Origin of the sequence: Ascidiaceihabitans sp. (assembly GCF_039986515.1) — a bacterium.
GTDB lineage: Bacteria > Pseudomonadota > Alphaproteobacteria > Rhodobacterales > Rhodobacteraceae > Ascidiaceihabitans.
This window is the reverse complement of record NZ_JBDWQO010000018.1, coordinates 57,672-171,106: the sequence shown is the minus strand read 5'-3', so window position 1 is coordinate 171,106 and position 113,435 is coordinate 57,672. Positions and strand designations below refer to the sequence as shown.

Genomic DNA, 113,435 nt, shown 5'->3' with positions numbered 1-113,435 from the left:
TTTTCCGTGCATCTCGAAATCACAGGTCGCTGTGCGTCGGAAATATGTGGCAGGCGACGCCCACCGGATGATCTCATCCGGTGCCGTGTCCAGCACAGACCCTTCTTTGATCTGCCCCAAAAGCTCAGGCTGTTGGCACAAGGCATGAATGCCCGCGGCCAGTGAATACCGCGTTGTGTCATTTCCCGCGGCCACCAAGAGACAAAAGAAGTTCTTGAATTCGCGCTCATTGATACATTTGCCGTCAGGTCCCGGCTGACGGATCATGTGCAGGATGCCGCTGGTGTCCCCCGCCGCAGCTTTGCGCGCCATAAGCGTGTCTGCGTATTGGTACAGTTCGGCGCCCGCTGGCGAATTGAAGGGCATCAGGCGAAACTCATCGGTTTCCAGCTTGTCCATGACGTGGTCGGTAAAATCCGGGTCGGTATTCGCCATAAGCGCGTCGCCCTTGTCCACAAGCCACGGCAAGTCTTCGTCGGGCGTGCCCAAGATACGGCCCAGCATACGCATGGGCAGTTCGCGGGCGATCTTTTTGGTGGCATCGAATGTTCCGGCTTGCAGCGCCTCGTCCAGAATATCGACACACAGGTCGCGAATTTGACCTTCGAACCCTGCAATGACCTGTTTTGAAAAGGCTTTGGCAACTTTTACGCGCGTGGACATATGTTCCGGCGGATCTGTTTCCTGAAACGTGCGGCGGGCCAGATATTCCTCTTCGGATTGGTCTTCGATCCGGATGCCACGCGCCGACGACAAGAGGTCGCTTTGACGGTTCAGCTGTAAAATATCTGCATGTCGCGTGACGGACCAAAAGCCTTTGCCCCCGTCCCATTCCGTCCAATGCAGCGGATCCTCCCGGCGCAATCGCGCAAATGTATTGTGGGGCGCCCCCTGCACAAACGCGTCGTGATCCGTCAGGTCCGCGTGGCCGTCATCGTTAGGTGTCCAAATTGTCATACGCACTTTCATATAGTTTACTAATCTTTAAATATATTTATATATTACCAAAAATATGTAAAGAAGTTTCTCATGCACCTTGCCATCCTGATGACGAACACAGACGAAACCCCATTTGCGGACAAACATCCGCGCGATGGTGAAAAGTTCCAGACTTTGCTTCACGAAGTGCGCCCCACGTGGACATTCGAGGTGTTCAGCGTGAAAGATGGCATCTTTCCTGCCGACATCAGCCGCTTTGACGGCTTTGTCATCACAGGCAGCCCCGCATCAGTCCGCGATGGCGATCCGTGGATTGATCAGTTGGCTGAGGTGATCCGCACGATTATAGCCCAGCGCAAGCCCGTGTACGGGGCGTGCTTTGGACATCAGGCTATCGCTGCCGCATTGGGGGCAAAGATCGACTACAATCCTGACGGGTGGGTCCTTGGCACGGTGGAAACCACCCTGACGGGCAATTCTGCCCGCCACCTGATCTATGGTGCCCATAAAGAACAGGTAACGACGCTGCCGCATGGGGCGAAAGTTATCGCGAAGACGCCCGGTTGCCCGATTGCGGGATTTGCAATCGACAATCACGTGCTGACAACACAGTATCATCCTGAAATGAAAGACGATTTCATCGCGGCCTTGATCGAGGAAATGGAAGAAGAGTTGCCAGCAGAAACCATCCATGCCGCCCGCGCATCACTGGAACGGCCTGCCGACAGGGTGACAGCAGCTCAGCAGATCGTGGGTTTTTTTGAGGGCCAATAGTCCCCAACCCAAGGAAGACGCAGGCGTATATTTTCCTAAAAAAGATACGCGAAAATCCGCTATGATGTCCTGACGATACTGGTTTGCCGCTTGGCCCGCGTTTAAGCACGTCCAATCCCCTTTTCTGCCCTGCAGTGCGCACATCGAAAGAGACACAACCATGTTCCAGACCCTGCCAAAGATTGAATTGCACACCCACCTTGAAGGTTGCGCACCTCCAACTTTCATTCAGCAGCTTGCGGTTGAGAAAAACATCGACATCACCAAAATTTTCGCAGCCGACGGTGGATACGCTTTCGAAAATTTCGATCACTTTCTGCAAGTTTACGAGGCAGCTTGCACGACGTTGCAAACACCCGAAGACTTTCGCCGGCTGACGTTCGCAGTTCTGGAAGAAACCGCCAAACACGGTGTCGTTTACATGGAGACGTTTGTGTCACCTGACTTTTGTGGTGGTGGCGACCTTGTGGCATGGCGGGACTATGTCGCGGCAATGGAAGACGCCGCAACGGAAGCGGAAACGCGGTTCGGGATTACTTTGCGCGGGATTGTTACAGGCATTCGCCACTTCGGGCACGAAAACTGTATTCCAGCGGCGAAATGCGCCGCCGACACCTTCGGAAGTTTCATAACCGGTTATGGCATGGCTGGCGGCGAGATGGTTGGCCGGCCAGCCGACTATACACGAAGCTTTGACATCGCGCGGGACGCAGGCATGCCACTGACCTGCCACGCGGGCGAATGGGGCGGCGCCTCAATGGTGGCTGAAACCATCAAGCACCTCAAAGTTGCGCGTATCGGGCACGGCATCGGTGCCATTGATGATCCCGCATTGGTTCAACACATCGCAGAAACTGGCATTGTGCTTGAGGTATGCCCCGGATCCAACGTCGTCTTGAATGCGGTATCGGGCTGGGATGCGCACCCGATCGTGAAACTGCGCGACGCCGGTGTGAAAGTGACCGTTTCCACAGACGATCCACCGTTCTTCCACACCACAATGACCCACGAATACGAAATGCTGTCCAAGACATTTGGCTGGACCCAAGCCGATTTTGATGATGTCATCGAAACGGCCCTGAATGCCGCGTTCTGCGATGATCAAACACGCCAGCGGGTTGCCGCCCGGCTAGGCTGACAATCCGCCCTATTTGGAAAGACCTTGTGGCGTGACGGTTTGAAGAAAATCCAGATATGCTGCGGCAACTTTGTCCGTTTGATCCAACATGGGAAGGTGCCCGCATCCTTCCAAAGTCACCAAGGTGCTGGCCTGCAATGCAGCATCCAAGACCTGCGCCCCGCTGATGTGAAAAATCCTGTCTGGGTTACACCAGATTACCAATGCATCCATCGCCAAATCGGGTGCAATATCCAGAACGGTTGGCACATCGGATTGAGTGTGAACGATGTCCCACACGCGGGCATTTTGATCCCCACGCGCCACTTCGCTTTGCATCCAGCTGTTTAAAATCGGCCCCGGCAAATAGGGCATTTTGGGCGAAAGCCATGCGTTGCGCTGGTGAAAATCGTCTTCAGATTGCACAAGCAACGGTATTTCGCCTTGTGCCAACGCTTTGTCCATATCGCTAGGACGCGGGGTTGGAACCCCAAGGGGACTGCCGATGAAAGCAAGGCTGGAAAAAATATCCGGCCTGGTTTGCGCAAGCAGAACCGACACATAGGCCCCCATCGAATTTGCAGCCACATGCGCGTTCACCAAACCCAGACCATCAAAGAACAGGGACAGGTTGTCGCGTTGCCGGTCCAATAGATATTCACCGTCGGCCAAAGCCGCATTGTCGCCGAACCCCGGCAGATCAAGCGCAATGACGTGATAATCGTCGACCAGATGGCGTGCAAGATCGACCCAATGCTCTTTGCGGGCATAGATACCGTGGACCAACACAATCGTTTGCCCCTGACCGCCTTCCAGATAGTGGATGTCGCCTATTTCCGTTGCGAGTGTTTTGTCGACCAGCCCCGCAGACATGTTATTCAACTGGATCAGCACAGCTGCCGTGCGCTGCGGCAGAACCACCCAAAAGAAGACACCACAGCCTATAAGTGCAACCACCGCACCTAGCGCGATGCGTATGAAACGCTTCATGAGTTTTCCATTCAGTTTAAGTGCAAACTGATGCTGTCTTCCCATAAGTGGCCCATGTATGACTTGAAGAAACGTGCAAGAAAGTGTCGTGATCCGATATCTATCCCTGTACGTTAAGCACCTTGCACCAAACACAGGTGTCGCACCCGAATTCTGAAACCACGCCTATGCCTTTCACACCCCACAGTTTTCACAACCATCTGTTTGCCTTTGACGAAGGCAGCCTTGGGATGCATGAAAATCTGATGCCATGCGTTATCGTCGGGAAACAGCGTCCGGTAATTGTGTCAAATGACACGCAGCACATCGAAGCCGAAATTGTGTGCATAACACCTGGTCTTGCCCACCGTGTGGCTGTCCGAAGGGGCGGTGCGGATATCATCTATCTGGATGGTGTCGATCTGGCGCAATCCGTGGCACCCTTCTGTCCGTTGTCTTCGGATTGGCGCGCCCTGCCCGCAGCCTTTGAACAGCACGACCATCACAGCGTGTCAGAATTTCGGGCAATGCTGGATGCAAGTTCGGGGCCGCATGATCAAAGTGTCATGCAGATTGTCAGCCGGCTTTATGACGACCCGTTTACGCGACTGTCCCAAATGGATCTTGCGCAGGCGTTGAACCTTGAACGCTCACAAGCGTTGCGACACTTTAAGGCCACAACCGGTCAGACGTTTCGGAAGTTCAAAATCTGGGCTGGAATTGTCGCGGCCACGCGCATGGCCATGGGCGGCACCCAAATCGGGCATGCAGGCGTTGAGGCAGGCTTTTCCGATGCAGCGCATCTGACACGAACAGCCAGCAGTGTTTTTGGGACAACACCGACAAAAGGGCTATCTGGCTTGAACGGCATGCAAACTATGATTGGCACCGCACCGTAGGGTCAGGATCCTACGGTGCGCGTCGTGTCTGATCCAAAAACAGGTGAACCCCACTGTTTTCGCGGCTTATATTTTCTGAACTCCTATTTTGAATGGCGCGGGCACGATAAACGGTTTTTGTTCCATTTCCGGTAGGCTTTCTTGTTGAGCGACCACTTTATGGCCACGCAGAATTCCAACCACAATCGCCATCAATTGCTGCATGGCCATACCCTGAGCCACGCAATTTCGTGCCCCATGTCCAAAAGGTACAAAATTCGGCGAGCGCACCAACGATCCATCCAAAAATCTGGCAGGATCAAAGGCTTCCGGGTTTTCGAAAACACGCGGATCGTGATGCATATTATAGAATGAATTGAAGATATATGTGCCTTTGGGAAGCTTGTGTCCCGCAACCTCTACGGCACGGTTCAAAACCCGCGGTTGGTTGGCGGGCGCAGGTGGTCGCATGCGCAGAACCTCAGCAATTGTTGCTTTAAGCAATGGGCTGTCGTGAAGATCAGAAGCTTGTGATCCTATATTGGCAACTTCGGTTCGAATGTCGTCTTGGACGGTCGGATAATGTGCCAGAAAAGCCAAAATCCAAGCTGCGGCAGCCGCAATATTGTCCTGCGCCCCCATCAGCAAGCCGACAAGAATAGTCAGCATTTCCTCGTCCGTTGAGGTGATGAAATCCCCGTTCACATAATGGTCCATCAATCCGTCATTGGGCGCGTTCGAGCGCCGCAAATCATCAATGGCGTTTTGAACAATCGGGAAAACCTCATTTTTTCGACGGGTCAATTCGCGGCGCGACGGGGCTTGTATCCAATCGGGACGCGCAAACAATTGCGCTGATTCCGCGTTGAACCGGTCTGCAGCGGCTTGGCTGAAGGCGATTTGGATGTCGGCCTCGTCCAAAGAGATTTCGCGCCCCAAGATCCCGCGGCTTGATGTCAGTGCAGCCAAACGCCTGGCCATTGTCATTGCGTCACTCGGGCCCGCGCCTAAACTGGATACATATTTTTCCGTGACGGCCACTTGCCCTGCGCAAGACGCTTCCACCGCGCTGCGTGAAAACAGGCTGTTTGCTTCTTTTCTTTTGGTGCGCCACGCGTCTCCATGCGCCGTGGCAACACTTGGTCCTGCGGCATATAAAAACGTCTGTATCTGGGACGGGGATTTTCCAAGTGCATCGGCGTTGCGCACAAACAAATCCCTGTTCACCGCGCTGTCGCTGATAAACGCGAAATTCGTCGCACCGCCAAACACGCGCCAATGCACAAGATCGCCATGACGCGCTTGCACTTTGGACAAGGTTCCAACGTAGTCACCGGGCAATTCCTTCAAAAAGCGCACAAATGACCAACCAAATCCGTTTCCATTGACGACTTTAAACTGCATTTTTTAACACCGATTTGACGATAGCACGATGAAAAGGCGCAACAACGGCGATATAAATCCGACCCATTGCGTTGTGACGGCCCACCAAAGTTGTGGCCCGCAACAAAAAAGATGCCCGGTCGGTTGCGTGGCGGTCGACAACGATCCTAAAATCCAGATGACGGTCATCGAAGCCAAGCACGATACGGTCTTTTGTTTCGTCCAGAACCGGAAAAATATCGATACAATCTGCAGTACCTTGCCCGTCAGCCAATCCGTCAGACTTCAGCCCAAACGGCACAACCAGAATGTTACGCACGACCAAAAGCCACCGCGCCCATCGTGGCATTGATCCGATTGTCTGTTCCGCCAATTGTCTCATGTCGGAAAAAACACGCGGCGTTTCGATTTCAAATGCATCGGCCCAATTGGCAGTTGGCAAAATAGGGTTCGGCAATCGCGGTTCAGCTTCAACAGGGTAATTCTTTGGTGGGGATGTGTACGGCATGTGTAGACCTCTTGTATGTTGCGAATGATCTGGCACAGCCGCGGCACAATCTATAGAACGATGGCGTCATATTCTTGAAAGGCGTTTCAATGGCGTCGAATTGCCAGCTTATTTTGCCACCCAGATCACTATCCAGCTGTATCGCCGGGTGCATTGTGCGTGACACACGCAATGTGCAGTTGTCCGATGCAGATCGGGTCAATTACTTTCCCGCGTCCCCCCTGTATTCCGTTTCGATGTTTTTTGAAGGGCAGCTGCATTTGGCCGAAGGCATCCTTCCGCTTGAACACCTCAAACAACAACCCGTTTCCCCACGAACACTGTTCTTGCCGCCACAAAGCAAGCCGCAAATGAGTTGGAGCGCGGGGCCGGTTTTGGCCGCCACTGTCACCTTCTTTCCCGACGCCTGGCGGCAATTGGGTGGCACATTGGACGCCGTACCATCGACGCGCATAAAACACGCCCTTTCCCCTTTGGCTGTCCCGCCCCTTGAAGCTGCATGGCCCAAGTTCTGGCAGGAAATGGCACACAGCTGGGTTGGCACAAAGGGCAACGGTGAACCGTTTGACCGGACGGCTCCCGATATGCTCAAAGACTGGATGTATCACCTGACGATCCAACTTGCGCAAACCGGAGCCGGACGCAGCCTTCGATCCATGCAACGACGCCTTCAACGACACACAGGGCTAAGCAAACAAACTTTGGATTTCTTTGCCAAGCTGGAAGACGTCCATCGTCTGATTTCGCAAGATCCGCAGTCCACCCCGGCTGAAGTTGCCGCTGACGCAGGGTTTGCAGATCAGTCCCACATGGGGCGCGCCCTAAAGCGTGCGACGGGATTTTCCCCCGTCACCCTGAACCAAAAAATCGCCTCCGAAGAACCCTTTTGGTGTTACCGGTTGCTGGGCGAGCGATTTTGAACGGCCTGTTTTGCTTTCCAGACCACATACCCAAAACCCAAAGCAAATCTGAAGGCCGGTCCAGCCTATCGCCCGGATGCGCGATCAAAGTCCCAAATCAGACAGGCTTGGATGGTCATCGGGACGTCGTCCCAAAGGCCAATGGAACAGACGGTCTTCTTCGCGGATCGGCAGATCATTGATGCTGGCGTGGCGGTTCTGCATCAAGCCGTCCTCGGCGAATTCCCAGTTTTCGTTTCCATATGACCGGAACCAATTGCCGCTGTCATCGCGCCATTCATAGGCATAGCGCACCGCGATCCGGTTGTCGGTAAAGGCCCACAGCTCTTTGATCAGGCGGTATTCATTTTCACGTACCCATTTGCCTGACAAGAATGCTTCGGCCTCATCGCGATTGGTCACAAAATCTGCGCGGTTGCGCCATTTGGTATCAAGCGTGTAGGCGGTCGCAACTTTGCCCGCATCGCGGCTGTTCCAACCGTCTTCGGCAAGGCGTACCTTTTGAATTGCGGTTTCACGGGTAAATGGCGGCAAAGGGGGGCGTGACATTCGAATAGTCCTTCCACTTAAGTTTAAAGATCAAGAACGAGGGTGTCGGTGCCTTCGGCAGGAACCGCGCAGCACAGCAGCACTTCGTCGTCCGCGTGTGTGGCAGTCACGGCGGTACGGTATGCAACGCGGCCCGATAGCGTTTTGGTCAGGCAACTGCCGCATGATCCGCTTCGGCAAGAAAATGGAGGCGTGATACCCTGCGATTCTGCCGTTTCCAACAAGGTCGCGCCGCCTTTTTCCCAGCCCCGCTTTTGACCTGATTTGGCAAAGGTGATCACTGCTGCGTCTGCTTCAGGGTCCGGTTCAAACGTGGCCGTTCCTGCGTCAGCACGACGTGTCAGGGCTGCGGGCCCGAATGCTTCAGCAAAAATGCGCACGTCCCGCGCACCAAGATCGCGCAACGCGTCATAAACAGCCTGCATGAAGGCCGGCGGACCACATAGGAAGACGTCGTAGTCATCAAAAGATAGCCGGCTTTTTATCAATTCCGGCGTGATGAAGCCGCTGGCGTCGAAATCAATGCCTTGGATCTCATCGTCCTTAGGTGCGCCGATGATCGACACATATTTGATCTTTCCATCGCTTTGCATCTCGGCTGCGCGGAACGCGTCCAAAAAGGCGCGTTGGTCGGTGGATTGCGCCGCATGAAACACAGTCAGCGGGCGGGTATAGCGTTTTCGCACGCCTTCCTTCAGTACATGCCGCGTCATGGACATCATCGGCGTGACCCCGACACCACCAGCAAACAGAACTGCGGGGCGTTTGTCCAAAGCGTCGATGTAGAAGGCGCCCATTGGTCCTTTCGCCTCGATCACATCGCCGATCTGAAGCCTGTTGTGCAGGTCATTGGACACCACACCACCGGGTTCGCGTTTGACGGAAATGCGGTAGCCGTCATCATCGGGGGCGGATGACACTGTGTATGTTCTGATTTGCGGGCCTGCATCTTGCGGGGTGACGCGGATGGTCAAAAACTGGCCCGCTTGGAACAAAGGAAGCGGTTGCTTGTCTGCTGCCTCGAATGTGAAAGACCGGATGACGCTGCTTTCGTCTTTTATGGCGACGACACGCAGGGGCCGCCACGTGTTTCGCGCAGCCTCAGCCGTTTGGCGGGCGTCTGCCTTGGCCCAGCTGTCGGCCATCAGACTGTTGGGCGACCATTCGGTGAAATCAGCCCGAAACGGCAAAGCGTCATAAATGCGTAGGCCATGATCAAGGGTAAAGCGCCAACCGCGTTCCGCTCCTTTGAAGCCCGCAAGTTCGGGTGCATCCGCATCCAAAACCTCTGTCGTGCCAGTCAACATCAACACATCGCCAGTGCTGAAGTCCGCAAACAGCAGACCCGCTTTGGGATTCACAAGGAAATTGCCCAATGTGTTGAAAAAGTTATTACCCGAGAAGTCGGGAACAAGGATCGTATTGCCCTCAACCTTGAGGAACCCGGACTGGCCACCACGATGTGACACGTCGACACCATTTGCCATCGGGTTTTCCGCCACATCCGATGAACTGGCCACATAGAATGAATTGGCTTGGCCGATGAAAGCCTGTGCCGCGGCATCCATGTCTACGAATGTGTCCGTCGGGGGCCTGTCGACTGCGGCATGCACCTGCCGCACAAATTGAATGTCGCGGGTCTGGATGTACTGAGGGCAGTTGCCAAACGATTGTACAACGTCAAGTGACATGCCTTTTTCAGCGGTTGTCCTTACGGTCGCGTTCATCCGGTTGCGGCGACGCGTGGACAATTCGATCCCAAGCAACCCGACAGACGATCCAGTCACCAGATTTGCACGCAGCGGGTCGTCATCCAGTGGTTGAGCATCAAGATCAAGACGCGTGTCGGTAGGCGACGTAATAAAGTTCGGACCACCTGTCAGCATCGACGCCCAAGGCCACCCATCACCATCAACACTGCCCACCAGAATAAACGGGATCTGTTCATAGAATGCACGGTGCTGGTCCGGCATGAACGGGCGGATGGCGTTCTTGCCAATTGCTTCCATGGATCTCTGCAAACCTGCGCGGTCCTGCATTTCGCGTTCACCCTTATGAAAAGGGGAAGACGGGTTCGATGTCGCAACATTCATTGCAAGCCTCGTGAGCGAAGAAAATAAAGGGGGCGCGCCTGACCGCCGGGATAAACAGTCAGGCGCACAATGCGCAAACCGTCTATGCGGCGCTTAGGCCAACAGCCGTTGTCGGCATCGGAACAAATCCGTCCAACGCTTCGATGTTGGTCAACAGACGTCGTACGTTCGCGTAAGGTTCAAGCGAAACGTCGCCCTCGGGTGCGTGCGCTGTGTAACTGTAGATCGCAACATCCGCGATTGTTGGCGCGTCGCCCACCAACCAATCGCGCCCCTTAAGATGTGCGTCCAACTTCCCCAAAACCTTTGCGGCCGTGGCATGGGTAAAGTCCTTGTCCAGCGGTGCCTTGAAGACGTTGATCAGCCGCGCAGCTGCCGGGCCAAAAGCCAATTCTCCCGCAGCCAAAGTCAGAAATTTTTGCACTTCCGCTTCGCCAACCGGATCATTGGGAATGTAGGACGGGGCATATTTACGCGCCAGATAGACCAGAATGGCGTTGCTGTCGCTGATCACTGTGTCACCATCTTCGATCATTGGCACTTGTCCGGCGGGGTTTTTGGCAAGGTAGGCATCTGATTTATGGGCACCAGCGCCGAGGTCCACATTGATGACATCGTGATGGATGCCTGCAAGACCTGCGAACAAAACCACGCGGTGGGCGTGACCGGACAAGGGAAAGCTGTGAATACGAATTGCGTTGGACATGTGATGTTCCTCTTGTGGGGCCAGAGGATGTCTCCGGCGATGCGGAAAGAGATAACTTGAAAGGGTTTTGGCGATAATATACCCACTTGTAGAATATTTATGAACAAGGCGTAGATAGTGGACACCATTGCCGGAATGAAGACCTTTGCGGCTGTTGCGGCCCATGCGTCCTTTACGGAAGGGGCGCGTCAGGTCGGGATCAGCACCAAATTGGCCAGCAAATACATCGGCCAGCTAGAGGAACGCCTGAACGCCCAACTGTTCAACCGCACCACCAGAAGCGTCACCCTGACAGACACCGGACGGTCCTATTACGATCGGTGTCTGCCATTGCTTGAACAATTTGACGAACTGGAAGGCTTGGTTCAACAACGTCAGTCAGAGCTGGCAGGTCGAATTCGCATTACTGCACCAACGGGGTACGGATCATCGCAGCTGGTTCATTTGCTAAAACCCTTCCAAACCGCAAATCCGAAGGTGTCTATCGAGCTTCATTTATCTGATGCCCATGTTTCGCTGATCGAGGAAGGTCACGACCTTGCAGTGCGTTTTGGTGCACTGAAGGATTCAAGCCTTGTCGCTCGCAAGCTCATGGATATGCGCATCGTGTGTTGTGCCGCGCCGGAGTATCTGGAAAAGCACGGCCACCCAAGCGAACCCGCCGCATTGACCACGCACAATTGCCTTTTGCAAACAACGTCTTCTCATATTGATCAATGGGAATTTCAAGGGCCCCAAAAGACCTACAATGTCGCCGTATCGGGAAACTTTCGTGCCAATTCGCCGCGTGCTGTCGCCAATATGGCGGCTGATGGTCTCGGCATTGGTCGGGTGCCTCTTTACACCGCGCAACCTTTTCTGGACGCGGGACGGCTGCAATTGCTGTTTGAAGCGGAAGAAGCAAAGGTTTTGGGGCTGTATGCTGTCTACCCGCCAAGCCGCCATCTGACGGCACGAATTCGCGCAGTTATCGATCACCTGGCTGCCCAATTCTGACCACAACATCCCAAAGGCGGCATGCAATGGTTTCTCGCTGATGTGCGCGTTGACCTAAACCGCACACAGAGCTTCAACTATGGTCAAGCCCGGCATTGGCGACAAGCTGCGATTGTCCTGTCTGTGCCATTGCGATGCTCATTTCATCGCTCAGAATGGTCCAAAGCCGGTGCAACCCCGCCTCCCCCCCAGCTGCGATGGCGAACTGTAGGATTCGGCCCAAGAACACGAAATCAGCGCCTTGGTGCATGGCGCGCATAACGTCTTCACCGGACCTTATACCGCTATCGAAAAACAACGGATATTCGGGGCCAACCTCGGCGCGTATCTGCGGCAGGATGTCGATTGGGGCTGGCGCGCTTTCCAACTGGCGCGCACCGTGGCTGGACACTTGAATGCCATCAACGCCAGCGGCCTTCAGGCCTGCTGCGTCTTCCACGTCCAACACCCCTTTGACCACAAGTTTTCCGGGCCACATGTCACGCAATTTGGCCAATGTGTCCCATGTCGCCCGCGCCCGGCTTTCAGTGCGGTCAAAATCATAACCGTCCATCTCGAAGTTGGCCATTTGGGGTTTGCCAGCGGCCAGCTGCGTCAACGACCATCGTGGGTGCAAAGCAAAATCAACGAACTGGCGCGGCCCGATCGCGAACGGCATCTTGAAGCCGTGCCGCAATTCACGCGGGCGCCGACCAACTTCTGGCACATCAACGGTCAGAACAAGGGTGGTGTAGCCTGCCGCCTCGGCCCGTTCGACCAGTTTGAAGGTGCCTATCCCGTCGCCAGAGAAATACAGCTGGAACCAAGCGTTCCCTTCGGCGACGTCGATGATTTGCTCAAGTGGTGTGGACGCCACGGTCGACACACCATGCGGCACTTTGTATTTCGCGGCCAGACGCGCCAGCATAAGATCGGCCCCCGGCGCGCTTAAATTGCACATGCCCATCGGCGCGATGCCAAAAGGGCGCTGGGCCTGCGTTCCGAACAATGACGTACTTAGATCGCGGGATGAAACGTCCCGCAAAATCCGGGGCCGCAACGTCAGGGCATCAAGGGCAGCACGATTGCGCGCTGCCCCTGTTTCACGTCCGGCGGACCCGTCAATGTAGTCAAACACCATCCAAGGCAGGCGCCGCTTTGCAACACGTCGCGCGTCGTCGGCACTGTGGATGGCATTGACAGACATTAGGCTTTCACGGCTTCCATAAAGCGGTGGCGGATGACAACCGGGTCCATTGTGATGACGGGCAGCTTGATGTTTCCGCTGTCACATTTGCACACGATGATGGTCATCTGGTCGCTGTCTACGGCTGCTTGCAAGACGGGGCCGAGGTCTTTGTCCTGCACCTCGATCACGTTTTCGCAGCCACAGGCACGCGCCACATCGGTAAGGTTGGTTTTCATACCGGCATAGGTTGGCTGATCCCCGGTTGATCCATAAGACCCATTATCGATAATCAGCAGCGTGTAGTTTCCTGTCGCGTTGTTGGCGATGGTGGGCAGCGTGCCGAGGTTGGTCAGAACAGAACCGTCCCCGTCGATCGAAATCACCGGTTTGTCTTGTGCCAGCGCCAGACCAAAACCGATAGAAGACGACAAGCCCATCGTGCCAAGCATGTAAAAATTGCGTTCGTTGTCGTCGATCATGTGCAGCTCTTGGCTGGGCAGACCGATGTTGCACACAACAAGGTGCGGGTTCAGAATCGGGGCGATTTCTTTGAGAATTTCAGAACGGATCATTGGTCGCCATAGCCTCCCCAGAAGTTGGCGTCGGTCAGGATCGCCACAGGTTTGTTGCACATGAAAGTGTATTTCAGGATGTTATCGAATTCTTTGACATCATCTTTCCAGTGGAAGTGATAGGTCGGGATGTTCAGCTGCGCCAACAGTGCCTTTGTGTGCACAGCCATTTCGACCTGACAGGCCACGGGTTCGCGCAATTCACCACGGTAGGAAATGATCATCGGCAACGGCATCCGGTAGAATTGCGTCAGCGTCGCCAAGGTGTTGATGGTCACACCGATGGCGGTGTTTTGCATGATGATAGCAGGCCGTTTGCCGCCCATAAAAGCACCAGCACACAGCCCCATGCCTTCGTCTTCTTTATTTGAGGGAATATGGAAGATGTCTTCGCGCGCCTCGACCTCTTCGATCACACCAGCAAGCTGTTTGCACGGCACGGTGGTCACGAATGAGACGTCATTTGCGACAAGATCGTCCACGATCTTCTTGTCGATATTCATAAGAGAAAAGCCTTTCTGATTGGGTAGAAAAATCGAAGATGCCTGAGTCAGGTGCTGCGATACACATGCACAGCGCAGGGCGCATGCCGCACAACACGCGCAGCAGTAGAGCCCAGCAAATAGTCGCTGAACCCCGGTTTGTGTGATCCCATGACGATGCAATCGATGCTGTGCGTCGATGCATAATCAATGATGGAGCGATAGGTGTGTCCAACCACCATTTCGGCTGTCACGCCGCTTAGGTGTTCGGTTTTTGCCTGCAATTCGGCCCGTGCCCGCGCAAGCCCCTCTTGTTTGACTTCGTCATCGACATAAGCCTGAACCGATCCTTGTGGCGCCTCGTAAACATGCAGGGCAATAATCTCGCCAGAGCCGCCGGTCAGGGCTTTGGCGATTTCCAAAGTGCCTTTGGACACACCGTGGTCAAGCGCCATGGGAACAAGGATTTTTTGATACACGGGGGAGATCTCCGGTTGGGCCGTCGTTGTTAAGACCAAGGGTCCAAAATGATTTTCGGTGTCGCAACCCTGCCTGCACGCAGATCGGCAAATGCGCTTGCCCCGTCAGCCAACGCGCGGGTTTGCGTCCAGTCCAACGGGCCAAGACGCCCGTCAAAAAGGGCTGCAGCCGTGTCGCGAAAATCGGCGGCGGTGTAGGTATAGGTGCCGATAAAGGTGATCTCTTGCAAAGTCGCGCGGCGCACATCAAACCCGGGATTGTCATCCCCCAAGCCCACATGCGCGATGACACCCCCCGGCTGCACAAGGCTGGACCCAGAGGCACGCGTGACCCCGAAGCCAACCGCGTCAATCACGATGGGAAAGCTCAATTCGGTTGATGCAACGGCCGTCTGCCCCGCTTGGTCCTGCAAAAAGGCACATCTGGCGGGATCAGGTTCCACGATTGTCACATCGTCCAGCCCCATCGCTTTCAGCGCAAGGGACGCGGCCAAACCGATGGCGCCGCCACCGATCACCAGTGCGCGACGGTCCATCGACGGGTGCAGCGCCTCAAGCGCCAATCGGGCCGCATGCCAACTGACGGCCAATGGTTCCGCCAATGCAGCTTTTTCCAGCGGCACATGATCCGGCACTTCGACCAGATTGGACATCGGCATCGCCACATATTGCGCAAACGCGCCTTCGCGGGGCATCATCGAAATGATCTGCCGCTCAGGGCACAGATTTTCGCGGCCTGCCTTGCAAGCGGGACAAACACCGCAGGTCACCAGCGGGTTTATCGTGACGCGCATCCCGTCATGTGTCCCGCCAATAATCGTACCAGCCGCCTCATGACCCAAAATAAGCGGCGCAGGGCGCCGTGCATCGTGGCCGAGATAGGCGTGCATGTCGGATCCGCAAATACCGACCGCCTCGACCTTGATCAGATGCTCTCCGGCTTGCGGCACAGCATCCGGTACATCCGTGAAACCCAGCGTTTCAACACCTTGATAAACCAGCGCTTTCATTTTGCGGTGAACCCCCCGTCAACCATAAGAACCTGCCCTGTGACGAAGGCCGACGCATCCGAGCACAAGAACAGGATCGGACCGTCCATGTCTTCCAGCGTGCCGTTGCGCCCCACACAAGTCTGCGCGGCGTTGCGATCCGCACGTGCCGGATCGTCAAAAACCGCCGCCGTCAGTTCCGTTGGGAAAAAACCCGGCCCGATGGCATTGGTGTTGATCCCATGGGGGGACCACGCCTCGGCCATGGCGCGGGTCAACTGGCTGATGCCGCCTTTGGTCGCGCCGTAGGAAATGCCGCCCGGGAAGGCCCGTGTGCTTTGCAACGACGCAAAATTCACGATGCGCCCCCAGCCTTTCGCTTGCATCGCAGGTACAAAGGCTTGCGACAAAAAGAACGGCGCAGACAGGTTCAGGGCAATTGTTTGATCCCATCCCTCTGGTGTCACATCATCCGCCGCTTGCCGCGTGTTGACACCCGCCGCATGGATCAGAATGTCCGGTGCGCCAAAGGGGGCGGACACATCGCTGACCAGTTGAGCATGGCTGTCGCGGGTCGCCACATCGGCCACGACCCGCGCAGCCTTGGGACCGATTTCAGCGCAAAGGCTGTCCAACGCCTCTGCGCGTCTTGCGATACCCACAACCGACGCCCCCGCCGCAGCCAGCGCGATCGCCGCGCGACGTCCAAGGCCGGAACTGGCACCCGTGATACAGGCAACCTTGCCAGACAGATCAAAAAGGGCGGCGGTCTGGGTCACGTCTTCACCCTTCGGCTGTCAGGTCAAAATTTTCGCCGGGGAAGTATTTGGCAAGGCGCACATCCGCGGCGCGCGCGTGTCCTTCCATCCCTTCAAGCCGTGAAATACGGGCCGTCGCAATCGCCACATCCTTAGAGGCCTCTTGCGTGGCGCGCTGCCATGTGACGATCTTCATGTACTTGTGCACGGAAAGGCCGCCCGTATATCCCGCAGCACCTGAAGTCGGCAACACGTGGTTGGTGCCCGACGCTTTGTCGCCGTAAGACACGGTGGTTTCTTCGCCCAAGAACAAAGAGCCATAGCAGGTCAGGTTTTCCAGCCACCAATCAAGGTCTTCGGCCATCACGGTCAAATGCTCTGGGGCGTATTCATCGCTGCATTTCGCCATGTCGACGCGGTCTTCGCACACGATGACTTCGGCATAATCGCGCCACGCCGCAAAGGCGTTGTCGCGGTTCAGCTGCGGCAAATCTTCGATCAAATCGGGCACCCGTGCCATGACGTCTTCGGCCAATGCGCGATCATCCGTGACCAGCCACACCGGAGAGTTGTAGCCATGTTCGGCTTGGCTGACCAAATCGGTTGCCACAATATGCGCATCGGCATGTTTGTCCGCCAAAATCAGGCTGTCCGTGGGGCCAGCAATCATGTCGATGCCGACACTGCCGAACAAGATGCGCTTGGCTTCGGCCACAAACTGATTGCCGGGACCGACGAGGATGTTGGCTTTTGGCAAACCGAATAACCCATAGGTCATAGCGGCGACGCCTTGCACGCCACCCATCGCCAAAATCTTGTCGGCACCGCAGATGTGCGCGGCATAGATGATGGCAGGGGCCACGCCAACATCGGGACGCGGTGGCGAACATGCAGTGATGTGTTTGCATCCCGCCACTTTCGCTGTGGTGACGGTCATAATAGCGCTTGCAATGTGGCTGTAGCGACCGCCGGGAACGTAACAGCCTGCCGCATCGACAGGGATCGCTTTTTGACCAGCCACATAGCCCGGTTTGATCTCCATCTCGACGTCGGCAACGGTGCTTTTTTGCAATTCGGCAAAGCGTTTGACGTTGTCATGGGCGAACTGGATATCAGCCTTCAACTTGTCCGGCACCAACGCGCCTGCGGCCTCGATTTCGGCTTGCGTTAGCAGAACATTGCCCGCGTAATTGTCGAACTTTGCGGCATACTCCATCGCTTTGGCGTCGCCACCCGCTTTGATGTCATCCAGAATTGAGACAACCGTATCGTGGACGTCGGATGCGCCGGACGCCGAAGTCAGGGTCGCCTTTTTGAGATATTCGCGTGTCATTTTGGGGGGTCCTACTTGTAGATATCTGGAAGCAAAGTCGTTGAAACGGCTGGCACATAGGCAATGAATAACACCACGACAAACATGCACAATACAAAGGGCACGGCGCGTGCGGCGATCTTCAGAATAGATTCGCCCGTAATGCCCGAGACAACAAAGAGGTTAAGGCCCAGTGGTGGCGTGATGAAACCCACACCAAGGGCAGTGATCATCATGATGCAGAACTGGATTTCATTCATGCCGATGTTTTCGGCCAAAGGCTGAAGGATGGGTGCCAGGATCACTATGTTGGGCGTGGTTTCCATCACACAACCTGCCGCGATCAGAATGCCGATCATAAGCAAGATCAGGATCCACGGCTCATTCGTGAGACCGGTGGCGGATGTTACAAAACCCTGCGGCACACCCATGATTGCCAGTGCTTCGGCCAAGGGGGCGGAAAAGGCGATAATTGGCAGAATGACACCGTTCACTTTGGCGGAACTGACCAACATCGCAGGAAAGTCTGCAAAGCTGAGCGTTCTGAGGATAAAGCCCATCAAAATGGTGACGACAACGGCTGTGGCGCCAGCTTCGGTCGGGGTCAAACGCCCCGAGAAGATGCCGTAAAAGATGATGCCGGGAACGATGAACGCATACCAACCGGATTTGAGCGAGCGGCCCAAATTGGTCAGCCATTCCATGAATGTCAGGTTGCCGCCGCCCTCATAGGCATAGATCCGGTTCACAACGAGGTTGGTGACCAGAATAGCAAAAAGGATGCACAGGCCGGGGATCAGCGCCGCAAGGAACAGCGTCGATGCTGAGACACCCAGCACAAGGCCGATAATGATATAGGCGATGGACGGCGGAATAAGGATGCCCGTGCAGGCCCCCGCCGCCACCAAAGCACAGGCATAGGGGCGCGGGTATCCGGCCTCGACCAGACGCGCGATTGTCATGCGACCCACGGCGGCAGCACCCGCCGCATCAGACCCTGAAATCGCGGCAAACATGCCGCAGACCAGAACCGTGGCAGACCCGAACCCGCCTTTGGTAAAGCATGTCAGTGCCTCGGCCACGTCAAGAAATTTCCGACTGAGCCCGGTTCGCACCAGCACATCGCCCGTCAGGATAAACAACGGGATCGCAGTTAACGCAAACGCGTCGATGCCGGTAAACAGGCGTTCGCCGACAAGGCTTAGCGGCAGGTCGCCGGACATCAACAACATCAAAATTGCCGAAGACCCAATGGCCGCCCAAACAGGCACCGCCATAGCAATCAGCGCTACAAAGAGGATCACAGGAACGTAGAAATCCCAGCCAAGTTCTACCGTCTGCTCAAGCGTATTCCACAGCATCGCGCAGGTCCTTAATCAAAGAGGGTGTCGCCCTCATAGACCGGCTTACCAGTCTTGAGGGAAATGAAGTCGCGGCGCAGCGATTGCAGCAAGCGCCAGATCATCAGGCCAAAACCTGTTGGCACCGCCATCAGGAACCAGACCTTCGAGATGCGCAAACCATCCGTCACAGATCCGAACTTCCACGACACATGTACCGATTCAAACGACCAATACAGCGCGATGGCAGCGACAATCATCATGACGATGTCGCCAAACATATAAAGCAGCGCTTTGGGGCGTTGGCCAAGATAATGCATGACCACATCAATGCGGATGTGCGCACGTTCCTTAACGGCCGCAGAGGCCCCGATCCACGCCAGATAAATAAAGGAATACCGCACGATTTCTTCGCCCCAAATGGACGAATAGGCGAATATCTCGCGGCGCAGCACTTCGACGGCCATTGTGATGACCAGCATCACGTAGAAGGTCAAAAGCAGCCAGCGTTCCGCGTTGTTATCAAATTTGCGCAGGAATTCCATAATCTGTCCATTCGGTTGTCATGCGAACAGAGGGCACATCCCGTGTGCGGACCGCTTTGCATGTCGAAGAGAAAGGGTGTCGGACGCCTGAAAAAGCGTCCGACGGGTTCGTTTACGCGTCGTGTACGTAGTATTTGCCTTGCGTACCCGCAGCTTCTTCCATCTGCGCAAAGGCGTCCATGGAACCGGCAAGCTCGACTTTGAACTTGTCCCATTCGGAACGCTGATAGCCACCGGCTGCTTTCCATTCGGCCAGTTGATCCTCAGATAGGCTGTGGAATTCGACGCCAGCTTTGGACAGCTCAGCCATGGCATGCGCCCGCGCAGATGGCACTTTGGCAAGGTTCTGGTGGCCGGACATCTCGGACGCCCACATGATCCCGTCCTGAACGTCAGCAGGCATGGAATTGAACCATTCGAGGTTACACGAATAAACCTGCGAATCCGGAACGGCCTGCGTGAACGTCACGTGGGACAGCATGTCTTTGAACCCAAAGACGTAAAGTGCGCCAACAGATGGATCAAGCGCATCAGCCACACCTTGCTGGATCGCAGAAGGCGTCTCACCCCATGCAACCGGCGTCGGGTTGGCGCCAACCATACGGTAGTACTGCTGCAACATGGCGGAACCCGGCACGCGGAATTTCACGCCGTCCAAGTCACCTGGTGTCAGTACGGCACCGTTGCCACCTTTACGAACCGCAACAACGCGCGGGTCGATGTTCACGTAGAACAAAGGCTTAAAGCCGTTCTGTTCGATCTTGGGTGTGACGTTGGTGTTCCAGAAGTCAGAGTTCACAAGGTTGGTGAAACGCTGATTGGAACCACAAAGGTAAGGCATGTTGATCAGATCAACTGTGGAGGCGAAAGGCGCAAAGTTGGACAGCGAATGCTGCGCGGCCTGAATGGTGCCACCCTGAACAGCCTGAACAAGCGCGCCGCCTGCACCCAACTGACCACCGGGGGCCAGTTTGACATAGACTTTGCCGTTTGTGGCGTTCTGGATGTTTTCTTTGAGATCCAGCTGCATGATCGGATAGCTGCGCGATGCACCCAGAACATAAGCTGTAGCGATGGTCATTGTGTGCTCTGCTGCGGCTTCGCGATCACGCTCTTCATTGGCTGATTGCGCTGCGGCCTCAGTCGACCAAAGCGTTCCTGCGGCACCTGCGACCAAGGCGGCGGTGAAGCCCGCAGTTGATGCAACTTTCAGAAAATTCCGGCGTTCTAGTGACGCAATCTCTTTGCGATCTTGATGATCCATTTGGATCTCCTCCCTTTGGGCTTGTTAACTGCCGTCGTTCTTCGAGCGGTCAGCTTCTTTTCTTAAAATGGCGACGACAAACAGAACCGTCGCACAAGACAGAACCAACATTTCCCCAACGTCTCCAAGAAACGCTGCATCGGCAAAAGCGCCCAAAGCCACGTTCGAAAAGAACACCGTGAATACAATAACTGCACCAATGAGAAACATGACGAGCCTCCCTGCTGTCTGGTTCTTGCTTCAGTGTAAGCGCTTACAAATGTGAATTGCAAGCGCTTACATCTTTTACAGCATCGATTGTTATCATACGTTGGAACCATCAGGATATTCCAAGGAACCCACTGTAAATGCACGTATCACCGCACATTCCCACGTTGGATGATGTCGCAAATGCTGCAGGCGTTTCGACGGCAACGGTGTCGCGTTGTTTGAATGAAAAGCAAAAAGTGTCACCCAAAACGCTGTCAAAAGTGATGGAGGCCGTCGAATCGCTTGGCTACACCCCGAACTTCAACGCGCGGGCCATGGCAGCAAAACAATCACATACAATTGGCGCAATTATCCCAACGATGGAGAACGCGATTTTCGCACGCGGGCTGCAAGCGTTTCAGGAAACACTGCTTGAGCAAGGGTACAATCTGCTCGTCTCTAGCAGCGCCTATCAACCGAAACTGGAAGCCCAGCAAATTCGGGAACTTGTGGCTCGTGGCGCCGATGGTCTGCTGTTGATCGGCTATGAACGGGACGAGGCCGTTTATGACTACCTTGCGCGACGAGGCATTCCCACTGTTCTGGCTTGGGCCTCTATGCCGGACAAAGGCCACGCCTCAGTCGGGTTTGACAACCGCGCGTCGATGCGGCTTTTGGCGGATCGTGTCATTGAAATGGGGCACCGCCGGATTGCTGTGATTTCTGGCATCACCGAAGGAAACGACCGCGCCGCCGGACGGTTGGCCGGCATCCAAGACAGCTGGCAGGCGCACGGTTTTGATCTGGCCGCCCTGCCCGTCATAGAAACCCCATATGAAACAGAAAACGGCGCGGCAGCTTTTGCCGAATTGATGCAAGCCCGTGAAAAACCAACAGTTGTAATGTGCGGAAACGATGTTTTGGCATCTGGGGCCATTTCCAAGGCGCGCGATCTGGATCTTGATGTACCCCGCGATGTTTCAGTGACCGGGTTCGACGATATCGAGTTGGCCAAACACGTTTTTCCGGCTCTTACCACTGTGCATGTGCCCCATCGTCAAATGGGTCGTATCGCAGCCCAAAGCTTGGTCGGATTGATTGAGAAACGATCTGAAAAAGTGACCCGCCAGCTGGACGTTTCTATCGTCATGCGGGCGTCGCTAATAAGTATATGAAGGCGTACCTCAACGCAGCCACGCCGGTGCAGTTAAATAGCAGACGTTGGTGATCGTTGGCCCCTGTAAAGCCTTACCCCCGCAAACAATCCAATCAATCTGATCTCCCACTGGCTTGTGCATTTTCAACAGTTGGGAGATCCCGGCCCAAAGGCATGACCGCCCTATCAAGCTGGGAGATGACGATTTTCCAACATTGCAAATATTGTGTAACTTAACGCCGCTACGCGAGCGTGTTTCCCCACTGACACAGAAAGAAGCCAACAGAATGCTCTGTTGATTTTTACATGGTGCCCTGGGGCGGAATCGAACCACCGACACGAGGATTTTAAATGCGCGTTACGGTAGGTTAAGCCGTTGATATTGTTGGGTTGAAACTGAGCTGTGCTAGATTTGAGCATGGACACGCGGATTGATGATTGGTTTTGCAATCGTCTGAATTTCTAGAGTTTTCAACATTGAGCGGCGTGTGAAGGGCCGCTCGTCAACCAATTTAGCCATCCGAGCGGTAACCGCCTGAGTGAGGTTCATCCTGGACCAAGATCCCGTGGGAGTCCGCCGTCACCACCTGAAATTTGGCTTTCTGACCAACACGGCTTGTCACGTTGCTAGTTTTGACCGAAGCTCAAACACAACATGTGCTACATTTCGACGATATTGTCGCTGCAGCACCTAACGACGTGAGATTTGAAAGGAATTGTTATGACAAATTCGGTCTTAGTTGCGGTCGATGGCAGTGACGGCGGCGCACGTGCACTCAACTATGCGAGAGAGCGAGCAAAACTGGGCGGCGCAAAACTAATTGTGACCTACGTCATCGAGTGGTCTCCATACTCATTTAATACTCCCGAAGAAAACGCTGAACGGCATAAGCGTCGCGAAGAAGAAATTGAACGGGCGACATCCGGTGTTGTTGAACCCGCCGCAGCACTGGTGGCTGGGGATGGCATCCAGTTTGAAACGGTTGTCCGGCACGGGCCACCCGCCGAAACCCTGATCAAACTGGCCGAGAAGTATGGCGTACAACAGATTGTTATCGGAAGACGCGGCCAGTCGGGTATAAAGTCTTTGTTGTTTGGGAGTGTCGCGAGCAACCTTGTCCAAACCTCGCCAGTGCCGGTTGTCGTTGTACCCTAAAACACGACACAATTTCCCCTATGGGGCCAAAACAATAATGAAAGAAGGGACATGCAATGACAAAATTCTTTGGAGCACTCACAGCTTTATTGCTTTTGTCACTTCCCGCACATGCGGGTTTTGACGAAACAATCAATGAAATTACAGCGCCAATCGCATCCGCGATCGGCAGTTTTGTATTCTTCAAGATCAACGTTTTTGGTGCAGGACTTCCGCTGGTCGTGCTGTGGCTTGTGATCGGAGCTGTATTTTTTACCTGCTATATGGGTTTTGTAAACGTCTCTGGCTTCAAACACGCCGTCCAATTGGTGCGTGGCGATTATGCCGATCCCGACAGCCCTGGCGAAGTGTCACATTTTCAAGCACTGGCCACCGCCGTTTCTGGTACGGTCGGTATTGGTAACATCGGTGGTGTGGCTGTCGCGGTGACCATTGGCGGAGCAGGAGCAACTTTCTGGCTGATTGTCGCAGGCTTCCTAGGAATGTCGACGAAGTTTGTGGAATGTACCTTGGGCGTGAAATATCGGAACGAAAATCTAGATGGATCGGTTTCTGGTGGCCCGATGTACTACATGAAGAAAGGCTTTGAAGAACGCGGCATGGGCGGCTTTGGCAAGTTCATGGGGACTTTCTATGCCGTCGGTATCTTCATTGGCGCCTTGGGCATCGGCAACATGTTCCAGTCCAACCAGGCCTATGTTCAGCTCAACACCGTCGCAGGTGGTGCGCTGGATGGTATGGGTTGGCTAGTTGGTTTGATCCTTGCTGCAGTTGTTTTTGCGGTCATCATCGGCGGGATTAAGTCCATAGCACGAGTGACAGAGAAAGTCGTACCATTCATGGCGATATTTTACTGCTTTTTCGCCATCGTCGTGATCCTGATGAACTTCACCTCAATCCCTGCCGCCATCGGTAATATCTTCTCCGGTGCCTTCACCGGTGCAGGCGTTCAAGGTGGTGCCATTGGTGCGCTGATCATCGGCTTCCAACGCGCTGTGTTTTCGAACGAGGCAGGTATCGGATCCGCGTCCATCGCCCACGCTGCGGTTAGAACGCCTGAGCCTGTGACAGAAGGTTATGTGTCACTACTGGAGCCGTTCATTGATACTATCGTCATCTGTACCATCACAGCACTGGTGATCGGGACAAGTCAGGTTGCTGATCCGAACTTTGCCGGCGATGCAACAGGTGTGGCTATGACGTCAGCGGCGTTTGAACGTCAGATTAGCTGGTTTCCACTGCCACTAGCATTTGGGGCTCTGCTCTTCGCCTTCTCGACCATGATTTCCTGGTCGTATTACGGGCTTAAAGGATGGACTTATCTGTTTGGCGAAGGCCAAATGGGGCAGACGATCTACAAGCTGATCTTCTGCGCGTTTGTTGCACTGGGTTGCATGGTGCAGCTTGGACCGATCTTGGATATCTCGGATGCATTAGTATTCCTAATCTGTGTGCCTAACATCCTAGGTCTGTATTTCCTTGCACCAATCGTGCGACGCGAAATGATCAGTTACAAGGCGCGTCTGGCCAGTGGTGAGATCAAGAAATATAACCACTAAGTGAACAGACCAGTAGCAGTATGTCTTAGGAAACGTACTGCTACTGTCAGGTGTGTAACAGCTGCATCAGAGAGAACGCTCGTCCTTGCAAGCAAGGCCCTAACAGAAATTCACGAGCAGCCGCTTTTGAGAACTGTGACCAAATCGAGGAATTTCTCACAACATAACAAAATACAAATTTTCCGCGCCTGTACCCTACCAACTTCAGATCCTTGGCAATCAGAGAACGATCGCTCTCCCCATCAGGTGGCAACATAACCAAAACAGCTCTCCGATAGGAAAGCGTTATGTTTCAGTCATTTGGCGGAGAACAGATGAAACAGGCAAAAGTGTTATCTTCTGAGGAGCTCAAGCGTGTGATGGCAATTTGCGTCACGATGCAGAACGGTAAGCGCAACAGGTTGATGCTCATGCTACAGTACGGAGAGCAGCTTGAAAGTAAGCGAAAAAACCGACCAAGTCGCAGTTGATGCCTTTTTACTTGCTACGGCTGATTTACTTCACACGCCCGCACGGGCGTTTGAACGTATGATGCGTGATCAGTTATCAAATGTTAACCTTAGTCCGGCAGGAACAACCGCACTTGATCGCGGAATTGCCAATGGTTCCTTCAAGTCTTTGGAATCAGCAAAAAATATGTTGATGCAACCGCTGGCCCAAGACAGCATGTTCTTAATATGGAAATCTAGCGCATTTCTTTGTGACGAAGGTCTAGAGATGGCAGGCTTAGCTCGACCAAATCAAAGCGCCGAGCTAAATAAAAACCAACTAGTAAAGATGGTGAGCAAAGGCATCGATTCATCTGAAGGTGTTGTCCAAAGAGTTAGCATAAGCGTTTCGAGGTACTTGCTTGCAATGGAAGTGTTCGAGTTGGTCCGAGTAGACAAGGTTAGAACCAACCTATTGAACATAGTTGCTCAACCAAACCTCGATGAGCTATTAAGGGCGTCTCTATCCGCCGCTGGCGAGATATTTTCCGACCAACTTATCGGAGAGAGGGGCAATGATGCATAATTTTCGTTCACTCGCACATCAGCTGAAGTCATCGTCGGTGCAGCAGACGCTTGATTTGCAAAACAAAAGACTAAATTCAACAGTCTTTCGTGGCTCATCCGAGCCTACAGCTGTTGATTTAGGCCAATGGCTTGCTCTAAAATTTAATTTTGAGAAAGCTATTGAGGCTCGTGCTTTCACCAGCGCCCAAACTCTAATATCAGGATTACCTCACGTCCAAGTTACAGCTGATAGTAAAAAGCACAAATTGCAAAGTGGACCTTCGTCATCCACAATTGAAACTCACGACCATGGTTTCAATTTCGCAAATGAAAGCACTTTTTCTCCTGAGATTGCGAGAGCAAATCATCGCGCTTCATTTCGTGGGATAGCTATAAGAGCACTAGGTATTATTGAAAGGTATTTTAGAGCTTTTGGACGGCACTTAATTGGGTTGTTGATAGCTCCACTTTTGTTTGTAGCAACATCAATTCCAGCAATAATTGCGTCTGTTGCCGTGAGCCTTTCTGTATTCATAACAGCCTATGGTCTAGCTTTGTCTCTTGGTGGAACCAGCGTACCGGAGGAAGCTAGCTTTGCCATCTCTAGCGTATTGGCAGGGCTACTGACATTAACGTTGTTTTTCGCATGGCAGACTTTTGGTTATCGCTTAGGCCGCAGAAAGCTACTGAGGCAAAGTCCAGTTTCGACTACCGCTAGTCTTCCGGTGCTTCTTGTGGCGATAGCATTGTCCACTATTTCATCGATGCTTTCTGTTGCCTCCCTCACCTTGGTTACGCATAGAGAACTGGTTCAACGGCATGTGAACTCAGATCTATTGCGACCAATTGAAGAGTTATCTAGAGACTTGGAACACACTGCATCGGCTGCAACAGCTGTATCTAGCTTTTCTGAGACAAGAGCTGCAGAAGAGTTAAGCGTTGGCGGAACGTGTGGCCCATCTATCCCGGGAAACGGTCCGATAGCAGACTTGCGTGCTAGTATAGCACTCGAGACTTTGTCTATTTCAAGGACGGCACGTCAACTATCCAATGAAGCTCAATCCTTGATTGTACGTGCTTCTTGGACGACGTCACAAAGAGAAATCAACTTAGTTTTCGATGGTGCCCAAAGGTTAGCACGAGCGGTTGAAAATGCCAGGATTCCGCAGCGGGCTCAGGTAATGAGAGCTGGTTATAGTGACAGCGGTTTTGTTCGTAATGGACGAACCTACGCTTGCCCAGATACGGCAATGATTGCCGTTTTGGATGAGCTGTTGGCCAAGGCTGGAAATATCAACGACATACCGCTTCAGGTGCCACAAGTTAGAACTGCCGGACTCTCAGATGCGCTTGCACTTAATCTTAAAGCGGTACCTGGATCAAATTTGCGTTCACCATCCAGCTTTTGGTTAACATCGGATTTCGTGCCTTCGTTAGTTTTTGTCATAATCTTCGAACTGATGATCGCATTCTCAGCATTCTGGTTCGGTAGTCGTCGTTCACTCCAGTTGAGCGGAAATCAACGTCAGAACTTGCACCGTTATAAATGGGTCCTGAACAACTTTCTTTTGGTAACCTCCGCTGGAACACGTCGGTCAGGAAATTCTATTGATGAGAACAACAAAAGAAAAACACCATACGGATATCTTCTACAACCGGAAGATGGGAATACTGCAGTAGCAAGTAATGTCCAATGGATCGCGAGTCACTATGGTTTAAACATCGATCCGAAGCGGCAGTGTTTTAAGCTAGACAATAGCTTTAAAGCTCCAAAGTTCTTTATTGAAAGATTGCGTTTTGCTAGCGGTGGAGCAGTACACTTTACAGCCTATCCAATTTTTAGTGCACAGGTTCTCTCTAATATTGAAAGGGACCGATCTGAGGCCACGGTCGTGTTAAGCGTCGATGATACGGCTTTACCGGAGTATTCGGGCCCAGAACTGCACGCAGAAGTTAACGTAACCGCATTCTCAAATAAGATTGGTGCGAAATGATGCCTGATCTGATCAAGGAGGTGATCTCTTCTCTTGTACAAAATCATATGCTGCTCAGCGTGAACTGGTTATCACAACATAACAAAATACAAATTTGCCGTGCCTATACCCTACCAACTTCAGATCCTTGGCAATCAGAAAACGGTCGCTCTCCCCATCAGATGGCAACATAACAAAACAGCTCTCCGATAGGAAAGCGTTATGTTTCAGTCATTTGGCGGAGAACAGATGAAACAGGCCAAAGTGTTATCTTCTGAGGAGCTCAAGCGCGTGATGGCGATTTGTGTCACGATACAAAACGGCAAGCGCAACAGGTTGATGCTCATGCTCTCACATTATGCTGGGATGCGTGTGGGCGAGATTGCCTCACTCAAATGGGCCGATCTGCTGGATCGTGAGTACAAGCCCAAGGCGATGTTCTACCTCAAGGCTGAGAACACCAAAGCCAAGGAAGCGCGTCAGGTGCATTTGAACGCCAAGCTGCAGAAGGAGCTGGCCTCCTATTGGGCGCAACTGAACCGATGGAAGAAGCCAGAACGCCCAGTGATCCAATCTCAGAAAGGTGGGCACTTTACGCCCAACAGCATGGTGCAGGCCTTTAAGCGTGTGTTTGATGCTGCTGGGATCGAGGATGCTTCCTCTCATAGTGGGCGGCGTTGGTTCATCACACAGATGGCACATGCTGGCGTATCACCCAAAGTGATAATGGAGCTTGCAGGTCACAAACAGCTGACCACAACCCAACGCTATATCGATGTCACTGATGAACAGAAACGAAGTGCGGTGGACCTGTTGTGAAAACTTGATTTAATCAAGTTTATGCCTGTCACGATGACCGGCTTTCTAGATGGGCAATCTTTGCCGGTAGATCACTCTTGGAATGCAAGAAATCCACAATGATGATCTCATCCTCATTTTCCAGGAACACAACGAAGTGCTGTCCTGCGCGAGTGAAACGCAGGCCAGCTTTGATGCTATCAACCAAAATCGTGCAGCTTTGGTGCGACGCTGATCCTCTGGCGATTTGTTCGCAGCGCGCAATAAGGTCTTCTTCATAAGCATCAGCTTGGCGCGGGCCAAAAGTCTCAAATGTCCAAATTGCAATTTCTGTCAGATGCTCTTCAGCTTGCTTTGTAAGGCGAAGTGACTTCAATTGGTTTTCGCCTTTGCAAAAGCGCGGCGGATAGCGTCAGCGCCGCTGCCCTCAGCAAGATCACCATTCAAAGCCTGGGTCACTCCATTCGCCAAACGAGCTGACAACTCTGTGACCTCTGCCTCTTCTCGTTCAAGTAAACGTAATCCAGCACGCATAGCCTCACTTGCATTCTGGTATCGACCTGAAGCAACCAGCCCAGCGACAACGGTCTCCTGATGATCCGTAAGTACGACGTTTTTCGTGGCCATTTTCTGCTCCTTTTGCTGTTGGCAATATATGCCATAAGGTTGCGTTTGTCTACGTCAGCATCCACAAAACACCATGATCAAACTGAACCAACTCGCCGATGACGATCCCTTGCTGGACCAATCCAAGCTGCTCTACGTGTTGGAGCAGACGATCCGATATGCAGAGGAAAACGACGGTATCGGCCTAACCCAAACCAAACTGTTCAATCGCAAGTTTGCCCACTGGGGTGCGCAGAACTTCAACTGGCCCGATTACTCAGAGGAAAAGCTGCTTCGGGTGCAAAAAGTGCTGAACGAGGAAGATGTGCCGCCTGTGATGGTGATCCATGATGTAATGACCATCGCCAAGTGGGGCCGACATGTGAAGGGTAAGTTCCAGCTGTCCAAGTCGGTGAAGGCCCTATCGGCGCATCGTGGTCAGTTGTTTGAAGCTTTGGTCCAGCACTATCTGTTTGGGTACAATCATGGCCGTCTCAGTCGGATCGATTTCACCGCACCTGGCAACTGGGACATCTTCTTGAACATCATCAATGTGGAAGCCCAACACGGTCTGACTGAATCGCATTTGGTGAAGACCCTGTATGGGCTGGAACAACCCATTGATCCGTTTGAACGTGAATATCGCAACCACCAATGGTTCCTTGTGTCAGAGGTACTGCGCCCACTGGTCTGGATGGGCTTCTTAGCAGAAACCCGTACAACCGAAGACCGGCTATCGGAGCGCATTTATTGGAAGACGCCCCTGTGGACCAAGTGCTTCAAGTTGGACACGGATCACTACCTAAGCGAACCAACCAAACACTGATTTTTCTCCTAAAAACAATCACATGAATAATGATTTTCCTTTGCGATGGCTTCAGATTCATTGAAACATTGAAAAGGAGAAATTCGATGAATAATACACTACCCTGGGGCTTTTCTAAATGGCACTGGCGCATCTTCAAGATGCACGGCCTAGCAAAAAAGATTGGTGTTGAGCGCGACTTATTAGAGTCTTGGTTCAGCCAACACTACGGTGATCCGACTACAAGTTGGCCGCAACCAGGCCTTGCGCGTTCGTTTAAATGTGGCCCACTTATTGAGTTCAATGTCGGGCATGTACCGATCATCCAACCAAATACATTTAACGCAATTAATAGTCGCTGGCATATTTACAGGCACAAGACCGCGAAGCATCAAAAAGGCAACATAGATGCCTATTTCGGGAATCTCCACATTAATTGGGGCGGTCGTTACGTCGGTGGCTCTCGCAGTGGTCAAAGAAAGGTTGATGATCTCGAGCTTTGCATACTTCCCATACATCAGCAGCAGCTGTTGGACGCACTCTGGGAAGAGTTGCTGGTGTACAAATTGTCAACCTGAGGCTGACACCAAGTCTGTCTGAAAAAACAACTTCTCGCCGCCTTGCGTGGCGAGAACCAAACTGGGTGTATGACACATACATCTAAACACATATATTTCGCCGTCTCAGTACAACATTTCATCCCAACCGGGGGTATCGGATCGTTCTTCAGGGGGTTCCTCAGAATGGCCAATCACTTTGGTTGGCAAGTCACAGTCGTGCTGGACAAAAAGCCATTCGGTCAGTCTCGAGAGATGATGGAGGCTCAATCCAGCGCTACATATTTTTGGCCACCCGAGCCGCTATCATACGCCGCACATACCGCTGCTACGCAATTCACCGGTGAGATGGTCAATGTCTCCAAGGTTGCTAACTTCATCGAGGCGTTCAAACTGGCACGCGCTGAGAACGAACCAGATCACATCCTTATCAACACACCTGACGCTGTTGAAGCCGCGCTGAACCTCAACCTACACAAGAAACACCCAACGACATTCTACACCCACCATGAAAACCTCGTCGTTCCCATGAACAAAGCGTCCAAAGTGTTCGGACCAAGCTACAATGGTTTTCTCTATCTGATCCCGCAAATTCCTGGGATGACTGTTGCCACGCAATGCGACTACAATCTGGTCCGCATGGGTCATCTTTCCTTTGCAAAGCCACCGATTGTGCTGCCCATGCCAATCCCTGATCCACAGCTGATGCAACCATATTCTGGGAAACGTGAGGGCGTGTTGTTCATCGGTCGCCATGAACCGCGCAAAGACCCAAAGCTGTTTGTCAAAACCGTCGCTGAAGCTGGTCTGCCTGCCAAGGTGCTCACCAATAAGCGCGGGGTCAAGAAGTTCGAAAAGCTGTTTGCAGATGCTGGCGTCTCCGATCCAGAGATCAAATGCCAGATTACCGGCGAGGACAAAGCTAACTTCATTAAATCTGCGAAGGTAGCGTTTCATCCTGCTTTGTCGGAATCCTATGGGTTCTCAGCAATGGAAACACTGGCGGCAGGTTTGCCAACTCTGCTGATTGAAGAACGTGAATGGTGGCAAGCATTTGCGAATGATGGCGTGGACCTTACATCAAAGCAGGATGCAACCGCCGCGTTGTGTTCGTTATATGGAACGACACAGCACACGTTGCAAAGCCCATGGGCGCAGCACGAAGCCAACACATTTGCGTCTTGGAACACCTATATGGCCTGAGTATCGGCGGCCCACTACTGTCATGGTAGTGGGTCACAATTTACCTTGGGAAGTTGAGTTCCACGGGATTGCCCTTTTGGGATAGCAACAAAGGCAAGGTCACTGATGCTGCCACTGGCAAACCGATAATCTCGAACTTGAGCGCTGTGAGACCTTGATGCCCCGCTAACAATTCAACTTCGTAAGAGACCCCATAGCGGACCTTCACGCTGGCATGTTCCGCTACAATACAACGTTTCTAAAGCGGGCTCCCAGCTACCGCTCGGAGAAAGCCACTTGTTGACGAACGATTTCCGTTTCTTTAGCTAGCCGATTGACCGCTACTAGGTTACTGAAAGGCTCGACTTTTTTGAGGGCGGTTCTTAGCATGAAATCTAATCAGAATTTTTTCAACTATGACTACCGAAGTTCATTATTTCCTATGTTCACGACCAAGTTTTTGATCAATTTTGGTGAAGATAAATTGCTAGAAAATTCAGCGAATTGCGTCAAATCGACTACCAGTATTGGCTTCTCGCCGCAGATTAAGGCCTATGCATCAAAACCCAAATTGCACTTGCGCAGAACTCCGAAGCTCGATCCATCGGCAGAGTGCTTTGTCTACGATTTGGTTTTCCGAAATCGTGATCTGTTTCGCGCTTCTAGGTCAGATAGCCACAAGCACTTTGGTTACCGCTTTGACGAAGACGACCTTCCAATTTCAGCAACCGAAGCTTACGGAGCGTTCCGAAAATCGCAGTCAGATTATGAACGGCAATACAGATACAGTTTAACTTTTGACGTTGCTTCCTATTTCAACTCATTGCGTCATGACGACATTGTTGAATGGTGCCACGTAGCGGGCCTAGGTTCAGAAGATACGAAGGCTTTGGATAGCTTCCTCGAGCAAAGTAATTCCGGACGCGGGTCAGATTGTTGGCCTCAGGGAATTTTTCCCGCGAAGATGGTAGGTAACGCCTTTCTTCGATTTGCCGAGGAAAACTCAGGCCTGAAGTCGTCCGCTGCCATTAGATTTTTAGATGATTTTGTTCTGTTTTCTGATGACAAAGGTCAACTTGTGGATGATTTCTTTTTGGTCCAAAAACTTCTCGGCTCAAGGGGTTTATCTATCAACCCGAGTAAAACGCGCTTCAATGAATCAATTGATGGGCTTTCTGAAACATCATTACCGGATGTCAGGAAGAGGTTATTGGAGAAGAGTCGGGAAGCAACGCACTTAGCTTACGCAGAAGACTTTGACGACGCATACGAGGGAATTGAACTTGATGACGAAGAGATCGACTATATCAAGAAGATATTGAATGAAGACAAATTGAACGAAGAGGATTCTGAACTCATTCTAAGTGTTTCCAGAAACCATCCAGATGAAGTTAAGCCGCATTTGGGAAAGTTGTTTACTAGCAGTCCACACCTTTCAAAGCGCGTTTGGTCGTTTTGCAGCGTAGTTGGTGATGTGGAGTTTACTGAAAAGTTTCTGTCAGAGACCTCGCAGAGCTCTACCATCCAAGAGTATCAACTGTTCTGGCTTGCACAAATTGTGGCTGACCATGCATCCGACATCATCTCAAATGGGGGAAGCATCTCAAACACTCTACAACACCTTTACAGTCATCGAAATGCGACTGACCTATCAAGAGCTAAGCTATTAGAAATAAGTATTTCCGATCCAGCCCTTATGGAATGGAGGCGTGAACATTTGTTGTCCGGACGCTCAGACTGGATGGTTTGGGGAAGCGCAATCGGGCATCGTGGCGTGATACAAAACTCTGCGGTTCGACGTTTTACTTCGTTCTCTAATGCGTCGCAGATGAATAAAGTCATATTTGACATAATTAGGAACGCAGATGAAAAATCTTCAGATTTAGAAAATCTGGTTGCGTTTTGATTGCATTGCTCTGCTCTCTCGACCCCTTGCCGGGTCAATTTGGCGCTAACGTCTATGACTACCTTTATTCAATCACCACATAGAACGGCTCACTTCGGCTAACTTGAATTCCGTCACGCTTACGTATGACAAATACCTCGACGAAGTGAACACCCCTATACTCGAGATTTTCCCATCTGACACCACCAGCATGTGAGCGCTCAATAGAACCGCGAAGTTGGCCTTTTCTCAATGCGTCCTCACCAGTGTTAGTAACTCGCCATCTAGTTTCAAACGCTTGGTTATCAAGCGGCATACCGGTTGCTGTTTTTGCGAAGAATTGTAACTGAAAACTCTTGGGGACAATGTCACCACTATCAACATTGGAAACCATGACCCCGCCTCGTGAACGGTGGAGTGTCGATGTAATATTCACAGAAAAAAGATGATTGCCGACGGCACGCCACGTTGGTTCTTCCAGATACGGCAAGCTCGAAAGTGAGGATGGAATAGCGCGTCTACCATATTTTTTAACTAGATCAACTACGTCCCCAACAAATCCAAGCGCGGGTGTCGCGAAGTTCTCGCGCAGTTGATCGACTGCTTTCACCGTAACGGATTTGGCCTGTTGTTCGCCTTCATTCTTTCCAAACTGATCGCCGAAAACACGTCGCCACTTTGAAATACTCTTGTTTCGGTCAGTTTCTTCGAAGGCATCATCGATCCAGCCGCGATACTTGTGAACCATATCTCGAAAATTCGAATATTGATCATTTGTCCAACAAGTAGAAAAATCTTCTCTACTGAACGGGCTTGATACCTGCGGTTTGACAGGCTGCATTTGCAACCACGTATCAAGCCGCTCAAACATCGCTCTAAGTGCACTCGGCGTATCAGCGAACTTGGCGTTACCTTGGTCATACGGATGAACTTGCTTTGCCAACAATGTGGTTAGACACACAGATGAACACGTGAATGTCGTTTTCACATCGCGAAGATACTTTACCAACCGAGTGACTTTTCGGAAACTGTTGTTGCCAGATAGAGAGTTTTTCTCCTTTAGCCAATCGGTGAATATTTTTGGCTGACTTTCCTCAAAATCATCGGTGTCACGATTGCAAACCTCCAGCCTTTCGAAGCCCCAACGATTTCGAATGCACGGCGCAATATCAATATGCTTGTCAGCGGCATAGTCGAGAGTAACACAATGAGAATATCGATGTGCCTTACTGCGATACAGATCACTGCCCCTAAATGTGGAGTAAAGATTGTTGATGTAGTCGCTGGCGCTCCAGCCTTCTACTGGGTCAATAATGGCAAGAACGTCCGCGTCGAATCCTCTGGTTGGCAACGGCTTGATAATGGTTTGATGCGCCCATGAACCTTGTGGATACCACTCCAAATTGATTGGCTCCCAATCTGAACTTACTACAAAGGTGTGTAATGCTGTGGAGGTATTGTTGAGGCTTGATAGGCGCGCGGCGTTCAAGTTTACGGTGTCGGTTAAAAATTCGTTAAATACTCTTAGGTTTTTCAATTAGATAACTTTCAAAAATGAGTTAACCCTTTAGATAGGAAGCCCAAAGCTCATTGAGATTAGTTTCCTGATTTCTATAAATTAAGGGAACTATCTCGGGCGCGCTTTGAATTGCACTTGTGTAGTCTTCCATGATCAGCAGAGCATCTGCAGTCCTTACATCGCCTTGTTTTGCAATTTCGATCCTGCTCAGCACTTCACTTGTATCAGTCGCACAACGGCGATGTGTCAAAAAAGACCCAAACACGTCTGCAGACATGATAAAAACAGTTGCTGCAAAGAATATCCGTACAGACATCATTAAAAAGTCGCTTGTTGCCGACGGGATCAGGAAGATGGCGAGTCCAGTGAAAACCATAGCATAGATGGCAACTATCACTAGCCATGCATTGGCACTCAGTCTGTGGAGCTTCGAACTGTAGAATGCCGACTCCTCCAAGCACTCCAACAGTTTTGCAGGCCCCGGTTCTGCTTCTGTTGCGTAGTAGTCACTCTTTTCAGCACTCCGCGCTTTGTCAGCGGGAACCGTGAACTTTTCCAACAATCTTCGCTTTTCTCCAGCAGACAGCTCCTCTCCCAACCCATTGACTATGAGGGCAGCCCTCCGCGCGGCATGGGCTGCACTCTGCTTTCGGCCGTATTGGTAGTTAATCAATACCCAAAACGTCAAAAAGAAAAAATTGACGGCAGCAAGGTAGTACAGTGCGATAGCTTCGGTTGTCACTACGGAAGCGACGGCGGGCAAGGTCACTACTAATCCGACTAAGAACGACGCAATGCGCCATTTCCCTGAAGCGGCGTACTCCGCTCTCAAATATCCAACCAAGGACTCAGCGCTCAGTTCCATCAATTTCTCCAGTTTAACCGTTTCGAGAAGACGCGAACAAAAACTATTCTATGTGAGGCTACCTGCAGCAATAAAGTTCCGCAACGCTGATCGGACTTTCTCCCAAGATTCAATTAAATGGACCCTGTAATGAAGGACTGCTTTTCATCTAAACGGCGCTACGTTTGCACCTGTAGCGAATGTCTGCTTTCCGCCAACCCTGATGCAAGTGTCACTTCCGCCGATACTGCATCAACCGCTTTTTCGACCAATCTGGGATCAGCTGTGCAATCTCATCAGTGGGTCTGATCTTGCTGTAATAGGCATCGATCATCTTGCTGGATGTGCCTACGTTCCGGCCCAACAGATGATGCCCAACCCCTTCGCGGATTTGCTGGGTGATGTAGAAATGCCGGAAACTGAAGCTGTCCCTGAGTTTACCATTACGGGCCACCCGTAGATCCGCTGCGATCAGCAGTTTTGCCAAACCACTCTTGAAACTGCGAATGCGTTTGCCTTCATGGGTGAAAAATACTGGATCATCATCTTCGGGCATCTCACCACGCGCAACATAAAACAATGACTTCAGCAGGTTGAAAAATGTGAGCGTTTCCGGCATCGCAGCAAGTTCGCGTTCTTTGCCTTTGCCACGGGCTTGGATCACAGTCACATCGCAGAACTCTCCGTTTTCCACTTGGATTTTGCGGGCTTCAATGTCGCCCCAGCTGAGGTTCAACAGTTCCGTCACACGCATTCCAGTGAACGCGGCGATCATGCAAAAGCAATGCAGGCGTAGCCGGTCTTGATACGTTTTCTGGTTCTTGCCGCTTGGATCATCATCTGTAAATTCAAATTCCCGCACCCTTTGTTCGGATACAGATTTCAGATGCATGAACTCTTCCATCGTGAAGCCGGGCCTGCTGTTGTCTTTGCGGCGTTTGTCTTTGGGCACATTGATTTCAGGGATTTCAGTGACGTAGCCACGGCGTTGGCCAAACTCAAACAACTGGCGCAGTAATGGGCTGGTGTTGGGTTCAAGGCGGACAAGATCGCTACATTGTGGATATGCTGGTACTTGTTCAAACCCCAAGGTGCATTGGGCAATTGCTCCGCCTGAATGCTCGACAATGAGTTCTCAACCAAATCCTCAACGTCCTTGTTCACCAGATACGCACAAGGACCGTGGAATTCAGATTGGATCGTCTCAAGATAGATGTTGAGATTTAGCTGTTCCAACCCGTTCAATATACTGGCTTTTCCTCTAAACGCCTTGGACCAATCGGTTTCAAACAGATAGCCAATGTGTAAGCGATCTCCGCAATCATGCCGCTTGTAGCGCAATTCGTTGGTGATCGGTTCAAAAGGTTCAAACTGCAGGTTCAAATGCGGCCATATCAATCCCAAGAGGCTGTTTTGGAATCCAGCGCCCATCACCAACACATCCGCAAATTGGTCAATGACTTCACAGTGGACGCCAACCCGCTCTCGATACTGCCTTGGTTGCCCAGACCCAAATAAAGTTGGTTGCAGCAGCGAGAACATCTCCAACTGCCGTGCGCCGACTTCGCCTTTGCCGGATTTAACCCGCTCATACCGTTGGGTCTTCACATAAGTTTCAAAGTACGGGCTAACGATGTGTCGTGCCATTGACGACAACACGGCACTGACTTCGTCTTTCTGTTGGTTTTCCGCATACCGCATCAGCACGGCTTTGCCTTCTTGTGTGGGTCGCACCTCACTGTAACCTTCTTTGTCGTCACCAAGTTCGATGGAATCGGTGAGCAAATGATGGTTGTCTGGGATGTTCAGTTTATCCGCAGGAGCGACGGCCGGGATTTCATCGCAAACGCAGGTCCACATCCAGCGGTTGGGCCAATGGGTAAGATTGATGAACGCAGCTTCCGTGATCATCAAGATTTCACCTGTGCGATGATCCGCTTGTTTGAGGTGGTCCGCCAATGTTGCAGCAACAGAAAAGTCGGTCCCAAATTGTTCAAACATATGGGAATGAATGCCGTTTATGGGCACTGTATTCTTGGATCGCTGATCAAACATGCAGGCATCACGTTGGGCTTGTTGCAGCAGTTCAATGGATTTGAACACCAAAACGGTTTAACCTTCTTAAATACAACGATGACGATTGAGGTCGCGCAGTGGTGTGAAGCCAACGAAGTAACTTGATTACAGCGGCAATGCCGCAAACCGCAAGAAACTGAGATTTCCATCAATAATCCCAAATAGTTAACACTACGAAGTAACGATAGAAGCACCATGAAGCAGTGCAACCAGCGTTTGTAGTCCACTGTGCAATCTTTTGAACCCATGTGGACCTCTTCCTGTGGGGTTCAACTGAGTTACGGCGATATGGTGCTAAGAGCGACTAAAGAATGAACTGCCAATGCGCCGCTCAGATTAAGTGCGACTAAGGCCAATTATACGCTCAAAGGCTAGGAAAGTAGCTCAAATCCCTTTGTATTTCGACCGCTTTGTCGCTCATCTCTTGTGTGATGTCCGGTAACTCAATGTAAGCTAAATCTGATGAGTACCCAACCTTAGAGCTACCTGGTTGGTCGGTTGCTATGCCTACGACACGTTGGGTGTCAGGCTGTTTGCACTGCACGACTAAACATCTCAACCCCAATTCCGAAACTCTGGCTTCTCGATCTGAACTAGGCGCGATCAGAAAGACAAAGGCAGTTCCTCCGTAGCCCAATGCTAATCTCGACCTGACTTTCAATTCAGGGTTTCCCAAAATTTCAAAAAATCGTCCCGAAAGTTGCGCTCTCATATATCTTGGCTGCAAAGCCATTTCTATCAGCGCGTGTTGATCATGGGTAACGGATTGGCTGTGCATGTCGAGCATGCCATCTGTAATTAAGTCTTTGGCATAACTTTTGATCAGGGAGTCCCACCGATAGGAGTTTTTGAAATATTCTGCATGGTCCTTAAACTCTTCTGATTTTTCAAAGCTATCCCAGATATCGCCGTCTAAAATCATTAGGCCAGCTTCGCTCGCACCTCCTGCAAAGTTCGGAAAGGTGTAATCATTCTGGATGAATAGCGCGACCAAGTCTTCAATGCCGCCCCCATTGAAAACTACCTTTGCTTCTCCTGTGACAAAAGCTTCGGAAGCTGTAAGAAATTCGACGAAATCTGTAATTGTATCGAGCGCACTAAAAACGATGCCTACGCTTTTTTCGTCGCAGACGTGAACAAAGCCATTTCCTAAGTCACCCCATTTGATCGGTGCTTGTTCCTTTGAACCGAGTGACACCGAAACTCGATGGTAAATTCGCTCTAGCTTTGGTGGTAGCGTAACTATCCTGCCATCGTGCCGGACTACATCATCGGCGTTCTTTAGCCATCGCTCTGCCCCCCAAATTTGACTGGCCGATTTTTCGATTGCGGTACGATGCCAGCGCTCCCAACCTTTAGTATCGCCAGTGTCTTTATACTCAATCTCTTTAACTGAAATAATGACTATGTGCGGACCACAGACAATCAAACAATCACAAAGCTCCTTTCCCTTCTTCCCTATCGGATTTGGATGTGTCCAAAGCTCAAGGAATGAGCGTTCACAAAGTTGGGTTACAAATTTTTCGGATCGGGTAAGACCAACTGACATAAAATATCCAGATCAAAGGCTAAAAGATTATTAGAACCAGATTCCTTTGGAAAATGGTACTCAAAGTTGCTGTTGCTCAAGTTCTACAAGGCAACCAATCAACCGTTTTGGCGGTCTACGTTTACAGAATGCAGCCAACGTTGCAAACGAGGAACGGGTTCAATTCACAAGCATCAATTTTGTTCCTACACCGCGCAGCGAAGGTCCGCACCACTGTAAAAACGCGGTTCCAACCAACTTGGAAAAACTTTCTCAGTGTAAGAACTCTTAAGAATTTTCCTCAAGAAACTTTTAGTGAGAACTTCCGCGAAGAAAATTGTTGTTCTTGACAAGGGTGGCTTCGCACGGTGCCAACTGACGATGGTGAAAATCATCTGATTTGATCGAAATTGCAGTGCTTGATGCCAAACAACCAAAACCCAAAATTTGTTCCAACAATCCCAAATACTTAAACCCACAACATCACTCTGTGAGCCCCATAAGCACGCGAAGAAGCGTTGCTACCGTGCTGTGCTAGGTTTGTGCTAGGTGCACGGCGCTATGCTTGCAAAGTACTGTGCTAAATGATGTTTTTTAGACTGTGCTAGCGCTGTGCTAGGTAAAATCGTGCTAGCACAACGTTTTCGCTGCAATGCAGAAAAACGCTAAGCGTATGCTTTTATTACGTTTAAATGGTGCCCGGGGGCGGAATCGAACCACCGACACGAGGATTTTCAATCCACTGCTCTACCCCTGAGCTACCCGGGCACGGGACGCCTTTGCAGGCTTGGGTGAGCGGGTTCTAGGACCATTGGGGCGCGGTGTCCAGAACCTTTTTCAACTCTTTTAATGTGGCTTTGGTTGCGTCTGATCCACAGCGTCAATTGCGGCCTCGATATCTTCCAGATCGTCGGACGGTACGGCATAGGATCCGTTCACCCAGCGCGCCAAATCTACGTCAGCGCATCGACGTGAACAGAACGGGCGATAGTCTTTGGCCGTTTCAGCATCGCAAATCGGGCAGCTCATGACAGAACCTCTAACAGCGGCAGGCGGACGCGCTTGCGTTGCAGTTCGTAATGCCCCAGCGGCGTCCAACCAACCAACGCAGTTTCGATCTCACATGCCTTGAACGAAGATCGCAAAGCGTTTTCAAACGCGCGCCGGTCTTTTTTCGGCATAGGGGCCAGATCAAGCGTAATCTGCCCCGCCAAACCGCGAACACGCAATGCCGTGGGCAACAATCTGGCACATGCCATGTTTGCTTTGATCCCTGCTGCAAGCGAAGCGTCGTTGCCGGTGTTGACGTCCACGGCAATCAGGGCACGCGTCGGCTCAATATACATGCCCCCCGCCCCGAAAGACACGAACGCGCCGGTCGCGTCCTCCAAAGCATCCAACACGCCATGGGCTTCAAATCCACCGGCTTCGGTGACGACCTCGGCCGGAGCAACCCAGTCGCGCCATGCAAGAACATGTGGGCCGTCGCCATCACTTAGCGTGGCTTGCCCGCTGCCTTCGTCGCCCATGACAGCATCTGCAAGGGACACCATCGCCTGAATGTCTTCAGCGATGTCTTCCGGCGCCGCATCCACACAACAAGACCGCAAGATCAAGCCAACTTGTCGCCCGTCCAGCGCGTCATGCGCAATTTCCAACAGCTGGTCTCGTAGATCGTCGTCGCGGATGCTGCGGGAAATGTTCAATCCCGGAGCGCCCGGGGTGACGATGGCATAGCGGCTTTTGAACAGGATTTTCTGAGTGACGGGAATTGCTTTGCCAGGCTCCGCGTATCCCGACACCTGAACAAGCAGGCTTTGGCCCGGCGCCAACCCTTTCACTTGCCGCAAAAAGGCAGGACCATCAGGCGTCTTCAAGAACATGCCACCTTGCCCTTTTACCGGCTTGTCAGCGATCGCGCGATAGATCGTGCCGGGGGGGGCAGTGTCGCCAGAAATCAACAGATCGTCCAGCTTGCCATCCACCATCAATGCAGCGGCTTCGCGGTCACCTAAGTGGTCCAGAATAATCGTGCGGCCTTTCATGGCGCTTCCTTATAAAGAGGGTATCCCGCAGCCGTAAGAAGGCCCGCGGTTTCAGTGACCGGCAATCCCATGATGGCGGAGAAAGATCCGCTGATCCATGGAATGAATGCACCTGCGGGGCCTTGGATGGCATAGCCGCCGGCTTTGCCTTGCCAGTCGCCGGTGGCCAGATATGCGTTTACCTCGACGTTGGACAACGCCTTCATGCGCACCGCGCTGACAACATCCTTTTGCCAAACACGGTCGCCGCGCTTTACTGCAACGGATGTAATGACACGGTGGCGACGTCCCGATAATTTCCACAAATACTCTGCAGCTTGTGCGGCATCGTCAGGTTTGCCCATGATCCGACGCCCCAAGGCGACAGTGGTGTCCGCGCATAAAACGATATCATCAGGGGCTGCTTCGACGGCAGCAACCTTTTGCGCCGTCACGCGGTTGCAATAGGGGCGCGGCAGTTCGGCCTTAAGCGGCGTTTCGTCGATGTCAGGGGCGCGAACAGCGTCAGGCACAACGCCAATTTGCCCCAGCAGCTCTAGGCGGCGGGGGCTTCCTGAACCTAAGATAAAAGCCATAAGGGCTGTTACTTAAAGCGATAGTTGATCCGACCCTTAGTCAGATCGTAGGGCGTCATTTCGACTTGCACCTTGTCGCCTGCCAGAACACGAATGCGGTTTTTGCGCATTTTGCCTGCCGTATGTGCGATGATCTCATGGCCGTTTTCCAGCTCGACCCGAAACGTCGCATTCGGCAGGAGTTCCTTTACGACACCGGGAAATTCGAGCGTATCTTCCTTGGCCATGGTCTCTCCTACATGGAATCTATCCGCCATCTGCGGACGCGCCACTAAATGAGCGCTTTTTACCGCAGTTTCAAGGCTTCAATCACTGCAAAGATGTATTTGTGACCGCAGCGTCACGACCAATCTGCGCATCCCAGTCGCGTCGGTTCAAAACCACGCCATCTGCGCGAACCTCTGCAATCTGCGCCAGGTCCACTTCCGCGTAAGTCCATCCAGCCACATTCAGGTCCCCCACCGCAAGAACGCCTGTTTCAGGAAATCCGCGATCGGGCGGACAAAACACACCACCTGCTCCAATGGTGCTGCCCAGCGCATCATTCCAGTCCGCGCCGCCAACAATCGACGACATCACAGTAATGCACTGGCTTTCCAAGGCCCGCGCCATGGCACCGATGCGCACACGCCAATAGCCTGACACAGCTTCCGTCACGGATGGCACCACGATGATGTCGGCCTGCGACAAAGCACGACCCAGCAACGGAAATTCACTGTCATAGCAGATCAACACGCCGATTTTCCCTAATGCAGTGTCAAAAATTTGCAACGCATTGCCCGGCACGACGTCCCAGACCTCAGCCTCAAAACGGGTCATGATCTGTTTGTCTTGCACGCCAATGCCGCCTTGCGGTGTAAACAGGCGGGCGCGGTTCACGGGGCGTCCGTTTTCCGGGCGTGGCGCATGAAACGACGGGGCCGATCCGGCAAGGATATGAACATCAAACTGCGTGGCAAGCCTAGCGTGCAGGGCATCTGCATCGGGCAACCGCTCAGACACAGCATGCATGGATTGCTCAAGATCGCCCGCCACGTTCATCCCCGCAAGCGTCGCAAGTTCCATGGCGGCGTATTCGGGAAACACCAGCAAATCGGCACCTTGGCCTGCGGCCTCTTTCACCCATCCGGTTAATTTGGACACGTATTGATCCCAATGCTCGAACACATCAAGCGGGTAAGCAGCTGTTGCGATTTTCATGGCATTCTCCAGTTTCGGTCCAGCCTGTCCCAAATTCAGGCCGATGTCCATGTTTAGACTTTCCAAATTCCTTTGACGTCTAACCCCTATATATGACATGATAGCCCGTATTAAGTTTCACATATTCTTAAACTGCAAAGGTCAGCCACAATGATTGCAAAAGGTGTCACACTACGTGGGTTAGAGGTGTTTGAGGCCTTAGCATCAAGTGGGTCTGTGGCCCAAACCGCCAAGATCACCGGATTAAGCCAGCCCGCGGTCAGCCAACAATTGACCAAGCTTGAACTGGCGCTGAAAACCGACTTGATCGAACACAACAAACGCCCCATGCGCCTGACACCAGCCGGGCACAGCTTTTTGGGACGTGCGCGCGCCGCTTTGGGCGAATTGCGCATGGCGCAAAGTGAATTGACAGTGATGGATCTGGCGCATCTGAGTGCGCTGTCTATCGGGTTGATCGACGACTTTGACAATGACCTGACACCGCGGTTGGCAACAATTTTGGCCGACAGTTTGACAGGGTGCAAATTCAAGCTGATCACAGCGCCCAGCCACGAGATTTCGGACGCCATTGCCGACAAGCAGCTGCATATCGCGATTTCTGCCAAAACCGGGCAAATGATGGAAGGTGTGCAGGAATATCCGTTGGTACGCGACCCCTTCATTCTAGTGGCCCCCAAAGGGGTGTTCACGCAAGCGACTTTGGAACAGCATCTCGATACGTTGCCGTTCCTGCGTTACGATGAGGACCAATTGATCAGCCGGCAGATCGAAGCCCATCTGGCGCGCCATAAGCTGAACTTCCCGCAACGCTTTGAATTGGGCAGCCATCTTGCGCTGATGGCTATGGTTGCGCGGGGCATCGGGTGGGCCGTGACCACCCCACTGGGCTATATGCGTGCCGAACGCTTTCATTCCGAAGTGGAGGCATTCCCCCTGCCCTTCAAACCCTTTTCGCGGGAAATTATGCTCTATGCTGGCATTGACTGGGCCGGCGACGTGCCCCGCGATGTCGCTGTAACCATGCGCCAATTGGTGCAACGCCATATGATTGATCCTGCAGTGACTTTTCTGCCATGGCTGGCAGATGATTTGCGCACACTTGAGGGGTAAGGGGACAATCCGATGACCAATATCGTCATTCTGACCGGCGCAGGTATTTCTGCCGAAAGCGGCCTTGGCACTTTTCGGGGCGCAGACGGGCTATGGGCAAAACACAACATTGAAGATGTGGCCACACCAGAAGGTTTTGCCCGTAACCCGCAGCTTGTTGTCGATTTCTATAATATGCGCCGAGCCGAAGCCCAAAAAGCGCAAGCAAACGCAGCCCACATTGCTTTGGCCGAACTGGAAACCCTGCACACAGGCGCGGTGACTTTAATCACGCAAAACGTTGATGACCTGCACGAAAAAGGCGGCATGCAAAACGTTTTGCACATGCATGGCCAGTTGAATTCAGCGCTGTGTTCTTCATGTGATCACCGTTGGCCTGTCGCGCGGGACATGCAGGTGGGTGAAACATGCGGTGATTGCGGCGCCCGCACTGCACGTCCCGATATCGTGTGGTTTGGGGAAATGCCCTACGGCATGGAGCGCATTGAAACGGCGTTAAGCAAGGCTGATGTGTTTGCCGCTATCGGCACATCCGGCAACGTCTATCCTGCCGCAGGTTTTGTACAAATGGCAAAAGCGTATGGCGCTCATACAATAGAGTTGAATTTGGAACCCTCGGCGGTGGTCTCCCAATTTGATGAAACCCGTTTTGGAAAGGCCAGCGAAACAGTGCCTGCATGGGTCCATGACCTTCTGCAAACGTAAGGGCCGAACCACGCAAGGTCCGGCCCTGAAGGGATCAGTCGGATGAATGGCCCGAATGGTCGCCGTGGCCGCCATGCTTGGCTTTACGTTCGTTGTCGACGGGCACCTCAATCTCAACTTCGCCCGCGTTTTCAAACACCAGCGTCACTTTAATTGTGTTGCCCTGAATAAGGGACTGGTTCAGCCCCATCAGCATCACGTGGTCGCCGCCGCGTTGCATCATGTGCATTTCACCCGCGGCAATGGCGATCCCGCCTTCGATTTCTGTCATTTTCATAACGCCCTCACCCTGATCGATGTGGGTGTGCAATTCGACCTTTTTGGCAACGTCGGATTTTGCAGCAATCAGTCTATCGTCCTGATCGGTATGGTTCATCAGTATCATGAATGCAGCGCCCGCTTTGGCATTGGGGGTCGCGGCCCGCGCGTAGGCGTCTTTGGCCATAAGACCCATGCCATCGGCAAAAGCCGCACCAGACAGCATTACAGTTGCAGCCGCAGCTGCGAGAAATTTGGAAGTCACAGACATATCTGTTGTCCTTGTCGGTCGTGTCTAAAAGTGATGATTTGGTTCTGGATCACACTGCGGCAGGCGGTCCACGTGACATGTAGACAAAGGGAACAGTTCCGACATGTGCCATGCTGGCACTGACGATATATGCAATGGGGTGCAACACCACAGCCGCCGGCAAATCGTATTGCGGCTGAAGGCTATCCAGGCTTGCCGCCAAACAGTCAGGACATAAATGCGGCGCGGACGTCGGATTGCCCTGCGCATCCATATACACCAGTTTTTCACCGGACCCGGTGCACAAAACCATCTTGCCCGTGGCGTCATTTGCACCACGCGCCACAGCCATACTGTGGCCTGTGAAACTGATCACAAGCGCAAGGCACAACGCTAAAAGGGGGCGTATGACATACATGCGTATTGTGTAATTCAGCGCATCACGGGATTCAACTGCGCCAAAATGAAACAGCCCCGCACGCAGATTGCGAACGGGGCCAAATCAATTAAACCTCGCAAGCGCTTATGCCGCAGCAAGGGCTTTCGCGATTTCTTTCTTCACTTTCAACGCATTCGCGGAAAGTTCAACGTCTTTGGATTTCGCCATGAACGCATCCAGACCACCGCGGTGGTCAACAGTGCGCAGCGCTGCCGCAGAAATGCGAAACTTGATGCCGCGACCCAGAACTTCGGACTGCAACGTCACATCGTTCAGGTTTGGCAGAAAGCGACGCTTTGTTTTGTTGTTGGCGTGGCTGACATTGTTGCCAGACATTGGGCCTTTACCGGTCAATTCGCATACGCGCGACATGGGATCATCCTTTTGCTCAAGTCGTGTTTGAAGCGGTCTTCATAACGACAAAGGGTGCCGCCTATGCTGCACCTCATAATTTCGTTAGGCGGCAATAGGGGGAATCGCCGCTTGGGTCAAGCAGGTTCGCCCACTTTCCAGCCTTGTTTTACACTGCATTCGCCCCAACGTCACGCGGCAGCGCGTCTTGCCAATGCAGACCGGCCCGGTTCAAGCTGCCGCAACCCATGTAAAACGCCCCTTACCAAGGACAACAATCATGTCGATCGCCGGCCAGGACCTCATCGTCAACCGCAAAGATCTCAGCGAAACTCAGGTGGTGCCGGTCACGTTCCCTGACACGCCTCAGGACGGGGAATGCCTGCTGCGCGTCGATTGTTTTTCACTCACCGCCAATAACATCACATACGCAGTGGCGCCTGAAAGCATCGGGTATTGGTACTTTTTCCCGACCCCGAACGCCGACCACGGGCGCGTACCCGTATGGGGCTATGCCGAGGTCGTCGCATCGGCCCACCCCCAGGTTCCTGTTGGCAAGCGGGTCTATGGCTACCTGCCCATGTCCACACACCTGATGATCCGCCCGGGAAAAGTCACGGAGTTCGGAATGCTGGACACCGCAGGGCACCGGCAACCGATGGCGGCCATTTACAACCAATACAGCTTCGCCGACGCAGACCCCGCATATGCGCCACAACACGAGGGGATCATCAGCTTGTTGCGCCCCTTGTTTACCACGTCGTTCTTGCTGGATGACTACCACCGCTCCAATGACTGTTTCGGCGCCACACAACTGGTGCTGTCTAGCGCGTCCAGTAAAACGGCGTTGGGAATGGCGTTTTTGATGGCTCGGGAAAAGCCAAGCGGGCTGACGATTGTCGGACTGACCAGCCCACGCAATGTCGCCTTTACACAAAACTTGGGCATCTACGACAAAGTCGTAACCTACAACGATGTGGCCAGCCTACCACAGGAAAAAACGGCGTTTGTGGATATGGCAGGCAACGCCGACACACTGCGCGACGTGCACAGACACTTTGACACAAACCTCATGAATTCGTGCCGCGTCGGGCTAACACATTGGCAAAACACGTCGAATTTTGTGGATGGATTGGCAGGCGGGCCAAAGCCTGCATTTTTCTTCGCCCCAACCTATGCACAGGACAGAATCAAAGATTGGACGCCAGCTGGATTTCAGAAAAAAGTGGGCAAGGCTTCAGCTGCCTTTTTCGGGGCTGCCGCAAATTGGATGCAGATCGAAAACGGATCAGGCGCACAAGCAGTGCAAAACACATATTTGCAGATGTTGAACGGTAACATCGATCCCTCAAAAGGACATGTGCTGTCACTGCACACTTAACCCTTCCTTTCGCGGCAAATACTTCGGGGGCGGCCAAAGGCCGGGGGCAGAGCCCCCTTATCCCTAAGCCTTCTTAACCACGACCCAACATGTGCAACATTTGCTGCGCAGCCACGGCCGGATCCATACGGCCCTGGGTCACAGCGCGGCCCAGATCTTTCATGGTAGCCTTGGCAACAGGCGCCTCCAGCTGAGCCAACAAAGCGGCACGGACATCCTGTTCGAACCAGTACTGGGCTTGAAGGGACCGGGCACGGTCGAAATGACCATGCTCTTTGCGCCAATCATGTAACTCTTGCATGGTGGTCCAAGCGTCTTGCAAGCCCGCTTCCTCCAGTGCTGAAACAGTCATAGCTTGCGGGAAGCCCTCGGGATCCTGAGGACGCTTGCGCAACAAACGCAAAGCGCCAGCGTAATCGGCACGGGTGCGCATGGCCGCGGGTTTCAAATCCCCATCAGCCTTGTTGACCAAAATCAGATCCGCCATCTCCATGATGCCGCGTTTGACGCCCTGCAATTCGTCACCACCCGCAGGGGCCAGTAGCAACAAGAACAAATCCGACATCTGCGCCACAACGGTTTCGGATTGCCCGACCCCAACCGTTTCGATCAAAACCACATCAAAACCCGCCCCCTCACACAAAGCTACAGCCTCACGGGTACGGCGGGCCACACCGCCCAAATGGGTCTGACTGGGAGAGGGGCGAATAAATGCAAGGGGATCGCGGCTTAACCGGTCCATGCGGGTCTTGTCACCAAGGATCGACCCACCGGAACGGGCGGAAGACGGATCAACGGCCAATACGGCGACACGCAAGCCTGCCGCCGTCAACATCATGCCAAAACTCTCGATGAAAGTGGATTTACCCACCCCCGGAGTGCCAGACAATCCGATACGCAACGCACGACGTTCTTGTGGCAACAGGCTCAATAATTCTGTGGCCATGATACGGTGATCGGCCCGCGCACTTTCGACCAGCGTGATACCACGCGCCAACCCGCGACGTTCACCCTTAGAAATCCGTTCCGCCAGATCTGCGATATCCATAGGCACCCCCTCAATTGCGACGGTTTTGGGCGAGGGCACGCAAAAAGTCTAGCCTCTGCGCCCCAATCGGCGATAAGCGAAGACATGGATCATACCTTACCCATTGATGCGGTGACGCCAGAGGTCATAGACGCCTTGCGCAGCCAAGGCCGGGTTGTGCTGCAGGCCCCGCCCGGGGCAGGCAAAACAACCCGCATTCCTTTGGCAATGCTCAAAGCGCAACTGACGCAGGGCAAAATCCTGATGCTTGAACCCCGACGCCTTGCCGCACGCGCAGCAGCCGAACGCATGGCACATACGCTTGGGGAAAAGCTGGGTGAAACCGTCGGATACCGCATACGCGGCGAAGCGAAAGTCGGCTCAGACACCCGCATCGAAGTTGTCACCGAAGGCATTCTGACACGCATGCTGCAAGACACTGCAGACCTTCCCGGCATTGGGGCCGTGATTTTCGATGAATTCCACGAACGATCTCTGAACGCCGATCTCGGATTGGCCTTGTGTCTTGAAGTCGCAGGTGCGTTGCGCGACGATCTTTTGCTGGTGGCAATGTCCGCGACCCTTGACGCAGACCCCATAGCGCAGGTGATGAACGCACCGATTGTCACCTCTGAAGGGCGATCATTTGACGTCACCCCCCACTGGATGGACCGGCCTGCCCCCGCACGCCAACGATTTGAAGACACGGTGGCGGGCCAAGTGCTTCAGGCTTTGTCCGAAACCCAAGGGTCCGTCCTTGTGTTCTTACCCGGTGAAGGTGAAATCCGACGTGTGAACGGCTTACTCGGTGATCAAGTGCCGTCAGACTGCACGATCGCACCATTGTTCGGCGCGATGGATTTTACCGCACAGCGCCGCGCCATTGCACCAGCCACAACGGGGCGTAAAATCGTCCTAGCCACGTCCATTGCGGAAACGTCACTCACCATCCCGGACATCACCGTTGTGGTCGACGGTGGGCGGTCACGTCGCGCCCGGTTCGATCCGCCAAGCGGCATGTCCAGACTGGTCACCGAACGCGTCACACGCGCCGAAGCCGCACAGCGCGCGGGCCGTGCAGGGCGTGTAAAACCTGGGGACTGCTACAAGGTTTGGACAAAGGGCGAAGACGGGGCTTTGGCCGCATACCCCCCCGCCGAAATTGAAGCAGGCGATTTAACGGCCTTTGCGCTGGAACTGGCCGTGTGGGGGGCGCAACCGCAAGATCTGGCCTTTGTAACACCCCCACACGAAGGGCGCTTTCAAGAGGCGCAGGCCGTTTTGAAAATGCTTCAGGCTTTGGATACCAAGGGGCGGATCACCGATCACGGCCGTGCATTGGCGCAGTTCCCATTGCACCCTCGCTTGGCCCATATGTTGGTCCGCGCAGGCGTCCAAGCCGCTGAACTTGCAGCTTTATTGTCAGAACGTGATATTTTGCGCGGCGTTTCTGTCGATTTGACGCACCGGATGCAGGCCCTGCGCGACCCGAACAGGTTTGGAAATGCTGTCAACCGCGGCGCCTTGGAACGGGTCAAACAAGAAGCAAAACGGCTTAAGAAAAATGCAAAAACCGCACCGGATATGTCCTTGGGAGAAATGGCAGCATTGGCCTATCCAGACCGCATCGGACTGCGCCGCAAAGGCGACGCGCCCCGTTTTGTCCTGTCGGGCGGCAAAGGTGCCATCTTTCCAGAGAGCGATGGTTTGGGCAATCACCGCTTGATTGTGGCCACCGATCTTGATGGCGACCCGCGTGAGGCAAAAATACGCCAGGCCGTTGCGCTGGCTGATCATGACCTTAGGCGTCTTTTCCACAAACAGATTGCTTGGGAAAACGCTTGCCTCTGGTCGCGCAGAGACGGCCGCGTTCTGACACGGCAACAAGAACGGTTTGGTGCTTTGGTGCTTGAAGATCGTGCATGGGGCGATGCGCCACCCGACGACATTGCGCGGGCCATGTTGGACGGTGTCAAACAGTTGGGATTGCGCCCGAACGCAAAAGCAAAACGGTTAATTGCACGCTGTTTATTGATGAAGCGTGTAGAGACCGATTTCCCCGATTTTTGCGAAAATCACCTGTTGGAAACCTTGGAGAACTGGCTGTTGCCCCATCTGAACGGGATTAAAACCACCGCAGACTGGAAAGTCTTCGACATCACCCCTGCCCTGAAAGCACGGCTGGACTGGGGGCAAACGCAAGCTTTGGACGCGGCAGTTCCCGGGCAATTCACCACACCACTGAATCGCAATATCCCAATTGACTATTCAGACGCCCAGCCAAAAATTTCGCTGCGGCTGCAAGAGGTCTTTGGCGTGACCCGCCATCCGGTTGTCGGCGGTCATCCGTTGCAAGTGACGCTTTTGTCCCCCGCCCAACGCCCAATTCAAGTGACAACCGATTTGCCGGGGTTCTGGGCAGGATCTTATAGCGATGTGCGCAAGGACATGCGTGCGCAGTACCCGAAACACCCGTGGCCTGAGGATCCGACGCAAGCGGACCCAACCTTGCGGGCCAATCGAAAAAAGTAGCCGGCGCAGTGCTGCTTTTCGTTCATTCTTTCGGCTGTTCGTTCATAGGACTTTAAGCTTCACCCCAGTCTCCGTGGTGCTTGCCCGTCGCGTCGACACGCGCAAATCCGTGATGACCAAAGAAGTCCCGTTGCGCCTGAATCATATTGGCCGTTCCGCGCCCCAAAGCCATCGTGTCATACCAGACAAGTGCCGCAGACAGGGCGGGCATGGGCTGCCCCGACAGCGCTGCAGCCGCCACGACACGGCGCAAAGCAGGGATGGTTTTGGCCAAAGTTTCGCGCATCGCTGGCGCCAAAATCAGATGCCCATGGGGCAAGCCGCTTTGAAAGGCATCCATAAGCTGGTCCAGCAAAGCCGACCGTATAATGCAACCGGCACGCCAGATTTCCGCGATCTTCGACATGTCCAACGCCCATTCAAATGCGTCGGATGCAGCTTGCAGAACTCTGAAGCCTTGCGCATGCCCCAAGATGCGACCTGCCTGCATCGCGTCATGCAAATCGGACAGGCTTGGTACAGATGCAGCTTGCGTCGTTTCAGCCAAAAGCGCCTCTGCCTCGGTGCGCATTTCCTTTTCAGAGGACCAGGATCGTGCGCCCATTGCAGCTTCGATTGTAGACGCCGATTGCCCAAGTTTCAGCGCCTCAATCAGCGTCCAGCGTCCGGTGCCTTTTGATCCGGCCTTGTCCAGAATGACATCCACGACCGGCTGCTTGGTCTTCTCATCTACGGCGCGCAACGCCGCTGATGAGGCCTCTATCAGATAGGACTGCAACGGGCCGGTGTTCCAATCCCCGAAGACAGCACCAATGGCCGCTGCATCTTGCCCCCCTTGATCGCGTAACATGCCGTAAATCTCTGCAATCATTTGCATATCTGCGTATTCGATGCCGTTGTGCACAGTTTTCACAAAATGCCCTGCACCGTCCGGACCCAAATGCGCAACACAGGGATTCCCTTCAAATTTAGCAGCAATCGCTTCAGCCATCGGCCGCAATTGCGCCCATGAATGGTCCGTCCCGCCGACCATCATTGAAGGTCCAAAACGCGCACCTTTTTCGCCCCCCGACACGCCCATCCCGACAAAATGCAATCCGGTTCCGGCAAAGTTCTTGGAGCGTCGTATGGTTTCATTGAAATCGGCATTTCCGCCATCAATGATCGTGTCACCTTCGCTTAACAGCGGCGAAATTGTTTCAATCATCGCATCCATAGGTGCGCCGGACGGGATCATAAACAAGATTGTGCGTGGGGTTTGAATGGCGTCTACAAAATCTCGTAAATCGTGTTTGGCGACAAGGTTGCCCTGCAAATCCTGCGCTTCTGCGACAAAGCTTTCGATCCAATCGGTTTCCCGGTTGGTCACTGCGACCTGGAACCCTTTGTCCGCTAGATTAAGCGCCAAAGCGCTGCCCATGGTGCCCAATCCGTAAACGCCGATGTCTGCTTTTGCCATGTTTTGCCCTTTGTCTTTGCCCCACGGTGACAGGACATGTCTAAAGGTTCAAGGGGACGCGATACGTGCGCGTATGCTTTGCGCCAAAAGACCGGGAGGGCCAGCACCTTCAGCTTCCGCGTCTTTGATCAGCACCTGCAAGGCTGCGTTGATCGGCGTCGCAATGCCCGCGCGTTGCCCCATCTCGACGATCAAACCTTGCAACGCATCAATTTCCGTTTTGCGTCGCTGTGTCAGATCATCCCACATAGATGACCGTGCTTTGGGGTCTATTGTTAACATTTGCGCCGCAATTTTCTTGAACAGCGGGCTGGGCAATCGCAAAATATGTGGCAGCAGTTTCACGGGGGCGGCAGTTGTCTTGGCCGGCGTGATCCCCTGCGCTTTCAGCACGCGCAAAGCCTCGGCCATCTGGTCTGCCATCAAGCGGCGCCACGCCCGCATGTGCAGCATGTCCAACAGGGGCAAATCAGACAAAGCGTTTATCGCATTGCCCAGATTGATCAACAACTTGCCCCATTGCACGGCCTCGATGTTATCGACGGATTGCCAAACCAAATGCGCCGAGGACAGCGCGTGATCCGACCCTGACTGCACCAGAATATCGCCCGAAGTCCCGCGGTGGAATGCAGCTTCACCTGCAGGAACGACATTGAATGGCACCATCGTCGCGAAAACCTTTTGCCTTGGCAGATGCTTTCGCAAAGCCGCGACATTTGTCACCCCGTTTTGCAAACTAAACACCGCAGCCTTTGGTGCGTGTTGCGCGATCAATTGCGCCATGCTTTCGGTTGCAGCAGACTTCACCGTAACCAAAACAACGTCTGCGTCTGCCAAAACACTTGGGTCAGTCTGAAAATCCAGATCGCGTAAAGTTGTGTTTAGCCCTGCAAAGTCCGTCAGCGTCAGACCGTTACTGGCCACGGCATCTGCGATGCGAGGGCGGGCAAGAAAGGCGACCTTATGACCGGCCTGCACCAAAGCACCGCCAACAAAACACCCGATACTTCCCGCACCTGCCACTACAATTTTCATATGGTGCATCCAACCCGATCCCGTTTTCTGAAACCAACGATGGAGGTTATCCTAGGCGTTCACAACCCCTTGGCCCGCACCCACGAAAAAGGCACAGGCCGATGGGGGTATTCAAAAAGACATGACTGCGGATAGCCCTACCGAGGTTGATTTTTCGCCCCCCACGTCAAAGCGCGCGACACCAAACCCGACTTCGATTGTCTCTGTCAGCGCACGGTCAACACCCAGTGTGATCAGGCTGTCATTGGATGCGTTGGAATGGTTCACAACTGTCGCTGCGGCGGAAAATGTCCAGTCTTCAAGACCGTAAGCCGCCCCCGCAGTTACATAGGTCGCACTGTCATCCGTGCCGTCGACCCCGTCAAAATAGGACACTTCGCCGATAACATCCCAGCCACTTGAAAAGCTGTGTGATGCACCAACCACGACCCCTGTTTCATCAGACACATCCCCCGTGCCCGCAGACAAATGACGCGCACCGACCCAGGCCGAAGTGTCACCAAATTCTTGTGAATATTGCACCGCGAAGTTGTTGAGCTTTCCCGTGTTTCCAACCCCGCCATTTACGGTGCTGTTGCGTCCGCGTTTGGTTCCGATGCTGTTCGACAGGCCCGTGTCGTCAGCGTAGAATACGGCCAAAGACAATGTTCCGCTTCCAAGCGCGGTATCAAGAGACACACCAATCATTTCGCTCAGTTCATAATCTTCAGCCAATGTCGTGCCATAAAAGCCGGGCGCCTCATCCCAGGCACGGGCGAAAACAGGCGCGATTTTACCAACAGAAATCTGAGTGTCATCAAATGTGTACCGCAATCCCAACGTGCTGAAATACAGCCCCAAATCATCAAATGTCCGGTCATCGGTTGCATCTAGAACGGATTCCAGCGTCAACCCGCCAAACACGCTGAACTGTGCAGTTATGGCCGCCTCGAATTCCAGTTCCGCAGATACATAGGTGTCGGTGATCTCCGCCGCGGGATCATCCGCACTGACGGTACTGTCCACGCCAATTTCAATCTCGCCCTCCCATTCAAACCCTGTGTCTTGTGCCAAAACCGAGGTCGCCAATGACAAGGTTGCGGCAGAGGCCGTCACGAAGATTAGTGTCGTTTTCATCGTATTTTCTTTGCAGGTTTAGAACATCGTCCTGACAGCCCATCAGGGCGATGTTAGGTGGGGTGAAGGAGGTTGAAAGACATCGGCAATGTCTGCGCACCTGAAGGGGCGCAACGCACGTTTCCGAAGTGGTCTTTTTATATCAGTGAAGCGTGACGGGGTGTTGCGCTTGCAGGCCCGAACCCGGTTGCCCTTTGGAAGCGGAGGTCATCGTTCGCGGCGCCTGAACATTCATACGCATCAAAGTCAGCCCGAAATCTCGTGCCAAGCCCGTAATCACTGGCGCAAAATCAGGGCGCACAAGCAATGTGGCTATCATCATGGCGTCTTCGCGCTGCCCGGTTGCAGCGGCTGCAATGAAATTGGCAAAGCACGCTTCGTCCGCACCAACGCATTTGCAATTTACAGCATGACGCATCAACGGACGGCGACCATGCAGCGCACATAACCCATATAAGTCCTCAAACGAAGTCAGCGCTTTGTGACCATGCATTTTGCCGAGGCTCGTTTCAAAGTCTTGCCGAACTGCATGCTTTCCCTTTGGGCCGTCAGACCAAAGGCGCAAATAGATGACTGAAGCGGCTTCGACCCCGTCCAGTTCCGTGATGAATCCGACAGGCGCTCCACCGCGCGGGGCATGCACATGTTTCATTTTGTCAAAATCAACTTACCGGCACGCGTGATGCGCAGGGTGTATGTCTGAGTTCCCAAAACAATATAGGCTTGGTCACTGCCTTTGGTCAGATCCTCAGCGGCGTAGGTGGGCCGCGTATCTGGCAAGGGGTTCATCATCTCTTTGGGGTGGTGAAAGCTCATGATGCTGCCCCCCGCATGTGTTCTGCGGTTAGATTTGTGCCCGGCACTCTATTGTGCACGCACATGTCAAGCATCACTTCAAGGCCAATGCCTGCGGTATCCCCCGACGAACATGTCAGCTCACCAAGCTCACATCTGCTCAAAGTTTGAAACCGGTCTGCCGTACGGTCACCCAAGTCAAAATCTATCAATTGATCTTTCAAATCTGGCATTTTGGAAGTCCTTGCATCATGAGATGTTCGGGCTTCCCCGCATCAAGTTGGGGGGTGGCTAGAACTTGAACCTATACTTGAGTGATTCAATCAGAAATGTCAATCCGACTTTTTTTATCAGGTAATATTTCGCCTAGTTTCGTTACTTCTCCTCTACAAAAGAAAAACACCCCGAAGCCTGAACTTCGAGGTGCCGTTATCGTGCTTTGAATGGGCTAACCCCAAACCAACTATCGCCCGAGGCAATGTCTCATGATGGCCTTTTGCGCATGCAAACGGTTTTCCGCCTCGTCAAAAATGACCGATTGCGGGCCGTCCATCACAGCAGACGTCACTTCTTCTTCGCGGTGCGCGGGCAAGCAATGCATGAACAAAGCGTCCGGCTTGGCCTGACTCATCAGCGTTTCATTCACCTGATATGTACGCAACATATTGTGGCGACGTTCTTTGGTGGATTGGCTATCATGCATCGACACCCAAGTGTCTGCGATCACAAGGTCAGCGCCTTCGACAGCTTTGTTCGGGTCGCGTTCAATATTGATCCGGCTGCCGGCCTTTCGCGCCAACCCCATGAATTCGTCTTCCGGGTCCAATTGCCGTGGCCCTGTAAATGTCAAATCAAACTGGAACTGCGCAGCTGCATGCAGAAACGATGCACATACGTTGTTGCCATCGCCACACCACACCACCTTCTTGCCCTTGATCGGCCCGCGATGTTCTTCAAACGTCATCACATCTGCCATGATCTGACACGGATGTGTCCGATCTGTCAGGCCGTTGATCACCGGAACATCCGCATATTCCGCCATTTCCAGCAGAACCGTTTCGTCAAATGTTCTGATCATAATCAAATCGACGTAACGCGACAAAACACGGGCTGTGTCCGCGATAGTCTCGCCGTGCCCCAGTTGCATGTCTGCCCCAGACAGCACCATCGTTTCGCCCCCCATCTGGCGCACGCCAACATCAAAGCTGACCCGTGTGCGTGTTGACGGCTTTTCGAAAATCAGCGCAACCATATGTCCCGCCAATGGCTGTTCTGCATCAAGCGTTGCTTTGGGCAGGCCAATTCGGGCGTTTTTCATCGCACCCGCTTGATCAATGATCCTGCGTAGATCAGCAGGTTCGGTTTTATGGATATCTAAAAAGTGGTTCATAGCTTGTCTCTATTGGCTAGGGATTACCCGGGGGCGCAGCCCCCGGACCCCCGGGATATTTTGGGCGAAAAGAAAATCAGGCCGACACTACCTTTGCGGCTGTATCAAGCCGGGCAATAGCATCCGCGATCTCGTCATCCGTGATCGTCAATGGCGGCAATAGTCGGATGACATTGTCAGCCGCGGGCACCGTGATCACCTGCGTGTCATACCCCGCATTCACAATGTCCAGATTTACCGCTTTGCACTTAATTCCGATCATAAGACCTGCGCCACGCACGCTTTCAAAGACATCAGGGTTATCGGCAACCAACCCTTCGAGCTTTTGGCGCAGCAATCCAGACTTACGGTTCACCTCGGCCAAGAACTCGGGTGTGTTCACTTCGTCAAGAACAGCGCACCCGACAGCGCACCCCAACGGGTTACCCCCATATGTGGACCCGTGTGTGCCGGCCGTCATGCCGGACGCCGCATATTCCGTCGCCAGCACAGCCCCCAATGGAAACCCACCCCCGATCCCTTTTGCAACCATCATAATATCGGGTTCGATCCCCGCCCATTCATGTGCAAACAGTTTGCCGGTCCGCCCGACACCGCACTGCACCTCATCCAAGATCAGCAGGATTCCATGTTCATCACACAGATCACGCAGCCCTTTAAGGCACTGATCCGGCACAGGCCGAATGCCGCCTTCACCTTGCACGGGTTCAATCATGATCGCCGCCGTTGTGTCGGTAATTGCCGCGCTCAGCGCATCATGGTCGCCGAATGCCAGATGCGTGAACCCCGGCAAAAGCGGACCAAATCCTTTGGTCATCTTTTCAGACCCCGCAGCGGCAATGCCTGCAGACGAGCGCCCATGAAAAGATCCGTCAAATGTAATGATATCGACCTTTTGCGGCGCATTTTTTTCGTACCAGAACTTCCGTGCCATCTTGACGGCCAGCTCACACGCTTCGGTCCCTGAGTTGGTAAAAAATACTGTGTCCGCGAAAGTACTATCGACAAGCTTATCGGCAAGCTGCTGTTGCTGGGGAATGTGGTACAAATTCGACGTGTGCCACAAAGCGCCGGCCTGATCTGTCAAAGCCGCAACCAGTTTCGGATGCGCATGCCCCAGTGCGTTCACCGCAATTCCTGCGCCAAGATCCAGAAAACGTCGCCCATCCGCTTCGATTAGCCAAGTGCCTTCACCTTTGACAAAGGTCAAAGGAGCGCGGGAATAAGTGGGCAAAACGGAAGCGATCATGGGATCATCCTTTGGATAGACGGCATTGGCATGAGTTGCATGTGTGCAGCAGCGCCAACGCAGGGTCAATAATTTAGAAGTGAAGGGATGCGCACAAACGGCGCGATGTCAGAATAGAAAAAGGCTTACGCGAACGTACGACGTCGTCGGAGTGTTATGGCGCGTAAATTTGACATGCGATCTGCTTAACCGAACTGAATTGATGTGACCAGTCCCTTTCCGCTCCCTTTCCAAAGGATAGCGAAATTATTGCGCTTGCCCTGACAAAGGCGCAAGCGCATAGCAGCGCTATGTTTGAACCACGCACACAAAATCCAGCGCTTGCCGCCGCCTTGATCGTTGTTGCCACTGCATTCATCGCAGCGACGACGTTGATGGCCAAGGCTTTGGGGTCCGATGCATTTGGCCCTGCGATGAACCCGTTGCAGATCAGCCACGGCCGTTATGTGTTTGCGTTTGTCGTGATATCCATGGCCGTTGGGGTCTTTCGCCCCCAGTTCACGCCTGTGCGCTGGCGCATGCATGCCACGCGCACTTTGATGGGATGGGCCGGTGTCAGTTTGATGTTCGCTTCTGTGGCTTTCATCCCGCTGGCGGACGCAACGGCTATCTCCTTTTTGAACCCTGTTTTCGGCATGGTTCTGGCCATTCCATTGCTCAAGGAATCTGTGGGCCCGATCAGGTGGAGTGCCGCAGCCATTGCGCTGGTCGGGGCGATGATCTTGCTGCGCCCCACCCCCGACAGCTTTCAACCTGCAGCCTTGTTGGCATTGGGGGCCGCTTTGGCGTTGGGCTTTGAACTTATTATTATCAAACGCTTGGCAGGACGCGAAGCACCGTTGCAGATCTTATGGATCAACAATCTTTTGGGCGTGGGAATTTCCACGGTCGCCGTTCTTTTCGTCTGGCAAGCGCCGACACTCACACAGTGGGCGATCCTGGCTGGGATCGGTGTCTTCATGGCCGTTGCCCAAGCGTGTTTTGTGAATGCCATGGCACGCGCAGATGCCAGCTTTGTTGCGCCATTCAGCTACGGTACGCTGATTTTCGCAGCAGTGTATGACGGGCTGTTCTACAACGTCATTCCAGATGCTATTACTGTGCTGGGAGCGTCCATTATCGTGGCTGGCGCGGTGCTTTTGGCTTTCCGCGAAGCACAGTTACAAAAGCGCAAAGCGTAAGCTTGTGCAGACCTGCTTGTAACCGCGCTCAGAACCATTAGAATAGAGCGCTGAATGATATCACAAAGCGGTCCATGGAAGGGCCGCTTTTTACCTAGGGATGCCGCATGTCTTGGACTGACGACCGCGTTGAATTGCTGAAAAAGATGTGGGGCGAGGGCCAATCGGCCAGCCAGATCGCAAAAGAACTTGGCGGGGTCACCCGCAATGCTGTCATCGGCAAGGTGCACCGTTTGGGTCTGTCCAATCGCGCAGGCAGTGCTGGCGCGGCCAAAGCCGAAACCAAACCAAAGCCCGCACCGAAAGCAAAGCCTGATCCAAAACCGCAATTGAAAACCGAACCTGCGATCAAGCCTGCACCGGTTGATGCTTCACCGAAGCCGAATTTGCCGGCACGAAAGCAAATCATTCCAGCAGGGCAACCATTGCCTCCGCAGCCGTCAGCAAACGAGATTAGCCCTGAAGCGTTGGCCAAAGTGAACGCTGTTGAGAAAAAGGCTAAAAAACTGACATTGATGGAACTGACGGAACGGACATGTAAATGGCCTGTCGGCGATCCAGCAACCGAGGATTTTTGGTTTTGCGGACTGCCTGTGCAACAAGGTAAGCCCTACTGCGAAGCCCATGTTGGTGTCGCGTTCCAGCCCATGAGCGCACGACGCGACCGTCGCCGCTAAACATTCCAACGTACTGCGTTCATACCGGTTTACACGGCGCAGTACGTTTTCCATTCAAGTAGTGGAAAACTCCTAGGCATCTATGATGCTTTTTTGTGCGCGACCAACTTTTCTTTTTTATGGCCTGAGCCGGAAATTTCAAATTTGGAGGTCAGATCGACCAGCGCCTGTGCTTCGATTTACAAAGCCTGGGTAGAGCTTGTCGTGTCCTCAAAAATACTCAGGTTTTTTTGTGTCATGTCGTTCAGAGTGGCAAATGATCCACTGATCTTGCGTACCCCTTGATCTTGTTCCTGAGTACTTTCTGTGATCGCGCCCATATGCGTTGTGATACTTTCAATGGCTTGTACCACGTCGTTTAGGGATTGAACCGTATCGGTCATGCGACTTGCGCCTTCTGACACGTGTTTGTTTGATCGCTCAATGAGATCACGATTATCACTGGCGCTGGTGGACGAACGTTGCGCAAGAGCGCGCACTTCTGATGCGACAACTGCGAACCCACGCTCAGCCTCACCAGCGCGCGCAGCTTCGACACCTGCGTTCAGTGCCAACAGATTTGTTTGAAAGGCGATTTCATCAATCACAGAAACAATACGCGCCATTTCACGGGAACTCTGTTCGATCTCTTGCATCGATGCACTGGCAAGTGCAGTTACCTGTTCACTTTTACCTGCATTTTCCCGTGCAACGGTCGCATCTATATTGGCGCCCGATACGATGTCGGTCAGCCGCTCAATGGTCGAGGCCAACGAAAGCGCAGAAACTTTTGAATCCGACAAAATATCGACCTGGGCACTGCCACTTTCAGAGAGAACGACTGCGGCTTGACCTAAGTCCTCTGACTGAGCCTCGAACTGATCCGCCCGCACTACAATTTTTGCCAGCGCCAGATCGATTCCTTCCATCGCATCATTAAACGCGTGACGCAAATCTTCGTAGTCTTTTGCCAAAGGCCGCGTAATTCGTTTCGTCAGATCGCCTGCCTGTAGCGCTTGCAACGCATCGCGTAAAACATCGACAACTTCGCGCTGACTCTGGGCCGCCTGTTCAAGGGCTAGATGCCGTTTGGCTTCATCGTCGCGCATTTGGGCCTCGGCTGCCTGCTTGGCGCCCTCGGCGCGCTGTGAAGCTTCCCACGCGTCTTGCGCGGCTTTCCCGTCTGCTTCACTTCGTGCAACGGCAGCCTCTGCTTTGCGTTGGGCAAGCAGGGCTTTGTCACGCGAAATGGTCGCTTAAGTCATCGCAGTTTTTAAGGCGCCAGGCGCATTTACTTGTGCATCCAACAATGTTTGCCGGGCCTTAATCGCAACTATCAAGCCCATAGCTTCGAAAATCACAACGACAGTTGCGAAAATTGCAGGCACGCTGCCAAGGCCACCTGTCGCCGCAAGCAACGCAAAAAACAACATATGTGTGTCCACCTGCCATGCGTGCCCTGCAAAAGCAGTGGTAAACGCAACAGCCTGCCCAACCAGCCACATTGCAGCCAATGAGGCCCGTACATCTTTTCCTTCAAGGCTCCACAATCCAAGTGTCGAAAGGACCGCAAACGCCAAACCAATTCCACCACTTGGCGCAACGGGCGCACCCAACATCTTCGCAGTGACGACCACAATCAGAAGAAAAACCCAAGTCAGCGCCAGAACGATCTGTTCTGCACCGCTGCCTATTGCGAACCCCGCATGGCGTTCGCCGGCTGTGTACGAATTAAATATTACGCCCCTCTTCAACTTGACCAAATCCGCATAGAGCAGCCAAGGTTTGTGCTGGCACCAGCCAATATCCCGCATCCATCGCCTGTTGGACGGCCCCGTCATCGCCCGTCACAAGCATACCAAATCGCGCAACCGATGGGCCAACGGGATAGACGCCCATCATCTGCAATGGTTGCCTTGTGGCTTCCGGATTTTGCGACAAAAGCAAATAGACGCCCAAGCTGTCGTGCTGCCCCTGCCTTGCCGCTACAGCCAGAGGTCCAGCTAAAATAGCAACCAGCATTGGACCACACAGAAACAAGAACACGCGACATTTTTTCATCAGTGTTGCCTAAAGCGCAAATTCTTGTAACTCCCTTAACTTCCAACGGAATCCGCACTCAAACATCAAAGAATTCTACCCAACTTCGCGAAACGCTTAAGCAGGTTGAAACATTCCTGCACACAAGTGTCACTTGCCGACGCACCAGTTCTTGTGCGACCTGTGCCACAGCCAAATCGGAGTTTTTCGCATGTCCCAGACCATCCGTGCCGCAGATGCCCTTGCCCTTCGCCTTTACGCTGCGGGGTGTCGCATCGCTTTTGGTATGCCAGGCGGTGAAGTCTTAACCCTTGTGGACGCTTTGGAAGCCGCAGGAATACGGTTTGTGCTGGCAAAGCACGAAAACGCCGCGGCCTTCATGGCCGAGGGTGTCTACCATCGCACAGGCGCCCCCGGCATCTTGGTCGCCACCGTGGGTCCAGGCGTCTTGAATGGTGTCAACGCGATCGCCAACGCCCATCAAGACCGCGTCCCAATGATTGTTCTGGCCGGCTGCGTCGATGCCGACGACGCACAAAGCTATACACATCAAGTCCTTGACCAAACGGCCGTTTTCGCCCCGATTACAAAGGCAACTTTCACCCTGAATACAGGTGCCGCGCACATCATTGCAGACAAGGCAGTCGCCATCGCAACCGAAGGCCGCCCCGGTCCGGTTCACATTGACGTGCCGATTTCTGTGGCTGTGGCCCAGGTTCCGTCTGTGCCGCCTGCCCCACGCGCTGAGGCGGCTTTGGTGGTGCCTTCCACTGATGTTCTGGCGCAAACCGCGGACTGGCTGTCCGACGCCAAACGCCCCATTCTGATTGCGGGCGTGGATGCCATGAACGAAGGGGCCGCGCCCCAGATCACTGCAATGGCAGAGGCATTTCAGATCCCTGTCATCACAACCTACAAGGCCAAAGGGCTGTTGCCCGAAGACCACCCATTGGCTTTGGGCGGCGCGGGCCTGTCGCCGTTGGCCGACACACATTTGCTGCCATTGATCAAAAGCGCTGATCTGGTGATTTGCGCAGGCTATGATCCGATTGAAATGCGCCCCGGCTGGCAAAACATCTGGGACCCAAGACAAACACGCGTCGTAGATATTACAGCCGAACCGAACCACCATTACATGCACCAATCCACCGTGAATATCATCGGGTCTACCCCCGCCACACTGGATGCGCTGCACAAGGCCGCGACACCAAACAGCACCTGGGCGGGCGGCGAAGTGACACGCACCAAAGCCGCATTGAACAAAGCCTTTCCAACCGATGACACATGGGGACCGGCCGCGGTGATTGACGTGTGCCGCAAGGTGTTGCCACGCAACACTTTGGCCACTGTCGACAGCGGTGCGCACAGGATTTTGCTTAGTCAGATGTGGCAATGCTATGAGCCGCGTGGCCTGACGCAATCGACAGCTTTATGCACAATGGGGTGCGCGGTGCCTTTGGCTATGGGCGCAAAGTTCGCAGCCCCGGAACGCCCCGTGGTCAGTTTTTCAGGGGACGCCGGTTTTTTGATGGTCACGGGGGAATTGAGCACGGCGAAAGAGCTGGGATTGTCTACGATATTTGTCGTCTTTGTGGATGCCTCCTTATCGCTGATAGAGTTGAAGCAGCGCCAAAGGCAGCTGCAGAACAAAGGCGTCGATTTCGCCCATCATGACTACGCGGCGATGGGACGGGCATTCGGCGGGCAAGGCCACACGGTCCATTCGCGCGAGGCGTTGCAAACTGCATTGGAGCAGGCGCAGACCGCCGATACGTTCACTGTGATTGCTGCGGTGATTGAAAAAGGGGCTTATGATGGTCGCATCTGAGACGCCCACGGCCCTTGGTGATCTGTTTGTTCTGGATTTAAGCCGTATTCTGGCAGGCCCCACCGCAACCCAGCTTCTGGGGGATTTCGGGGCCACCGTGATCAAAGTTGAAAATCCCAAGACAGGGGGCGACGACACACGCGGCTGGGGGCCGAACTACGTTAAGGACACAAATGGCAAAGCCACTGATCTTTCTGCGTATTTCATGTGTGCCAACCGCAACAAGCAATCCATCGCGGTCGACATCTCTACCCCGGAAGGGCAAGAGACAGTGCGCCAATTGGCTGCGCGTGCCGATGTGGTTATCGAAAATTACAAACCTGACGGGTTGGTCAAATACGGGTTGGATCATGCCACGTTGCGGGCCAAACATCCGGGCTTGGTATATTGTTCGATCTCCGGTTTTGGACAATTTGGGCCCAACCGTGACCAACCCGGTTATGACCTTATGGCGCAAGGCTATGGTGGGATCATGTCCTTGACGGGGGATCCGCAAGGTGCGCCGACAAAGGTCGGCGTGGGCATCGCGGACGTGATGTGCGGCATGTATGCCACAATCGGTATTCTGGCGGCCTTGCGCCACCGCGATGCAACGGGTGAAGGCCAGCACATCGACCTCAGCCTTGTCGATGCGCAAATGTCGTGGTTGATTAACGAAGGCATGAATTTCCTGACCTCCGGTGAAAACCCAGAGCGGCGCGGCAATGCCCATCCCAACATCGTGCCATATGATGCCTTCGCTGGATCCGACGGCCATGTGCTGGTGGCGGTGGGCAACGATGCACAATTTAAGCGGTTTTGCGATATCATCGGACGACCTGATCTGGGAACAGACACCCGCTTTGCAACAAACACTTTGCGGATCGAACACCGTGATGCATTGATCCCGGAAATACGCGCCACTCTTGAAGAGTTCACCACCCAGGAAATTCTGGAAAAACTGCAATCTGTCAAAGTTCCCGTTGGCCCTATCAACACAGTCAGCGAAGCACTGCTGTCGGATCAGGCGCAGGCGCGCGGCACCGTTATTTCGGTCCCTGCAAAAGACTTTGCGGACGGTAAGCTACAGTTGCTGGCGAATCCCTTGAAGCTAAGCCGCACACCTGTGCAATATCGGCGTCCTCCACCCCGCTTTGGGCAAGACACCGACGCGGTTCTTGAAACACTCAAGCACCCCAAACCGCCGAAATAGCGGGATTTTTCCCCGTAACTTGGGCGGTATTGTGCCTGTTTTTTTGCGAATGCTGACATGTTACTCACGAAAGCAGCATCGCGCTTCACGTGTGCGTGTACATCCCCCCCGAAGCGTGATCTGAGCCCTCAAGTCCGCTAGACCTATGTGCAACACGATACCCAAGAAAGGTGGTCCCATGGCCCTGTATGATATTTGTCAAAGTCCTGTTTCACTGTCCTCGGCACAAGAGCTGGAGAACTGGAACGGACTTGTACATGGCTTCTTGTCACATGGCACCCAAACGCCTGTTCATTTGGGTGCACTGCTGGAAGCAAACCCCGGTTTTGCAATGGGCCACGCCGCCCGTGGATTGTTTTCGCTTATGATGGGACGCAAGGAATTGTGGTCGGTCGCAGAAGACGCCGCCGTCAGCGCACGCTCTGCTATGGCGCAGGGTGACATTACAGCCCGCGAACGGGGCTGGGTCGCGGCATTGGACGCATGGTTGAATGATTGCCCGTCCTCTGCAATCGCCCAGATGGAAGCAATTTTGCGCGAGAACCCCGCCGACACATTGTCAGCCAAAGTGTCCCATGCCATTCGATTCATTCTGGGCGACGGCACCGGCATGCGTCGCTCTGTGGAACGTGTTTTGGGTGCGCACACAAGCGATCACGCGTGCCGCGGGTATATCTTGGGATGCCACGCCTTTACGCTTGAAGAAACGGGTGAATATGCGGCTGCCGAACGCGCAGGTTTGCAAGGTCTGCAGTACGCAACAGATGACGCATGGGGATTGCATGCCGTGGCGCACGTCTATGACATGACCGCCGACCCCGATGCAGGTATCCGCCTGATCGAAAACAACACCAGCGCGTGGACGCATTGCAACAATTTTCGCTACCACGTCTGGTGGCACAAAGCGTTGCTGCACCTTGATCGGGGTGAACTGGACACTGTGATGTCCTTGTATGACACGCAAATCCGCGAAGACAAAACCGACGATTACCGCGACATCGCCAACGCCACATCGCTTTTGATGCGACTTGAGCTGGAAGGCGTTGATGTGGGAAATCGCTGGGCAGAATTGGCTGACTTTGCGCAAAACAGAACCGACGACGGTTGCGTGGTCTTTGCTGATCTGCACTATATGCTGGCATTGTCGGGCGCTGATCGTACCGATGCCAAAGCCGATATGGCACAGCGCTTCCTGCGCGATGCCAAGGACACCGGTGAAATGGCGAAACGGGTGGCGGACCCCGGTTTGGCCGCGCTGGCCGGATTGAACGCCTTTTCCGAAGGGCGCTACGGCGATGCATTTGTCAATTTGGCGACAGCACGTCCCGCCATGCAAACCATCGGCGGCAGCCACGCACAGCGCGATGTGTTCGAACGCATGACAATCGATGCAGGCATCCGTGCAGGCCGCATCGACGAAACAGAAGTCATTTTGGGGGAACGTATGGCGCAACGTGCGGGCCACCGTGACCGGTTTACATCATCGCGCTTTGCATCGCTGGCGGACGCACGCCGTATTCCTGCGCAATAATCCACAGTTACTTGACGTTTTTGCGTATCGGAGTAAGGCGTAGCCATGACTTTCGCTGACCCATCCCAAGTTGAAAAAACTGTGGCTGCCCCTGCGCCGGCAGCTGCTGCGAACGTGCGCGATCTACGCCTTGATTTCTTTCGCGGCATCGCGATGTTCATCATCCTGATTGCCCACACACCAGGCAACTTCCTGACAAGCTGGATCCCCGCCCGTTGGGGATTCTCAGACGCCACAGAGATTTTCGTTTTTTGTTCCGGCATGGCCAGCGCCATCGCCTTTGGGCGGGGCTTTGATCGCGTGGGCTGGCTTTTGGGATCTGCGCGTGTCGCGTTTCGTGTCTGGCAGGTCTACTGGGCCCATGTTGGCCTGTTTTTCGCGACTCTTGCCCTGACCGTGGCCCTCACCGATTCCGGCTATGGCACCCGCAATTATTGGGGCCAGTTGAACCTTTGGATGATTTTTGTCGAAAGTGAGAAATGGACCAACCCCAACATATTGCTGAGCTTTATGACGCTGCGATGGGTGCCGAACTATTTCGACATCCTGCCTATGTATATGGTTGTTCTGATGCTGATGCCTGTGATCATGGCGTTGTCCAATGTGAACAAATGGCTGGTTGCAGCCTTTATCGGCACCGTCTGGATTTTTGCCCAAAAGCAGTTGTGGATTAATCTGGGTTTGCCTCAATTCTACATCGGCCTGCCGGCAGAGCCTTGGGGGGATCGCAATTGGTTCTTTAACCCCTTTGGCTGGCAATTGATCTTTTTCACTGGTTTTGCCTTCATGCGGGGGTGGTTGCCCAAACCGCCTGTGAACACTGTGCTGATCGCAGTGGCCGCATTTATCGTGCTGGCGAATGTGCCCCTGTCCAACATCGGCGTCCGCGAATTCGGGTTTGAATGGGCCCGTGAATGGCGCAGCGACAACAAAATGCTGATCGACAAATCCAGTTTTGGCATTTTGCGGTTCGTCCAGTTTCTGGCTTTGGCCTACTTGTGCTGGGTCGCAGCAGGCGACAAAGGCAACCGCCTGCTGGCCACAGGCACCGGCGCCATCGCGCGCATTTGGGCGCGTTGCTTGGCCATTATCCTGAAAGTTGGCCAACAGTCTTTGGCCGTGTTTGTGGTGTCTATGTTCACCGCCCGATTGATGGGCTTCACGATGGATGTTTTTGGCCGCGACACCGGAACCGTTTTGCTGGTGAATGGGTTGGGGGCATGTATTTTGATCGCCACGGCTTACGGCGCGGGATGGTTCAAATCCCAACCTTGGAGGGTGAAGTGATGCTGCGTCGCGATGTGCTGAAAGCAATATTGGCCGCTACCGCTGTGCCTGCTGCGGCTTGGGCGCAAGAGCCCGGCCTGCAAGTGGGCCAAGCATCACCATTTGATGCAGCAACAGTCCGCGACCGTGCCGAAGCTTTGGCGCAAGCTGATTACGCCCCGCGCCCGATGATCCCCGAAGCGTGGCGCGATCTGACGTATGATCAATACAGAAAAATCTGGTTCGACAGTCGGAACGCGCTTTGGGAAGGATCCGATGCCCCACAGCGTGTCGATGTGTTTCCTCCGGGTCTGTATTTCCCGCGTGGCGTCGAGATGTTTGAGGTCGACGGCGGCATGGCCCGCCCGGTTGGCTTTGATATGGGCGTGTTCGACACGACCGACAAATTTCCCGACGTGCCTATAGATGACACTTTGGGCTATTCCGGTCTGCGTTTGCGGGCCGAGTTGGATCAACCGGACATTTTTCAGGAATACGCCGTTTTCCAAGGGGCAAGCTACTTCCGTGGCATCGGCACGGGTCAGTTTTATGGGTTGTCCGCGCGTGGTCTTGCCTTGAAAACCGGCGATCCCATGGGCGAAGAATTCCCCGACTTTGTAGCCTTCTGGATGGAGCGCCCGGAAGCTGGCCAAAAGACAGTCATTTTGCACGCGCTTCTCGACAGCCCAAGCTGCACAGGCGCATACCGCTTCGCGATCACCCACGGCGAGACGCTGGAAATGGATGTTGATGCACAGCTTTTTGCACGCAACGACATGGCGCATGTGGGCATCGCCCCGCTGACATCGATGTTTTTGTTTGATGACATGGACCGGCAGCGCTTTGACGATTTTCGACCCGCTGTCCACGACAGTGACGGTTTGCTGATCCACAATGGCGGCGGTGAAGTAATCTGGCGGCCTTTGGCCAACCCGTTGACGCTGCAGATCAGCGCGTTTGGCGACAACAACCCAAAAGGGTTCGGACTGTGCCAGCGATCACGCGATTTTGGCGACTTCAACGATCTGGAAGCGCATTATCATGAACGACCTTCGCTATGGGTCACACCCGGCGAAGACTGGGGACGCGGATCGGTGACGTTGGTTGAAATTCCCGCAGACCTAGAGATTTACGACAATATCGTGGCCTACTGGCGGCCAGCCAACGGCATCAAGGCGGGCGACGTCCACAAAATGAGCTACCGTTTGGATTGGGGCAACGATCCTGCACCGCACCCCGAACGAGCCTTGGCAGTCGTGAACACTGCGGCCGGAGGGCGGCCCGAAGGTGGGCGCATTTTCACAATCGATTTTGAGGGCAGCGACCTGCTTCCCGAAGATCTGAACACCCTGACAAAGATCGTGCGCACGTCGCATGGCGAGGTCTCGGATGGTGTCGTGCAACGCAACCCTGAAACCGGTGGACCGCGGCTTGCCTTTACCTTCTATCCCGGCGACGCCCGATATGCCGAGTTCCGTGCCCAATTGCGCCTGCCCGATGGCCCACTGACCGAAGTTTGGCTGTACCGGTGGACCGCCACTTGAACATCGACCCACATATCGTGGCCGACATGCCACCGCGTGCGCCGCTGGACATGCCGATGCAGGACTTTTCCAAAGCGCCCGATGCACGTAAAGCGCGGACCGAGGATGGCGGTTCTGTTTGGCGTTTGAGTGTTTTTGTGCCTGCGATCTTGGGTACGTTTGCGCTGATGTGGGGGTTGCACGGTGTTTTGATGCAAGCCGGTATGTCAGTTCTGGAATGGATCTTGCTGGGGATGATCGGCACAACATTCGTGTGGGTGACGCTTGCTATCAGCACAGTCGGTGTGGGGCTTGCAGGCCGCATGCGCAATCCGCGTGATGATGGCCCCTGCGATGTGGCGCCATTGGACGTGGCCCTTTTGATCCCGATTTACAACGAAGTGCCGTCAGATGTGTTCGGCAACGCCACCGCTATGCTGCAGGATTTGGCACACAGATCCTCCGACCATCGCTACACATTGTTTGTTTTATCCGACAGCACCGATGACAACACTGCCGATCAGGAGTGGCTGGCCTTTGCAGCGCTGCGCGCCTCGGCCCCCGCTGGCATAAATGTGCATTACCGCCGCCGTGCCCAAAACACGGACAAAAAAGTGGGTAATCTCGTCGATTGGATCACTGGATGGGGTGCAGCCCATAATGCGATGTTGGTGCTGGACGCGGACAGTCTTATGACAGGCCGTGCAATCGAGCGTCTTGCAGACGAATTGGCTGCAGATGGCGACGCGGGCCTTATTCAAAGCTTTCCCCAATTGATCGGTGCGGAAACTGTGTTTGCCCGCATCCAGCAATTCTCGAACGTGGCTTATGGCTGGCTGCTGGCCGAAGGGTTGGCGCGCTGGTCGCAAGCGGAAGGCAACTATTGGGGTCACAATGCGATTATCCGCACAGAGGCCTTTGCACAAACCGCAGGCTTGCCACATCTAAATGATGTTTTGGGCCGTGACGAGCTGATCCTGAGCCATGATTTTGTGGAAGCGTCGCTTTTGCGTCGTGCGGGCTGGAGGGTGCGCTTTTTGCCACGTGTCACCGGCAGCTTCGAAGAAACCCCAGGCACCTTGATTGACTACGTCATTCGCGACCGTCGCTGGTGTCGTGGCAATTTACAGCATTTGCGCCTTTTGGGTACACGCGGGCTGCATCCGGTATCACGCTTTCACCTTTTTCAGGGGGCAGCGGCCTATCTGATGTCACCGGCCTGGTTTGTTTTGTTGGTGTTCTGGGCGCTTTTGGGCCGCGACGCCGATACAAATGTCATTTTGTATTTCCACGAAAGCAATCCGTTGTTCCCCAACTGGCCCCCAGACATGAGCCACATCGACAGCGCTATATTTCTTGTGATCATGTATGCAATGTTACTGATCCCGAAAATTGCCGGGGCAGGCATCATCGCGGCCAACGGTAAAGCGGCAAAAGTATTTGGCGGGCGGTGGGCGTTTCTGGGCGCGTTTGTCGTCGAGGTCGCTTTGTCCATTCTGTACGCCCCAATCTTGATGATCCAACAGACCCGTGCCGTGTTTTTGGCTATGCGTGGACAGGGCGGCGGATGGGCGCCACAGCGCCGCGACGCGCAGGCCTATCCTTTGCGTACCTTGTTTGCATTTCACTGGATGGAAACCCTTTTGGGTGCCCTTTTGGTCGTGGGTCTAAGTGCAGGGCTGATTTCGCTTTGGTTGCTGCCAATCGTGTTCAGCCTTGTGATGGCGGTGCCTTTGTCTGCGCTTAGCTCAGTGCATCTGGGTCAACGCACACCTGCGCCTCTGCGCATGGAAAGCCCCAATTCACTGCGGGAACCTGCTATCTTGATCCGCGCCAAACGCGAACGCGATGCTTTTCAAACGCTGCTGGACCGGCAGGCAGAACTGCCTGCCGAATAGACCAAGCTATTTTGTTTGAACGTTTGGCAATGGGTTTAGCTTTGCACAAATGGGGGCGCTGCCCCCCGGCCTGCGGCCTCCCCCCGAAGTATTTTTAGCGAAAAGAAGGGCTGGCCATCAGAGGTTTTCAAACCAATCCAGCGCCATATCAGCCCATCCTTGCGGTACTTTGTGCCCGCCGGGGAATATTGCAAACTCCAGCGCTGACCCTTCTGCGCAGCGTATCCAGCTGCGCCGTAAGAAATCCCCTTTTGTCACAAAGCGATCGGCCCGCAACTGCAGGCATTGATTGACGTCCCGCCACAGTCCCACCGTGTAGAAAATGTCGCCCTGAATCAGCGCGTCGGGGTCGTTACGATCCTCACCACGCACGACCCGTCCTTCAAGTGGTACAGTCGTATCCGTCCAGCCATGCGTGTGTAAAAGCCGCACTGGCCCAGCGCAAGTTACAGGATGTGGTCGCCAAAACCCTCCGCCCACAGGCAGATACGCTTTGAATGCGTCCGGCGTTGCACATGCCAGATAGGATGTCATTGATCCCCCGATGGAGAACCCCCCCAAGGCCATTTCTGCAGTGTCCAGATCGAACCTTGTCGCGGCATCATCCCGCACAGCTTTCAAAAAGGCCATGTCGTCGCGTTGTTGAGGCCAATCCGGATGGAACGACCACCGCCGACCATTTCGCCCTTCGCGTTGCGTGCCGTCAGGGCCGATTACCGCATATCCGCGATCAAGCGCATCTGGCACCCAGACCTTGTTCGATAACGTGCCTGCACCCGAACCGCCAAATCCGTGCAGAAACATGATGCTGCCTTTGATTTCGCCTGCGGGCAGCGTGACGTGATAGCTACCTTCGTCGATCGCGCATGCCTCTGATGCCGGTCCGCACCCGCCCCAAGCAGATGTGCCAAAGCCGCCCAACACGGCGGCCACTAAAAGTACCTTTTGCATCCAGTCCTATTCCGGTCGCACCACAGGCAACCCAGATTTAAGCCATCCCGGGCCAGCCCCCGACCCAAGCATGCCTTCCGGCACATCAATTATATTTGTAAAACCGGCTTTTGTCAGCCGCGCTGTCATGGCGCGTGAGCGTACACCGCGCGCACAAATCAAAGCAACAGGGTGGGATGCATCATGGTTCAGGTGCGCCAGAAGCGCCTGCGCGAAGTCCTTGCGCCGCATATCCAAAGGCACGGCATGCGCCCCGACACCGGTGTGCGCCCATTCGTCGGGCCTGCGAATATCAACCAATACAATATCGCCAGCTTTGGCGGCCACGTGGGCCTGCTGCACACTAAGCTGGCCTTTTTGCCCAGCGCGGGCCGTCACATTGAACCATTTGGCCCCAAAAACACCGAGACCGCCCAAAGCAACAACACTTGCCCCAACGAGAACACCCCGCCGCGACAACCGCGGACGGGGGTTCCGTCGATCCAACGAGGGTGAAGGATCACTCATGAAACTTATTTATTTGGGGCCGTAGAGGAGAATTTCGGGATCGTGCTGCCAGAGGCCGCGTCGGCTTCGATATCGACCCAGTTGGACCCGGCCAAAGTGATGTTGCCCGGAATGTCTTCTTCCCAGAAGCCCACAACAACATCCGTAATGTTCAGGTACAGCTTGTCATCCACGATGCGCCACAGATACGGGTTCGCCGGAACCTTACCGCCTTTGGCAACCCCATATGCGCAGTGCCCATCAAACTGAGGTGCGAATTGCGCCGGGTTGGCTGCGAATTTATCGCGGTTTTCTTCTGTCGAGAACGCAAAGGTGGACCCATTATATTCTGCTGTGATCCCGGCGTTGCCAGCCACAGGTGCTGCAGCAGGTGTTCCGACTGCGTTCGTTGGCAAATCAAAATAGGCAACAACATCATATCCAGAGACCGCAAAACCGGTTTCGTCAACATACTGATCACCGGCAAAAGCGGCAGATGCGAAAGAAAGGGCAGTGGCCGCGGCGGCAAGACCAAGAGTGAAACGAGTCATGGGGCAGTATCCTTTGTTGTGGGCACCGAGATGTGCGTTCGATGAAAACAAGAATAGGCACCGCGTTTCATTTTCGGCACCCCCCCTCGCATCTATGTGATACCGCACTGATATTGCGTGATGTGAGCCTGACTTTTGTTTCAAAATTCCGTCGCGACCGGACACTCTGGCCCATCTGGCGTTTTGTGCAGCGGCGTTTCGTAACATTCGTTTGTGCGGTTATCCCTATTTGCGCCACACGTTCGCGCAAAAGTGCAGCCTATGCTTAACGCAACTTTGGGGGGGCGTCGGGATCAGAGCCGGGGGCCGCTCGGCTCACCTGACCCATTTCCACAGGTTCGGGCAGGTCGAACCGCAATCCCACGCGCCCCAACCGGTCGGCCATCGCGTCACTTGCAGCCACGAATCCCACATCCATGGCCCCTGCTTCAATCCCCGAAAAAGTCAAAGCTTCGCCGGCGGCTTTCGCCAATGCGCCTTCTGCGTCAGGCACCGCATCCACAAAACTTAGCATATGGCCTGTGCCACCGCCCTCATAGGTGACACCGACAAGATAGGCACAACGTGCCAGCCCCATGGCCGTTGCCAGTTTTGTGTCCAATGCCGTCAAAAGTGTTTCAGGCAATCCTGCAGGCGGGCGCACTTCGGAGATTTGTGCTTCGACTTCATCGGGGGCGTGTCCGAAAGTGTCAGCCATCCATGTTACACCTTCGGGGGGTAAGACAAATGCCGAAGGCGCCACATCCAGGTTCAATCCAAGGCCAAGCGCTTCCCCCGCAAGCATGTCTGCGATCGCGCGCCCCGACAAGGCAGCGTAAGGCGATGCCGCGCCGGTAAAGGACGTCAGGCGTTCGATACGATCAAAGACCAATACCAGATCGCCGTCAGGAATTTCGAAAATCAGCGGTGTGATCTGGTCCCCTTCTGCTTCGTCTTCCAAAAGAAGGTACAGTTCAGCATCGCCCAACCGCTCATAAAAGGCCAAACGCGTGGCGTCATTTTCGGGGTCGGCTTGCATCGCAGCATGTGCCGCATCGATCGGTGTCGATTGTGTCATTTCAGAACCTCTGTCACGCGGGCACGCAAGGCGGGTAATACCTCTGCTTCGAACCACGGGTGTTTCTTGAGCCATGCAGTATTGCGCCAGCTTGGGTGAGGCAAGGGAAACACGTTTGGGGCGTGGCTGCGCCAGTTCTTTACAGTTTCCGTGACACCGGTTTTGACGCCCAAGTGATATTTTTGGGCGTAACCGCCGATGACCAACATCAAAGGGACATCCCCAAGATGGCTCACAACCTGTTGGTGCCAGGTTTTTCGGCAAATGGGGGGCGGTGGCAGATCAGACCCTTTTGCATCGTAGCCCGGAAAGCAAAACGCCATCGGTACAATCGACACCTTGTCCTGATCGTAAAAGGCGTCTTCATTCAACCCAAGCCAGTCCCGTAGGCGGTCCCCCGATGGATCCACGAAAGGGCGTTGCCCTTCATGGACACGCGCACCCGGTGCTTGCCCCGCGATCAAAAGCCTCGCCCCCCGCCGGAACCAGACGACGGGGCGGGGTTGGTGGTGTGTGTGTGTGCCCGCAAAGCGCTCGGCACACAAAGTGCAAGATTTGATTTGGTCATGTAACGTCATTGGCCTGAAGATAGGCATGTAAAAAGGCACGTCCAGCGCAATCATTTCCAACTTTATCGAAATATCTCTTGCAGCATCAAGTTATTTCTATATTTCTAGAATTATGAAAATAGAATCGCCACACACCGATGATCTTGACCTTGCAATCGCCGCCAGCAGTTTTGCGGCCCTTGGATCAGAGCAACGCCTTGGCGTTTTGCGTGTCCTTGTACGTGCGGGCCCGGACGGGCTGAACATTGGCACGCTTGGCGAACGCTCGGGCGTGACGGGCAGCACTTTGACACATCACGTAAAGATCTTGGCCCAAGCTGGTCTGGTCAAACAGGCCCGCCAGGGCAGGTCCATCATTTGCGCGGCTGTTGCCTATGACCAGATAAAATCGCTGTCCAATTTTCTTCTGACAGCTTGCTGTGCAGACAGCACAACCGCATGCAAGGACCACGATCATGGCTGACACCACACAACCTGCCCCATTTTCGCTCAAGGGTCACATTCTAACGCCCTGGACTGTGGCCGCCGGCATTTTTGCCTTAATCGCGCTGCTCGACTGGCCTGTGCTGTGGCCGACGGCCCTGTTTACGGCAAACGCGCTTTTGCACACCGGTCCGTTCATTCTGTTTGCCGTTCTGGCGGTGGCATATATGAAAGCGTCGGGTGCAGAAAACCTGATCGCAAAGGCATTTGAAGGCAATCCCGTGCGCATGGTTGTCTTTGCGGCTTTGCTTGGGGGATTGTCCCCGTTCTGTTCATGTGAAGTCATCCCCTTTATCGCTGCTTTGCTTGCTGTTGGTGCGCCTCTAGGGGCGGTGATGGCATTTTGGCTGGCCTCGCCCTTGATGGACCCGGCCATGTTTTTGATCACGTCAAGCGAATTGGGCTGGGATTTTGCCATTGCCAAAGCACTGGCAGCTGTGGGGCTTGGCATGATGGGCGGGTTTGGGACGTTGCTGCTGGCAAGATCGCCTGTCTTTGTGGACCCCTTGCGCGAACGCCCCGCTGTGGGCGGGTGCTGCGGCGTCCAAAAGCCGTTTTCAGGCAAGCCACAATGGAAATTCTGGTCCGATGTTGACCGTGTGCGCACGTTCCGCGACACCGCCCTCGACAATGGTATTTTCCTGCTGAAATGGTTGATGCTGGCCTATGTCTTTGAAGCCCTTATGTTGCGTTATGTGCCCGCAGAGATGATAGCACAATTCCTGGGCGGCCAAGGCGCGTGGCCTGTGATCAAAGGCGCATTGATCGGTGCCCCTGCGTATCTGAATGGCTACATGGCCGTTGGGATGGTCGATGCCCTACTGGACCAAGGCATGACCCAAGGCGCCGCGATGGCATTTGTCGTGGCAGGGGGCGTGTCATGTATACCAGCGGCGATCGCGGTTTGGGCCTTGGTCAAACCAAGGGTCTTTGTCGCTTACCTGACCTTCGCCATTCTGGGCGCGATGGTTGCCGGGGGACTTTGGCAATGGGTGCAATAAGTCAACATTCGTCCGCACCCTTTTAGGGTTCACAACAAAGTGCAGTGTTTTTTTGCAGCTTGGATTGCAGCAATCGCCCGCACACGCAGTGCAAGACATGTACATTTGTTTCTTATTTGGACATAATAAAGCCAAATTCGGTGAATAGACCGTCAATACACCTCTGTTAAGGAGGGATCGGTAGCCCTACATCAAAGTGTTGAGGTGCCAGAGCAGTAATCGCAGGACGCAATCGATGCTTGAGTTTGAAAATGTCAGCAAGTCCTACTGGACGGGCACGCAGCGCAAGGTGATCCTTGACCGTGTGTCCTTCAAGGTTGAGCTTGGCAATTCAATGGGCATTCTGGCCCCGAACGGCACAGGCAAAACCACTTTGATCAATATGATGGCTGGTCTGGAAAAACCCGATGAAGGCGAAATTCGCCGCGGCTGCAACATTTCATTCCCGTTGGGGTTTATGGGGGGTGTTGTGGGCAAGGTGTCGGCCATGGAAAACGCGCGCTACATCGCGCGGCTCTATGGGCTTGATCCCGATTACGTCGAAAGTTTTTGCCGGTGGTTGTGTAATTTGGGCGAATATTTTGACCAACCGCTTGGCACGTATTCCGCAGGTATGCGTGCCCGGTTTTCATTTGCGCTGATGTTGGCGCTTGATTTCGATATGTATCTCATCGACGAAGGCATGCCTTCGACCACCGATGTGGAGTTTAACCGCAAATCAGGTGAAATCCTGCAAGAGCGGCTCCGCACCACAACGATTATCATTGTGTCGCATCAGGCGCAGACGCTGGAAAAATTCGCGCGGTCTGCGGCGGTCCTTTTGGACGGCCAGTTGCATATGTTTGACACCCTCGAAGAGGCGAAGCGGTTATATGACTACGAAACCAAAAGCTAGAAAGTTCCGTATCAAACGCAACACGCCCACTTCGGGCAGCGCTGGATCTGCGGCACCCGAAAATGCAGCCCCAAGCACGGGCGCGGCTCCGCAACCCACAGCTGTTCCCAATCGGGCAGACGGCGGGTCAGCCGTTGACCAATTGCGCATGGCTCGCCAACCGCAGGCCCCGCAAGGCAGTGCCACAACACAACAACCCGCGCCCCAGCAAACCGCAGCCCAAAGCGGCGATGTCGCCAGTGCGACCCAAGTGGCTGGCGACACAGACATGGACGCCATCCGTCGCGAAGGTCTAACGGGGCGACAGTTACGCATGGCGCGACGTGTGGCCCAGAAACATAATCTTGCACCGACGTCCGATTTTGATGCTGTGCGCCTGCTGCGCGAAAAAGGGATCGATCCGTTCCAGCGTTCAAACATGTTGGAACTTGTCGTGCCCCAAGCCGGCGGCGAACAACGCGAAGGCGGCGCACCGGACGCGTTTTCGCAACTGCCCGCCCAAGCGGCAGGTGCCAGTCGTGTGCAACTGCCTCAGACCATTCCGACAGGTCAACAGACCCTACCATCCACAGAAATCAGCCCCGCAGAACGCCGCTCGCGCGAAATATCCGAAATTCAACGTGATATTTCACGTCGCCGCCGCAAAAAAATGGGGCTTTTGCTGGTGCGGTTGGCATTTTTTGTGCTGCTGCCAACCTTATTCGCTGGCTACTATTTCTACAAAGTGGCCACGCCGATGTTCGCCACGGAAAGTGATTTTCTGATCATTCAGAACGAAGGTTCTGGTGGCGCAGGCCCATTGGGCGGCCTGTTACCAACCCAATTCGCCACAAGCGCGGATTCCATTGCTGTGCAAAGCTATCTGCAATCCAAAGATGCGATGCTGCGTCTCGATGCGGACGTTGGCTTTAAGGAGCACTTTACGCAAGACTTCATCGATCCCATCCAGCGCTTGAACGAAGACCCAAGCAATGAAGAAGCTTACAAACTATATAAAAAGAACATCAAAATCGGCTATGACCCCACAGAAGGCATGGTCCGCATGGAAGTGGTCGCAGCCGACCCGGAAGTGTCCGCCGACTTCTCACGCAGCCTGATCAAATACGCCCAAGCACGCGTCAACAACCTAAGTCAGGAAAAACGCGACGACCAGATGGGCGCTGCCACAGATGCCTTTGACAAGGCACAGGAAGAACGCCGCCAAGCCGAAGAGCACCTGATCAAGCTTCAGGTTGAAAATGGCGTCGACCCCGAAGCCCAGATTGCCGCCATTCGCACAACGATCACACAATACGAGACATTGTTGATCGAAAAAGAACTGGAATTGGCCGCCCTTTTGGACAACACCCGCCCAAACAGGGCCAAGGTCGAAGGCGCACAAGGCGACATCCGTCGCATCGGCATTCAGTTGGAAAAGCTGAACGACAAGCTGAATTCCTCAATCGGCGGTGAAAATTCACTGGCACAACAGGCCATCGAATTGCAATTGGCGCAAGCTGATCTGGCCAATGCCAACACCAACTTGCAACTTGCCCAAGCCCAGCTGGAACAAGCACGTACCGAAGCCAACCGCCAAGTGCGCTATTTGACCATTGCGGTGGACCCTGTTGCCTCGGAGGAAGCGTCGTATCCCCGCTCATTCGAAAACACGATCTTGGCTTTTCTGATCTTTGCAGGCATCTACCTGATGATTTCGCTGACAGCATCCATCCTTCGTGAACAGGTAACGTCCTAACATGACACATATCCAAGTCGCCGATCTGACCATTGGCAATGACCGCCCGCTGACTATCATCGCAGGCCCTTGCCAACTGGAAAGCCTCGATCATGCGCAAATGATCGCCGGCAAAATGAAAGAAGCCTGTGACGCGGCAGGTGCACAGTATGTCTTTAAGGCAAGCTACGACAAAGCCAACCGGACGTCGCTATCCGGCAAACGGGGCCTTGGCATCGACGAAGGTTTGAAAACGCTGCAAGAGGTGGGAAAATCCATCCAAGTGCCCGTTTTGACAGACGTTCATTCCGAAGCCCAATGTGCCCCGGCAGCGGACGCCGTTGATATTTTGCAAATCCCTGCGTTTCTGTGCCGCCAAACCGACATGCTGTTGGCCGCAGGCAATACAGGCGCAGTAATCAACGTCAAAAAGGGGCAGTTCTTGGCCCCCTGGGAAATGCCAAACATCGTCACCAAGATCGAAAGCACTGGCAACCGCCGCATCCTTTTGACCGAACGCGGCACAACATTTGGCTACAATACTTTGGTTGCAGACATGCGGTCGCTGCCGCAGATGGCACAAACGGGCTACCCTGTGGTTATGGATGCCACCCATTCGGTGCAACAACCCGGCGGTCAAGGCGGCAGTTCGGGCGGGCAACGTGAATTCGCGCCCGTGATGGCACGTGCAGCCGTCGCTGTTGGTGTCGGTGCCGTGTTCATGGAAACACATCAGGATCCCGACAACGCCCCCTGTGATGGTCCGAACATGATCTATCTGGATCAAATGCCGGCGCTTGTAGATACTTTGATGCAATTGGACGCGATCGCCAAAGCACGCCCTCTGACCCTGTAACTCTCCCCTTAAGAAGTGAGTATAACCCGTGACAAAACCGGCCTCTTCCGTTTCCGTAAACACGTGGGAATTCCTGCGCGACGCCATGATTACACCTACAGGGTTTCGTGAATACGACGCGCGGTGGCAGTATCCCGAGGCAATTAACTTGCCCGGCATCACAGCCTTGGGTTTGGGGCTTGGAACACAAATGCATGCCCGCGGCATCGATCCGGTGATCGCCGTTGGCAACGACTACCGCGACTATTCATTGTCCATCAAAAACGCCCTGATGCTGGGGTTGATGCAAGCCGGTATCGCCGTAAAAGATATCGGCCCCGCCTTGTCGCCCATGGCCTATTTCAGCCAGTTCCATCTGGATGTGCCTGCCGTTGCCATGGTCACGGCCAGCCACAATCCAAATGGGTGGACAGGCGTCAAGATGGGCTTTGAACGCCCCCTGACACATGGCCCGGACGAGATGAACGAATTGCGCGACATCGTTCTGGAGGGACGCGGGCAGCAACGGCCCGGCGGGTCCTATGAATTTATTGAGGGCGTCCGCGAAGCCTATCTGGATGACCTTGTGGGCGACTTCAAAATGACCCGCAAACTGAAGGTGGTTTGCGCGACGGGCAACGGCACCGCCTCTGCCTTTGCGCCAGAATTATTCGAACGCTTGGGTGTCGAAGTGGTGCCAAGCCACAACGCGCTCGATTACACATTCCCCCACTATAATCCCAACCCAGAAGCCATGGAAATGCTGCACGACATGTCGGATAGCGTGAAGGCATCAGGCGCGGATTTCGCACTTGGTTTTGATGGCGATGGCGACCGCTGTGGCGTGGTGGACGACGAAGGTGAAGAAATTTTCGCAGATAAAGTCGGCGTCATCATGGCGCGTGATCTGGCGAAGATTTATCCCGGATCGACCTTTGTGGCGGATGTGAAATCCACAGGTCTGTTCGCCTCGGACCCCGAATTACAAAAACACAAAATCAAAGCGGATTACTGGAAAACCGGCCACAGCCACATGAAACGGCGCGTGAAGGAAATTGGCGCTTTGGCCGGATTCGAAAAATCCGGGCACTACTTTCTGGCAGGCGATATCGGGCGCGGTTACGATTGCGGTATGCGCGTGGCGGTTGAAATCTGCAAATTGATGGATCGAAACCCCGATATGTCTATGTCGGACCTGCGCAAAGCGTTGCCTCAGACATGGGCTACCCCCACGATGTCGCCTTATTGTGCAGATGAGGAAAAATACGACACGTTAGATCGCTTGGTTGCAAAACTGGTGGCCAAACATGACGCAGGCGACACAATCGGCGGCCGGACAATCAAAGAGGTCGTGACCGTGAACGGGGCCCGCGTGATCCTTGACAACGGCGCGTGGGGCTTGGTGCGCGCATCGTCCAACACGCCCAACTTGGTGGTGGTCTGCGAAAGCCCTGAATCCGAGGACGAGATGCGCGCAATCTTTGCAGACATTGATGCGGTGATCCGTACAGAAACCAACGTTGGCGACTACGATCAAACAATCTGAAAAAAGGGGTAAGGTGCACCTTGGTGCACCCGCCCTATCAGTCAAAGATCTTCAGTAGCTCTCTTTTTAGCTTGTCTTCGACCTTGTCCTTGGCGGCGTCCTCCAGTGATTGCCCATCTTGTGCAGACACACCTAATTCATCTTTCAGCTTCTGTTCTACTTTTTCCCGTGCACGTTGTTCGATGCGCTCTTTTTCTTTGGAAAAGTTCAGGTCGATGACCGCCTTCAAATCAGGACGAATTTTTGGGTCAGCCCATGGGCCTGTGACTTTTACAGGGATAGCAAGACCCTGGCCGGAATTTGCCCGAAGCGCTGTTGGCGTAAACACGTAATCAATGTCTTGCGCCCCAAGCCCGACACGGCCTTTCCCACGCGCCTCATAGTTGGGCAATGAGAACAGCAAATCGTCATTTCGAAGGTTGCCGTCCCTCATGTCAAAGGTGGCCACCAAGCTGTCAAAGACGGTTGTGCCGCCGCTGCCTTTGCCGTTGCCCATCAACGCGTTCAAATCCAGACCCTCGATTGTCCCTTTGCCCAGTTTCAGGGCCCCTTTGCCAGACATGGAATTCATGATGGACTGCACAGAATTACCAGACGCCAAAAAGCTGACCTCGGCATCGCCTGCCCCGTTCAAACGCGTGATGCCAGCCGCGTCCCCAAGCAAAGGTTTCATCGAGATGGAATTTGCAAAGATTTTGCCGCCCACAGACAGCCCGTTGCGATTGTTCATCACAAACTGCCCCGAGACGGTGCCACCGTAGGCCTGAACTTCGCGCAACTCAAACACGATCCGGGAATTTTCATTTTTGATCAGGGTGCGCGTCGTACCCAATTTAAATGTGCCCAAATCGATAGATGTCGCCGTCAACCCGATTTCCCCGTTAAACGCGGCCAAACCGGAGGCATCAATGCGCGCTTTCGACCAGCCTGCATTCACGGCATCCGAGGATCCGCCGCCCGCGCTGCCACCGCCCGTCGCCGACGTCAAATCCAAAGCCCCGGCTGACAGTTGTGCATTCACCTGCGGCACACCATTGAGCGATACATCCGCAGCGCCGCTGATGGCATTTCCCCCAAGATCAACGCGCATTCCACGCAATGACAACCTGCGATCAGAGGTCAATGTCACATCTGCCCCCAAGTCCATTGACGCGCCCAACGCAGACGGCAAATCAAGTGCGTTCAGACCCACTGCTGTCAGGAAATTGTCGGTATTGGGCAAATTCAACGCCAGTTTGCCAGCCACATCCCCAGCCGTGCTGGCCCGTCCATTCAGGGACAAGGTGCCGCCGCCCGCGGCGATGTTCGCGGACACACCCTGCACCTGACCTGCAATAAACCCTGAAAACCCGTCGATCCGCGCCTGCACATCCACATCTTGCCCCGCGGGCCGTAACGTCGCGGAAATATCAGCGTGTCCTAAACGCTCCGGCCAATCCAATTCCAAGTCTACACCTGAATAAGACACCAAATCACTGCCTTCGGCGTCGTAGATCAAAGTGGCATCCGTGATCTCTAACCGTTTGATGCTGATCGCCTGCGCTTCGCGGCTGGGCGCGGTTTCGGTTTCAATCACCGCTTCACCTGACGCATCGGAGAACTGCCAGCTGGCACGCCCGTCCTTGCGGCTTTCCAAACGAATGGTCGGCGATGTGGCTTCGATGTTCGTGATGCTGATCTCGCCGCGCAACAATGCCAGTGCATCGATCCCGACAGCGGCATTTTTGGCCGTCAGCATAGCCCCTTGCCGTGACCATTCCGCGTTGCCGACTTCCAAACCACCGACGGATGCCCCCAAGACCGGCCACAGCGTCATAGACACATCGCCCGTTATTTTGACGTCGCGCCCCGTCTGCGTCCGTATTTGTTCAGCTGCAATCTGTGCAATCCGGTCAGCTGGCAGAAAGAACAGCGAAACCACAATCACAACAATCGCAATCAGAATTCCGCCAAAAATTCGTTTGATCCATTTCATCCGCACCACCTCATAACTTCGAAACTTTGCCGTTTGGTTTTGATGCTATGTTGGGCGCTTGCATGCAACAATGCCAGACCTCTTTTCGCGCCCGTCCTATTTCGCTATAGCCACCCCATGAGCACAAACCCGCCAGACCTGCGCCCCGACCTCGCCCCCAAAGCCAAACTGCGTGATCCGGCCCGCCCCGGTCAGCCCAGCATTGGTATGGTCAGCCTTGGCTGCCCAAAGGCTTTGGTCGACAGCGAACGCATTTTGACCCGTTTGCGGGCCGAAGGCTATGGCGTATCCCCTGACTATGCCGGGGCCGATGCTGTTATTGTCAACACATGCGGATTTCTGGACAGCGCCAAGGCGGAAAGTCTGGACGCCATCGGCGAAGCCTTATCTGAAAACGGGCGTGTCATCGTCACGGGCTGTTTGGGTGCAGAACCAGATTATATCACCGGCGCACATCCCAAGGTTCTGGCCGTCACCGGCCCGCACCAATATGAACAGGTTTTGGATGCGGTCCATGCTGCGGTGCCCCCAAGCCCCGATCCCTTTGTCGATCTGCTGCCTGCCTCGGGGGTGTCCCTGACCCCGCGCCATTTTAGCTATTTGAAAATTTCCGAAGGCTGCAATCACAAGTGCAAATTTTGCATCATTCCAGACATGCGTGGCCGCCTGCAATCGCGCCCCGCCCATGCCGTGATGCGCGAGGCCGAAAAGCTGGTCGATGCAGGCGTCAAAGAACTACTGGTCATTTCGCAAGACACATCTGCCTACGGCGTGGACATCAAGCATGCAGAGGACCGTGGCCACCGCGCCCACATCACCGATCTGGCCCGCGATCTTGGGTCACTGGGCGCATGGGTGCGGTTGCATTACGTGTACCCCTACCCCCATGTGCGCAAGCTGATCCCCTTGATGGCTGACGGTTTGGTCTTGCCCTATCTGGACATCCCGTTCCAGCATGCCCACCCCGATGTTCTGAAACGCATGGCGCGGCCAGCGGCGGCGTCAAAAACGCTTGATGAAATCGCCGCATGGCGCGACATCTGCCCCGACATCACTTTGCGCTCAACCTTCATCGTCGGGTACCCCGGCGAAACCGAAGCCGAATTCCAGACGCTGCTGGATTGGATGGACGAAGCCCAATTGGACCGCGTCGGGTGCTTCCAATACGAAAACGTCGATGGGGCGCGCTCAAACGCCTTGCCCGATCACGTTCCTGCCGAAGTGAAACAAGAACGCTGGGATCGTTTCATGGAAAAGGCCCAAGCCATTTCCGAGGCAAAGCTAGCAGCAAAGGTCGGATCTGTGATCGACGTGATCGTGGATGAAATCGACGAAGACGCCGCCACGTGTCGCACAAAGGCAGATGCCCCTGAAATCGACGGAAACCTGTTTATCGACGAAGGGTTCGAAGGCCTTTGCGTTGGAGACATCGTCCGCGTCGAGGTCGACGAGGCAGGCGAATACGATTTGTGGGGGAAACTGGTTTAGAGGCACAGCGGTCTAAAGGTTCGCATTTTATCACGTTATGGCACCCTTGGTGTGATGATCCGGTTGCCGGGCTCGCAACGGCTTCCTAGCCTTGGTTAACAAAACCTTGCAATGTTCTCTCCTTGTTCTATATATGTTCTCATATGGAACACGGAGAACACAGCATGACCTTTCAAGCGCCTTTGCCCGGCCTGTTTGCGCCGGTGAATGTTGAAACACCCGATCACAGCCCTGCGCAGAATATGGCGGCGACCCCTAAACAGATCGCCTATGCCCAATCCATTGCTGCCAAAGCAGGCTTGCCAGCGCCCGCAGCGCTGTTCCACAATCGTTCAGATCTTTCCGCCTGGATTGACAGGTATAAACCAAAGCCTGTCACAGGACGCTTTTCCAATTACCCATCTTCCAAACAGGTGGCTTTTGCAGAACGCATCGCGCGGCTCAAACGGGCGCAGGTTCCCCCCGAATGCTTCAAAGACAAATCATTGATGGCACGGTGGATCGACGGCAACAAACCAAAGTAACACCTGCGGCGCAGTGTCTCTGGGCAGACCAGTGCCAAGCGCCTATCTGTACACCATGACAGATGAAACCAAAGTACTTTATAATGCGAATTGCCCCGTGTGTTCGGCTGAAATCAATCACTATGCGAAGTACACGGAAACCCACGATCTTCCCATTCGCTTTGATGATTTGAACAGCAGCGCACTGACAGCTTGGGGTTTGGATGCCGACAAAGCGGCGCGACGGTTGTATGTGCAACACGGCGACAAACGCCTTTCGGGTATTCCCGCTTTTATCGTGCTGTGGCAGCAAATGCCGCGATACAACTGGTTGGCACGTTTGGTCAGCATCCCCGGAATTCACCGTTTGGCAGTGTGGGGCTATGATTTTGTGTTGGCACCGATAATTTACCGCTGGCATCTGCTACGTCTGCGCCGCGCATCTGGCAAGCAGGCGTCAACGAAATAGTGACCTTTGTGGAATAGCCTCCTTTCCCAGAAAGGTGGCGTAATGTCCTATCCATATTCGAATACGGAAACATTGGCAGACGGGCTTTTGCATGCCGCAGGTTTGATCGCGGTCTACGCCGGTGTGAAGTATTTAATGGCCCATGACGCATCACCTGCCGTCATTGTTTACGCTATTCTTGCCGGTTTCGCCTTTGTTGCATCAGCCGTGTATCACATGACCCCTTGGGACCGGATGCGACCTGTTCTAAGGCGCATTGATCACGCTGCCATTTACCTAAAAATTGCAGGCACTTACACGCCTCTTGCATTGATGCTGGGCAGCGGATTTAGCTATGCAGTTCTTGTGATTGTCTGGGTGATATCCGTCTTGGGGGCCTTGGCAAAACTAACCATATGGGGGGCCAGCGGGCGCGGATCTTTGGCGGTGTATCTTGGGCTGGGATGGGTCAGCGTTCTGCTGGCCTGTCCAATTGCGCTGCAATTCGGGACGTTTGTCTTTGGATGCATTGCCACGGGCGGTGTGTTGTACACGCTGGGGTGTCTGGTCTTTGCGCGACCCAGTTTCAGATTTCAAAATCCGATCTGGCACGGGTTCGTCTTGTCAGCGTCTGCATGCTGTTTCATGGCAGTCGCTGCGACCCAATCACAACGCATCCAGATAAGCCCTTACACAAGTCTGGACATGCCGGAACCTGTCACCACCCAAATGCTTGCCCCCGTACCAGCGTGTGACAACAACCAGATGATTGTGCAGCCCCTCACGCTCCAACATGCGCAAAATAACCATCCCTGCGCCACTTTCACCATCGTCGCCTTTGATAGCCCCACCCTCTGAAAGCAGGGCAGCCCATGTGTTGTGGGTGGCTTTGGCATAAGATTTGTCGCGCTTTAGCGCTTTCAGCGCTGCATCAATTTGGCGGCGATCCGCAGCAGGCACGCCCGACACCGCGTATTTCGACCCTTTGTCTGTCAGAACATGCCCCAATTTTACGATAGCTTTTTCCACAGGTTTTTGCCTTTTGCAGCTTGAATGGCGCTGTCCGGGTAAGGATTACCGGACCTACAAAACACAAAAAACACTGTTAGGTCTTAGACAGCAGCAGGTTTTATTGCGCGACTTTTAACTATTCAAATTTCATCTCGTTTTCAAAAGGAGTTTTTTATGAACTTCGCAATTCAAACATCGACCATTTTAGAAGCCATCGGCGTAGGCGGCTTCCTCTTGTATGTCTTGAACTATGGTATGCTGACCTTGCGCTACATCAACGGACACAGCGTCACATATTTCGCTTTGAACCTTCTCGCGGCCAGTGCCGTTTTGATCGGGTTGACCGTCAGCTTCAATCTGGCTTCAGCCATGATTCAGGTGTTCTGGGTCATTATGTCCACAATCGGCATGGCCCTGCATATGCGCCGTACAGGTCCCGACGAAAACGGGTCACTCTTCTAAAGGCGGGTGCCCTTCACCTTCAAAGTTTTGCGGCAGTCCGACGCACAGTTTGAATACGGGCTGCATTGGGCGGGTGTGTTCCAAGAAACTTGTCGCCCGGGTCAGGGATACGGTTAAAGAACTCGGCGCCGACCAATGGATTGTACCCCGACTTATGCGTGATAACGGTCCCAAGCGCGTCGGCCTCAAGTTCAAAATCTTTGGAATAGCTGCGGGCACCCACTTGTGCACCAAGTTCTGTGGCACTTTCAACCGCCGCAGAGTTGGCCCCGCCAAGCGTCGCAAGACCTGCAAAGATTACAGCGCCCGCGACCGCATTTTGACGCTGGCGTCCGATATGCCCCGCAATATGGTGGGCCGCCTCATGCCCCATGACAAAGGCCAGCTCATCCGCATTTCGGACTTCGGCAATAAGACCAATAGTGAAGGCTATGACAGGGCGATTGTTTTTATCCAGCGTCTGATACGCGTTTGCCGGCTGGTTCGGACGGTCGTCTACAATTATGCGAAAATCGCAATTCACGCCCGATGTGCGTGCGCGGCATTCACGTTCCGCGATAGGTTCCACGCGCTGCGTCACTTGCACAAAAGCACGGGCCGCCTGATCCGGTGTTCTCAGGGTTTTTGACGCTTGTGCAGGCGCACTGGATGTCGGCCCAGACGCATCAGTGGGGATTTCGTCACAGGCCGCGACCAATGCGATCAATCCAATCGCACAAAAAACCTTACCCAGCATTTTAACCCTTTCACTTGAACCGCACAGAAGCATACCACGCATCCCCCCAAGGGCCAGCCCCCTTCGCAAGGACGTGATCACCTTATGGCAAAGCCTTGCCAGCAGACTTGCATCATATTCCATCCGGCTGCACCATGACAGTCATGTTTAGCATTGAACACGAATTCGATTCCACGATCATCACTTTGATGGATGAGGGGAAAAACGCGTTGCGCGAAGATGTCATCGTCAACAGCTTCACCGAATGTGTGACGGTGCAGCAGTATGATCCTGTGGCAGATCGGGCCGTTTTGGTAACGCTGTCCCATGCCCAAGTGCGCGACTTGGCAGCCGCTTTGGACCTGCCTGAAGGCATTTATTCGCTGAATGATCCATCGTAAGATCGCAATCGGGACTGGCCGCTTCACAATTAGGTATGGATATATGACCTAATCGTGCTAGAAATCTTCCAAGCGGAGGAGGCGGCAATGGCAATTGGCACAAAAATCAAAACTTATTTCGACGGAACATGGCATGATGGTGACCTGCCCATTATGCGGGCCGCGGACCACGGATCATGGCTTGGATCAACTGTATTTGATGGTGCGCGTTACTTTAATGGCGTGGCGCCTGATCTGGAAGCACATTGCGAACGCGTCAACTGGTCTGCCATCGCTTTGCAAATGGCCCCGACCCTATCCGCCGAAGATATGGTTGCCATCGTTTGGGACGGTTTGGCCAATTACGACGCGACAGATGCCGTCTACATTCGCCCAATGTATTGGGCCGTTGGCGGTGATCCAACGGCCATCGTTCCCGCCCCCGAAACAACTGCTTTTGCCATTTGTCTGGAACAAATTCCGATGGCCCCGACAGGTGCCTCAACAACACTGACACGCACCCGTTTCCGTCGCCCGGTGCTGGAAAGCAGCGTCGTAAACGCCAAAGCTGGCTGCCTGTACCCCAACAATGCACGCATGTTAACCGAAGCACGGTCCAAAGGGTTCGGCAATGCATTGGCGCTTGATGCGATGGGCAACGTTGCCGAAACCGCAACGGCCAATATCTTTATGGTCAAGGATGGCGAAGTCTTCACCCCCATTCCAAACGGCACCTTCCTGTCTGGCATCACCCGTGCACGCCACATGACCAACCTAACTCAGGATGGCATCAAAGTGCACGAAACCGTCCTGACCTATGAAGATTTTGAGAGTGCCGACGAAGTCTTCATGAGCGGCAACATGTCGAAAGTCACACCCGTCACAGCCTTCGATGACGTGGCATATCAAGCCGGACCTGTGACACGACGCGTCCGCGAAATGTATTGGGATTGGGCCACCAGCAAAGCATGAAACCACTGCGCTGCCGAGAATGGACATTGGGTCCACTTCGGCGCAATTTATCCTGCCAGTTTCGCAACACCGTTGCCACCGCGACCGCAGTGCGTCACAGTTGCGTCAAGACAGGAGAACATCATGCGTAAATTTCTGGTCGTGCTGGATGACAGCCAAGAATGCTTGAACGCAATGCGCTTTGCCGCTTTGCGTGCCGCGCACACAGGCGGTGGTGTCGAGGTTCTGGCCGTGATCCCGCCGGAAGAGTTCAATCACTGGATTGGCGTAGGCGCAGTTATGCGCGAGGAAGCCCGTGACCGCATTCACGCCCATTTTGAGGTTTTCGCCAAATGGATGCGCGACAAGCAGCATGTTGATCCTGAGCTGGTCATTCGCGAAGGCAAAGCTGTTGATGAAATCATCGCACAAATCGCCGAAGATCCGGAAGTCGGCGTTTTGGTCTTGGGTGCGGGCACCGACAAAAAAGGTCCTGGCCCGTTGGTGACGCAATTGTCCCGTAGCTCTGGATCGCTTCCTATTCCGATCACGATTGTTCCGGGTGATTTAAGCAAAGAAAAGCTTGAGGCGATCACCTAAGTTTTGACCTCTGTATCGGGTTGTCCACCATTTGAAGGGGGCTTTGCCCCCGGTGCGCGGCACCTCCTCCGGGAATTTTTGGGAAAAGACATACTATTTCCGTGCGATTTGGCGTGTCTTCCTGTTTTAGAACAATTCTAAACCTTGACGAGAGCCCGTGCGGACCGCATATCTGTCTCAACCCTAGGAGAGTGTCATGTTCATCCAAACCGAATCGACCCCGAACCCCGCCACGTTGAAGTTTCTGCCCGGCCAGACCGTTCTGGAAATGGGCACTGCCGATTTCCCAACGGCAGATGCGGCTGACAAGTCCCCCTTGGCCACACGGATCTTTGCCGTCGAAGGTGTCACTGGCGTGTTCTTTGGCACCGACTTCGTGACGGTCACGAAAGCCGATGCTGTTGATTGGGACCATATCAAACCGGCATTGCTTGGCGCGATCATGGAACATTTCCAATCCGGACAATCCGTCATGGCTGGCGACCATCAACCGGCGTCAGGTCATGCCGAACATGATGGCGAAGACGGCGTCGTCGTTGGCCAAATCAAAGAACTTCTAGACAGCCGCGTACGTCCGGCAGTTGCCCAAGATGGCGGCGACATTACGTTTCACGGGTTTGACCGCGGCGTCGTCTATTTGCATATGCAAGGCGCATGCGCCGGTTGCCCTTCGTCCACATTGACGCTGAAAATGGGTATCGAAAACCTGTTGCGCCATTACATTCCCGAAGTCACAGAAGTCCGCCCTGTCGCGGTCTGATTTGATCCTCCGGCATGTTTTCAACATCCCAACATTCCGATGCACCGCCCCTGACAGGGCGGTGTTATTGTTCGCATACCCGTTTGTCGGCGTCCCAAAAGCCCGATGTGGTCAGCTACTGCCATTGTAATAGCTGTCGCAGGTTAAGTGGTGCCCCGGTGGCCGCATTCGCGGCTTTTGCCAAGACAACCCTTACAATCACCCCAGCTCCAACACGCGCCAACACGGTCACTGAAGGCGTCACCAGATGGTTTTGTCCAAGCTGTGGCGCAGCCGTAGCGGCGGCCTACGACTATTTACCGGATCAGATATACGTGCCTGTTGGCCTGTGGGATCAAGTCGAAAGCCTTGAGCCGACCACGCACAGCCACGCAAGCTCTGCGCTGTCGTGGCTTCATCTGAAAGACGACATGCCACGTCACACCGGCTCTGCACGCACCACTTTGTTAGGCGACGATTGATGACCGGTCCTGTTATCCTTGGCTTTGACACATCCGGCGCACATTGCGCCGCAGCTTTAGTCTGCGGCAGTGAAATGCTTGAAATGGTGCAAGAACCGATGGCCAAAGGACAGGCAGAACGCTTGATCCCCTTCCTGCAGGACGTGTTGTCGCGCCACAGTCTCGGGTTTCCAGATCTTGCCGCACTTGGCGTCGGCGTCGGGCCCGGCAACTTCACCGGCATCCGCATCGGCGTGTCTGCTGCGCGTGGTTTGGCACTGGGGCTAGGTCTTCCCGCTTACGGGGTGAACGGATTTGAACAACGTCAGATGCTTTTTCCAGACGGGACACTGGTAGCAGTCCCCGCCCCCCGCGATGCCGTTTACGTGCAGGCCGAAGACGGCCCTGCCCTTGCGCTCCGCAAAGACATCGAGGCTGTGGGGAAATCCTTGCCTGATGATCCTTCGCCTGACGCTTTGGCTGGCGCCATCGCGCGATTGGCCGCCTTGCGATACCCCAGTCCTACTGCCGCGCCCGCTCCGTTTTACGTGCGGGCGCCCGATGCGGCCCCGCCCAAAGACGCACCACCGGTGATCTTGCCGTGACACCACAGGCAATGGCCGACATCCACGCCGCGGCGTTTCCGACATCACGGTCATGGGGCGCAGAAGAGATCGCGAGCCTGACAGAAAGCCCCTTGGTTTCGGTCCTGACCCACATGCACGGATTTGCGATTGTGCGCACGATCGCCCAAGAAGCAGAGCTGTTGACGATTGCGGTTCTGCCTCAGGCCCAACGCAGGGGCGTTGGCCACAGTTTGATGCAAAATTGGCTTGGTAGCACGCAGGCCCATGAGGCCTTTTTAGAAGTCGCCGCAGATAACGGCCCTGCAGGGTCGTTGTACATGCGCCACGGATTCGCCGAGGTGGCGCGTCGGAATGCCTATTATAAACGCAGCGATGGTACATCAGTGGACGCTATCGTCATGCGGGCCGCGTTGCCCTTGCGGCATGGAACGTCGATTCCCTTGTAAAGCGTAAAAAGCGGTTGACCCCAACGCCCGCCTGCGGCCTAATTCCGGTCTGATCTGGACACGCTGCGTGTCCGAGAGGGGCGGATGGACAATGATCCACGGTCCAAAACATAAAACTGGGAGACGACCTTATGACCCTTATGCAGAAATTCCTTGGCGCAGCTGCCGGGATCGCCTTGTCGGCTGGAGCCGCTGTGGCTGAACCCGCGCTGATCTTTGATCTTGGCGGCAAATTCGACAAGTCCTTCAACGAAGCTGCCTTCAACGGCGCACAACGCTGGGCTGAAGAGACAGGCGGGACATTCCGAGAAATCGAACTGCAATCCGAAGCACAGCGCGAACAGGCCTTGCGCCGCTTTGCCGAAGCCGGAGCGAACCCAATCGTAACCATGGGTTTTGGCATGGCCGATCCGCTGTCCACAGTGGCGCCTGACTATCCAGACACGAAGTTTGCAGTCGTCGACGTCAGCTGGATCAAAGGCGACAACATTCGCCAAGTCAGCTTTGCCGAGCACGAAGGGTCTTACCTTGTTGGCATGATGGCCGCGATGGCGTCCAAAAGCGGTACTGTCGGCTTCATCGGTGGCATGGACGTGCCGTTGATCCGCCACTTTGGCTGCGGCTATGCCCAAGGCGTAAAAGCTGTGAACCCAGATGCGACAGTGATTGCCAACATGACAGGCACAACCCCTTCGGCTTGGAATGACCCCGTCAAAGGGTCCGAATTGACCAAAGCCCAGATCAGCCAGGGTGCTGATGTTGTATTTGCAGCAGCGGGCGGCACAGGCGTAGGCGTCTTGCAGACAGCAGCGGACGAAAACATTTTGTCCATTGGTGTCGACAGCAACCAAAACCACCTGCACCCGGGCAAAGTGCTGACTTCAATGATGAAACGCGTTGACGTTGCCGTCTACAACGCCATGAAAGCCGGTGAAGATCTGGAAACCGGGTCTGTGATCCAGTTGGGTCTGGCAGAAGATGGCGTTGGCGCCGCGTTTGACGAAAACAACGCAGCCCTTGTCAGCGACGAGATGAAAGCAGCCGTAGAAGAGGCCCGCAAGAAAATCATCGCAGGCGACATCACAGTGGCGTCCTACTATGAAAATGACAGCTGCCCTGCACTGACGTTCTAATTCCAAACTCAAATGGGTCGCGCCGGATTTCTGGCGCGGCCCTTATTTCAAGACATCATTAGGACTGCACCACATGACAGCCCCCGCGATTGAGCTGAAAGGCATTTCAAAGGCCTTTGGTCCTGTTCAAGCCAACAAAGACATCTCAATTTCTGTGATGCCCGGCACGATACACGGCATAATCGGTGAAAATGGCGCAGGCAAATCCACGTTGATGTCTATCCTTTACGGGTTCTACAAAGCCGACAAAGGCGATATTTTCATCTCTGGCCGTAAGACGGACATTCCGGACAGCCAAGCGGCCATTGCCGCAGGCATCGGCATGGTGTTTCAGCACTTCAAGCTGGTCGAAAACTTCACCGTGCTGGAAAACATTATTCTGGGTGCAGAAGATGGTTGGTCGCTGTCCACATCTTTGACCAAAGCCCGGAAATCTCTGGTTGATCTGGCCGCCGAATACGAATTGAACGTCGATCCCGACGCCTTGATCGAAGAGATCGGCGTGGGCATGCAACAACGTGTCGAGATTTTGAAAGCCCTGTACCGACAGGCCGAAATTCTAATTTTGGATGAACCCACCGGCGTGCTTACTCCGGCTGAAGCGGACCAGTTGTTCCGTATTCTGAGCCGTTTGCGTGAAGAAGGCAAAACAATCATCCTGATCACACATAAACTGCGCGAGATCATGGAAATCACCGACACCGTAAGCGTGATGCGACGCGGTGAAATGACCGCCACAGTCAAAACCGCGCAAACCAGCCCCGAGCAATTGGCAGAGCTGATGGTCGGACGTAAGGTATTGTTACGCGTCGACAAAGACCCAGCCACCCCCGGTGACGTGGTGTTGGATATTCAAAACCTGCGCGTCGTGGACGAACAGGGCGTTGAGCGCTTGAAAGGCATCAACCTGCAAGTTCGCGCTGGCGAAGTTGTGGGCATTGCCGGTGTCGCAGGCAATGGGCAGTCAGAGTTATTGGAAGTGCTTGGGGGCTATGCGGATGGCTCTGGAACAGTGTCTGTGAATGGTGCCCCCATCGATCTGACAGGCAAGTTTTCTGACGGCAAGTCGCGCCGCAAACGTGGCATCGCCCATGTGCCCGAAGATCGCCAGCGCGAAGGCTTGATCATGGATTACATGGCTTGGGAAAATACCGCCTTCGGCTATCACGATGAACCCGCCTATGCATCCGGCATCTTGATGAACAACGCCGCCATCAAACAAGACACCATTGAAAAAATGGACCGGTTTGATGTCCGCCCGCCCGACCCGAAGCTGGCGGCCAAGAACTTTTCAGGCGGCAACCAGCAAAAGATTGTGCTGGCCCGCGAAATCGAACGCAATCCTGACCTGCTGCTGATCGGCCAGCCAACACGCGGCGTTGATATCGGCGCGATCGAATTTATCCACCAGCAGATTGTGGCCCTGCGCGACCAAGGCAAGGCGATATTGCTGGTCAGTGTCGAGCTGGAAGAAATTCTTGCTTTGTCCGACCGTGTCGCGGTCATGTTCGACGGGCACATCATGGGTGAACGTCTTCCCAATGAAACCGACGAAAAAGAGCTGGGCCTGCTAATGGCTGGCGTGGGGGTCTAAGATATGGATGTGATGCCAAAATGGGCCGAGGTCGTTCTTGTGCCTTTGATCTCGCTGCTGCTGGCCGCGATCATTTCTTGTCTGGTGATACTGGCTATAGGCGAAGATCCGGTGGCTGCTGTGAAACTTATGGTCAGCGGCGCCTTGGGCAGCACATACGGTTGGGGCTACACGCTGTATTACGCAACCAACTTCATGTTTACCGGCCTGGCTGTGGCTGTCGCCTTTCATGCACGCCTGTTTAACATCGGCGGTGAAGGTCAGGCTATGCTGGGCGGGCTGGGCGTCGCGTTGGCGTGCCTCTACATCCCTTGGCCGCATTGGTCTTTCGCGTTGCTTGGTGCAGCTGTCATGGCTGGTGCATTCGGCGCTATTTGGGCCGCTGTCCCCGCCTATTTGCAAGCCAAACGCGGCAGTCACATTGTCATTACAACGATCATGTTCAACTTTATCGCGGCCGCTTTGCTTAATTACATGTTGGTCAACCAGTTGCGCCCAAAAGGCAGCATGGATCCTGCCAGCGCACGGTTTTCCGAAACCGTTCATTTACCGTCTTTGCACGAAATTCTAGCGCCCATCGGGATCAACTTTTCCAAGGCGGCCCCGGCCAACATATCCCTGATCGTTGCAATTCTGGCCTGTTTCGCTTTGTGGGTGCTGATCTGGCGCACCAAGCTGGGCTATGAAATTCGTGCCTATGGGCATTCCGAAAGTGCCGCTAAATATGCAGGCATCAGCACTGTCAAAATCACCATGATCGCGATGATCATTTCCGGCGCTTTGGCTGGCATGATGGCCATCAACAACGTCATGGGCGAGGCTGAGCGCCTTGTTCTGAATTCAACGGAAGGGGCCGGATTTATCGGAATTGCGGTGGCTTTGATGGGCCGGTCACACCCTGTTGGCGTGTTCATTGCAGCCATTTTGTTCGGGTTTCTTTACCAGGGCGGCGCAGAACTGGCACTTTGGACATCTATCCCGCGTGAATTGATCGTGGTGATCCAAGCCCTTGTGATTTTGTTTACCGGCGCACTGGATAACATGGTGCGTATGCCCTTGGAACGCATCTTTCTTGCCCTGCGACGGAGGGACGTGTGATGGATTTTCTAACCCTTCTTCAAGTGTTTGATTCTTCGGTTCGCCTTGCTGTGCCTTTGCTGTTGGCCTGTCTTGCAGGCTTGTTTTCGGAACGCGCAGGCATCTTCGACATCGGTCTGGAAGGCAAAATGCTTGCTGCTGCTTTCATGTCTGCCGCCATCGCCGCAATTACAGGAAACGTGTGGATCGGGTTGTTGGCAGGCATTGGTGCGTCCATGGTTCTTAGCATTGTACACGGTCTTGCGTCGATCACGTTCCGCGGCAATCAACTGATTTCGGGTGTTGCGATAAATTTTTTGGCAGCCGGATTGACCGTTTTGATCGCCCAAGCCTGGTTCAAACAAGGCGGGCGTACGCCGTCTTTGATTGGGGGCGGGCGGTTTGAGCCCATCACTCTGCCTTTTGCGGAAACACTAAGCGGTGTGCCGGTGTTTGGCCCGATCTACGCCGAACTTATTTCCGGCCATTCGGTTTTGGTCTACGTCGCATTCGCAGCCGTGCCTTTCACATGGTGGTTGCTGTTTCGCACTCGTTTCGGCCTGCGTTTGCGGGCCGTGGGTGAAAACCCTGCGGCGGTGGATACGGCCGGTGTTTCCGTGGTGGGCCTGCGCTATGCGGCCGTTGCGATTTGCGGTATTTTATGTGGTATTGCGGGGGCTTACCTGTCCACCGCATTGCAAGCCGGTTTCGTTAAAGACATGTCGGCAGGCCGCGGGTTTATTGCCCTTGCCGCGTTGATCTTTGCGAAATGGCGCCCTTGGTATGCGCTTTATGCGACTTTGCTGTTTGGACTGTTCCAAGCGTTGGAACTGCGCCCCGATCTGATCGAAACCGTGATCGGCATCAAAGTACAAGGTCAGCTTTTAGGCGCCCTGCCCTACATCATGACGGTGGTGATTTTGGCAGGGTTTGTGGGCAAGGCCATTCCGCCACGCGCGGGCGGTGAGCCTTATGTCAAAGAGCGGTAACAGCCGATTCCGATAAGTCCAGTTTGAAGGTTTCCATCTATCCTGTTTGTTGCAACGCAGCACGCCTATTGATTTGTTAAGGGGGACAGGTTTAGGAGGGTTCATGCAAATCTACCTTCCCATCGCCGAAGTCTCGGTCAATGCCTTCCTCCTTTTGGGGCTTGGGGGCATCGTTGGTATCCTGTCTGGCATGTTCGGTGTCGGAGGCGGGTTCCTCATGACGCCTTTGTTGTTCTTTATTGGCATCCCCCCTGCGGTCGCTGTTGCAACGGAAGCGAACCAGATTGTGGCATCGTCCTTTTCCGGGGTTCTGGCACACTTCAGACGAAAGACCGTCGATCTAAGGATGGGCACTGTCTTGTTGATTGGCGGCCTTATGGGCGCCGCGTTGGGTGTCGTTGTATTCAACTACCTCAAAGCGCAGGGCCAAGTCGATTTGCTGGTCAAATTGTGCTATGTTGTTTTCCTTGGTGTCATTGGCGGGTTGATGTTCATCGAAAGCTTGAACGCCATCCGCAAAACATCCAAAGGCGTTGTTCCAAAACGAAAAAAACACAATTGGATTCACGGCTTACCCTTCAAAATGCGGTTCCGTGTGTCCGGTTTGTATATCTCCGTTATCCCGCCACTGATTGTGGGGGTCGCCGTCGGTGTTCTGGCAGCTATTATGGGTGTAGGCGGTGGTTTCATCATGGTACCGGCCATGATTTATCTACTGGGCATGCCCACAAAAGTTGTGGTTGGTACATCGCTGTTCCAGATCATTTTTGTGACAGCGTTTACCACAATGCTGCACGCCACCACCAACTACACAGTTGATGTGGTTCTGGCCGTTCTTTTGCTGGTTGGCGGTGTCGTTGGCGCCCAAATCGGCACTCGCATTGGCGTCAAAATGAAAGCCGAACAGTTGCGTATCTTGCTGGCCCTCATGGTGCTGGCAGTGTGTGGCAAGCTGGCATTGGATTTATTGCTGCAACCATCCGAGCTCTATTCACTTGGCGCGGCGGGGGGGCACTGAGATGCTTAGATTGCTTCTTGCGTTTGTCTTTTTGGCTATGCCCGTCATGGCCGAAGAAGTCGTTCTTGGCAAAAGCCGTGATGAAATCGACATCACAGCCACCTTTAACGGTGCTGAAATTTTGCTGTTTGGCGCGATCAAACGCGAAGTTGGGCCGCTGATAGAAGGCGATTTGGGTGTCATTGTCACCGTTGCCGGCCCCGACCAGCCGGTTACCGTGCGCCGCAAAGACAAAAAGCTGGGGATTTGGGTGAATGCGGCGTCTGTGGACATCGATATTGCCCCGACTTTCTACGCCGTTGCCACGAATGCGCCCTTGGCCGATATTCTGGCGGAAAGCGAAGACATAAACACACGGATCACCATCAATCGGGCCATTCGGTCGGTCGGCCCGGCAGAAGGCGGCAGCACCGCGTTCATCCAGTCTTTGATCCGTATCCGCGAAGCCAACAACCTGTACCAAACGCTTGAAGGCTCTGTGAACCTGACGCAGGACACATTGTTTCAAACCCGGATCACACTGCCAGCCAACTTAACCGAAGGCGAATATAAAACCGAGATTTATCTCACACGCAACGGTCAGATTGTGGATTTGTACACAACAAGCATTCCAGTCCAAAAGGTCGGCTTGGAACGCTGGTTGTACAATCTGGCACATGAAAACGCGTTTTTGTACGGTCTGATGTCACTTGCGATTGCGATCGCCGCCGGTTGGAGCGCCTCTGCGGTCTTTAGTTTGATCCGCCAGTAGGTTTGCTTATCCCCGCCCGATGTAAGGCATTTGCGACGCCATAACGGTCATGTTTTGCACATTGGCAGTCAACGGCAACTCCGCCATATGCAAAACGGCTTCTGCGGCATGACGCACATCCATTGTCGGCATGTCAGGCTGTGTGGACTTCAACGCCGCAACCATGTCCGTTTCAGCATTTCCAATATCAATTTGCCCACAGGCGACGTTACATGCCCGCCCGTCCAGCGAAATCGTTTTGGTAAGTCCGGACACCGCGTGTTTTGTGGTCGTATAGCAGACTGAATTGGGCCGCGGCACATGGGCGGACAATGATCCGTTGTTGATGATGCGGCCCCCTTGCGGGGTTTGGGCACGCATCTGTGCAAAAGCCAGCTGTGCGGCGATGAACATGCCCCCCACATTCACGTTCAACACTTGCATCCATTGATCCAAAGGCACCTCATCAATGGGTGCGGACGGACCGAACATGCCGGCATTGTTGAACAAGGCATCCAACCTGCCTGTCTGCGTTGTGAAGGCTGCAAACGCCGCCGTCATCGCATCCGCGTCTGTAACATCCGCTGGCAAAGCAATGGCCGTATCGTATGTGTTCGCGATATCTTCCAATACCTCCCCACGCCGCGCGATCAAGCCCACCTGCCAACCCCTTTCCAAAAACAGCTCTGCTGTGGCCCGGCCAATCCCTGAACTCGCACCTGTGATGATGATGGACTTCATAAAAATTCCTCCGGTTCTTCTTGTGCCAATGTCAAAGGTGCAGGCGCTACACTGCGCAAATCATCCACACGCAAAGGTTCCGTGGGCTTCGACAAACGGTTGCGCACAACCCAGATCAACCGGTTCTGTGCTCGTGTTATTGCCACGTAAGCAAGACGTTTCCACAAGGGTTGCCCCGCTTCCATGCGCCCCATACGCGCCGCTACAAACAAGTCGGGGGCGAACACTTGCACCGTGTCCCATTGGGACCCCTGCGCTTTGTGGATGGTCACCGCCGCGCCGTGCAAAAACGTGGCGCCCATACGGGCAGCAAAGGGAATAAAGGGTTCTTCTTCATCCGGCTTTTCAATTTTAACAATAGACGCGGCACTGACTTGTGGGTCTTCGGCCCCCATCACGTGCAAACGCGAAAACCCCGGCTTGCGGCCTTCGCCCAGGTAAACAACTTGTGCCCCTTTGATCAGCCCCCGCGCCTCTAAATCGAGACGTTTTTTGCGGTGCTTCATCGGCAGCTCGATCCCGTCACAAATCAAAGGTTCGCCTTCTGCCAACGCGTCTTCCGGCGCGCCATAAACATTGCGAAATGCATTGATCAAACGGATGCGGGTGGCATTGCGCCATACCAATACAGGACTGCGGGCCATCAAATCGACTTCCACACGTTGCCCCCACACAACGCGTTCATCTTTTTGGGCCGCATCTTCGACCATCTTTTCAAACTGGTGAAATTCAAGGCTGGGATCGGCCAAGGCATGGGCCAAATCCAAGATCGGATTGTCTGCGGTCTGCCTGTGTACCCTGTTCAAATTCAGGATGCGCGTGTCAGGCAGTTTGTCAAAGACCATCGTGCCTGACTGCTTCACAGGCGCCAGCTGCGCGGGATCACCAAAAAGCAAAAGTGTCGGAAAAATCTCTTTCAGGTCTTCAAATTGCTTGTCGTCCAGCATCGAACTTTCGTCGATAAAACCAATGTCCAGTGGTTCTTCGCGTCGCTTCCAGCCGGTTATAAAATCGGAGCCACGCAACCCAGCGGCCGCAAGCGCACCGGGAATGGATTTATTACCCGCATAGAAAGCCGCTGCGCGGTCCAATGCAAGGTCCGTCAGACCCTCGATTTCGGGGCGCTCACCATTGCCTGCCAACCATTCTGCGATCCGTTCATATTCGGGATCATACACAGGCGTGTATAAAATACGGTGAATCGTCGTCGCAGGCACTCCACGCAAACGCAAAACAGAGGCGGCTTTGTTTGTCGGCGCCAAAATGGCCAGCGTGCGCTTGTCCTTGCGCTTTTTGCTTTCGTAGTCCCCCGAAACGACGTCAACACCGGCGCCTTCAAGCGCCTTATAAAGTTCCGCCAGCAACAGGGTTTTCCCAGACCCCGCCTTGCCCGTGACGCCCATCACAGAGGACGCCGCCCCCTTTGGAGGCAACAGCAAGCTATCGTCTAAATCGATCCCCGCCAAACGCAGCATTTCTGCAATGCTGTCATAGGCATTCGCCTGATCGTCCGAGAATGTAATGGCTGTAGAGGTCATGGCGCGACCCTACAGAGCGCATGCGCACACCACCACAGGATTTTGCGAAATATTAGGCGCTTTGTGCTAAATCTTGCGCATCATCCACGCCAAACGACCGGTCGAACCATAACTGGGACAAGGCAAGGGACACGCCGGCGCGGCGCAGGATTTTGTTACGATCCGCCGCATCATAGTGCCACAAACCCACACTGATCTGATCACAGCCTTCACCATCGCGCCCAAGTACGTCGGGGGATGCACCAAGCATGCGATAAATGCGAACCATACGGGCGTCAAAAACACCAACAAAGTGTTCGACGTTGAAATGATGCATGACTTCACCACACGCGACCACCAAAAGGGCGGCCATACGGCTGCTTGCAGTGCGAGACAAACAAAACCGTGTGCATTCCCAGATCAGTGGGCTGCGAACTTCGCCGCCGCCCATGACGTGGCTGAAATGTTCGTTAACCATTGTCCGCCCTGTTGTTGGTAAAAACCGCATCGAGCCCCCATGGGATCCATCCGCGTTTTCCCAGATCACATAAAGCGGGTTCAGCTCGTCGTATTGATCCTTTTCGAACCCGTGCTCGTCCACAGAAACCTCCCAGCCCAAACGGGTCTTGAATTGGTCTGCACGGTCGCGAAACATAGACGCCGCAAGTTGGGGATATTGGTAAAGATCGTTGGCATAAACATATCGCAGCATTGGGGCTCTCCTTGTCCAATTCGGTCACTGACCTGAAGCAAGTATTACCTATGCGTGTGTTAATGTGTAATATTCAACCCGCACGATAGATCAATTGATTACGCAACGGGGGGGGCCGGGCGATTCTTAGGGGTGTCGGGTCACACCACGATCAATCCCCTGCTCAAAGCGCGTGCAACAGCATGTGTCGTGTTCATCGCCCCAAGTTTGAAGCGCGCGCTTTCGATGTAAACGCGCACCGTATGCTCCGAAATCGACAATTCATCCGCGACCTGAGCGCGGCTGTGCCCCAAAGCCAGCAGCGTCATGGCATCGACTTCACGCGGTGACAATGACGCCGACTGAATAAACGGTTTGCGCCCCTTTTCCAGCTCCAGAGCCTGTTGATTAAAGAAATGCGCGATCAGGATCAGGTCCCGGCGATTTTCGCTTGTGAATGCTTCCCATGAGGCGTCGTCGCAGGTGTGGCTGATCGTGAACAGCGCGAATTGCCCAGCAGGGCCACGGATCGGAATACTGAACCCCTGATTACCGATGCCGTGTTTCATCGAATCTTCGCGGAAACTGCGCGACGCTTTGGATGACCAATCCAGCCGCTTCCAGTCAACCGCGTGAAAAATTTGAAAACATCCGACAATGACCGGATCGATACGGATGTAGTTCATTTCCAGATAGCGTTCGCGCCAGGCGTCAGCATAAGTGCCACAGCCATAGTGGTCACCTGAACTGTCCACCCAATGATAGACCATGTGATCCACAGCCATCTGGTCTCTTAGATGTTCTATTGCCGTTTGAAGCGCCTCAACGCCTTCAGCTTGCTCCAGTTCCTCCAATATGGTTTCCAACTGCGTAATCGTTTTCATGGCGGCGGCCGTGTAGCCTTTCATTTTTGGCAGCGATCTCGGCCATGGCAACGATTGCTGTGTCGTCAAGCTGTTCGGCAAGTGCCATAAGCTCATTTGCACGTGCAAAGGTTTTCAAGTCCGTCAGAACGTCTAAAATCCAGTCACTTCTCATAACAGCTACACCCTTAGTTGGTTAACGATTGGTTAACACAACCATAACATGTGAGCTTTCTGATAAGAAATTCCCCTATTCCCACTCCCCAGAAATAGGGAGGTCACGTTTTGTAAGTCTCTGAATGCAAATGAATGGACATGAAACGCAAAACGCCCGCGTCAGATTTAACTGATTCGCGGGCGCTTCAATTTCAACCTGAACGATTGAAGAAGTTACTTTTTGGCGTCCAACACGTCTTCCAACGTGCGCAAACCGGTTTTCGGCGATTGCACAAGTACAGACATATTGCCGGGTTTGTGTTCGTTGCGCAGCATTTTCATGTGTGCTGCGGGCAGGTCATTCCAAGCAAAAACTTCGGACATACATGGGTCCAAGCGGCGCTCAACCATCAGGTTGTTGGCCGCAGACGCTTGTTTCAGATGCGCAAAGTGCGATCCTTGCAAGCGCTTCTGATGCATCCACATGTAACGCACATCAAACGTCAGGTTGAAGCCTGTGGTGCCCGCACAGATCACAACCATGCCGCCCTTTTTACACACAAGCGTGGACACCGGGAACGTGCTTTCGCCGGGGTGTTCAAAGACCATATCGACGTTGTTGCCTTTGCCTGTGATCTCCCAGATTGCCGCGCCAAACTTGCGAGCCTCTTTGAACCAAGCGGCGTATTCAGGGGTGTTCACCGTGGGCAGTTGGCCCCAGCAGTTGTAGTCCTTGCGGTTCAGAACACCTTTGGCGCCCAGCCCCATAACAAAGTCGCGTTTGCTTTCGTCGGAAATCACACCAATGGCATTGGCACCCGCTGTGTTAATCAATTGGATCGCATAGGATCCCAAACCGCCAGATGCCCCCCAGACCAAAACGTTCTGGCCGGGTTTCAAATCGTGGGGTTCATGACCAAACAACATGCGATACGCCGTGGCCAGCGTCAGCGTATAGCAAGCAGCCTCTTCCCACGTCAGGTGCTTAGGGCGTGGCATAAGCTGCTGCGCTTGCACGTTTGTGAACTGGGAAAACGATCCATCAGGCGTCTCATATCCCCAGATGCGCTGGCTTGTCGAAAACATCGGATCGCCACCGTTGCAATGCTCATCGTCGCCGTCATCCTGGTTGCAGTGAATGACCACTTCATCGCCGACTTTCCAGCGTTTCACTTTGTCACCAACAGCCCAAACGATACCCGCCGCGTCGGATCCCGCAATATGGTATGGTTGTTTGTGGCCATCAAACGGGCTGATCGGTTGACCAAGAGCCGCCCAAACACCGTTGTAGTTCACGCCTGCTGCCATCACCAGAACCAGCACTTCGTGGCTGTCGAGCGTTGGCACGTCGACGACTTCTTCCATCATGGCTGTGTCAGGTTCACCGTGGCGTTCACGGCGGATGGTCCACGCATACATCTTCTGAGGGACGTAACCCATGGGCGGCATTTCCCCCATTTCGTACAAGTCTTTCTCGGGTGCTTCATATTGCGCGATGCCGTTGTCCAAAGCCATGGGAACCTCCACTTTACCTGTTTGCCGCAATGCAGAATCGCATTGCCGTTCAGATGTGGAATATGGCTCGCAGGGTAACATTGCAACCCTATGAGGGTCATTATTGTAATTTTATGACCCTGCAGTTGCAGAAAATTATTCTGCGACTGCATCCCCTTCGTCGAAATAGTGCGCGATCGAATTGGAATAAAATGCTGCCACGTCTTTCGCATCAGAATTCAGGGACCATCTGCCCTGATCTTGGACAATGATGTTGCGTTGACCCAAATTGGCGCAGGCACGTATCACAAGATCTTCCACCTCGTCGTTGTGCACAACCGGCGCGGGGCCATTACACTGCGCCATCACGTTTATCACTGCAACTTCCAGTGCCTTTTGGTTCAAAGGGCCATCTGCCATCAAAAACACGCGACACATCAACGAAATTTCCATCACAGGCATAATCCTTGAAATTCCGGCCATCAAATCCTGTGCCAGTTTTTCAGGGTTCGGCTTGCTGCCGTAGGTTTTGACCGACACCGGTTCTCCGAAAGCCACTGCAGCTTGCCCAAATCGCAAGAAACGCCCTGTTAACCGCAGCCAAACCTTGCGCAAAACAAATTTGAAAACCACCGACACTTTTCCACCAAACCGCCGGTCCCCCCGTTGGTCCGCTGCAATCAACACCCGGTCTTCCAGCACACGATCATAGTTGATCGCTACAGGGACAAACAGAATGTCACGGCCTTCAGGATCGTAGGCATCCAGCACATAGGTCAAAAGACCCAACTTGGGCGGGCGCAGTCTGCCATTCAGGGTTAACCCACCTTCGGGGAAAATCGCCTGCGTCACCCCACCTTCTGTGGCCATCTGCACGTAACGCGCCAAAACCTTACGATAAAGTGCGCCTCGCGATTTGCGCCGGATAAAGTAGGCGCCCAATGATTTGATCAAGCGGGTCAGCGGCCAAACCCGCGCCCATTCGCCGACTGCATAGGACAAAGCCGACGCTTGCGCGGCAAGGTAAGTCACAAGCAAATAGTCCATATTGCTGCGATGGTTCATGATAAAAATAACGGTGGCATCCTTGGACAAACCAGCCAACCGTTCATCGTGCCCATCCGCTGTGCGCACGTCGTATAGGCCATTGCTGATCCAACGCGCGATACGAATTCCGAGACCAAAATAGGTGAAGGCACTAAAACTGGGCACTATTTCACGCGCATATTTACGGGCTTTTTCAAAGCCTACATTTTCAGGGACATCATGTTCCTTGGCGTATTCCACAATCGCTTGCGTCACTTGGGGATCATAAATAATGCGCTGGATCATGTCATACCGCCGCGCCAGCTTGAATGGCTCAATAGGACGGGTCAGCCGTTTGTTCAGACGTTTGACGGCCTTTTCCAAACGTCGGCGAAAAAACCACCGCACAGATGGAAACAGAAAATGCGACGCAAACGTCACCGTCGCGAAAAACACGATCAGCACGAATAGCCAGATAGGTATTTCCACGGTCTGAAACATCACCAATGACATTTACAGGCATACGGCCTTTGGTAAACATAAATACGCATCGATCATCCACCGGTTCGCAAAAATGCAGGAACATGATGTACACGCAAGATTCATTTTTCACCCTGACCGCCATCGGACAAATCGGGCTGGCTGTTGTGTCACTGGCTTTGTCGACGTTTTTGATTTTTGCGGTGTTTCGCCTGCGCCTGAAGCCCTTTTGGCATTTCATCAGCGCCTGTGTCGCCCTGTGGGCGTTTGTTTGGCTGTCACCACAAGTTTATTATGCGTACTATAGGTTGTTGATCGACGGGTTGCCGGCACAGATCGTAATACAGGCACCACCTGGTGTCGTGGACGTGGTTAAGCTATACGGTTTTTCCAGCGCTCGAACGCTGTCCGGCCTAGGCCAAAGCCTTTTGGGATGGGCGCTGCTTATCGCCGTGGCGTCAAAGTGGCTACGCCGCAATGCAGCGAATTGACACTTGCCTAAAGTTTCTTATATCTCAATCCAAGCGCAAGAATATTGCTTTCTCCGATTCATGAGGCCCCTATGACAGATGTTAAAAAAGACCGCCCTTGGTTAATCCGAACCTACGCAGGCCATTCAACTGCCAAAGCCTCGAACCTGTTGTACCGCTCGAATTTGGCCAAAGGCCAAACCGGCCTGTCGGTGGCTTTCGATCTGCCCACGCAGACCGGATATGACAGCGATCACGTTCTTTCACGAGGCGAAGTTGGTAAAGTGGGGGTTCCCGTGTCGCACCTTGGCGACATGCGGGCATTGTTTCAGGACATTCCGCTGGAACAGATGAACACGTCCATGACGATTAATGCAACGGCTCCATGGTTGTTGGCTTTGTATATTGCGGTCGCTGAAGAACAAGGCGCGGATGTTTCGGGTCTTCAGGGTACTGTTCAAAACGATTTGATCAAAGAATACCTAAGCCGCGGCACATACATCTGCCCGCCAAAACCATCTTTGAAAATGATCGCGGATGTGGCTGAATATTGCTACACGAATGTTCCGAAATGGAACCCTATGAACGTGTGTTCGTATCACCTGCAAGAAGCAGGCGCGACACCAGAACAGGAATTGGCATTTGCGTTGGCCACCGCCACTGCCGTTCTCGATGAATTGCGCCCGCGCGTACCCGCAGAAGATTTCCCAACACTGGTAGGCCGTATTTCGTTTTTCGTAAATGCCGGCATTCGCTTTGTCACCGAAATGTGCAAAATGCGCGCCTTTGTCGACCTTTGGGACGAGATTTGCGAAAAACGCTACGGTGTCACCGATGCCAAATACCGTCGTTTTCGCTACGGCGTGCAAGTGAATTCACTTGGGTTGACCGAACAGCAGCCCGAAAACAACGTATACCGCATTTTGATCGAAATGCTGGCAGTCACCCTGTCCAAAAAGGCACGTGCCCGCGCCGTCCAATTGCCTGCATGGAATGAAGCCCTTGGGTTGCCACGCCCATGGGATCAACAGTGGTCCATGCGTATGCAGCAAATTATGGCTTTTGAAACCGACCTTTTGGAATTTGACGATCTATTTGATGGTAACCCTGCCGTAGACGCCAAAGTTGAAGAACTCAAAGACGGTGCACGGTCTGAATTGGCCAATTTGGATTCGATGGGCGGCGCCATCGACGCGATTGACTATATGAAAGCGCAATTGGTTGGTTCAAATGCTGCGCGCCTCAATCGAATTGAGGCCGGTGAAACGATTGTGGTGGGTGTCAACAAATACACCAGCGGTGAACCTTCCCCACTGATGAGCGAAGACGGCGGCATTATGGTGGTTGATCCAGCCGTCGAACAAGAACAGATCGATCGTCTAAATGAATGGCGCGGCGGACGCGATCAAGCCGCGGTCGACGCTGCACTTGCCGATCTACGTGCGGCAGCCAGCGAAGGGCGCAACGTTATGGAACCTTCCATCGCTGCGGCAAAAGCGGGCGTTACAACGGGCGAATGGGCCGCGCAAATGCGCGCCGTTCATGGTGAATATCGTGGCCCGACAGGCGTAGCAGCCGGCCAATCCAACATGACCGAAGGCTTGGATCACCTGCGTGAAGCCGTTGATCTGGTCAGCGACAAACTGGGACGCCGCCTAAAATTCTTGGTGGGCAAACCCGGTTTGGACGGCCATTCAAATGGCGCGGAACAGATTGCGGTACGCGCCCGAGATTGCGGAATGGACATCACCTACGAAGGCATTCGTTTGACGCCTGACGAAATTGTCGCTGCGGCCAAATCGGACGACGCACATGTTGTGGGCCTTTCAATTCTATCAGGCAGCCATATTCCCCTGGTCGAAGATTTGATGGTGAAAATGCGTGATGCAGGTTTGGGTGATATTCCGGTGATTGTCGGTGGAATTATTCCCGATGACGACGCACAGCGATTGCGCACGATGGGTGTTGCGCGTGTCTATACGCCAAAAGACTTTGAGCTGAATACCATCATGATGGATATTGTCACTTTGGCTGATCCAAAGGCCGTCGCAGCCCAATAACGCCTACCTGAAATTGAATTCCTCTGGAAACGGTTGCAGCAACCCGCCTTAATGATCTAAGGCGGAACTGCAACAGTATTACAAACGGGGCAAAACGATGAAAATCGATCTCAAATCAATGTCACGTAAAGAGTTAGAAAAGCTAAAAAGCGACGTTGAAAAAGCTTTGACTTCACTGAAAAATAAAGACCGCCGTGCGGCGCAAAAGGCTGCTGAAAAGGCCGCGTCTCAATTCGGTTTTACCTTGGATGAATTGACCGGCACCGCGAAAGCGGCCCCTGCAAAGAAAGACGGGCGCAAGACCCCAAAACCATCCAAACCACGCTACGCCAATCCAACCGATCCAAAACAGACATGGACGGGTAAAGGACGGCAGCCGAATTGGTTTAAAGAGGAAACTGAAAAGGGCACGACGCCAGAAGCAATGGAAATCAAATAAGATCACCGCCAGTCGTGTTACTTTTTTGAATTGAGACTGCATTCACGATGCAGTCTCAATCGGTCCATTAAACCGCCAAGGCTCCACGCCCAAAGATAAATCGCCATTTCGTGCCATCTTGCATGATGATTTCTCCTCCGCCCGCACGCGGTGTCTCGTAGGTGGCTGTGCCTACCCCTTTCAGCCCGTTTGAACAGGTCACTGGGAATGTCACCATGCGTGTTTCTGAGGCAGGAGTGTAGCGACCCTGACATGAATTTCCGCCGTTGTTGACGTGAAACCAGCCTCCCTCCAAAAAGGTCGCCGTCGCCGTGCCGCGGTACACTGTGTTTGCAGGCCCAACAACGGCGACCGGATGGGTGACATCACAGGCGCTTAGGCCCAACACCGCCACCGCACATAAGCTCATCATCTTGTTCATTTTCCGCCCTTTCCTTGTTACTGACATCCAATACCTGAACATCGTTCACGCAATTAACCAGTAAGGGATTCCAGACTTGTCTCTTGCCCCTGCCATCCCATGCAGGCATGGTTGGGACCACCGCAAAACAGAAAGAAAACCCATGACCGTTCACATCGGCGCAGCCCCAGAAGATATTGCAGAAACCGTTCTTATGCCGGGCGACCCTTACCGCGCGAAATGGGCGGCTGAAACGTTCTTGGACGATGCAAAACTTGTCAATGAAGTGCGCGGAATGCTTGGCTTTACAGGCACTTGGAAGGGAAATCGGGTCACGATCCAAGGGTCAGGTATGGGCATGCCGTCGCTGTCTATTTACGCCAACGAATTGATCAGCACCTACAACGCGCAAACCCTCATTCGGATCGGCAGCTGTGGTGGGATGCAATCACATGTTGGTATTCGCGATGTTATTATCGCAATGACTGCAAGCACCATCACATCGCCTTCCTCCGGCATACTTCGTGACGTGAATTTCGCCCCTTGTGCTGACTACGGGCTGCTGGAAGCGGCCGTTAAAGCCGCAAAACACAAAGACGCCACCACCCATGTTGGCGGAATTTATTCATCCGATGTTTTCTACGCGGAACGTCCCGATCTGGACGATCAAATGGTGCGCCACGGAATTCTTGGCGTCGAAATGGAGGCCGCAGAGCTATACATGCTTGCAGCCCGTCATGGACGTCGCGCATTGGCCGTTCTGACTGTCAGCGACCACTTGCAAACAGGCGAAGCCTTGCCATCAGAGGATCGCGAAAAGACCTTCGGCGACATGGTTGAAATCGCACTCGAAGCTGCGTTTCCCGCCTAATGCCTCAAAGTCCGTGGGACCTGTCATAGCCATTCATCGCCGGTGATTGCCATCCGTTCAGGGTGGCAGGGTCCGCATCGAACACTTCGATCAACAAAGGATGGCACGCGGCAGTATCTGACGAATGTTCAGATGAACAATCACCACCGGGACATGCACTCAGTGCGCCCAATACATCAATTTCAGCAAAAAATTCAATGTAATCGCCCGGACGTACAGGGGAAGCTTTCATGAAATACTGCCCCGTATCACGTGTAAAGCCAGTGCACATAAAAACGTTCAGAACATCATGCACATGGGGTTCGGCCTCTTTCAAGCTGCAGCCCAAATGCGCTGCCAACGCACGGGTCAGGTTGGAATGACAACAATGGTGATAGTGGCCATCCGACAACAGGTTGTGCGTATACGGATCGCAGCGCGTGCCAATCACATCATGAACAGACCCGCCAAATTCATCGATGCCGTACCACCCCAACGTGTCATGCGTTACGGTCGCCATCGGCCGCAGCCCCGGGAACGATGACCACATACGTTCACCCGTTGTGATGTGTGTTCCGTGCAAGGCGCGTGTTTTTCCAGAGTAAAACCGCTCTTGCAAATCATCAGCGCTCCAAAGGTTCAGATCCCCAACTTGCGATCCCTCGATTGACTTGATCCGAAAGAATTGCCCTGCCTTAACGCGAAACGTCGCCGCATCCCGCGCTGGCGCGATAGCTTCGGAGACTTTGGTCAATGTCGTCCTCGCCTGCTCATACAGCGCCATGTCCGGCGCAGGCAATGTCTCGACTGGATAGCACACAACCGGTGAAATTGCTTTTCGGGCAGCGGCGTCTTGGGGGATTGTCATGGGCCAGATCCTGTATGGTTTTTACGTAGTCTGGCGCACCTGGTCGCGATCTACAATCCAAGATGCGATGTGGCGCCACGATTGCCCGCAGCGCCACTTCAGATCACTCCGGTTTGGGTGACGTCGGTTTAGGATCACTTAGCGCCCACTTCAGCAACCCACCGCCTTTGCCTGCAGCCCCGTACCAGTCTTCGTTTCGCGTCAGATACATTGTGCCCGCCAAAGCCACAAAGGCCAGTGTAGATCCTGCCAGCAAAGCATAATCGGCACTTTGCAAAATCAGATAAAGGACGGCGTAAAGCACAATCAGCAACCCACCAAGCGCCACGGTGCGTATCCCCATCTTCATTGCCGTCGCGGCAAACATCACCAACAATGCAATTGTGGCCCCACTGGCTGCCAGATAGGCCAGATCAAAGCCGATCTGTTCGGCGTAGGCCAGCATCAACAACACGAACACAGATTGGGCCAATCCAACCATGACATATTGCACGGGATGGGCCGGGCGCACAGATGTGCGATCTAGCAACAGGATCGTCAGGAACGTCAGCGCAATGAACAGAATACCATATTCGGCGGCGCGGTAGATTGTGCGGTAAAAATCGTTTGGCGTGATAAACATCACACCCATTGTCGCAGTTTTGCGCGCCACAGCGTCCGGGTTTTCACGTGAGACTTGTGGCAGTGCGCGTGCAAGATGAGGCACTTCCCATGTGGCTGTGAAACCATCATCACTGATGCTCGAGCCGTTGGGCAAAAAAGACCCTGTAAAGCTGGGGTCAGGCCAATCACTGTTGAAGGTCACTGTGCTGGCGCGACCAACTGCGCTGGCGTGCAATGTATGGGCACCATTTGCGCCCAATGTCAGCTTGTATCCAGAGATTTTTCGCGGATCGCCCACCAATGACGAAATGCCGTTTTGTCCGTTTGCCAATGGCTCCAACGTCAGTTCCTGGGCGTCCGCCTGCAACACCGCAGCCCCGCGCAAGGCGCGGTTTCGTGACACATAAACATGCAGCTCCGCCTGATCCCACACCAGCACTTCGTTGTTTTGCAGCGCTTTTGAAGCGTCTTCTGCCCGCATGTCAAACCGCGCTTCGACGGCGGCCGTATATACCGGTACGTTGAAAATTCCGCGATGGCGTTGTTGGGTTTGTGTGGTGATTTCCAAATCAAACTGGTCGGGATACATATACACGGAAGGGCGTGTTTCTGTGATCGTTTCCTCAAAGTATTCGTAAATTATTGCGTCATTGCTGTCGCGTTTGGCCTGCCCTGTGACAGGATCCAGCGCCTTGCGTTTGCGATTATAAATCACGTCTTCGGTGACAGGAATAACCAGCTGTGGTCCGGAAAACAGCTGTCCGCCGCCCCATTCCTGGCCCAAGCTGCGAATTGTGTCTTCTGAATAATGCGACCGCGAATTGACGATGTCACCTATGAACCCCAACGGGATGAACATAAGTAAAGTGAGTAGGCCCACGACAAGGAACCTAAGACCGGATGATTTAAGCACGTAACTGTCCTTTGCTGAAGTTTTGCAACGTCAGCGATACGGTCAGAGGGCGCAGAAAACCGGGGCCGTTTGTGCAGATTTTTTGCAGTTCAGTCTTTTTCGGGCTACATCAACGCAAACAATGCCAAAGCTGCATCTTCTTTATCGATGTCGCCTTTGTCATACCCGCTGCCGAATTGCGCATTGGTGTCTTTGTTGTCGTAGTGATCTTCAAAGACTCGCCCCAGTCGCATCATCATGTCGGCGACTTCCCAGGCAAACCGCTGCTCGCCCATGGCCACGCGGTTCAGGTAACGCACGCGGCTGCTCAGGGCGTGGCATGCCGCCCTGAATTCTTATTTGTTGTCGAATTTAAGCTTTGCTTCGCTCAAACGCGGCGCTCTACCATCATTTTCTTGATATTTGCGATGGCCTCGGCCGGGTTCAGACCTTTGGGGCAGGTTTTTGCACAGTTCATGATCGTGTGGCAGCGGTACAATTTGAACGGATCTTCCAATTCGTCCAGTCGCTCACCCGTTGCTTCATCACGGCTGTCGATAATCCAGCGGTACGCATGCAACAACGCTGCTGGTCCCAGATACCGATCGCCGTTCCACCAATAGCTTGGGCATGATGTTGAACACGATGCGCACATCACGCATTCATACAAACCGTCTAGCTTTTTGCGATCTTCAATGGACTGACGCCATTCCTTGGCCGGGCGGTTGGTCTTGGTTTCCAGCCATGGCATGATAGATGCATGCTGGGCATAAAAATGCGTCAGGTCAGGGATAAGGTCGCGCACAACGGACATGTGCGGCAACGGATAAATGCGCACATCCCCTTTGATTTCGTCCATGCCATAGATGCAGGCCAATGTGTTGAT

General features: G+C 53.9%; 119 protein-coding genes, 1 tRNA gene and 1 pseudogene (2 of these 121 cut by a window edge). 55 read left to right on the top strand and 66 right to left on the bottom strand.

The genetic code is table 11. The features are described from left to right. A protein-coding gene (locus ABJL60_RS18445) for a cytochrome P450 (protein ID WP_348374270.1) crosses the window boundary here: on the bottom strand, nt 1–957 show its 5' portion. The gene continues 300 nt to the left of window position 1, outside the view; the window shows 957 of its 1,257 coding nt (coding positions 1–957); its start codon is at nt 955–957; its stop codon lies off the left edge, out of view. A gap of 72 nt (nt 958–1,029) precedes the next feature. Here ABJL60_RS18445 and ABJL60_RS18440 point away from each other — a divergent pair, with 72 nt between their 5' ends. Together ABJL60_RS18440 and ABJL60_RS18435 are read left to right on the top strand one after the other, a co-directional pair. Next, nucleotides 1,030–1,713 (top strand): type 1 glutamine amidotransferase, encoded by a 684-nt coding sequence (locus tag ABJL60_RS18440; RefSeq protein ID WP_348374269.1) that lies wholly within the window; start codon nt 1,030–1,032, stop codon nt 1,711–1,713. A gap of 160 nt (nt 1,714–1,873) precedes the next feature. Beyond that, nucleotides 1,874–2,851, top strand: coding sequence for an adenosine deaminase (locus ABJL60_RS18435; protein ID WP_348374268.1), 978 nt, complete (start codon nt 1,874–1,876; stop codon nt 2,849–2,851). A gap of 9 nt (nt 2,852–2,860) precedes the next feature. Here the strand turns inward: ABJL60_RS18435 and ABJL60_RS18430 are convergent, their stop codons facing one another. Next, nucleotides 2,861–3,820, bottom strand: a complete 960-nt coding sequence (locus ABJL60_RS18430) for an alpha/beta hydrolase (RefSeq protein ID WP_348374267.1) — start codon at nt 3,818–3,820, stop codon at nt 2,861–2,863. Nucleotides 3,821–3,987: 167 nt separating this feature from the next. Between ABJL60_RS18430 and ABJL60_RS18425 the strand changes: the two genes are divergently transcribed. After that, the gene (locus ABJL60_RS18425; RefSeq protein WP_348374266.1) at nt 3,988–4,698 is read left to right on the top strand and encodes an AraC family transcriptional regulator; all 711 of its coding nucleotides are present in this window, start codon (nt 3,988–3,990) and stop codon (nt 4,696–4,698) included. A gap of 66 nt (nt 4,699–4,764) precedes the next feature. On the opposite strand, the gene ABJL60_RS18420 is transcribed toward ABJL60_RS18425, so the two are convergent. Continuing rightward, the gene (locus ABJL60_RS18420) at nt 4,765–6,081 is read right to left on the bottom strand and encodes a cytochrome P450 (RefSeq protein WP_348374265.1); all 1,317 of its coding nucleotides are present in this window, start codon (nt 6,079–6,081) and stop codon (nt 4,765–4,767) included. Beyond that, a complete protein-coding gene (locus ABJL60_RS18415; protein ID WP_348374264.1) occupies nt 6,071–6,568 on the bottom strand; it encodes a DUF2867 domain-containing protein in 498 nt (165 codons plus the stop codon). The genes ABJL60_RS18420 and ABJL60_RS18415 overlap by 11 nt, the downstream gene beginning before the upstream one ends. 155 nt (nt 6,569–6,723) lie before the next feature. Here ABJL60_RS18415 and ABJL60_RS18410 point away from each other — a divergent pair, with 155 nt between their 5' ends. Further along, entirely contained in the window at nt 6,724–7,488 is a 765-nt protein-coding gene (locus ABJL60_RS18410) for a helix-turn-helix domain-containing protein (RefSeq protein ID WP_348374263.1), read from the top strand. 84 nt (nt 7,489–7,572) lie between these two features. Here ABJL60_RS18410 and ABJL60_RS18405 read toward each other — a convergent pair whose 3' ends face one another. The 3 genes from ABJL60_RS18405 to ABJL60_RS18395 all read right to left on the bottom strand — a co-directional run bounded on the left by ABJL60_RS18405 (nt 7,573) and on the right by ABJL60_RS18395 (nt 10,836). After that, entirely contained in the window at nt 7,573–8,037 is a 465-nt protein-coding gene (locus tag ABJL60_RS18405; RefSeq protein WP_348374262.1) for a DUF1348 family protein, read from the bottom strand. Between the two features lie 23 nt (nt 8,038–8,060). Beyond that, nucleotides 8,061–10,130 (bottom strand): pyridoxamine 5'-phosphate oxidase family protein, encoded by a 2,070-nt coding sequence (locus tag ABJL60_RS18400; RefSeq protein ID WP_348374261.1) that lies wholly within the window; start codon nt 10,128–10,130, stop codon nt 8,061–8,063. Nucleotides 10,131–10,212: 82 nt separating this feature from the next. Further along, entirely contained in the window at nt 10,213–10,836 is a 624-nt protein-coding gene (locus ABJL60_RS18395) for a glutathione S-transferase (protein WP_348287131.1), read from the bottom strand. A 117-nt stretch (nt 10,837–10,953) separates the two neighbouring features. On the opposite strand from ABJL60_RS18395, the gene ABJL60_RS18390 reads away from it, so the two are divergent. Then, nucleotides 10,954–11,832, top strand: a complete 879-nt coding sequence (locus tag ABJL60_RS18390) for a LysR family transcriptional regulator (protein ID WP_348374260.1) — start codon at nt 10,954–10,956, stop codon at nt 11,830–11,832. Between the two features lie 73 nt (nt 11,833–11,905). On the opposite strand, the gene ABJL60_RS18385 is transcribed toward ABJL60_RS18390, so the two are convergent. The 11 genes from ABJL60_RS18385 to ABJL60_RS18335 all read right to left on the bottom strand — a co-directional run bounded on the left by ABJL60_RS18385 (nt 11,906) and on the right by ABJL60_RS18335 (nt 20,951). Continuing rightward, nucleotides 11,906–13,018, bottom strand: a complete 1,113-nt coding sequence (locus ABJL60_RS18385) for an alpha-hydroxy acid oxidase (RefSeq protein ID WP_348374259.1) — start codon at nt 13,016–13,018, stop codon at nt 11,906–11,908. Next, entirely contained in the window at nt 13,018–13,572 is a 555-nt protein-coding gene (gene comE, locus ABJL60_RS18380) for a sulfopyruvate decarboxylase subunit beta (protein ID WP_348287137.1), read from the bottom strand. The genes ABJL60_RS18385 and comE overlap by 1 nt, the downstream gene beginning before the upstream one ends. Beyond that, complete coding sequence (comD, locus tag ABJL60_RS18375) at nt 13,569–14,075, bottom strand: sulfopyruvate decarboxylase subunit alpha (protein WP_348287139.1); 507 nt, start codon at nt 14,073–14,075, stop codon at nt 13,569–13,571. Before comD ends, comE begins: the two co-directional genes overlap by 4 nt. 47 nt (nt 14,076–14,122) lie before the next feature. Beyond that, nucleotides 14,123–14,533: a universal stress protein gene (locus ABJL60_RS18370; RefSeq protein WP_348374258.1), complete on the bottom strand. Its 411-nt coding sequence runs from the start codon at nt 14,531–14,533 to the stop codon at nt 14,123–14,125. A 29-nt stretch (nt 14,534–14,562) separates the two neighbouring features. Next, nucleotides 14,563–15,543, bottom strand: a complete 981-nt coding sequence (locus ABJL60_RS18365) for an alcohol dehydrogenase catalytic domain-containing protein (protein ID WP_348374257.1) — start codon at nt 15,541–15,543, stop codon at nt 14,563–14,565. Continuing rightward, nucleotides 15,540–16,301 (bottom strand): SDR family oxidoreductase, encoded by a 762-nt coding sequence (locus ABJL60_RS18360; protein WP_348374256.1) that lies wholly within the window; start codon nt 16,299–16,301, stop codon nt 15,540–15,542. Before ABJL60_RS18360 ends, ABJL60_RS18365 begins: the two co-directional genes overlap by 4 nt. A 4-nt stretch (nt 16,302–16,305) precedes the next feature. After that, entirely contained in the window at nt 16,306–17,613 is a 1,308-nt protein-coding gene (gene hisD / locus ABJL60_RS18355; protein ID WP_348374255.1) for a histidinol dehydrogenase, read from the bottom strand. Nucleotides 17,614–17,624: 11 nt separating this feature from the next. After that, nucleotides 17,625–18,953 carry a TRAP transporter large permease gene (locus ABJL60_RS18350; RefSeq protein WP_348374254.1) on the bottom strand — a complete coding sequence of 443 codons (1,329 nt, stop codon included), beginning with the start codon at nt 18,951–18,953 and terminating at the stop codon, nt 17,625–17,627. An 11-nt stretch (nt 18,954–18,964) separates the two neighbouring features. Continuing rightward, the gene (locus ABJL60_RS18345) at nt 18,965–19,477 is read right to left on the bottom strand and encodes a TRAP transporter small permease (protein ID WP_348374253.1); all 513 of its coding nucleotides are present in this window, start codon (nt 19,475–19,477) and stop codon (nt 18,965–18,967) included. A 112-nt stretch (nt 19,478–19,589) separates the two neighbouring features. Continuing rightward, nucleotides 19,590–20,741, bottom strand: a complete 1,152-nt coding sequence (locus tag ABJL60_RS18340; protein WP_348287153.1) for a TRAP transporter substrate-binding protein — start codon at nt 20,739–20,741, stop codon at nt 19,590–19,592. A gap of 24 nt (nt 20,742–20,765) precedes the next feature. Further along, on the bottom strand, nt 20,766–20,951 hold the full coding sequence (locus ABJL60_RS18335) for a hypothetical protein (protein WP_348287156.1): 186 nt from the start codon (nt 20,949–20,951) through the stop codon (nt 20,766–20,768). A gap of 137 nt (nt 20,952–21,088) precedes the next feature. Between ABJL60_RS18335 and ABJL60_RS18330 the strand changes: the two genes are divergently transcribed. The 6 genes from ABJL60_RS18330 (at nt 21,089) to ABJL60_RS18305 (ending at nt 28,588) form a co-directional block, all read left to right on the top strand. Then, complete coding sequence (locus tag ABJL60_RS18330) at nt 21,089–22,105, top strand: LacI family DNA-binding transcriptional regulator (RefSeq protein WP_348287159.1); 1,017 nt, start codon at nt 21,089–21,091, stop codon at nt 22,103–22,105. 702 nt (nt 22,106–22,807) lie between these two features. Next, a complete protein-coding gene (locus ABJL60_RS18325) occupies nt 22,808–23,242 on the top strand; it encodes a universal stress protein (protein ID WP_348374252.1) in 435 nt (144 codons plus the stop codon). 56 nt (nt 23,243–23,298) lie between these two features. Then, nucleotides 23,299–24,801: an alanine/glycine:cation symporter family protein gene (locus ABJL60_RS18320; RefSeq protein ID WP_348374251.1), complete on the top strand. Its 1,503-nt coding sequence runs from the start codon at nt 23,299–23,301 to the stop codon at nt 24,799–24,801. A gap of 432 nt (nt 24,802–25,233) precedes the next feature. Then, nucleotides 25,234–25,815, top strand: a complete 582-nt coding sequence (locus ABJL60_RS18315; RefSeq protein WP_348374250.1) for a hypothetical protein — start codon at nt 25,234–25,236, stop codon at nt 25,813–25,815. Then, complete coding sequence (locus tag ABJL60_RS18310; RefSeq protein WP_348374249.1) at nt 25,805–27,790, top strand: hypothetical protein; 1,986 nt, start codon at nt 25,805–25,807, stop codon at nt 27,788–27,790. Before ABJL60_RS18315 ends, ABJL60_RS18310 begins: the two co-directional genes overlap by 11 nt. A gap of 201 nt (nt 27,791–27,991) precedes the next feature. Next, the gene (locus ABJL60_RS18305; protein WP_348374248.1) at nt 27,992–28,588 is read left to right on the top strand and encodes a site-specific integrase; all 597 of its coding nucleotides are present in this window, start codon (nt 27,992–27,994) and stop codon (nt 28,586–28,588) included. 28 nt (nt 28,589–28,616) lie between these two features. On the opposite strand, the gene ABJL60_RS18300 is transcribed toward ABJL60_RS18305, so the two are convergent. Then, nucleotides 28,617–28,943, bottom strand: a complete 327-nt coding sequence (locus ABJL60_RS18300; protein WP_348374247.1) for a type II toxin-antitoxin system RelE/ParE family toxin — start codon at nt 28,941–28,943, stop codon at nt 28,617–28,619. Next, on the bottom strand, nt 28,940–29,194 hold the full coding sequence (locus tag ABJL60_RS18295; protein WP_348374246.1) for a type II toxin-antitoxin system ParD family antitoxin: 255 nt from the start codon (nt 29,192–29,194) through the stop codon (nt 28,940–28,942). The genes ABJL60_RS18300 and ABJL60_RS18295 overlap by 4 nt, the downstream gene beginning before the upstream one ends. Before the next feature lie 73 nt (nt 29,195–29,267). Between ABJL60_RS18295 and ABJL60_RS18290 the strand changes: the two genes are divergently transcribed. From ABJL60_RS18290 to ABJL60_RS18275, 4 genes are all read left to right on the top strand, one after another. Continuing rightward, a complete protein-coding gene (locus ABJL60_RS18290; RefSeq protein WP_348374245.1) occupies nt 29,268–29,999 on the top strand; it encodes a hypothetical protein in 732 nt (243 codons plus the stop codon). A gap of 86 nt (nt 30,000–30,085) precedes the next feature. Continuing rightward, nucleotides 30,086–30,556: a hypothetical protein gene (locus tag ABJL60_RS18285; protein ID WP_348374244.1), complete on the top strand. Its 471-nt coding sequence runs from the start codon at nt 30,086–30,088 to the stop codon at nt 30,554–30,556. Between the two features lie 165 nt (nt 30,557–30,721). Next, nucleotides 30,722–31,738: a glycosyltransferase gene (locus ABJL60_RS18280; RefSeq protein WP_348374243.1), complete on the top strand. Its 1,017-nt coding sequence runs from the start codon at nt 30,722–30,724 to the stop codon at nt 31,736–31,738. Nucleotides 31,739–32,105: 367 nt separating this feature from the next. Continuing rightward, nucleotides 32,106–33,623 (top strand): reverse transcriptase domain-containing protein, encoded by a 1,518-nt coding sequence (locus ABJL60_RS18275; protein WP_348374242.1) that lies wholly within the window; start codon nt 32,106–32,108, stop codon nt 33,621–33,623. A gap of 64 nt (nt 33,624–33,687) precedes the next feature. On the opposite strand, the gene ABJL60_RS18270 is transcribed toward ABJL60_RS18275, so the two are convergent. The 11 genes from ABJL60_RS18270 to ABJL60_RS18220 form a co-directional block, all read right to left on the bottom strand. Next, complete coding sequence (locus ABJL60_RS18270; protein ID WP_348374241.1) at nt 33,688–35,139, bottom strand: nucleotidyltransferase; 1,452 nt, start codon at nt 35,137–35,139, stop codon at nt 33,688–33,690. Nucleotides 35,140–35,161: 22 nt separating this feature from the next. Next, entirely contained in the window at nt 35,162–35,986 is an 825-nt protein-coding gene (locus tag ABJL60_RS18265; protein ID WP_348374240.1) for a hypothetical protein, read from the bottom strand. A 211-nt stretch (nt 35,987–36,197) separates the two neighbouring features. Further along, the gene (locus ABJL60_RS18260; RefSeq protein ID WP_348374239.1) at nt 36,198–36,857 is read right to left on the bottom strand and encodes a tyrosine-type recombinase/integrase; all 660 of its coding nucleotides are present in this window, start codon (nt 36,855–36,857) and stop codon (nt 36,198–36,200) included. Next, nucleotides 36,848–38,020: a hypothetical protein gene (locus ABJL60_RS18255; RefSeq protein ID WP_348374238.1), complete on the bottom strand. Its 1,173-nt coding sequence runs from the start codon at nt 38,018–38,020 to the stop codon at nt 36,848–36,850. The genes ABJL60_RS18260 and ABJL60_RS18255 overlap by 10 nt, the downstream gene beginning before the upstream one ends. Nucleotides 38,021–38,405: 385 nt before the next feature. Next, a complete protein-coding gene (locus tag ABJL60_RS18250; RefSeq protein WP_348374237.1) occupies nt 38,406–39,590 on the bottom strand; it encodes a hypothetical protein in 1,185 nt (394 codons plus the stop codon). A 672-nt stretch (nt 39,591–40,262) separates the two neighbouring features. Then, nucleotides 40,263–40,337: transfer RNA gene (locus ABJL60_RS18245), tRNA-Phe, on the bottom strand. A 78-nt stretch (nt 40,338–40,415) separates the two neighbouring features. After that, nucleotides 40,416–40,598, bottom strand: coding sequence for a DNA gyrase inhibitor YacG (yacG, locus tag ABJL60_RS18240; protein WP_348291446.1), 183 nt, complete (start codon nt 40,596–40,598; stop codon nt 40,416–40,418). Then, nucleotides 40,595–41,614 carry a ribonuclease E/G gene (locus ABJL60_RS18235; RefSeq protein ID WP_348374236.1) on the bottom strand — a complete coding sequence of 340 codons (1,020 nt, stop codon included), beginning with the start codon at nt 41,612–41,614 and terminating at the stop codon, nt 40,595–40,597. The genes yacG and ABJL60_RS18235 overlap by 4 nt, the downstream gene beginning before the upstream one ends. Then, on the bottom strand, nt 41,611–42,189 hold the full coding sequence (locus tag ABJL60_RS18230; RefSeq protein ID WP_348374235.1) for a Maf family protein: 579 nt from the start codon (nt 42,187–42,189) through the stop codon (nt 41,611–41,613). Before ABJL60_RS18230 ends, ABJL60_RS18235 begins: the two co-directional genes overlap by 4 nt. A gap of 8 nt (nt 42,190–42,197) precedes the next feature. Beyond that, the gene (infA, locus tag ABJL60_RS18225; protein ID WP_005978431.1) at nt 42,198–42,416 is read right to left on the bottom strand and encodes a translation initiation factor IF-1; all 219 of its coding nucleotides are present in this window, start codon (nt 42,414–42,416) and stop codon (nt 42,198–42,200) included. Between the two features lie 82 nt (nt 42,417–42,498). Further along, entirely contained in the window at nt 42,499–43,389 is an 891-nt protein-coding gene (locus ABJL60_RS18220) for a carbon-nitrogen hydrolase family protein (RefSeq protein WP_348374234.1), read from the bottom strand. 150 nt (nt 43,390–43,539) lie between these two features. On the opposite strand from ABJL60_RS18220, the gene ABJL60_RS18215 reads away from it, so the two are divergent. Both ABJL60_RS18215 and ABJL60_RS18210 read left to right on the top strand, forming a co-directional pair. After that, nucleotides 43,540–44,502, top strand: coding sequence for a LysR family transcriptional regulator (locus tag ABJL60_RS18215; protein ID WP_348374233.1), 963 nt, complete (start codon nt 43,540–43,542; stop codon nt 44,500–44,502). A gap of 12 nt (nt 44,503–44,514) precedes the next feature. Continuing rightward, complete coding sequence (locus tag ABJL60_RS18210; protein ID WP_348374232.1) at nt 44,515–45,207, top strand: NAD-dependent deacylase; 693 nt, start codon at nt 44,515–44,517, stop codon at nt 45,205–45,207. A 34-nt stretch (nt 45,208–45,241) separates the two neighbouring features. Here the strand turns inward: ABJL60_RS18210 and ABJL60_RS18205 are convergent, their stop codons facing one another. The 3 genes from ABJL60_RS18205 to rpmB all read right to left on the bottom strand — a co-directional run bounded on the left by ABJL60_RS18205 (nt 45,242) and on the right by rpmB (nt 46,526). Further along, complete coding sequence (locus tag ABJL60_RS18205) at nt 45,242–45,736, bottom strand: copper chaperone PCu(A)C (protein ID WP_348374231.1); 495 nt, start codon at nt 45,734–45,736, stop codon at nt 45,242–45,244. Between the two features lie 49 nt (nt 45,737–45,785). Beyond that, nucleotides 45,786–46,067, bottom strand: a complete 282-nt coding sequence (locus tag ABJL60_RS18200; RefSeq protein ID WP_348374230.1) for a hypothetical protein — start codon at nt 46,065–46,067, stop codon at nt 45,786–45,788. Between the two features lie 171 nt (nt 46,068–46,238). Then, nucleotides 46,239–46,526: a 50S ribosomal protein L28 gene (gene rpmB, locus ABJL60_RS18195; RefSeq protein WP_108827542.1), complete on the bottom strand. Its 288-nt coding sequence runs from the start codon at nt 46,524–46,526 to the stop codon at nt 46,239–46,241. A gap of 259 nt (nt 46,527–46,785) precedes the next feature. Here rpmB and ABJL60_RS18190 point away from each other — a divergent pair, with 259 nt between their 5' ends. Then, nucleotides 46,786–47,886, top strand: coding sequence for a DUF2855 family protein (locus ABJL60_RS18190; RefSeq protein ID WP_348374229.1), 1,101 nt, complete (start codon nt 46,786–46,788; stop codon nt 47,884–47,886). 73 nt (nt 47,887–47,959) lie between these two features. Here the strand turns inward: ABJL60_RS18190 and meaB are convergent, their stop codons facing one another. Continuing rightward, a complete protein-coding gene (gene meaB / locus ABJL60_RS18185) occupies nt 47,960–48,934 on the bottom strand; it encodes a methylmalonyl Co-A mutase-associated GTPase MeaB (RefSeq protein ID WP_348374228.1) in 975 nt (324 codons plus the stop codon). Nucleotides 48,935–49,018: 84 nt separating this feature from the next. Between meaB and hrpB the strand changes: the two genes are divergently transcribed. After that, the gene (gene hrpB / locus ABJL60_RS18180) at nt 49,019–51,445 is read left to right on the top strand and encodes an ATP-dependent helicase HrpB (RefSeq protein ID WP_348374227.1); all 2,427 of its coding nucleotides are present in this window, start codon (nt 49,019–49,021) and stop codon (nt 51,443–51,445) included. A 52-nt stretch (nt 51,446–51,497) separates the two neighbouring features. On the opposite strand, the gene gndA is transcribed toward hrpB, so the two are convergent. From gndA to ABJL60_RS18140, 8 genes are all read right to left on the bottom strand, one after another. After that, the gene (gndA, locus tag ABJL60_RS18175; RefSeq protein ID WP_348374226.1) at nt 51,498–52,904 is read right to left on the bottom strand and encodes an NADP-dependent phosphogluconate dehydrogenase; all 1,407 of its coding nucleotides are present in this window, start codon (nt 52,902–52,904) and stop codon (nt 51,498–51,500) included. Between the two features lie 48 nt (nt 52,905–52,952). Then, complete coding sequence (locus ABJL60_RS18170) at nt 52,953–53,939, bottom strand: 2-dehydropantoate 2-reductase (protein ID WP_348374225.1); 987 nt, start codon at nt 53,937–53,939, stop codon at nt 52,953–52,955. Nucleotides 53,940–54,050: 111 nt separating this feature from the next. Beyond that, nucleotides 54,051–55,055, bottom strand: coding sequence for a porin (locus tag ABJL60_RS18165; protein ID WP_348374224.1), 1,005 nt, complete (start codon nt 55,053–55,055; stop codon nt 54,051–54,053). 142 nt (nt 55,056–55,197) lie between these two features. After that, nucleotides 55,198–55,707, bottom strand: a complete 510-nt coding sequence (locus ABJL60_RS18160) for a hypothetical protein (RefSeq protein WP_348374223.1) — start codon at nt 55,705–55,707, stop codon at nt 55,198–55,200. Beyond that, nucleotides 55,704–55,871 carry a hemin uptake protein HemP gene (locus ABJL60_RS18155; RefSeq protein WP_108827535.1) on the bottom strand — a complete coding sequence of 56 codons (168 nt, stop codon included), beginning with the start codon at nt 55,869–55,871 and terminating at the stop codon, nt 55,704–55,706. Before ABJL60_RS18155 ends, ABJL60_RS18160 begins: the two co-directional genes overlap by 4 nt. Then, a complete protein-coding gene (locus tag ABJL60_RS18150; protein WP_348374222.1) occupies nt 55,868–56,083 on the bottom strand; it encodes a hypothetical protein in 216 nt (71 codons plus the stop codon). The genes ABJL60_RS18155 and ABJL60_RS18150 overlap by 4 nt, the downstream gene beginning before the upstream one ends. Before the next feature lie 230 nt (nt 56,084–56,313). Next, a complete protein-coding gene (argF, locus tag ABJL60_RS18145; RefSeq protein ID WP_348374221.1) occupies nt 56,314–57,240 on the bottom strand; it encodes an ornithine carbamoyltransferase in 927 nt (308 codons plus the stop codon). Nucleotides 57,241–57,316: 76 nt separating this feature from the next. Beyond that, nucleotides 57,317–58,489, bottom strand: coding sequence for an aspartate aminotransferase family protein (locus tag ABJL60_RS18140; RefSeq protein WP_348374220.1), 1,173 nt, complete (start codon nt 58,487–58,489; stop codon nt 57,317–57,319). Between the two features lie 290 nt (nt 58,490–58,779). Here ABJL60_RS18140 and ABJL60_RS18135 point away from each other — a divergent pair, with 290 nt between their 5' ends. Both ABJL60_RS18135 and ABJL60_RS18130 read left to right on the top strand, forming a co-directional pair. Continuing rightward, complete coding sequence (locus ABJL60_RS18135; RefSeq protein WP_348288485.1) at nt 58,780–59,670, top strand: DMT family transporter; 891 nt, start codon at nt 58,780–58,782, stop codon at nt 59,668–59,670. Between the two features lie 107 nt (nt 59,671–59,777). After that, complete coding sequence (locus ABJL60_RS18130; RefSeq protein ID WP_348374219.1) at nt 59,778–60,347, top strand: GcrA family cell cycle regulator; 570 nt, start codon at nt 59,778–59,780, stop codon at nt 60,345–60,347. A gap of 179 nt (nt 60,348–60,526) precedes the next feature. On the opposite strand, the gene ABJL60_RS18125 is transcribed toward ABJL60_RS18130, so the two are convergent. The 3 genes from ABJL60_RS18125 to ABJL60_RS18115 all read right to left on the bottom strand — a co-directional run bounded on the left by ABJL60_RS18125 (nt 60,527) and on the right by ABJL60_RS18115 (nt 62,387). Beyond that, on the bottom strand, nt 60,527–61,435 hold the full coding sequence (locus ABJL60_RS18125) for a methyl-accepting chemotaxis protein (protein WP_348374218.1): 909 nt from the start codon (nt 61,433–61,435) through the stop codon (nt 60,527–60,529). 147 nt (nt 61,436–61,582) lie between these two features. Beyond that, nucleotides 61,583–62,080, bottom strand: coding sequence for a hypothetical protein (locus tag ABJL60_RS18120; protein ID WP_348374217.1), 498 nt, complete (start codon nt 62,078–62,080; stop codon nt 61,583–61,585). Continuing rightward, nucleotides 62,058–62,387 carry a hypothetical protein gene (locus tag ABJL60_RS18115; protein ID WP_348374216.1) on the bottom strand — a complete coding sequence of 110 codons (330 nt, stop codon included), beginning with the start codon at nt 62,385–62,387 and terminating at the stop codon, nt 62,058–62,060. The genes ABJL60_RS18120 and ABJL60_RS18115 overlap by 23 nt, the downstream gene beginning before the upstream one ends. A 190-nt stretch (nt 62,388–62,577) precedes the next feature. Here ABJL60_RS18115 and ABJL60_RS18110 point away from each other — a divergent pair, with 190 nt between their 5' ends. The 6 genes from ABJL60_RS18110 (at nt 62,578) to mdoH (ending at nt 71,604) form a co-directional block, all read left to right on the top strand. Further along, nucleotides 62,578–64,194 (top strand): thiamine pyrophosphate-binding protein, encoded by a 1,617-nt coding sequence (locus tag ABJL60_RS18110; RefSeq protein ID WP_348374215.1) that lies wholly within the window; start codon nt 62,578–62,580, stop codon nt 64,192–64,194. Further along, a complete protein-coding gene (locus ABJL60_RS18105) occupies nt 64,178–65,386 on the top strand; it encodes a CoA transferase (protein WP_348374214.1) in 1,209 nt (402 codons plus the stop codon). The genes ABJL60_RS18110 and ABJL60_RS18105 overlap by 17 nt, the downstream gene beginning before the upstream one ends. A 178-nt stretch (nt 65,387–65,564) precedes the next feature. Continuing rightward, entirely contained in the window at nt 65,565–66,917 is a 1,353-nt protein-coding gene (locus tag ABJL60_RS18100; RefSeq protein ID WP_348288496.1) for a tetratricopeptide repeat protein, read from the top strand. Nucleotides 66,918–66,962: 45 nt separating this feature from the next. Continuing rightward, the gene (locus ABJL60_RS18095; RefSeq protein ID WP_348374213.1) at nt 66,963–68,204 is read left to right on the top strand and encodes an OpgC domain-containing protein; all 1,242 of its coding nucleotides are present in this window, start codon (nt 66,963–66,965) and stop codon (nt 68,202–68,204) included. Next, nucleotides 68,138–69,727 (top strand): glucan biosynthesis protein G, encoded by a 1,590-nt coding sequence (locus ABJL60_RS18090; protein WP_348288500.1) that lies wholly within the window; start codon nt 68,138–68,140, stop codon nt 69,725–69,727. The genes ABJL60_RS18095 and ABJL60_RS18090 overlap by 67 nt, the downstream gene beginning before the upstream one ends. Next, nucleotides 69,700–71,604, top strand: a complete 1,905-nt coding sequence (mdoH, locus tag ABJL60_RS18085; protein ID WP_348376570.1) for a glucans biosynthesis glucosyltransferase MdoH — start codon at nt 69,700–69,702, stop codon at nt 71,602–71,604. The genes ABJL60_RS18090 and mdoH overlap by 28 nt, the downstream gene beginning before the upstream one ends. A 117-nt stretch (nt 71,605–71,721) precedes the next feature. On the opposite strand, the gene ABJL60_RS18080 is transcribed toward mdoH, so the two are convergent. The 5 genes from ABJL60_RS18080 to ABJL60_RS18060 all read right to left on the bottom strand — a co-directional run bounded on the left by ABJL60_RS18080 (nt 71,722) and on the right by ABJL60_RS18060 (nt 75,227). Further along, nucleotides 71,722–72,555, bottom strand: a complete 834-nt coding sequence (locus ABJL60_RS18080; RefSeq protein WP_348374211.1) for a polyhydroxybutyrate depolymerase — start codon at nt 72,553–72,555, stop codon at nt 71,722–71,724. Nucleotides 72,556–72,561: 6 nt separating this feature from the next. After that, a complete protein-coding gene (locus ABJL60_RS18075) occupies nt 72,562–73,062 on the bottom strand; it encodes a rhodanese-like domain-containing protein (protein ID WP_348374210.1) in 501 nt (166 codons plus the stop codon). Nucleotides 73,063–73,067: 5 nt separating this feature from the next. Continuing rightward, nucleotides 73,068–73,592: a YHS domain-containing (seleno)protein gene (locus tag ABJL60_RS18070; protein WP_348374209.1), complete on the bottom strand. Its 525-nt coding sequence runs from the start codon at nt 73,590–73,592 to the stop codon at nt 73,068–73,070. Between the two features lie 265 nt (nt 73,593–73,857). Next, the gene (locus ABJL60_RS18065) at nt 73,858–74,649 is read right to left on the bottom strand and encodes an SseB family protein (protein ID WP_348374208.1); all 792 of its coding nucleotides are present in this window, start codon (nt 74,647–74,649) and stop codon (nt 73,858–73,860) included. Beyond that, nucleotides 74,646–75,227 (bottom strand): uracil-DNA glycosylase family protein, encoded by a 582-nt coding sequence (locus ABJL60_RS18060; protein WP_348374207.1) that lies wholly within the window; start codon nt 75,225–75,227, stop codon nt 74,646–74,648. Before ABJL60_RS18060 ends, ABJL60_RS18065 begins: the two co-directional genes overlap by 4 nt. A gap of 103 nt (nt 75,228–75,330) precedes the next feature. On the opposite strand from ABJL60_RS18060, the gene ABJL60_RS18055 reads away from it, so the two are divergent. The 6 genes from ABJL60_RS18055 (at nt 75,331) to ABJL60_RS18030 (ending at nt 81,692) form a co-directional block, all read left to right on the top strand. Then, on the top strand, nt 75,331–75,681 hold the full coding sequence (locus ABJL60_RS18055) for a helix-turn-helix domain-containing protein (RefSeq protein WP_108827519.1): 351 nt from the start codon (nt 75,331–75,333) through the stop codon (nt 75,679–75,681). Continuing rightward, nucleotides 75,674–76,702 (top strand): permease, encoded by a 1,029-nt coding sequence (locus tag ABJL60_RS18050; protein ID WP_348374206.1) that lies wholly within the window; start codon nt 75,674–75,676, stop codon nt 76,700–76,702. The genes ABJL60_RS18055 and ABJL60_RS18050 overlap by 8 nt, the downstream gene beginning before the upstream one ends. A gap of 235 nt (nt 76,703–76,937) precedes the next feature. Further along, the gene (locus ABJL60_RS18045; protein ID WP_108827517.1) at nt 76,938–77,597 is read left to right on the top strand and encodes an ATP-binding cassette domain-containing protein; all 660 of its coding nucleotides are present in this window, start codon (nt 76,938–76,940) and stop codon (nt 77,595–77,597) included. Continuing rightward, nucleotides 77,575–79,332: a capsule biosynthesis protein gene (locus tag ABJL60_RS18040; protein ID WP_348288518.1), complete on the top strand. Its 1,758-nt coding sequence runs from the start codon at nt 77,575–77,577 to the stop codon at nt 79,330–79,332. Before ABJL60_RS18045 ends, ABJL60_RS18040 begins: the two co-directional genes overlap by 23 nt. Nucleotide 79,333: 1 nt before the next feature. Further along, entirely contained in the window at nt 79,334–80,167 is an 834-nt protein-coding gene (gene kdsA, locus ABJL60_RS18035; protein ID WP_108827515.1) for a 3-deoxy-8-phosphooctulonate synthase, read from the top strand. 28 nt (nt 80,168–80,195) lie between these two features. Continuing rightward, nucleotides 80,196–81,692, top strand: coding sequence for a phosphomannomutase/phosphoglucomutase (locus ABJL60_RS18030; RefSeq protein WP_348374205.1), 1,497 nt, complete (start codon nt 80,196–80,198; stop codon nt 81,690–81,692). Between the two features lie 37 nt (nt 81,693–81,729). Here the strand turns inward: ABJL60_RS18030 and ABJL60_RS18025 are convergent, their stop codons facing one another. Further along, nucleotides 81,730–83,667 (bottom strand): AsmA family protein, encoded by a 1,938-nt coding sequence (locus ABJL60_RS18025; RefSeq protein WP_348374204.1) that lies wholly within the window; start codon nt 83,665–83,667, stop codon nt 81,730–81,732. Between the two features lie 117 nt (nt 83,668–83,784). Here ABJL60_RS18025 and rimO point away from each other — a divergent pair, with 117 nt between their 5' ends. From rimO to ABJL60_RS18005, 4 genes and pseudogenes are all read left to right on the top strand, one after another. After that, nucleotides 83,785–85,155, top strand: a complete 1,371-nt coding sequence (rimO, locus tag ABJL60_RS18020) for a 30S ribosomal protein S12 methylthiotransferase RimO (protein ID WP_348374203.1) — start codon at nt 83,785–83,787, stop codon at nt 85,153–85,155. 164 nt (nt 85,156–85,319) lie between these two features. Next, nucleotides 85,320–85,679 carry a hypothetical protein gene (locus ABJL60_RS18015; RefSeq protein WP_245925928.1) on the top strand — a complete coding sequence of 120 codons (360 nt, stop codon included), beginning with the start codon at nt 85,320–85,322 and terminating at the stop codon, nt 85,677–85,679. 55 nt (nt 85,680–85,734) lie between these two features. Beyond that, complete coding sequence (locus tag ABJL60_RS18010) at nt 85,735–86,127, top strand: DUF393 domain-containing protein (protein WP_348374202.1); 393 nt, start codon at nt 85,735–85,737, stop codon at nt 86,125–86,127. 42 nt (nt 86,128–86,169) lie between these two features. Next, a pseudogene (locus ABJL60_RS18005) lies at nt 86,170–86,736 on the top strand (hemolysin III family protein); the annotation flags it as partial. Nucleotides 86,737–86,772: 36 nt separating this feature from the next. Here the strand turns inward: ABJL60_RS18005 and ABJL60_RS18000 are convergent. Further along, nucleotides 86,773–87,123, bottom strand: a complete 351-nt coding sequence (locus tag ABJL60_RS18000) for a YigZ family protein (RefSeq protein ID WP_348374325.1) — start codon at nt 87,121–87,123, stop codon at nt 86,773–86,775. Between the two features lie 168 nt (nt 87,124–87,291). Here ABJL60_RS18000 and ABJL60_RS17995 point away from each other — a divergent pair, with 168 nt between their 5' ends. After that, the gene (locus tag ABJL60_RS17995; protein WP_348374201.1) at nt 87,292–87,579 is read left to right on the top strand and encodes a hypothetical protein; all 288 of its coding nucleotides are present in this window, start codon (nt 87,292–87,294) and stop codon (nt 87,577–87,579) included. 19 nt (nt 87,580–87,598) lie between these two features. On the opposite strand, the gene ABJL60_RS17990 is transcribed toward ABJL60_RS17995, so the two are convergent. Further along, entirely contained in the window at nt 87,599–88,315 is a 717-nt protein-coding gene (locus ABJL60_RS17990) for a M48 family metallopeptidase (protein ID WP_348288532.1), read from the bottom strand. Nucleotides 88,316–88,458: 143 nt separating this feature from the next. Between ABJL60_RS17990 and ABJL60_RS17985 the strand changes: the two genes are divergently transcribed. From ABJL60_RS17985 to ABJL60_RS17925, 13 genes are all read left to right on the top strand, one after another. Continuing rightward, the gene (locus ABJL60_RS17985) at nt 88,459–88,695 is read left to right on the top strand and encodes a hypothetical protein (protein WP_348374324.1); all 237 of its coding nucleotides are present in this window, start codon (nt 88,459–88,461) and stop codon (nt 88,693–88,695) included. Nucleotides 88,696–88,782: 87 nt separating this feature from the next. After that, nucleotides 88,783–89,646 (top strand): branched-chain amino acid aminotransferase, encoded by an 864-nt coding sequence (locus ABJL60_RS17980; protein ID WP_348374200.1) that lies wholly within the window; start codon nt 88,783–88,785, stop codon nt 89,644–89,646. A gap of 123 nt (nt 89,647–89,769) precedes the next feature. Continuing rightward, entirely contained in the window at nt 89,770–90,225 is a 456-nt protein-coding gene (locus tag ABJL60_RS17975; protein WP_108827507.1) for a universal stress protein, read from the top strand. A 196-nt stretch (nt 90,226–90,421) separates the two neighbouring features. Further along, nucleotides 90,422–90,985: a NifU family protein gene (locus tag ABJL60_RS17970; RefSeq protein WP_108827506.1), complete on the top strand. Its 564-nt coding sequence runs from the start codon at nt 90,422–90,424 to the stop codon at nt 90,983–90,985. A 14-nt stretch (nt 90,986–90,999) separates the two neighbouring features. After that, nucleotides 91,000–91,446, top strand: coding sequence for a GFA family protein (locus ABJL60_RS17965; RefSeq protein WP_348374199.1), 447 nt, complete (start codon nt 91,000–91,002; stop codon nt 91,444–91,446). Further along, nucleotides 91,446–92,030 (top strand): tRNA (adenosine(37)-N6)-threonylcarbamoyltransferase complex dimerization subunit type 1 TsaB, encoded by a 585-nt coding sequence (gene tsaB / locus ABJL60_RS17960; protein ID WP_348374198.1) that lies wholly within the window; start codon nt 91,446–91,448, stop codon nt 92,028–92,030. Before ABJL60_RS17965 ends, tsaB begins: the two co-directional genes overlap by 1 nt. Next, nucleotides 92,027–92,458, top strand: a complete 432-nt coding sequence (locus tag ABJL60_RS17955) for a GNAT family N-acetyltransferase (RefSeq protein ID WP_348288539.1) — start codon at nt 92,027–92,029, stop codon at nt 92,456–92,458. Before tsaB ends, ABJL60_RS17955 begins: the two co-directional genes overlap by 4 nt. 131 nt (nt 92,459–92,589) lie before the next feature. Next, entirely contained in the window at nt 92,590–93,591 is a 1,002-nt protein-coding gene (locus ABJL60_RS17950) for a BMP family ABC transporter substrate-binding protein (RefSeq protein ID WP_348288541.1), read from the top strand. Nucleotides 93,592–93,664: 73 nt separating this feature from the next. After that, the gene (locus ABJL60_RS17945) at nt 93,665–95,185 is read left to right on the top strand and encodes an ABC transporter ATP-binding protein (protein WP_348288543.1); all 1,521 of its coding nucleotides are present in this window, start codon (nt 93,665–93,667) and stop codon (nt 95,183–95,185) included. A 3-nt stretch (nt 95,186–95,188) separates the two neighbouring features. Further along, nucleotides 95,189–96,283, top strand: coding sequence for an ABC transporter permease (locus tag ABJL60_RS17940; protein ID WP_348374197.1), 1,095 nt, complete (start codon nt 95,189–95,191; stop codon nt 96,281–96,283). After that, the gene (locus ABJL60_RS17935; protein ID WP_348374196.1) at nt 96,283–97,251 is read left to right on the top strand and encodes an ABC transporter permease; all 969 of its coding nucleotides are present in this window, start codon (nt 96,283–96,285) and stop codon (nt 97,249–97,251) included. The genes ABJL60_RS17940 and ABJL60_RS17935 overlap by 1 nt, the downstream gene beginning before the upstream one ends. Before the next feature lie 103 nt (nt 97,252–97,354). Next, nucleotides 97,355–98,269, top strand: coding sequence for a sulfite exporter TauE/SafE family protein (locus ABJL60_RS17930; RefSeq protein ID WP_348288549.1), 915 nt, complete (start codon nt 97,355–97,357; stop codon nt 98,267–98,269). A 1-nt stretch (nt 98,270) separates the two neighbouring features. Further along, complete coding sequence (locus ABJL60_RS17925) at nt 98,271–99,020, top strand: TIGR02186 family protein (protein ID WP_348288551.1); 750 nt, start codon at nt 98,271–98,273, stop codon at nt 99,018–99,020. A 6-nt stretch (nt 99,021–99,026) separates the two neighbouring features. On the opposite strand, the gene ABJL60_RS17920 is transcribed toward ABJL60_RS17925, so the two are convergent. The 7 genes from ABJL60_RS17920 to ABJL60_RS17890 form a co-directional block, all read right to left on the bottom strand. Continuing rightward, the gene (locus ABJL60_RS17920) at nt 99,027–99,740 is read right to left on the bottom strand and encodes an SDR family oxidoreductase (protein WP_348374195.1); all 714 of its coding nucleotides are present in this window, start codon (nt 99,738–99,740) and stop codon (nt 99,027–99,029) included. Continuing rightward, complete coding sequence (locus ABJL60_RS17915; protein WP_348288553.1) at nt 99,737–101,278, bottom strand: AAA family ATPase; 1,542 nt, start codon at nt 101,276–101,278, stop codon at nt 99,737–99,739. The genes ABJL60_RS17920 and ABJL60_RS17915 overlap by 4 nt, the downstream gene beginning before the upstream one ends. A 52-nt stretch (nt 101,279–101,330) precedes the next feature. After that, nucleotides 101,331–101,969 (bottom strand): acyl-homoserine-lactone synthase, encoded by a 639-nt coding sequence (locus tag ABJL60_RS17910; RefSeq protein WP_348374194.1) that lies wholly within the window; start codon nt 101,967–101,969, stop codon nt 101,331–101,333. Between the two features lie 140 nt (nt 101,970–102,109). Continuing rightward, entirely contained in the window at nt 102,110–102,832 is a 723-nt protein-coding gene (locus tag ABJL60_RS17905; RefSeq protein ID WP_108827495.1) for a LuxR family transcriptional regulator, read from the bottom strand. Continuing rightward, nucleotides 102,780–102,986 carry a hypothetical protein gene (locus tag ABJL60_RS17900; RefSeq protein WP_108827494.1) on the bottom strand — a complete coding sequence of 69 codons (207 nt, stop codon included), beginning with the start codon at nt 102,984–102,986 and terminating at the stop codon, nt 102,780–102,782. Before ABJL60_RS17900 ends, ABJL60_RS17905 begins: the two co-directional genes overlap by 53 nt. 215 nt (nt 102,987–103,201) lie before the next feature. Beyond that, complete coding sequence (gene ccrA, locus ABJL60_RS17895) at nt 103,202–104,482, bottom strand: crotonyl-CoA carboxylase/reductase (protein WP_108827493.1); 1,281 nt, start codon at nt 104,480–104,482, stop codon at nt 103,202–103,204. A gap of 135 nt (nt 104,483–104,617) precedes the next feature. Beyond that, a complete protein-coding gene (locus ABJL60_RS17890) occupies nt 104,618–105,988 on the bottom strand; it encodes a 1-acyl-sn-glycerol-3-phosphate acyltransferase (RefSeq protein ID WP_348374323.1) in 1,371 nt (456 codons plus the stop codon). Nucleotides 105,989–106,071: 83 nt separating this feature from the next. Between ABJL60_RS17890 and ABJL60_RS17885 the strand changes: the two genes are divergently transcribed. From ABJL60_RS17885 to ABJL60_RS17875, 3 genes are all read left to right on the top strand, one after another. Beyond that, the gene (locus ABJL60_RS17885; RefSeq protein WP_348374193.1) at nt 106,072–106,458 is read left to right on the top strand and encodes a hypothetical protein; all 387 of its coding nucleotides are present in this window, start codon (nt 106,072–106,074) and stop codon (nt 106,456–106,458) included. Between the two features lie 71 nt (nt 106,459–106,529). Further along, entirely contained in the window at nt 106,530–108,497 is a 1,968-nt protein-coding gene (locus ABJL60_RS17880) for a protein meaA (RefSeq protein WP_348374192.1), read from the top strand. A gap of 97 nt (nt 108,498–108,594) precedes the next feature. Continuing rightward, nucleotides 108,595–108,936 (top strand): H-NS histone family protein, encoded by a 342-nt coding sequence (locus tag ABJL60_RS17875; RefSeq protein ID WP_348374191.1) that lies wholly within the window; start codon nt 108,595–108,597, stop codon nt 108,934–108,936. A 67-nt stretch (nt 108,937–109,003) separates the two neighbouring features. Here ABJL60_RS17875 and ABJL60_RS17870 read toward each other — a convergent pair whose 3' ends face one another. Beyond that, nucleotides 109,004–109,357, bottom strand: coding sequence for a hypothetical protein (locus tag ABJL60_RS17870; protein WP_348288563.1), 354 nt, complete (start codon nt 109,355–109,357; stop codon nt 109,004–109,006). A 142-nt stretch (nt 109,358–109,499) separates the two neighbouring features. Between ABJL60_RS17870 and deoD the strand changes: the two genes are divergently transcribed. Further along, a complete protein-coding gene (gene deoD / locus ABJL60_RS17865) occupies nt 109,500–110,207 on the top strand; it encodes a purine-nucleoside phosphorylase (RefSeq protein ID WP_348374190.1) in 708 nt (235 codons plus the stop codon). A 4-nt stretch (nt 110,208–110,211) separates the two neighbouring features. Here deoD and ABJL60_RS17860 read toward each other — a convergent pair whose 3' ends face one another. From ABJL60_RS17860 to ABJL60_RS17845, 4 genes are all read right to left on the bottom strand, one after another. Next, nucleotides 110,212–111,054, bottom strand: a complete 843-nt coding sequence (locus ABJL60_RS17860; protein ID WP_348374189.1) for a DUF1989 domain-containing protein — start codon at nt 111,052–111,054, stop codon at nt 110,212–110,214. A 103-nt stretch (nt 111,055–111,157) separates the two neighbouring features. Then, nucleotides 111,158–112,570 carry a cell envelope integrity protein CreD gene (gene creD / locus ABJL60_RS17855; protein WP_348374188.1) on the bottom strand — a complete coding sequence of 471 codons (1,413 nt, stop codon included), beginning with the start codon at nt 112,568–112,570 and terminating at the stop codon, nt 111,158–111,160. Nucleotides 112,571–112,674: 104 nt separating this feature from the next. After that, entirely contained in the window at nt 112,675–112,869 is a 195-nt protein-coding gene (locus tag ABJL60_RS17850; protein ID WP_348374187.1) for a hypothetical protein, read from the bottom strand. Between the two features lie 68 nt (nt 112,870–112,937). After that, a protein-coding gene (locus ABJL60_RS17845; RefSeq protein WP_108827485.1) for a succinate dehydrogenase iron-sulfur subunit crosses the window boundary here: on the bottom strand, nt 112,938–113,435 show its 3' portion. 282 nt of this gene lie beyond the right edge of the window; only the last 498 of its 780 coding nucleotides appear in the window; its start codon lies beyond the right edge, outside the window; the stop codon is at nt 112,938–112,940.

Bases quoted from the DNA above. Each gene is read 5' to 3' on its own strand.
- ABJL60_RS18440 (WP_348374269.1), top strand. From the start codon at position 1,030: ATGCACCTTGCCATCCTGATGACGAACACAGACGAAACCCCATTTGCG.
- ABJL60_RS18435 (WP_348374268.1), top strand. From the start codon at position 1,874: ATGTTCCAGACCCTGCCAAAGATTGAATTGCACACCCACCTTGAAGGT.
- ABJL60_RS18430 (WP_348374267.1), bottom strand. From the start codon at position 3,820: ATGAAGCGTTTCATACGCATCGCGCTAGGTGCGGTGGTTGCACTTATA.
- ABJL60_RS18425 (WP_348374266.1), top strand. From the start codon at position 3,988: ATGCCTTTCACACCCCACAGTTTTCACAACCATCTGTTTGCCTTTGAC.
- ABJL60_RS18420 (WP_348374265.1), bottom strand. From the start codon at position 6,081: ATGCAGTTTAAAGTCGTCAATGGAAACGGATTTGGTTGGTCATTTGTG.
- ABJL60_RS18415 (WP_348374264.1), bottom strand. From the start codon at position 6,568: ATGCCGTACACATCCCCACCAAAGAATTACCCTGTTGAAGCTGAACCG.
- ABJL60_RS18405 (WP_348374262.1), bottom strand. From the start codon at position 8,037: ATGTCACGCCCCCCTTTGCCGCCATTTACCCGTGAAACCGCAATTCAA.
- ABJL60_RS18400 (WP_348374261.1), bottom strand. From the start codon at position 10,130: ATGAATGTTGCGACATCGAACCCGTCTTCCCCTTTTCATAAGGGTGAA.
- ABJL60_RS18395 (WP_348287131.1), bottom strand. From the start codon at position 10,836: ATGTCCAACGCAATTCGTATTCACAGCTTTCCCTTGTCCGGTCACGCC.
- ABJL60_RS18385 (WP_348374259.1), bottom strand. From the start codon at position 13,018: ATGTCTGTCAATGCCATCCACAGTGCCGACGACGCGCGACGTGTTGCA.
- comE (WP_348287137.1), bottom strand. From the start codon at position 13,572: ATGATCCGTTCTGAAATTCTCAAAGAAATCGCCCCGATTCTGAACCCG.
- comD (WP_348287139.1), bottom strand. From the start codon at position 14,075: ATGAATATCGACAAGAAGATCGTGGACGATCTTGTCGCAAATGACGTC.
- ABJL60_RS18365 (WP_348374257.1), bottom strand. From the start codon at position 15,543: ATGAAAGCGCTGGTTTATCAAGGTGTTGAAACGCTGGGTTTCACGGAT.
- hisD (WP_348374255.1), bottom strand. From the start codon at position 17,613: ATGACACGCGAATATCTCAAAAAGGCGACCCTGACTTCGGCGTCCGGC.
- ABJL60_RS18350 (WP_348374254.1), bottom strand. From the start codon at position 18,953: ATGCTGTGGAATACGCTTGAGCAGACGGTAGAACTTGGCTGGGATTTC.
- ABJL60_RS18345 (WP_348374253.1), bottom strand. From the start codon at position 19,477: ATGGAATTCCTGCGCAAATTTGATAACAACGCGGAACGCTGGCTGCTT.
- ABJL60_RS18340 (WP_348287153.1), bottom strand. From the start codon at position 20,741: ATGGATCATCAAGATCGCAAAGAGATTGCGTCACTAGAACGCCGGAAT.
- ABJL60_RS18335 (WP_348287156.1), bottom strand. From the start codon at position 20,951: ATGTTTCTCATTGGTGCAGTTATTGTATTCACGGTGTTCTTTTCGAAC.
- ABJL60_RS18330 (WP_348287159.1), top strand. From the start codon at position 21,089: ATGCACGTATCACCGCACATTCCCACGTTGGATGATGTCGCAAATGCT.
- ABJL60_RS18325 (WP_348374252.1), top strand. From the start codon at position 22,808: ATGACAAATTCGGTCTTAGTTGCGGTCGATGGCAGTGACGGCGGCGCA.
- ABJL60_RS18320 (WP_348374251.1), top strand. From the start codon at position 23,299: ATGACAAAATTCTTTGGAGCACTCACAGCTTTATTGCTTTTGTCACTT.
- ABJL60_RS18310 (WP_348374249.1), top strand. From the start codon at position 25,805: ATGATGCATAATTTTCGTTCACTCGCACATCAGCTGAAGTCATCGTCG.
- ABJL60_RS18305 (WP_348374248.1), top strand. From the start codon at position 27,992: ATGTTTCAGTCATTTGGCGGAGAACAGATGAAACAGGCCAAAGTGTTA.
- ABJL60_RS18295 (WP_348374246.1), bottom strand. From the start codon at position 29,194: ATGGCCACGAAAAACGTCGTACTTACGGATCATCAGGAGACCGTTGTC.
- ABJL60_RS18290 (WP_348374245.1), top strand. From the start codon at position 29,268: ATGATCAAACTGAACCAACTCGCCGATGACGATCCCTTGCTGGACCAA.
- ABJL60_RS18285 (WP_348374244.1), top strand. From the start codon at position 30,086: ATGAATAATACACTACCCTGGGGCTTTTCTAAATGGCACTGGCGCATC.
- ABJL60_RS18280 (WP_348374243.1), top strand. From the start codon at position 30,722: ATGGCCAATCACTTTGGTTGGCAAGTCACAGTCGTGCTGGACAAAAAG.
- ABJL60_RS18275 (WP_348374242.1), top strand. From the start codon at position 32,106: ATGAAATCTAATCAGAATTTTTTCAACTATGACTACCGAAGTTCATTA.
- ABJL60_RS18265 (WP_348374240.1), bottom strand. From the start codon at position 35,986: ATGGAACTGAGCGCTGAGTCCTTGGTTGGATATTTGAGAGCGGAGTAC.
- ABJL60_RS18260 (WP_348374239.1), bottom strand. From the start codon at position 36,857: ATGCATCTGAAATCTGTATCCGAACAAAGGGTGCGGGAATTTGAATTT.
- ABJL60_RS18255 (WP_348374238.1), bottom strand. From the start codon at position 38,020: ATGTTTGATCAGCGATCCAAGAATACAGTGCCCATAAACGGCATTCAT.
- ABJL60_RS18250 (WP_348374237.1), bottom strand. From the start codon at position 39,590: ATGTCAGTTGGTCTTACCCGATCCGAAAAATTTGTAACCCAACTTTGT.
- yacG (WP_348291446.1), bottom strand. From the start codon at position 40,598: ATGAGCTGCCCGATTTGCGATGCTGAAACGGCCAAAGACTATCGCCCG.
- ABJL60_RS18235 (WP_348374236.1), bottom strand. From the start codon at position 41,614: ATGAAAGGCCGCACGATTATTCTGGACCACTTAGGTGACCGCGAAGCC.
- ABJL60_RS18230 (WP_348374235.1), bottom strand. From the start codon at position 42,189: ATGGCTTTTATCTTAGGTTCAGGAAGCCCCCGCCGCCTAGAGCTGCTG.
- infA (WP_005978431.1), bottom strand. From the start codon at position 42,416: ATGGCCAAGGAAGATACGCTCGAATTTCCCGGTGTCGTAAAGGAACTC.
- ABJL60_RS18220 (WP_348374234.1), bottom strand. From the start codon at position 43,389: ATGAAAATCGCAACAGCTGCTTACCCGCTTGATGTGTTCGAGCATTGG.
- ABJL60_RS18215 (WP_348374233.1), top strand. From the start codon at position 43,540: ATGATTGCAAAAGGTGTCACACTACGTGGGTTAGAGGTGTTTGAGGCC.
- ABJL60_RS18210 (WP_348374232.1), top strand. From the start codon at position 44,515: ATGACCAATATCGTCATTCTGACCGGCGCAGGTATTTCTGCCGAAAGC.
- ABJL60_RS18205 (WP_348374231.1), bottom strand. From the start codon at position 45,736: ATGTCTGTGACTTCCAAATTTCTCGCAGCTGCGGCTGCAACTGTAATG.
- ABJL60_RS18200 (WP_348374230.1), bottom strand. From the start codon at position 46,067: ATGGCTGTGGCGCGTGGTGCAAATGACGCCACGGGCAAGATGGTTTTG.
- rpmB (WP_108827542.1), bottom strand. From the start codon at position 46,526: ATGTCGCGCGTATGCGAATTGACCGGTAAAGGCCCAATGTCTGGCAAC.
- ABJL60_RS18190 (WP_348374229.1), top strand. From the start codon at position 46,786: ATGTCGATCGCCGGCCAGGACCTCATCGTCAACCGCAAAGATCTCAGC.
- meaB (WP_348374228.1), bottom strand. From the start codon at position 48,934: ATGGATATCGCAGATCTGGCGGAACGGATTTCTAAGGGTGAACGTCGC.
- hrpB (WP_348374227.1), top strand. From the start codon at position 49,019: ATGGATCATACCTTACCCATTGATGCGGTGACGCCAGAGGTCATAGAC.
- gndA (WP_348374226.1), bottom strand. From the start codon at position 52,904: ATGGCAAAAGCAGACATCGGCGTTTACGGATTGGGCACCATGGGCAGC.
- ABJL60_RS18170 (WP_348374225.1), bottom strand. From the start codon at position 53,939: ATGAAAATTGTAGTGGCAGGTGCGGGAAGTATCGGGTGTTTTGTTGGC.
- ABJL60_RS18165 (WP_348374224.1), bottom strand. From the start codon at position 55,055: ATGAAAACGACACTAATCTTCGTGACGGCCTCTGCCGCAACCTTGTCA.
- ABJL60_RS18160 (WP_348374223.1), bottom strand. From the start codon at position 55,707: ATGAAACATGTGCATGCCCCGCGCGGTGGAGCGCCTGTCGGATTCATC.
- ABJL60_RS18155 (WP_108827535.1), bottom strand. From the start codon at position 55,871: ATGAGCTTTCACCACCCCAAAGAGATGATGAACCCCTTGCCAGATACG.
- ABJL60_RS18150 (WP_348374222.1), bottom strand. From the start codon at position 56,083: ATGCCAGATTTGAAAGATCAATTGATAGATTTTGACTTGGGTGACCGT.
- argF (WP_348374221.1), bottom strand. From the start codon at position 57,240: ATGAACCACTTTTTAGATATCCATAAAACCGAACCTGCTGATCTACGC.
- ABJL60_RS18140 (WP_348374220.1), bottom strand. From the start codon at position 58,489: ATGATCGCTTCCGTTTTGCCCACTTATTCCCGCGCTCCTTTGACCTTT.
- ABJL60_RS18135 (WP_348288485.1), top strand. From the start codon at position 58,780: ATGTTTGAACCACGCACACAAAATCCAGCGCTTGCCGCCGCCTTGATC.
- ABJL60_RS18130 (WP_348374219.1), top strand. From the start codon at position 59,778: ATGTCTTGGACTGACGACCGCGTTGAATTGCTGAAAAAGATGTGGGGC.
- ABJL60_RS18125 (WP_348374218.1), bottom strand. From the start codon at position 61,435: ATGCGCGACGATGAAGCCAAACGGCATCTAGCCCTTGAACAGGCGGCC.
- ABJL60_RS18115 (WP_348374216.1), bottom strand. From the start codon at position 62,387: ATGAAAAAATGTCGCGTGTTCTTGTTTCTGTGTGGTCCAATGCTGGTT.
- ABJL60_RS18110 (WP_348374215.1), top strand. From the start codon at position 62,578: ATGTCCCAGACCATCCGTGCCGCAGATGCCCTTGCCCTTCGCCTTTAC.
- ABJL60_RS18105 (WP_348374214.1), top strand. From the start codon at position 64,178: ATGATGGTCGCATCTGAGACGCCCACGGCCCTTGGTGATCTGTTTGTT.
- ABJL60_RS18100 (WP_348288496.1), top strand. From the start codon at position 65,565: ATGGCCCTGTATGATATTTGTCAAAGTCCTGTTTCACTGTCCTCGGCA.
- ABJL60_RS18095 (WP_348374213.1), top strand. From the start codon at position 66,963: ATGACTTTCGCTGACCCATCCCAAGTTGAAAAAACTGTGGCTGCCCCT.
- ABJL60_RS18090 (WP_348288500.1), top strand. From the start codon at position 68,138: ATGTATTTTGATCGCCACGGCTTACGGCGCGGGATGGTTCAAATCCCA.
- ABJL60_RS18080 (WP_348374211.1), bottom strand. From the start codon at position 72,555: ATGCAAAAGGTACTTTTAGTGGCCGCCGTGTTGGGCGGCTTTGGCACA.
- ABJL60_RS18075 (WP_348374210.1), bottom strand. From the start codon at position 73,062: ATGAGTGATCCTTCACCCTCGTTGGATCGACGGAACCCCCGTCCGCGG.
- ABJL60_RS18070 (WP_348374209.1), bottom strand. From the start codon at position 73,592: ATGACTCGTTTCACTCTTGGTCTTGCCGCCGCGGCCACTGCCCTTTCT.
- ABJL60_RS18065 (WP_348374208.1), bottom strand. From the start codon at position 74,649: ATGACACAATCGACACCGATCGATGCGGCACATGCTGCGATGCAAGCC.
- ABJL60_RS18060 (WP_348374207.1), bottom strand. From the start codon at position 75,227: ATGACGTTACATGACCAAATCAAATCTTGCACTTTGTGTGCCGAGCGC.
- ABJL60_RS18055 (WP_108827519.1), top strand. From the start codon at position 75,331: ATGAAAATAGAATCGCCACACACCGATGATCTTGACCTTGCAATCGCC.
- ABJL60_RS18050 (WP_348374206.1), top strand. From the start codon at position 75,674: ATGGCTGACACCACACAACCTGCCCCATTTTCGCTCAAGGGTCACATT.
- ABJL60_RS18045 (WP_108827517.1), top strand. From the start codon at position 76,938: ATGCTTGAGTTTGAAAATGTCAGCAAGTCCTACTGGACGGGCACGCAG.
- ABJL60_RS18040 (WP_348288518.1), top strand. From the start codon at position 77,575: ATGACTACGAAACCAAAAGCTAGAAAGTTCCGTATCAAACGCAACACG.
- kdsA (WP_108827515.1), top strand. From the start codon at position 79,334: ATGACACATATCCAAGTCGCCGATCTGACCATTGGCAATGACCGCCCG.
- ABJL60_RS18025 (WP_348374204.1), bottom strand. From the start codon at position 83,667: ATGAAATGGATCAAACGAATTTTTGGCGGAATTCTGATTGCGATTGTT.
- rimO (WP_348374203.1), top strand. From the start codon at position 83,785: ATGAGCACAAACCCGCCAGACCTGCGCCCCGACCTCGCCCCCAAAGCC.
- ABJL60_RS18015 (WP_245925928.1), top strand. From the start codon at position 85,320: ATGACCTTTCAAGCGCCTTTGCCCGGCCTGTTTGCGCCGGTGAATGTT.
- ABJL60_RS18010 (WP_348374202.1), top strand. From the start codon at position 85,735: ATGACAGATGAAACCAAAGTACTTTATAATGCGAATTGCCCCGTGTGT.
- ABJL60_RS17995 (WP_348374201.1), top strand. From the start codon at position 87,292: ATGAACTTCGCAATTCAAACATCGACCATTTTAGAAGCCATCGGCGTA.
- ABJL60_RS17990 (WP_348288532.1), bottom strand. From the start codon at position 88,315: ATGCTGGGTAAGGTTTTTTGTGCGATTGGATTGATCGCATTGGTCGCG.
- ABJL60_RS17985 (WP_348374324.1), top strand. From the start codon at position 88,459: ATGTTTAGCATTGAACACGAATTCGATTCCACGATCATCACTTTGATG.
- ABJL60_RS17980 (WP_348374200.1), top strand. From the start codon at position 88,783: ATGGCAATTGGCACAAAAATCAAAACTTATTTCGACGGAACATGGCAT.
- ABJL60_RS17975 (WP_108827507.1), top strand. From the start codon at position 89,770: ATGCGTAAATTTCTGGTCGTGCTGGATGACAGCCAAGAATGCTTGAAC.
- ABJL60_RS17970 (WP_108827506.1), top strand. From the start codon at position 90,422: ATGTTCATCCAAACCGAATCGACCCCGAACCCCGCCACGTTGAAGTTT.
- ABJL60_RS17965 (WP_348374199.1), top strand. From the start codon at position 91,000: ATGTTTTCAACATCCCAACATTCCGATGCACCGCCCCTGACAGGGCGG.
- tsaB (WP_348374198.1), top strand. From the start codon at position 91,446: ATGACCGGTCCTGTTATCCTTGGCTTTGACACATCCGGCGCACATTGC.
- ABJL60_RS17950 (WP_348288541.1), top strand. From the start codon at position 92,590: ATGACCCTTATGCAGAAATTCCTTGGCGCAGCTGCCGGGATCGCCTTG.
- ABJL60_RS17945 (WP_348288543.1), top strand. From the start codon at position 93,665: ATGACAGCCCCCGCGATTGAGCTGAAAGGCATTTCAAAGGCCTTTGGT.
- ABJL60_RS17940 (WP_348374197.1), top strand. From the start codon at position 95,189: ATGGATGTGATGCCAAAATGGGCCGAGGTCGTTCTTGTGCCTTTGATC.
- ABJL60_RS17935 (WP_348374196.1), top strand. From the start codon at position 96,283: ATGGATTTTCTAACCCTTCTTCAAGTGTTTGATTCTTCGGTTCGCCTT.
- ABJL60_RS17930 (WP_348288549.1), top strand. From the start codon at position 97,355: ATGCAAATCTACCTTCCCATCGCCGAAGTCTCGGTCAATGCCTTCCTC.
- ABJL60_RS17925 (WP_348288551.1), top strand. From the start codon at position 98,271: ATGCTTAGATTGCTTCTTGCGTTTGTCTTTTTGGCTATGCCCGTCATG.
- ABJL60_RS17920 (WP_348374195.1), bottom strand. From the start codon at position 99,740: ATGAAGTCCATCATCATCACAGGTGCGAGTTCAGGGATTGGCCGGGCC.
- ABJL60_RS17915 (WP_348288553.1), bottom strand. From the start codon at position 101,278: ATGACCTCTACAGCCATTACATTCTCGGACGATCAGGCGAATGCCTAT.
- ABJL60_RS17910 (WP_348374194.1), bottom strand. From the start codon at position 101,969: ATGCTGCGATATGTTTATGCCAACGATCTTTACCAATATCCCCAACTT.
- ABJL60_RS17905 (WP_108827495.1), bottom strand. From the start codon at position 102,832: ATGAAAACGATTACGCAGTTGGAAACCATATTGGAGGAACTGGAGCAA.
- ABJL60_RS17900 (WP_108827494.1), bottom strand. From the start codon at position 102,986: ATGAGAAGTGACTGGATTTTAGACGTTCTGACGGACTTGAAAACCTTT.
- ccrA (WP_108827493.1), bottom strand. From the start codon at position 104,482: ATGGCTTTGGACAACGGCATCGCGCAATATGAAGCACCCGAGAAAGAC.
- ABJL60_RS17890 (WP_348374323.1), bottom strand. From the start codon at position 105,988: ATGTTTCAGACCGTGGAAATACCTATCTGGCTATTCGTGCTGATCGTG.
- ABJL60_RS17885 (WP_348374193.1), top strand. From the start codon at position 106,072: ATGATGTACACGCAAGATTCATTTTTCACCCTGACCGCCATCGGACAA.
- ABJL60_RS17880 (WP_348374192.1), top strand. From the start codon at position 106,530: ATGACAGATGTTAAAAAAGACCGCCCTTGGTTAATCCGAACCTACGCA.
- ABJL60_RS17875 (WP_348374191.1), top strand. From the start codon at position 108,595: ATGAAAATCGATCTCAAATCAATGTCACGTAAAGAGTTAGAAAAGCTA.
- ABJL60_RS17870 (WP_348288563.1), bottom strand. From the start codon at position 109,357: ATGAACAAGATGATGAGCTTATGTGCGGTGGCGGTGTTGGGCCTAAGC.
- deoD (WP_348374190.1), top strand. From the start codon at position 109,500: ATGACCGTTCACATCGGCGCAGCCCCAGAAGATATTGCAGAAACCGTT.
- ABJL60_RS17860 (WP_348374189.1), bottom strand. From the start codon at position 111,054: ATGACAATCCCCCAAGACGCCGCTGCCCGAAAAGCAATTTCACCGGTT.